This window comes from Spirosoma sordidisoli (assembly GCF_004138325.1).
Taxonomy (GTDB): Bacteria; Bacteroidota; Bacteroidia; order Cytophagales; family Spirosomataceae; genus Spirosoma; species Spirosoma sordidisoli.
The window spans coordinates 173015-288357 of the sequence record NZ_SBLB01000008.1; the positions used below are offsets into that span (position 1 = coordinate 173015).

Genomic DNA, 115343 nt, shown 5'->3' on the forward strand with positions numbered 1-115343 from the left:
ACCCATTTTGCGCAGTACCAGTTCGGTAATGTTGTTCTCTTCCGGCGCTACCAGCAGAATAGGGATGGTATTGGCACCGGCATCCAGGTTGAAGACGTAGGTATACCCGTTGTCCTTAGCCACGGCGTCGATAGCCTTTTGAATTTTCTGAACAACCGGATTTACCAGCTGCTGGTACTTATTCTGCAGCGACTGTTCAGCCGTACGGCCAAACTCCTGAATGCGCTGCTGCAGGCCCTGAAGTTCGGTTTCGCGGTCTTTCCGAATCACATCCGACATTTGGGCAGCTCCTTTTTCGTAGGCGCTATATTTGTCTTCCAGCTCCTTCTGCATCCGTTTCAGTTCATTTTCTGACTGAGTCCGCTGAATGGTCAACTGGTTTTGAATGTCTTTTGCTTCGGGCGTTTGAGCTAATACGTAATCAATATTGGTATAGCCCAGTTTCAACGGACCGGGAGCCGTCGCTCCAGCGGCTGGTGCGGCAGTCGTCGGCGTCGTTGTAGCGCTCTGGCCTTGTGCCTGTGCGTTCAGACCACCAACCAGAAGGGTTGCTGCGGCAAACGCCATGACGAGGTTTTTCTTCATCTCAGTTTACTTGTTTGTATTAGTCGGTTTTGTGGTTGTTTTTGCTCCAGGCGTGGTACCGGCGGTTGTTTTACCAGCAGCATCCAGGCCTAATTCTTCCATGACATAATCGGTATAGTCATGGCGCGGGTTGGTGTACAGCATGACAAAATCTGACGCTTTGTCGAACATAAAGTCCAGCTTTCTCTGCACCGCCACTTTCTCTATAGCCCGGTTTACTAACTCCATCGGTGCTTTCATGAGTTCCTTTTTCTTCTGGAAAAGCAGCCCCTCGTAGCCAAACACCTTGTTGTTGTACTCCCGCGCTTCGCGTTCCTTTTCACTCATGATCCGTTGCCGGTCACGTTTCATATCTTCCGTCAGCAGAATCTCTTCGGCCTGGTAGGTACGTTGCAGTTTTTCGATCTCTACGTACTTATCCTGAATGTCTTTCGACCATTTGTCGGTGAACTTGTCAATTTCAGCCAGCGCTTTCTGGTAGTCGGGCATTTTGCTAAAAATGAACTCCGTATCTACGTACCCAAACTTCTGAGCCTGCGCCGGTGTAGCCAGCCAAACGAAGGGCAAAAGTACGAAAAAAAGGGCTTTTCTCATTGCTGTTATCCTAAAATTAGCAAGGGAAGTGATTGATTTTCAGTTTCAATCTCCTGGCCAGCGTCACCTGGTTGTTAGAGTCTGTTTGTTGCCGATGGTTTAACCGATGAGTTCTGTTGGCAACTGGTCTGTACCGCTGCAAAAATCGGGCAACTCCCTTCAAAAGACTCGTTCATAAATTCATATAACGCTGGGCACCCCCCAAATCTTATCTAAACTGCTGCCCAATTGTAAAGTGGAACTGACCCGATGCCTTGTCCTTTACCCCCGGAATCTTATCGAAGCCGTAGCCATAGTCGATACCGATCAGGCCAAACGCAGGCATGAAAATACGGGCGCCAAAGCCAACCGAACGCTTCAGATCAAACGGATTATACTGCTTATAGCTCCCCCAGTTATTACCGGCTTCCAGGAAGCCCAGAACGAAGATGGTGGCCGACGGGTTAAGCGAAACCGGGTAACGCACCTCCGCAACGAACTTGTTATAAACGACCCCGCCCCGGCTGCGTTCCTGAGCGGTGGTGTTCCGGTCGTAATCGGCCGTATATACGCTCCGGTCGTCGTAACCCCGCAGACCGATGATGTCCTGCGCCAGCGCAAACTGCCCCTGTCCGGCCAGACCCGATCCACCCAGTACGAACCGTTCGAACGGACCGATATCCGTGCGCCGGTTGTAGCTGCCCAGGAAGCCCATGTGCGCCCGGGTGCTCAGAACCAGCTTACCAAAAATGGTCTGGAACCAGCTAGCGTCGAACATCCATTTATGGTACTCGACGAGTTTATAGCGGTCTTCGGGCGACGAGGCCTCCGAGGTTCCTTTAAATGCTGACCAGGGTGGTGTGAATGTACCGCTCAGCGAGAACGACGAGCCCGAGCGCGGAAACTGGGGGTTATCGATGCTGTTCCGGGCCAGCGTCGTATTCAGCGTCAGGTTGTTGGAAATACCGTTATTGTACCCGATCTGGAAAATATCCAGGTTGTTAAGGTTATACCGCTGGTAAGTAATCGAGTTGCTCAGCGAGAAATAATCATCGGGCACTTTCAGCTGACGGCCCAGCCCGACCGTAAACGCCGTGTTCTGATAAGAGCCAGATGGCGTTTGACCGCGCAGCGGCTGGTAATAGCTGGCCGGGTTGGTTGGATCAAAGAACGTCTGGTAAACCGTATGGCTGGCGCTGAATGACAGGGCGTTTGGCTTCCGACCACCGAGCCAGGGCTCCGTAAACGACAGCGAATATACCTGATACTGACGGCCATTGGCCTGAAAACGCAGTTGTACCCGCTGCCCATCACCGGCCGGGAGGGGTCGCCACGCGCTCATGTTCGGGATGTTACGGGCCGAGAAGTTGTTGAACGTCAGTCCGAGCGTACCCACGAAACCGACATAACCGCCCCAGCCACCTGACAACTCGATCTGGTCAGACGGTTTTTCTTCTACGGTATATTCAATATCTACGGTGCCGTCATTCTGTGGTACGGGCGTAATTCCGATTTTTTCCGGGTCGAAGTAGCCAAGGGTGGCCAATTCGCGCTGCGTCCGGATCAGGTTCGTTTTCGAGAACTTCTGGCCCGGCAGCGTCCGGATAGAGCGCATCACCACGTGGTCGCTGGTTTTTGTGTTGCCGTTCAGAACGATGCGGTTGATGCTGGCCTGCTTTCCTTCGTAGATCCGGATTTCGAGATCGATCGAGTCACCGTCGATGGTTTTCTCGATGGGCTGGGCGTTGTAGTACAGGTAGCCGTCGTCCATATAGAGCGAGCTGAGGTCCTGACCGGGGTTTCCGTTCAGCTTCTTCTCCAGATCTTCGGGGTTGTAGACGTCTCCTTTTGCCACACCGAGTACTTCGCGCAGACGCTCCGTCTTGTAGAGGTAGTTGCCCGAAAAGTCGATGTTCCGGTAGTAGTACTTACGACCTTCGTCCAGCTTGATGTTCAGCGTGATCGTGTTGCCGCCGTTGTTGATGACCGTATCGTGCTCGATGGCGGCATCGCGGTAGCCGAGTTTGTTATAGTACTCGATCAGTTTCTGCTTGTCTTCTTCGTACTTCTTGGGAACGAACTTAGACGGGCTGAACAACCGGCCAAAGCGCATCTCTTTGGTTCCCTTCATCTTGAGCCGTACTGCCGACTCATCGACTTCGGTACGACCGTCGAAGTTGATTTTGGCAATTTTCACCTTCTGCCCTTTGTCGACCAGTACGCGCATGGTGGCGTTGTTACGGGCACTATCGGGGATGGTCGTAATTTTTACCTTGGTGTTCAGATATCCTTTGTCGACGAAAAACTTCCGGACGGCCAGCTGGGTGTTTTTCGTAATGGTGTTGGTGACGATCTTACCCAGGTTCAGTTTGATCTTATCTTTCAGCTGATCCTGCTCGCCTTTCTTGACGCCCATAAACGAGACGCGATACAGACGGGGGCGCTCCTGCACCCGGAACATCAGCGCTACTTTGCCTTCTGCCGCGTTGGTGGCAAACAGCTCCACGTTGTCGAGCAGACCCGACTCCATCAGCTTACGGACAGACGACCCGACGGCCTCGCCCGGAATCCGGATTTTGTCCCCTACTTTCAACCCGGCCAGCGACACCAGCGAGTTGGGGTCGAGGTAGCGGGTACCGGTTACAGTCAGCCCCGCAATTTCATAATCTTTGGGGCTGGCATAGTTGAGTAAATCATCTGTTGCAGCCGCAGGCGTATCGTTACGCCCGACGCCCACGCCAACACGCACCTGCGCCAGAACCGACAGATTGCCTAAACTGCTAAGCAGCAGGCCGATTCCGAGGATGTACTTTATACGGTGTTTCAATTTTGTACAGTTTTCAGTATTCTGTTTACGGCAGGCAAGCACCCGCGCGGCCCGACCATAGCCTATCATCATTGACCCTATTTGACCAGCTGTTCGCTGGTTTTACCGAAACGACGTTCGCGTCGCTGGTAACTGAGTAACGCTTCGTACAGGTGCTCCTTCCGGAAGTCGGGCCAGAGCACATCGGGCATATACAACTCAGAATAAGCCAGTTGCCAGAGCATAAAGTTACTGATCCGCATTTCGCCACTGGTCCGGATCATCAGTTCCGGATCGGGGATACCACCCGTACTCAGATGACTGCCGAACGTTGCTTCGTCGATGGCTTCGGGGGTCAGCTTGCCGTCGCGCACCTCAGCCGCCAGTTGCCGTACCGCTTCCAGAATCTCCCACCGGCCGCTGTAGCTAAGGGCCAGCACCAAAGTAAGTCCTGTATTGCCCGCCGTTTCGCGCATAGCCTCGGCCAGTTCCCGGCGGCAGTCGCCAGGCAGGCTCTCAGTATGGCCAATGGTAGTTAGCCGCACGTTGTTGTCCATGAGCGTTTTGATCTCTCCTTTGATGGTATGCACCAGCAGGGTCATCAGCGCGTCGACTTCAATTTTCGGGCGATTCCAGTTTTCGGTCGAGAACGCGTACAGGGTCAAATACTTGACGCCCAGCTCGGCACAACCTTCGGTTACTTCGCGAACAGCCTTGATGGCATTCCGGTGCCCAAACACCCGGGCAGCTCCCTGCCGTTTGGCCCAACGACCGTTTCCGTCCATGATAACGGCTATGTGCTGGGGCAGATTGCTCGGGTCTATATGTTCCTTCATCCCAAATGGGGTATTTTAACAACCTTTAACAAGGCCGCGAAGATACGGAATTTTTAGCAGAAGGTCAGTGGTTTAGTGGAGTAGTGTTCAGTCTATACGACGCTATTTGTTGCCACTGCAACCTGGCGTTCGAGGATGGGCAGAAACAGCGATCTGTCGGGAACAGCCTGCCGACTGCTATCTTTAAACCATAAACCAGGGGTGGCCGTTTGACTATCAACTAAGTATACACCCGCTTTTTCTTTATGAACAATTGTGCGCGTACCGGGCCTGGCCCACTGGCAATCATCACCCTGATGCTGTCGATGCTGCTAAGCAGCTGCCAGCAGAACGATACGGAAGTTGCCGTTCCTAAAACCATTACCGATCAGATTCTGGAAGACGGCCAGTTCAGCCTGCTGCGGGCCGCTATCCAGCACGCCGACGTGGGCGACGCCCTGAAGGCTGGAAACCTGACGTTGTTTGCGCCTACTGATGCGGCTTTTCAGGCTTCGGGGCTGGGCAGCGCCAGCGCCATTACGGCTTTGCCCAAGGAACAGGTACGATCACTGGTCCTCTACCATGCTCTTTATGCATCGGTAGCGTCGTCGGCGCTGCCGCAGGGTCTGAATTCGGTAGAAACCGCCAGCCGGGGTGTGGCGTTCGTCAATAAAACAACCACAGGTACGCTTTTTGTCAACAATGCACAGGTAACCCAACCCGATCTGCCGACGGCTAACGGGCTGATTCACGTGATTGACCGGGTACTAACACCATCGACAGGTACGATCCTGGCCACTATCCAGGCTAATCCGAACCTGACGCTGCTCTCGGCGGCCCTCCGCCGGGTAAGCCAGGCCAATCCGACGCTGCTGGCCGCGCTCAACAACTCGTCATCGACGAATCCGGTTACCATCTTTGCGCCTACGGACGCGGCCTTTCGGGCCGACGGGCGATTCGGTACCCTGGCGGCTATCGAAACCGCGAACCCGCAGACGCTGGCCAACGCCCTGCTCTATCATGTCGTTTCGGGGGTAGTTTTTTCCAACCAGCTGCAAACAGGCACGATCAACACGCTGCTGAACAACACCCGGCTGAACCTGGTGGTATCGACCAGCCAGATCACGGTTCGGGGCACCCGCAACACGACGGCTGCTGTTGTTCAGACCCCGAACCTGCCCGCTACCAACGGCGTCGTTCACACGATCGATCAGGTACTGCTCCCGTAAGTCAACCATTTTAACGAGGAAAACACTCTTGCAAGAAGGCTTAATTATTCGCTCAACCGGTTCGTGGTACGACGTTCGAAACGTCGATGGCCATATTTATCAGGGTCGGCTCAAGGGCAAATTCAAAATCAAGGGACTGAAAGTAACGAACCCCATTGCCGTGGGCGACCGGGTGGTATTCGACGTGGAAGACGAGGCCGAAAATACGGTCATCATCACCGACATCGTCTCCCGCGAGAACTACATCATCCGGCAATCGGTGCACAAAACGGCACACGGTCATATTCTGGCCGCCAACCTCGACCAAGCGGTCTTGCTGGCTACGCTGGCCCTTCCGCGTACGTCGCTGGGCTTCATTGACCGGTTTCTGGTATCGGCCGAGTCGTTTCGGATTCAGACCACGATTGTTTTCAACAAAAGTGATATTCTGAATGACGAAGGACTGGCTTATCAGCAGGAGATCATGGATATGTACAGCCGTATCGGCTACCACTGCCTGTCGACTTCGGCCACCGAAGGCATAGGCGTAGACGCCTTTCGGCAGCTGCTCGACCACAAAGTGACCCTGCTCTCAGGCCATTCGGGCGTTGGCAAGTCGTCGCTGGTAAACGCCATTGCGCCTGATCTGAACCTGCGTACGAACGAAGTGTCGACGTTTGCCAACAAAGGTGTTCATACGACGACCTTCGCCGAAATGTTCGAGATCGCGCCCGATACGTTTATCATCGATACGCCGGGCATCAAGGAGCTGGGGCTGATGGACACCTCGAAAGAAGAAATCAGCCATTATTTTCCGGAGATGCGCAACCGACTGAACCAGTGCCGTTTCCATAACTGCCTGCACCTGAACGAGCCTGGCTGCGCCATCAAGGACGCCGTAGGCGAGGGCGACATTGCCGAGAGCCGCTACATGAGCTACCTGAGCATGGTAGAAGGCGGAGATAACAGACGATAAGCGGGCGGGTGCTCCGGAGCACCCGCCCTCGGGCTCCCGTTTAGTTGGTCATGGCGGCCAGTAGGTCGGCCTGGGTAATGATATGAACCTGTTCTTTCTCGTCACGAACGAGCAGGGCTTTGTTGTCACGATCGATGAGCGAAGACAGTGCATCGACTGTATTGTCGAGCCCTACGAATTTGAATGGCTTATCCATCACTTCGCTGACCGGATGGTCTTTCACCGTTGGGTCGTCGATGAGTCGATTCAGGATCGTGCTGTCGGTCAGACTGCCCACAATATGACCTTCCTCGTCGGTAACCGGAATCTGCGAAATGCCGTACCGGTTCAGCACCTGAATAGCCTGACTGACCGACACGCCGGCGCCGATGGTCGTAAGCTGTGCCTGCCGGTTAGATGTTCCGCCGTTTTTGCTGTGAACAATATCGCGGGCGGTCTTAAAGGCCCGGTCTTCCAGGAAGCCGTGGTCTTTCATCCAGGCATCGTTGTAAATCTTGGCCAGGTACCGCGTGCCATGGTCGGGCAACAAAATTACCAGTACATCGTCGTCGGTGAGGTGGTCTTTGGCCCACTCCAGCGCCCCGTGTACGGCCGTTCCGCACGACCAGCCGATAAACAGTCCTTCTTCCCGCGACAGGCGCCGGGCCATAATGGCGGCATCTTTATCGGTTACCTTGATAAACTGGTCAATTACATCGAAGTCTACGTTCTGCGGCAGTATGTCCTCGCCAATCCCTTCGGTCAGGTAAGGGTAGATTTCGCCCGGATCGAAGATGCCGGTTTCTTTGTATTTCTTGAACACTGACCCATAGGTATCCAGCCCGATGGTCACGAGATGGGGGTTTTGCTCTTTCAGGAACCGGCTCGTACCGCTGATGGTACCACCCGTACCGACGCTGGCCGCGAAGTGGGTAATTCGTCCGTCGGTGTCGCGCCAGATTTCGGGGCCGGTCGTGTCGTAGTGAGCTGCGGTGTTGGACAGGTTATCGTACTGGTTGGGGTAAATTGAGTTCGGGATGTCGTTGTGCAGCTTTTTGGCCACCGAATAATACGAGCGCGGATCATCCGGGGCTACGTTCGTGGGGCAAACGACGACCTCGGCTCCTACCGCCCGCAGAATGTCGATCTTTTCTTTCGATTGCTTGTCGGCCATCGTGAAGATGCACTTATAGCCTTTGGCAATAGCCGTTAGTGCCAGTCCGAAGCCGGTATTTCCGCTCGTCCCTTCGATGATGGTCCCGCCGGGTTTCAGCTCTCCCCGCTTTTCGGCGTCTTCGATCATCCGAATGGCGATGCGGTCTTTCACGGAGTTGCCGGGATTAAAATATTCAACCTTAGCCAGCACCGTTCCCCGGATGCCTTTCGTCACGTTATTCAGCTTGACCAGGGGCGTGTTGCCAATGGTGTCGACAATTGACTTGTAATAGTTCATGTTGATGCAGTTTTGCTGTACGTATCGGGTTATTTGTTCAATTGGTATCCGGGTGGCCGGAGAATTGGTTCGATTAATTGGGCACCCCGGCATAAATGTCGGAGAATCAATTTGGCCGATTGGTTGCCCCGGCATGAATGCCGGGGCTAATCATGGGTAATATCAATTCAACGACCTCATGTGTTTCGTCCATCAATAGGCCCGGCATTGATTCGGCCGATTGGTTGCCCCGGCATGAATGCCAGGGCTAGTCATGGGTAATATCAATCCAACGACCTGATCTGTTCTGACTATCAATAGGCCCGGCATTTATGCCGGGGAATCGATTTGGTGACACCCCGCCCCGGCATCGATTCGGCCGATTGGTTGCCCCGGCATGAATGCCAGGGCTAGTCATGGGTAATATCAATTCAACGACCTCATGTGTTCTGACTATCAATAGGCCCGGCATTTATGCCGGGCAATCAATTCGGTGACGTCCCGAACGCCGGTAAAATAAATCATTTCATCTGCTCGGCCCGCATCAGGACCGTATTATCGGGGTCGATCACGACCTGGGCGGGTTGGGTGGTCAGCGGTACGGTAAAGGTCTGGGCGGGCTGGTCCATGGTGAGCCGGGCCGTACGTTGAACCTCGCGGTTACGACTGTCGCGGATGCTAAACGTAAGCGGAATGGTGAAGTACGAACCGGTCGACTGGGCCTGCCGCACATCGATCACCAGCGCTTTGCGGGCCGCGTCGTAGCGCGATCCCCACACCAGTTCAGGGTAGCCCGGCTGATGTAGCCACTGCTGAAAAAACCGGTCCAGTTTTTTACCCGAAACCCGTTCCATCACCGCCTGAAAATCGGCACTGCGCGCATTGGCATTCCGGTATTGGGCGTAGTAGGCCCGAATACCCCGCCAGAACGCATCGTCGCCCAGCTCATGGCGGAGCATGTGTAGTACCCAGCCGCCTTTCTGGTACGAGTTGGGGTTCAGCAGATCATTCAGATTGGTCGTGACCGAATCAACTACCGTGCCCTTCGGCTTGAGCGCTGTGTACCGAAAAATCTGCCCTTTATTCTGGTTCAGCACCGCGTTGAGCGTGTCGCGTCCGTAAGCCTGCTCGAGGTAGAGCGCCGAGAAATACGTGGCAAACCCCTCACTCAGCCACAACTGCGACCAGTCGGCCTCCGTAGCTGAATTACCAAACCACTGGTGCGCAATTTCGTGGGCGAGCAGAGCTTCCACATCTGAGTCTTTCCGGCCTACAATGACTTTTTCGTTGTAGAAAATACAGCTCGCGTTCTCCATACCGCCAAACACCGTCGTCGACTGTACGTTGGCCAGCTTCTCGTACGAATACGGGCCGATCTGATTGATAAAATACTGGAGAATATCTTTAGCCGGCCGGTAATCTATGAATCCTTTCTGACTGTCGTTGGGATACAGCCAGCTCTGGACCAGCACACCGCTCACAGCCCCTACGTCTTCAACCGCAAACCGGGCAGCTCCGATCACCATCACTTTGGTCGGTATAGGTGTATTTTCCTGCCATCGGGTACGCTTGCGGGCTGGCCCTCCCCCGGCGGCCGGCAGGGCGTCTTCACCCAGTAGTTTCCCGTTGGCAACAACGCGATAGGTAGCGGGGGCATTGACCGTAAAGGCACAGGTCGCTTTGTCGGATGGGTGGTCAACAACTGGGAGCCAGTGCCGGGCGTTGTTGGGCCAGTTATCGCCGAAGAAGGTCCGTTCACCGAACTTGTTCCGGCTGATGATTAGCCCCTGGGCGGGCGTACCCTCGTAGCGAATAATAACCTCTGTGGGCTGGTTCGGTGCCGGAGGCAGGTTAACAAACACCCGGTCGTTCCGATGGCTGAACGGTGCGGTTTTTCCGTCGGCCAGCCGAACCTCGCGAACCCGCATCCCCAGCGCCGAATCGGCCTTGCTGCTGACCAGGTCGAACCAGACCGACTGCCGGTCGTCGGCACGGGTGAACCGGATCGTGGCTTCGCCCTGGATCTGGTTCGTTGAGTCACTCAGCGTCAATGAGAAGTTATAATGTACTACGTCGACTCCCGGCTGCGTATAACGGGCAGCACTGGTAACAGCCTGTCCGTGCGATAAAAGCGCCGGTATTAGCAACAGCGCAGTCCAAACCCCCTTTTTATTCATTCGTTTTTACTCCTTAATTTCCTGACAAAGTTCAACTAAAACGCCGTTGGTACCTTTGGGATGCAGGAAACAAACCCATTTATTATCGGCTCCGCGTTTGGGCGTTTCGTTGAGAACAGTAAAGCCTTCGGCGGCCAGCCGCTTCATTTCGGCTGCAATATCGTCTACCTCGAAGGCCAGGTGGTGAATGCCTTCCCCTTTTTTATCGAGAAACTTCGCAATGGGACTGTCGGGGCTGGTGGCTTCGAGTAGTTCGATTTTGGTCTGGTTGACCCGAAAAAACGAGGTCGTTACGCCCTCGGCCTCTACGGCTTCGGCTTTATAGGGCGGTACGTTCAGCAGTTTTGTGAATAAGTCGTTGGATGCGGCCAGGTCGCGGACGGCAATGCCGATGTGTTCGAGATTAGTAACCATGAGTAAAAGACGATTGACAGGTCAGGAATAGTATTCGATACCTGATGGTTAATGAAACTTTACGGATTCTGCAAAAGTTACTAAGGCAGAGTGCGGCCAGCAGCCTGTCTGGCCGATGACTGGTGTTTATTCATCATTATACATTGACTTGCCATGGTTACCGTTTCGGAAATCGCCAAAAATAAAATCATTGAGCTGCGTCAGAAAGATGGCCTTGCCGAAGACTATGCCATCCGTGTCGGCGTTCAGGGCGGAGGCTGCTCCGGTCTGATGTACGATCTTCAGTTCGACGCGACCCAACAACCGACCGATCATGTCGTCGAAGATAAAGGCATCCGGATTCTGGTCGATCGCAAGAGTTTGCTTTATCTGGCAGGCACTGAACTTGACTTTTCGGATGGGTTGAACGGCAAAGGGTTTCAGTTCAGGAACCCCAATGCCAGCCGTACCTGCGGCTGTGGCGAGAGCTTCGCGGTTTAACCTCCTCTCTTCTTTACCGGTTGAAGCCAATCCGTACGCGGGTTGGCTTTTTGTTTATTGGGCCGGAGCGCGCCGGTCAGCCATGGCTTTTTTCCGGTTGGTTTCGCCCATATTTGCCTTATTCTGTACCCAATCCGATTAACTTCATGAACTCTACCTCCGCAAATCATCCCGATGCCAAACCCGTTAGCTACTCACGCACCACGCTGACCGAGCTGATGATTCCGTCCTATGCCAATTTTGGCGGGCGCGTTCACGGTGGTATTCTGCTGTCGTTGATGGATAAAGTAGCGTATGCCTGCGCGGCCAAACATGCCGGTACCTACTGCGTTACGGTGTCGGTCGATGGCGTCGACTTCCGGCAGCCGGTCGAGGTGGGCGAGCTGGTATCGCTGATGGCATCGGTCAACTACGTAGGGCGCACGTCGCTGGTTGTGGGTATTAAAGTCGTTGCCGAAAATGTCAAAACGGGTTTCGTCAAGCACACCAATACCAGCTACTTCACGATGGTCGCGAAAGACGATGCTGACAAGCCGACAACGGTACCGCCCCTGCTGCTCGAAACGCCCGACGATGCCCGTCGTTTTCTGGAGAGCAGGAAGCGGAAAGAGCTCCGCATCACCTACAGCGAACATTTCAACAACGCCCGGAACCGCATGCTGCTCAACGAAAACATCAGCCAGCTAACCCAGGAACGCTGTCAAATGACCGACGCCCTACGAGAACAGCTACGCACGTAGAGACGCGACCCCTCGCGTCTCACGCGCGTCAGCAACAAACCATCCGGACAAGTGGTCCAACTACGCGTCCCGGACTACGCGTCCCGGACTACGCGTCCCGGTGAGGACGCGGACTACAACGCACATCCCCTTCGCGTTTTTACAGTTGAGCACGCACCAGTTTGGCGCCGGCTACCATGTTGGCCAGCTTTTGTTTGGCGGCCCAGCGGGCGGTCTGGCTCAACCCGCAATCGGGGGCTACGGCCAGCTTTTCGGCCGGAACGTAGGGCAGGCACTTCCGAATCCGCTCGGCTACATCGTCGGGGGTTTCGATGTAATAGCTCTTCACATCAATGACGCCTACGGCCACATCGAATTTCTCGGCGAACCGTTCGAGCAGATTTACTTCCGAAAAGTTCAGAATCGTCATCTCAGAATGGAGTTCATCGACGGTCATATCCAGAAAGTCGGGCAGCATGGGGGCAATGGTCTTTTTACCCACCGACCGGCCTTTATAGTTACCAAAACAGAGGTGCATCGACAGCCGGGTCTTTCCGACGCCCGGCGCTACCGTCCGGTTAAAAATATCGACAAACCGCTTCGTATCTTCCCGATAGGCGTAGCATGACATCGATGGCTCATCGACGCAGATTTCCGGAACCCCCAGCGCCACCAGGTCGGCAATTTCCTGGCGGACCAGCGGCAGCAGGGCTTCGGTGACTTCCCAGCGGTCTTTGTACAGACTGCCTGGCAGCAACCGGCCGCTCAGCGTGTATGGACCCGGAATGGATACTTTCAATCCCTGCCCGTCGGGCGCGAGTCGTTTCAGCCGCTGGTATTCTTCCACGACGCCGAGCCCGCGCGGGGCCGTCAGGGCCTCCACGATGTTGTGTTTACCACGCTGGTCGTGGGCCGGCGGGCCGTAGCGCCGGAGTTCGGTATCGTTATTCTGGATGCCGTTGATATAGCCGTAGAACGACAGGTTGAAATCGAAACGGGTCTGTTCACCATCGGTGATGACATCGAGGCCCGCCGACACCTGATCATGAATGGACGTCACTACGGCGTCTTCGATCATCTCGTTGATATCGGCCGGACCAAACTGACTCAGGTTCTGGCTCGAAAACTCCAGCCAGCCCGGAAAAGGCATCGACCCGACAACGGTAGTTTTGATAGGAATGGGTTGCATAGGAAACGAAGAAATGAACGATGAAAAGCGGGAGGCTGGTCGGAGTGCTCCGCACCGCCCCCGTCTTTAGCTAGCTATAATCGCTGATGCGGCTGATTTTACCATCGCTGAAGGCGAAGATGGTAACGCCCCGCAGCATGAGCGCCTGCCCGGCTTTCAGCCCGCTGGGCAAATCGACGGCTACAATGGCGCTGTAGTCGATTTCTACCGCGGCCGTACGGTCACCGAGGGTCAGTGAACGGATGCGCTGCTCGCGGCTTCTGAAGACGCCCAGCGACTGACGGGCCAGGGCCTCAAACTCGGCCTTGCCGCTGGTAGCCGTGATACCCGACGCGTTCGAGACGTTTTCGAATACGATGACATCGTGCAGGAGGGCCATCATGCCGGCTACGTCCATGGCGTTGTAGGCCGTTATGTATTGTCGAATGAGCTGTTCCATAGGTTAAAACAAAGTTCATGACCGGGGTGGCGTATGACCGCTGTTGGGGAGGTAAGTACCAGGCCGGATTTGTTTACTCAGCGCTACCGGTTTCCTGACCGATCAGGTACTCCCACCATAACATGGTCTCGATACGATCGAACAGCCGAAACCCGGCTTTTTCCAGCACCCGCTGCGACGCCGTATTTTCCACATCGGTATCGGCCACAACTCGCCGGACGTCGGGCTGCTGACTGGCCCAGCTGACCAGACCTTTTACGGTTTCGGTCATGTAGCCACGTCGCTGAAAAGCCGGGTAGGTGCCGTACCCGATCTCGACCGCACCGGTTTCGTCGGGCTCGCCCTTGAATTTGGCATCGGCCACAATCTGCTGCCGGTCGCGGTCGATGGCGATCCAGATCGTATGATACATCGGGTCCAGTCTGGGATCGCTCAGGCGGGGTATCGTGTAATGCCTGATAATACTGAGTAGCGGCTCAGTTACCTTACGGTGTCCTTTCTGCAACCCCAGCGCCTGCTCCAGCCGGTGCCCATCGGCTACGTGCAGCCGAAGCTGATCCAGTGTCAACGGCAACAGAGTCAGGCGGGCGGTCTCCATCATAGCCCGCTCACATAGCTAGGCACCCCGACCTTTGCATACAGCCGGGCCAACCGGTGAGCGTGTTCGTCGTAAGCGCTTTCGAACAGCGAAACGGCTCGGTCGGCCCCGACCAGCACACCGGCACTGAGTACGGTGGGCGGGTGACCCGCTTCGGTTAACAGCCGGGCTACTTCGGCTTTGATGCTATTCACGATAACAGCGCCACCTACCGTACTGCCCGGCGCTACGGGCGTGTCGAGTCCCGGTACGGTCAGCATCGCATCGCCAACGGGGGCGCCCGTGTCCAGAATCAGATCGGCGAAATCGCTGAGTTTTTTACCGTCGGCCCGTTTGCTGGTGCTGGCGTCTGAGTGCGCTTTGGTAACGAGCGCGACAACCCGAACGCCCCGCTGCTGAAACAGCTCGGCCATTTCGATGGGTACGACGTTGCAGCCGCTGGATGAGATAACGAGGGCCGAATCCTGTTCGCTCAGGTCGTAGTTACGCAGGATGCGATCGGCCAGCCCCGGTACGTTTTCGAGAAACATGGCCTGCCGCTGCCCGTTGGCCCCTACAACCAGGTTATGGAAGGTCAACGACAGCTCAACGATGGGGTTGAAACCGGGAAACGACCCGTAGCGCGGCCACATTTCTTCGACCATGATCCGGCTGTGGCCCGATCCGAACACGTGAACCATACGCCCGGCCAGGATGGTATCGGCGTACCAGCGCGCCACCTGCTGAATTGATTCGGTCTGGGCTTCGACCGTGTCGAGAATAGCCCGGCATTTTTGAATGTACTCAACCGTCATGAGAGCGAAATACGGATTGAACCGATAAACCTGATGTATACTAGCCCGATAACTTACAGAATGGGAGGTGACCCTCAGTCGGCCGTACGCTGGATGGCGAAGCTGGCGGCTCCAATAGCGCCCGCCATATCACCGAAATGAGCGATTTTGATGGGCGTTGTCTGCCCGCCGGGTCGCCATTCGTGCAGCCCCATAAACTCGGCCAGGGGCCTGAGCAGGTCCTCTTCGGCCTGGGTAATACCGCCCCCCAGCACGACCAGTTCGGGCGAAAAGGCGTTGGTGAGCGCGCAGATGCCGATGGCCAGATGCCGTACCGACGACAGCCATACCCACTGCGCCAGATAGTCGCCCCGCTTATAGGCTTCGAGCAGCTGGTAAGTCGACGTAAATCGCCCCTGCGACCGTTTTTCGATGGTGGCATTGCCGATGGCGTTTTCCAGACTACCGGGCTGACCCGTAATGCTCAGGTCGCTTTCGGCGGTGACGGTGATATGTCCCAGCGAGCCGGCTTTCTGCTGGTTACCCTGATACAGTTTTCCGTTGATCAGGATCCCACCGCCAACGCCCGTACCCAGCGTGAGCATCACCACATTTTTCAGCCCTTTGGCCACCCCGAAACGAGCCTCGGCCAGCAAGGCCGCGTGTGCGTCGTTGACAACATGCACGGGCGCCTTCAGGAAGTTACTCCACAAAAAACCCTCCAGCCCATCCAGCCGACCCGGCATGAACGATATGCACTGGTTACCGGCATCGGGCAGACCGGGCGCCGACAAACCAATGGCCAGCACTCCGGTTGTGGCAGCCTCGCGCAGCTCGGCTACCGTTTCGGCAACGGCCTGTTTCCAGTCTTTTTCCCCATTGGTCGGATGATAGAGCTGTTTACCGATCTGGCCGGTCTGCATATCCATCAGCACACCCTTGATCCAGGTGCCGCCGAGGTCGATGCCGATTGCGTTCATAGTTGTCCTTCGCTAACACTCCAGCCGCCGTCAACCGTCAGCACCTGACCGGTTGTGAAGCGCGACTGATCTGACATGAAATAAATAGCGGCTCCGTCCAGATCGTCAGGCTGCCCGATGCGACCACCGTCGAGGGGTTGCTTGGTTTTGGTAAAGGCCAGGATGGTATCGTCGGTAGCCGCGCGCTGCGCCATGGGTGTTTCGACCAGCGCCGGCGCCAGCACGTTGACCCGAATGTTGTCGTTAGCGTAATAGGCTGCTACCGACCGGGTAAACCCGATCACCCCCGATTTCATGGCCGCGTAGGCGTGGGTACCGAAATGAACCGGCGAGGGATGCGACCCCAGCACCGACCCCATGTTGAGGATGGTACCGCCCGACCGCTGCGCCCGAAACGCCCGCACGGCGGCCTGATTCGACAGCATCAGCGAGGTGAGGTTCAGGTTGACGGTATAGTGCCACCCATCAAGGGTCAGTTCATGCAGGGGTCCATCGCCAAACCGGCGTCCGGAACCACCCGCTACGTGATACAATCCATCGAAACCACCAAAGATCTGCTGACAAAGGGCAATAGCTTTCGGAGCCGTTTGTGGGTCCGACGCATCGCCCGACATCGCCAGTCCGTTACCGTCGAGCTGTTTTTCGGCAGCCGCGCAGCTGTCGGGATTACGACCTACCACAACGACCTGCGCGCCTTCCTGAACAAATGCCAGGGCAGCCGACAGGCCCATACCCGTTGTGCCGCCCACCACTACAATTCGCTTATTTTCTAACCACATTGAGATTCGACGTTGTGCTTGTTGATTTAAGGCCTGCAAGAAACAAAATTGATTGGCTACTGCCAATCCTGTGTCTTCATGGCCGGGCTTATTCAACCCCAAACGGATCGTCAACTTTTGTTATCTTTGACCAAACCCCGTTCGTTATGGAGACCAATCAGACCGATTTTATCGAAGCATACCAGTCTGAAGACATCATGTCGTTGAACCACTCTAAACTCATTCACAGGCTAAGCGTTGCCCTCGACCGGTACGACAGTGACTATGACATACTTCCGGAGCTGGAGCTGGAGTTGATAACCGGTAAGTGCAAACCGGATGTGGCTGTTTACAAAAAGATGCCCACCGACTGGTTCAACGACATCATTTATTTTACGCAGGCACCTATTATTGCGGTAGAGGTCCTGTCGCCCAAACAAGCCGTTACCGATCTGACAGACAAGGCACTAAAGCAATATTTTCCGGCGGGTGTTCAGGTCGTCTGGATTGTTATTCCTACCCTGCGCATCATCCAGATTGTACTTCCCGACGGTTCTATGCAAACCTGGACAAGCGGTATTCTCCGCGACCCGGTAACGAGTCTGGAGATTGACCTGGGCTACCTGTTCAGATAAGGGCGCTGACCAGAGCCAGCGCCCCTGCTCCTTACGCCAGATCGCGCTCGACGATTTTACCGCCAGCTTTTTCTTTCAGAATGACCTTATGCCGCCCGTCATGGGTGATTTCTTCCTTGATCAGGTAGTGGTCGGCGTCGTAATCCGTCAGCGTCGTCTGCTGCGACAAGCCTTCCTGACCCCGCCATACGGGCAGTTGTACCGGCTCCCACTGTTTTGTTTCGGCCGACTTATAAGCGGCATCCAGAATCGCATTCACGACGTAGCCATCGTAAAACGTTTCGGCGGGTTGGCGGCCTTCTTCGGCTGCGCTGAACATATCGGTAAACATGTGATTATAGCCCAGGTCGTTTACCTCATCGCCAACCGGAAATAGCCAGCCCGCATTACTCTCGGCCTTCTCGGCTACGTAGTCGGCCGCTTTGCCGGTCGTGAACATCTCAAAGCCGGTTCGTAGAAAGTTATTGATCCAGATGGTGCCCTCGGTGCCCATCACTTCGTCGCGCAGGTCCATACCACCCCGGAATGTCCAGCTCACTTCAAACTGCCCGATGGCCCCGTTCTCGTACTTCACCAGCGCGATGGCGTGGTCTTCGGCATCGATGGGTTTCACCTGCGTAGCGGCCCAGCACATCACCTCGACCGGCCGAACCTCCTTACCGATAAAGTTGCGCGCAATTTCTACGCAATGGCAGCCCAGGTCGAGCATACAGCCGCCCCCGGCCTGTTCCTTATCCCAGAACCAGTTGGAGTGCGGACCGGGGTGCGTCTCGCGCGACTTGGCCCACAGAATCCGGCCCAGCGCCCCGTTCTTTACCGTATCGAGCGCCTTCAGGAACTTGGGCGCGTAGCACAGGTCTTCCAGATAGCCCCCGAAAATACCGGCTTCTTCAACCAGCTTCATCATCTGCAGGGCCTCTTCGGCGGTGCGCCCCAGGGGTTTGGTGCAGACAACGTTCTTTTTGTGTTTGGCACATAACGCAACAGCGGGTGCATGCAGGTTATTGGGCAACGCAATACAGACCATCGTCACGTCCGGGTGCGCGATTACCTCCTCCATGTTTGTCGACAGGAACGAGCAGCCGTAATCATCGGCAAATTTCTGGGCGGTTTCTTCACGGCGGGCGTAGATAGCCACCACTTTGTCGCGGCTGCGCTGGCCGTGAAGGGAGTCGGCATAGAAGCGACCGATGAAGCCGCCCCCGAGCATAGCAATTTTTTGCATGAGTCCGAAAAGGGTTTTAAGCGTACTTTCGTCTTTCTAAACGCTGAAACATCCGCTGATTACTTGCCCGAATGCCTGACTTTTTTGACATCGACACGCTTTTCTTTACGCTTTGGGGCTATCCCATGAGTTATCTGGAGTTCTTCGGCGTCGTGAGCGGGGCGGTGGCGGTATGGTTATCGGCGCGGGCCCATGTCTGGAGCTGGCCCATCGGTGCGGTCAGTGTGGTGCTGTTCTTTTTTCTGTTTTACCAGATTCAGCTCTACCCCGACATGTTTCTGCAGGTATTTTTTCTGATCACGAACCTGCAGGGCTGGTGGCGCTGGAAACACCCTAAACCCGACGAAGCCAACCAGCACCAGGAGCTGCGCATCACCCGTATGCCTACGCGTCAGTTTACCGTTTGGGCCCTGGCGGCTGGCGTCGCTACCCTACTGCTCGGTACCTTTGCCAGCAATCTGCACGCCTGGTTTCCCGTGCTGTTCAGCCAGCCCAGCGCCTTCCCCTACATCGACTCGTTTACGACCGTAATGAGCATTCTGGCTACGTTTCTGATGATCGAAAAGCGCGTCGAATGCTGGTACGTCTGGCTGCTGGTCGACGCTATTCTGACCTACATCTACTTCGTAAAAGGGGTCAAACTGGTAGCGGCCGAGTATTTCCTGTTCTGCTTCGTAGCTCTGTTCGGCGCCTGGAACTGGACCCGCGAGTATCGTGGCTACGCCCAGCCTAACCCGCTGCATCCCTGACCATTACAACGCTTTACCGCCCACCCGGGTCTGATTAATCCGGGGCATCGATTTGTAAAATACCCGGGTTGAAATCCGACGAATCTATATAAAAATGCCCGGCATGAATGCCGGTGCTAGTCATGGATTTAGCTCAATACAAATCCGGGCCTGTCCTGACCATGAATAGACCCGGGTTTAAACCTAGGGAAATCGGTATACAAAATACCCGGCATGAATGCCGGGTCTATTCATGGGTTTAGCTCAATGCGAACCGCAATCTGTTCTGACCATGCATAGACCCGGGTTTCAACCCGGGGAAAATTCGAAAATCTGTGAATCAGATTGATATGAAATCGTACCTCTACCTCATCCTGCTTGGTTTCGGCCTCGCCTGCTCAACCGACAACCCCGACCCGGCCGATCAGCTTGCCGGCACCTGGCGACTTATCACTTACTGCAAACCCGCTACCAGCTCGACCTGTACGACGGTTACTATTCCGTCGGGAAAGGGTGTATTTATTACCTTTGACCACAGCGGGGCCTTTACCGAGTTTTACGAGAATACGATCCCCGTTGAATACGGGTTTCTGGGCTGCGGTCCCGGTCGGTATGCGGTAGAGGGCAATGACGTTCGCATTATAGCCGGTTGCATGTCGTCGTCAAACGGGCGGTTGATGCCGTTTACGTTTCTGACCAGTAACCGCATCGTCATTCGGCCGTTCAGCACCGGCGATTACGTGTTTGTCCGGCAGTAAAACTGGCGTACCCCGCCGACAGAACTAGATTTTTTGCATCAGGAGGCATGACAACCGGACTGGTTTTCGGCAAGTTTATGCCGGTTCATACAGGGCATCTGGCACTCATCGACTTTGCCCGCCAGCAGTGCGACCGGCTCATTGTATCGATGAGCTACACGGATGCGGACCCGATCGCGCCCGAACAACGGCTGGCCTGGCTCACCGAGCTGCTGGCTCCCTACCCGACCATCGAGGTAGTAGCCGAAGCCGACGACTTCCACGACCCGACGCTACCGCTTCATGAAGCGACAAAGTTGTGGGCGGCTTTTATCAAACGCCGGTTTCCGTCGGTCAGCGTTTTTTTCGCTTCCGAAGCCTATGGGCTCCCCCTGGCCTATCACAGCGGCCTGCGCTACGTATCGTTCGATCCGGCACGGCAGCAGGTTCCGGTATCAGCCACTCAGATCCGACAAAATCCCGCCCGCTTCTGGGACTATCTGCCGGCCCTGGTGCGCCCGTATTTTGTCCGGAAAATTTGTCTGTACGGTCCCGAGAGCGTGGGAAAAACCACCACCGCCCGGCAGCTGGCACTGGCGTTCGATACTACGTTTGTACCCGAAGTAGCCCGCGATATGATCACGTCCAACGAGTTTACGGCCGATGACATCATCCGGATCGGTTACGCACAGACGGCAGCGGTTCAGGCCGCCCAACAGCGAGCCAACCGGATACTTTTCTGCGATACCGATCTGATTACGACCCAGATCTACTCGGATATCTACCTGCACCAGATACCCCCCGTTCTTTACGAACTCGAAAAGCAGGTACGTTACGATGCCTATGTGCTGCTCGACATCGATGTACCCTGGGTAGCCGACGGTCTGCGCGACCTGGGCCACCGGCGCGTTGACATGATGAACCGGTTTCGGGCGGAGTTAGACCGGCGACAATTGGATTACAAAATCGTAAGCGGCTCGTTCACAGCGCGCTTGCAGACGATTCGTGAACTGGCCAATAAACTACTAGATCGATAAGCCAGCCAGCCTCATAAATTAATCTGCGAGTTTGGTAGATAAATATAAATCTAAAAAAAACAAATAGTACTATTAAAAGAATATTAATGCTTAACCTACTGATAATTATTATCTTAGTTTTTTTGTGATATAATTTTGCGTCAAACCAAACAATGATCTACTATGGCAGTTGCCAAACAGTTTCTAAAAAGTAAGCCTATTGCAAAAGTAACGTTTGAATTGCCCGCCGAAGCCGTCAATGGTGCCAAAACGGTCGCCCTGGCCGGTGAATTCAACAACTGGGATCCCGCTGCCCAGGTGCTGAAAAAGCAAAAAGATGGTTCGTACAAAACCACGGTTGAACTGCCCATTGGTGGCGAGTATCAATTCCGTTACATCCTCGATGGCACGAAATGGGAAAACGACTGGGCTGCTGACAAATACGTTGCCAGCGGTATTGCGGGTGAAGAGAACTCGGTAGTAGTCTTGTAAAGAGCTAACAAAAAAAGGGCTGCCAGCGCAGCCCTTTTTTGTTTTCAGCCTAGATGGTAAAGCTGTCTGATTCGAGGTACGCTTTGATCAGCGCGGCTTCTCCGTCTTTACCCGGCATGGAGTTGCCGTGTTCCATACCGAAAATAAACTCCTTATTTTCGGCCTTTGCCTTGCGGTAAATGTGTTTGAAAATGTTTTTGTAGTTGATCTCGCCGGTGGTCGGTTCTTTCCGGCCGGGGTTATCACCAATCTGGAAGTAGGCAATCTCTTTCCAGCACCAGTCGATATGCGGAATGATATGCCCTTCGTTTTTCTGCATGTGGTAAATGTCGAACAGGATCTTGCACGATGGGCTGTTGACACCCCGGCATATTTCGTACGTCTGGTCTGACGTGCGCAGGAACAGATTGGGCGAGTCGCTCAAGGGTTCCAGTACCATGACCAGACCGGCCGGCTCCAGAATTTCTGCCCCCCGGCGCAGCGCGTCGATGACGTGGCCAGTCTGAATACCGATGGGCAGGTTACGCTCGAAATCGCCGGGCACAACGGTGGTGAATTTGGCGTTAACGCGCTTGGCCGTTTCGACCGCCCGCCGACAGCCGTTCAGGAAAATATCGATATACTCCGGTTTGCCGGCTGCCAGCGTATTCTGCGAGTTTCCACCTTTGTCGAGCACGAATACGCCCATGGTCATACCCAGCCGGGCCATCTCTTTACCCATCTTCTCCTGCATGGCCACGTCGCGTCCCATCATGCCGTTGTCCTCAAGGGCGGTAAAGCCCATATCAGCCATGAACTTAAGCTGATCGATGGGATCTTTCCCGGCGCTGTTCTCGAACATGCCGATATGAGGAGCGTACTTGAGTTTGAATGAATTCTTGGCCAGTAGTGCGGGCTGCGAATGCCAGTTGCCGGCTACAGCTTCTCCAGAAAAAGCGGCCCCTGCCACTCCCAGCGTCGATTTGACAAAATTGCGTCGTTGCATAATAATGATTTAGTGGGATGCCCTGTCGTGTCGACAAAAGCTTATTGTTTTTTCTTTAAACTGGCCAGGTACTCGACCAGGTCAACCAGTTCCTGCGTGCTCATGGCCTCCTGCAAACCCGATGGCATCATCGACGAATCCATTTTTTTCATCGACACCACGTCCGACATTTTGTAGTTCTGCACCACGCCACCCGGAAACTTCATCTGCAGGTCGGTTTCGGTTTTACTCGACACGATGCCCGACAGGGTGCTGCCATCTTTAAATTTCACCTCCCAGCCTTCGTAGCCGAAGCTAACCCCGGCGTCGGGGTGCAAAATGGCCAGATACTGACCTTCTTTGGGCAGCTTAGAGCCGATTTCGGATAGCTTGGGGCCGAAGTCCATGCCCTCGCCGTTGATCTGGTGGCAGGTCGAGCAGTTGGCCTTAAACACCGTGGCGCCGGTAATGGCGTTTCCGTTCATGGCCAGCAATTCAGTCATAGCAGGCAGTTTACGGCTTCCCGTAGCGGCTCCCCCGTCTATGTATTTGGCGGCTTCGTTCCGGATGCTCTTGCGCCAGGCGCCCGACACCCCCTGAACGGCAGCTGCTTTGTAGTCGCCTTTGATGTCGCCGGATTTCAGCAGCGCAATGACGATATCTTCGCCGTCGTTACTGCCCCCCAGCGACCGGGTAGCTTCCCGGCGCAGGGCTACTGCCCGTTTTTCGTCCAGCGCCACCGACTTTAGGATCTCGATCGACTCTTTGCTGCCTACCCGGCGCAGGGCCGTAAGCATACTCAGGGCGGCTTCGGTATCGCTGCCATTGACGACTTCCCAGGCCATAGCACCGCCCCCCTGCTTGAGCAGCTGCCGAGCGGCATCACGTCCCAGACCGTCGAGGGGTTTGGCTACCGCCAGTTGCCGCAGCCGGGCGTTTTCGGCCGCAGGTTCATAACGGGATACCAGTTCCATGTACTCCTGGGTGCCGTACACATCGTTCATCAGTTTGTTCAAAGCACTGGTGGCGATGGGCGACGTTTTGACGAAGGCTGGGTCGAGGTGGCGCAGGGCCAGCTTGGTAACGTCGGTGGCCGATGCGCTATTGCCGTTGCTGCTGGCCTGCAGGATGCTGAGCAGGGCGTTCGATTTGTCCGTAGCGCCGGGGTTGAAATCAAAGGCCCGGAAGTAGCGAAGCCGCTGTTTCAACTCAAAGTTGTTATCGCCGGCCAGCCTGGCCAGTAGTGGAACCGACGCTTTGGTACGCGCCCGCCAGACAATATCGCGGCCACCGGCGTTGGCCAGCGGATCGTTGTTCATCAGCCCGAGCCAGGCGTTGTAATAGCTATCCCAGTTTCCATCGGCACCAATGCCCAGCGCTTCGAGGTACCAGCGGTCTTTACCATCGTGTTTGGCGGCCAGCTGGGCCCACAGCGCGGGGGCTTCGGGCGATGCATGCCGACGCAGGGCAATGGCACATTCGCGACGCACCTGCGGATCGGTATCGGCAACGAGTTGCTTTACCGCGGCCAGCGTAGCCTGGCTACCCATCTGGCGAGCCGCGCGCAGGGCCGTCATGCGCAGGTTCGGGTCGGTTTCTTTCAGAGCCGCCGTAACGTAGCGCGCCCATTTATTATCGGGTAGCTTGCTCAGCAGCCATAGCGCGCGGGCTTTCTGACGCGGGTCGGTGGTGGCTTTGTAGAACCGGGCCAGCGACTTCTCGGCTTTTGTACCCTGCGCATGAAGCGCCTGCCAGCCTGCATACCGAACGTTCATATTTGGGTTTTGCAGAGCCTCGATTGCGCCCTCTATAGATGTCACATCTACTTTCGGCATCGTATAGGCCGAGTTGGGGGGCGCTACCCGATAGACCCGCCCTTTGTTGAGATCGCCCGCCTGGTGACCGCCCACACCGGGATCGTACCAGTCGGCAATGATCAGCGAGCCGTCGGGCGCTACGCAGACGTCGGCCGGGCGGAACCACTGGTCGCGCACGCCCTCCAGCACGTTGACGATACTGGCCTTATAACCAGCGCCGTCATTTTCTACCGGATACGACCGAACCACATTCGGGCCGGCATCGCAGTGAATGATCTGGTTTTGAAAGACCTGGGGCAGCAGCTTGCCTTCGTACACGATAATACCGGTGGGCGAACCGGCGCCGGTCTGGAGCAGGTTCGGTACGGAACCGGGGTCATTCAGGTGCCAGTGCCGCTGCGGAATGGTGGCTTCGAGGTTGGTCCGGTTAGCCTGCCAGCCCGCGCCGGTCATCTCATCCGAATAGCCATAGTTGCCGTATTCCATGACGTAGTTGATCCGAACGCCCTTGTTGCCGTCGTCGTCGTTGTCCGATTGCCAGAGCGCCCCGTAGGAGTCGACCGCCACTTCGTAGTTGTTGCGGAAGTTCTGGCCCAGCAGTTCTACGTTTTTCCCGTCGGGATCGCAGCGGAAGACCATCCCCTGCTTGAAATTCTGGCGATTGATGGCCTTGCCCGTGGCTATGTCGATAACGGGGTTGCCGTCTTTGTCCATCAGCTGCCGGCCTTCGTTTCCGAAGTTAAAATACCACTTACCATCGGGCCCGAAGACGAACGTATGCATGCCGTGATCGTGCTGTTCGCCACCAATCCCGGTAAAGAGCAGCTCTTTACGGTCGGCTTTGTCGTCGCCGTTATCGTCGGTCAGAACCCATACGTTCGGGCTGTCCGATACGATAACGCGGTTGCCCTGCACCCAGATACCCAGGGGCGACTCGATGCTGGGGTCCTGATAAAATACCTTGCTGACGTCGGCCTTGCCGTCCTGGTTGGTGTCTTCGAGAATAACGATCCGGTCGCCTTCTTTATGGGTCGGGTTTCCGGTAATGGCAGGCCGGTAGTTATACGCTTCGCAGACCCATACGCGGCCACGCGCATCGACGTCGATGTTGGTCGGGTTGGTGAGCATGGGTTCGGCTGCAAACAGCGTTGCTTCCAGACCCGATGCGACGTTGAGGCTGCCGACGGCATATTTCGGATCGCGCTTGTCATCGTCGGTCAGCCGGGCAAAGAGGCTGGTGAGATACGTTTCTGAAGCACCGTTCAGACTCCGGTTCTGATAGGCGCTGACCAGAGCCCCGGCTACCAGCAGCCCGGCCGCCGAGAGAGCTACGGTCCGCGGAAAAGAAACAGTTTGTTTACGCATGGAAGGTATCGTCAGTAGATTATAGGTTTACATCTTGCACTTTACCGCCTAAATATAAGGATTTTCCGGGCGAGACGGCGTTCATAACCAGACCACGGCGGCCGGCGCAGTAAAAAGCAGAAAGGCCAAAAAAAATACCGCCAGCCCAACACACATAGTGCATCGAACTGGCGGCAGTAGTACTAGTTGCAGATCGCGCGTCGAGACGGCGTTTGCGGGTTCTTACAAGTGAATAGCCTCACCGTAAGCGGCCTCGGTGGCGTCCTTGATGGCTTCCGACATGGTTGGGTGCGGGTGAACGGCCTTCAGGATTTCTTCGCCGGTGGTTTCCAGCTTGCGGGCGGCTACGACCTCGGCAATCATTTCGGTTACGTTGGCCCCGATGAAGTGAGCACCCAGGAACTCGCCGTATTTGGCATCGAAAATTACCTTCACGAACCCTTCGGGCGCACCGGCGGCTTTGGCCTTACCCGAAGCCGTAAACGGAAACTTACCGACTTTCAGCTCGTACCCGGCGTCGCGGGCGGCTTTCTCGGTATAACCTACCGACGCGATTTCGGGCGTGCAGTACGTACAGCCCGGGATGTTGTTGTAGTTCAGCGGCTCAACATGCGGCAGACCGGCAATCTTCTCTACGCAGATGATGGCTTCGGCCGAGGCTACGTGGGCCAGGGCCTGGCCTTTGGTGCAGTCGCCGATGGCGTAGTAGCCCTCGGTGCTGGTGCGGTAGTAATCGTCGGTGACGATCTTGCCCCGGTCGGTAGCGATGCCGGTTTCTTCGAGGCCGATGTTCTCGATGTTGGCGACCACACCCGCTGCCGACAGAACGATATCGGCTTCGAAGGTTTTCTCGCCCTCCGGCGTTTTAGCCGTTACTACGCAGCCTTTCCCACTCGTATCGACTTTCGTCACTTCCGAGTTGGTGAAAAGCTGGACGCCCATTTTTTTGTAGTTCTTGGCCAGTTCTTTCGAGATATCCTCATCTTCGACCGGTACGATATTGGGCATGAACTCGATGATGGTCACCTTGGTGCCCATGCTGGCATATACATACGCAAACTCGACCCCGATAGCCCCCGAGCCGATGATCACCATCGAATCGGGCCGCTTCTCGAGCGTCATGGCTTTGCGGTATTCAATCACTTTCTCACCATCGATCGGAGCGGCCGGCAGCTGACGGGCGCGGCCACCGGTGGCAATGATGATGTGTTTGGCTTCGTATTCGGTGGCTTTACCATCGGCCCCGGTCACCTCTACTTTTTTGCCGGGCTTTACTTTCCCGTTCCCGCTGATGACGTCGATCTTGTTCTTCTTCATCAGGAACTGAACGCCCTTGCTCATGCTGTCGGCAACACCCCGGCTCCGCTTGATAACGGCGCCGAAATCAGCTTCCGACTCGCCCTGTACGGTGATACCGTAGTCTTTGGCGTGCTTGATGTATTCAAAAACCTGCGCCGATTTGATCAGCGCTTTGGTGGGGATACAGCCCCAGTTGAGACAAATACCGCCGAGGCTCTCGCGCTCGATAACGGCCGTTTTCATACCTAACTGCGAAGCGCGGATGGCGGCAACATATCCGCCCGGCCCGCTACCTACCACGATTACATCGTACTGTGAAGCCATTTCTATGAATGAAAAATGTAGACTAAAAAAAGTACCCTGCTCCGGCGTACCGTCTGCAACAATCTCTTGGTTTGAGAACGCAAAGGTAGGGCGAAAAGTTGGTTCGTGCCGGACCCGGCCAGCGGGTCTGTACGAAATCAGCCGGTTTGGGCAATCCATGGCGACCGGCCCGGCCGGCCGCTCCGAAAAAACGCCGTGCCGAGCCGCTGCGTCCTGTTTTCTGGCAACGATCCGCTTTCGGCAGAAACAAGGCCCCCCGCTCCTTTTGTTCTATCTTTGCATTCATGAGCCGACGCACGCTCGCCGGCAGGCGGGTTCAGGTTTGGCTCATTCATTCGTCCATCAATTACGACAAGTTCATGACAACTGACCAGTTGACCGACTTGAGGGCCAGAGTAGAGGCCCTGAGGAGGTATCTTTGACTACGACGCCAAGAAAGAACAGCTAGCCGAACTCGAGCAGCAGACGTTCCAGCCCGAGTTCTGGACCGATGCGGCCCGGGCCGAAGGCGTGATGAAACAGGTACGCGCCCTGAAAGGCTGGACCGGCGGTTACGAGAAACTGAACAGCCAGTTCGGCGATCTCGAAACGCTCTTCGAGTTCTACGAAGCCGGCGACGTTACCGAAGAAGAAGTAGATGCCGAAGGCCAGAAAGTATCGGCTATCCTCGACGACCTCGAGCTCAAAAAAATGCTCGGCAATGAAGAAGATCAGCTCAGCGCGGTTCTCGAAATCAACGCGGGCGCGGGCGGCACCGAAAGCCAGGACTGGGCCGACATGCTCTACCGGATGTACATGCGCTGGGCCGAAAAACACGGCTATGCCCTCAAACAGGTCGACTATCAGGAAGGCGATACCGCCGGCATCAAGTCAGCCACGATTGAGGTCGATGGGCCACTGGCTTACGGCTTTCTGAAGTCCGAGAACGGGGTTCACCGGCTGGTGCGCATCTCGCCCTTCGACTCCAACGCCCGGCGTCACACCTCATTTGCGTCGGTTTTTGCTTATCCGCTGGTCGATGACACCATCCAGATTGAGGTAAACCCGGCCGACATCGACTGGGATACGTTCCGGTCGGGCGGGGCGGGTGGCCAGAACGTCAACAAGGTCGAAACGGCCGTTCGGTTACGGCACCGCCCGTCCGGACTGATTATCGAATGTCAGCAGGAACGGAGCCAGCTGCAGAACAAGGAAGTAGCCATGCGCCTGCTGAAGTCGAAGCTGTACGAGATTGAAGTGCAGAAACGAAACGCAGCCCGCGCCGAAGTAGAAGCCGGAAAGCAGAAAATTGAGTGGGGGTCGCAGATTCGGTCGTACGTACTGGACGATCGACGCGTGAAAGACCACCGCACCGGCTATCAGACGTCGAACACCGACGCGGTACTCGACGGCGATATCGACCCGTTTATCAAAGCATTCCTGCTCGAACAGGAGTAAGGTACGGCAGGGCGTTTGCGGGGTTACCGGCAATCCGGTCTACAACCTGGCTCGTAGGTAATCCCGTAAACAGCCCGCTACGTACCCTATGAAGTTACTGCTCATTATCACCTCGCTTTTGCTGGCCTGCACCCGGCCACAACCCGAACCGGTTATGCCTGCCAGCCCCGCACCAGCCCCGCCTTCGCTTACTTACCTGGCTCTCGGCGACTCGTACACCATTGGCGAAAGCGTGTCGGAGTACGAGCGCTGGCCCGTACAGCTGGCCGACCGCCTGCGCGACGACAGGATAGCTGTGGCCGCTCCCGATATTATTGCCCGAACGGGCTGGACAACGGCCGAGCTTCAGGAGGCTATCCAACAAAGTGGTAATCAGAAAACATACGACCTGGTATCGCTGCTGATCGGCGTCAATAACCAGTACCGTGGCCAAAGCCAGGATCGCTACCGGACTGAGTTCAGGGCGCTGTTACAGACGGCGATCCGGTTTGCGGGCAAGCGGGCCGACCGGGTGTTCGTCCTCTCTATTCCGGACTGGGGTGTTTCGCCCTTTGCCGCCGGCCGCGACAAAGCCAGCATTGCCCGGGATATCGACGCCTTCAACGCCATCGCGCAGGATGAATGCCGCCGGGCCAATGTGGTGTACGTCGACATCACCCCCCTGACCCGCCAGGCTGCCGATAACCGCACCGCCTTTGCCTACGACGGGCTGCACTACTCGGGTCAGCAGATGAAATTGTGGGCCGACAAAGTCCTGCCCGTGGCCAAAGCCCTCCTGGCCCGATAGCTGGATTCCGCCCCCATCAGACCAGGTTAAACTTGATCAGATAGTGCCGCACGGTCCGGCCGATGATGATGCTGCCAATTACAGACGGAGCGATCCAGAAGAGCGTACCTATCCATTCGGGTGAGCCCGCTGGCGCAATTCGTCCGACATTGGTAACGACGGCTGCCGTAAATGTGGCAATGTAAGCCCCGCCCATCCGGGTGAAATGCTGAAAATACCACTGCATCTTCCGGGCAGGCTGCCGCATGGCCTGCAGGTCGCGCCCCGCAAAAACAAAGGTCAGTACCCCGAAGAAGGAGAACACGATCGGGAAGAACGACGCTCCGTTCAGCATGAGCAGGTACAGCCCAAAACCAATCATACCGATGCTGACGAGCATGGTCGCGTAGGTCAGCCCCCGGTCGAACGCGCTGATTTGTCCGTCTTTCTGTTTCGTGGCCCGCCAGCCGGTCATGCTCAGGTAAAAGCTGAACACGGCAATGCCGGTCAGGAATAGCCGCATCATCTTGAACGGCTGCAGCACGCAGAGCAGCAGGGCCGTTATGGCTACGGTGATCATGCAGTAGACAAACACAAGACCCGCGCGGTTATGCAGGCGACCTCCCTTCCGGGCAAACATCGGAATCAGCCCAACCAGCAGGGCCGTTATGCCCGTTCCAATATGAATGATCAGAAATAGAGCAAGTACCGTTTTCATAGTTTTCAGGTTTTTTTGGGATGCGATCGATGAAACAAACGTAGGCGGATCCGGCGCGACCGACAAGGCGAAAGGGCCAAACAGCAACGGTTGGGACGTTTGACAAAGAGAACCCATCAGGGGCGGGCCCGATGCTGGCGGTATACGGCCTTGCGGCCGAAGTAATGAACGTACTGGATGAAGTTGAACTCGATATTGTCGAACAGGACCCGCTCTCCGTTGGCATTCAGGTGCAGGTTCGGTACCCAGCGCAGGTTGGTCCGGAGCAGGTTCACTTCGGTACTCGTCACCCGGATGTCCCAGCCGAAGATCAGCCCAACGGCCGGTTTGGTTTCCAGAAAACGCTGTCCGGTATCGTTCATCGACAGGCGTTCGATGGAGAGCGTTGGTCCTACGTACGGCGCAAACCCCAGGTAGTTGAAGAGGTATTTGTACGCTTCGAGCGCAACGGAGTGACGACGGAACCGAACGTTGGCGTCGAAGCCGTCGCTGCGGGCGCCCATAGTCCGGTACGACACCCCTACGTTCAGGTCGGCTTTGTGGAAATAGCGACCAGCCGCCAGATCGGGCATGATTCCGCCCAGGGTTTCGCCCTTCAGGTAGGGCCGGTACCGCTCCATGTATGACGAGCGGCTCAGCGGGCGCGGTAAAGCCGCCGACGGGCCAAACCCGGCATACCAGGCGCTGAGCCGCCGGTTCCGTTTCAGCAGTTCATGCTTGATGTTGAGCTGATCGACGGCTTTGGCTTCGGTCAGGTTTCTGTCGGAGTCGATGTAGCGTACCAGGCCTATGTTGACCGAAACCGGGTTGAACGAGGTGGTGCCGAAGGCCGTGGGCGAGATGGCGTAGGGCAGCTGGCGGGTAGTCTGGTAATGCACCCCGGCCGTGAACAGGTATTTCGACGTGGTATAGGTCAGACCGGCCTGAACGGGAACAATCATCCGCTGCACTTCCGGATACTTGTAGGCATAGTCGGTACCGGCCGTCTGGTGACCGTACGACAGGAGCCGGAAACTAACGCCCGCATAGGGACTCAGCCGACCCGGCCGCAGCCGAAACGGATAGATACGCGCCCCCGTCTCGACGCCCTGCCGATACTGCATGGCCGAAAAAACCGACGGCCGGGCCGACACCCGAACCGGCAGCGGAAAGGAGACGTAAAAGTCGGCATGGCCCCAGAAGTGAACACCCCCGATGGTTAGCCGTGGCATGGCGGTCGCCCCAAAATCAGTCGTCCGGCGGTCGCCTTCGGGGGTCTGGTAATCGGCCCGGCCGCTCCCAAGCGTCAGCACATCGGCGCCAAAGGTCGTCCAGGCAAAAGAGGTACTTTTCTTTAGATAGGTGGTGGTATACACCGTATCGACCGGCTGGGCCGTCAGCTGGTAAGCGAGCAGAAAAAAAACGAGAACCGTAACGAATCGCATGGCTTGTGCAGAAATAGATCTGACACAAACCTAAAGCTTGTTGGCTGTTCCGGGTAGCAAGAAGGGACAAACAACAGCGTTTGGGGCGTTTGGCAAAGAAATAGCGCCTTTGGGACAAACAGCCGGGACGTTCTACAACGATTTCAGCTCGGCCACGAGCGTATCATTGTACTGGCGCGACACCGGAACCGCCAGCTGCCCACCTGCCAGATGCAGCTTGTAACCCTGCGCGTTGCCCGTAACCCGCTCTACCCGGTCGAGGTTGACCACGTAGGACCGGTGGCACCGAACAATATGGGGTACGTCGATCTGCGCAGCCAGCCGGCTCAGGCTACTTCGCAGCAGTAGTTTGGCGGGTTTGCTCCGATCGGTATCTTTCCAGTAGACCACAGTGCAGTAGTTATCGCTCGATTCGATAAACAGCAGATCGGCGGGGTCGAGGCTGAGCGTGTCTCTGTCGTTGTCGGCAACGAGCGTTAACGAATGACCGGTCGGCGAGGGCGTGATGGGAGTAATACCCGGCTGAACAGGCGGATGAACCGGCAGCTGGGCGGCCGACTCGCGGTATTTCTTCAGCTGCCGAACGTAGTTGAGCAGCACCACCCCCGTTGTCGGAAAAAGGCCGACCAGGAACGTAATCAGGATCATGCTCACCCAGTTGACCGAGTACGACAAGCCCTCCAGGCGCAGCAGCCACTCCATATACAACCGGTTGGCCAGCGCAATCAGGAGAATATTACCCGTTATGAGCAGAATTTCGCGGCCTACCGTCCAGCGCTCGTCCGAAAACTGACGCGGGAACAGCCGATTCCAGACCGTAAAGTTTAGCGCCGTAACCACGAAGGTGACCAGGCCGAAGCCCAGCAGCTTGAGCGATTTGTGGTCGGTATTCCAGAGGTTGATCCCGAACGGCTCGAACGTCAGCAAAAACAGGCCTACAAACAACCCGATGAAAGCCACTTTTCGAACCTGCCGACCGGCCGATTCGCTGGATGGATACGGTTGACGGAGGAGATGGAGCATATTGTCCTAGAAAAGCCGCCACCCGGCAATCTGCTCGATAAACTGAGGCAGTACAGCCGGGTAAACCACGATCATGAACAGAATACCGAACAAAGCCCCGTAAAAGTGAGCGTCGTGGTTGATGGTCCCGTAACCGCGCCGGGCTTCGTAGTAGGAATAGGCCAGGTAGAGCCCGCCGAAGATGAAGCCGGGAATGCCGATGGGAATAAAAAACATGGAGATCGGCATCAGTGGCCGGAACAGGATAGCCGCAAACAGCACCGCCGACACCCCACCCGACGCCCCCAGCGCGTTATAGCCCGGATCGTTCCTGTGCTTCAGAAAGCTCGGAATATCGGACACCAGTATTCCGATCAGGTAGAACCCCACCAGATACAGCGCCCCACTACCCGGAAAAAGCACGTCGAACACCTGCTCGATAAACCCGCCGAAGAAGTACAGGCTGATCATGTTGAACAGCAGATGGCTCCAGTCGGCATGCAGAAACCCCGATGTGATGAGCCGATAATACTGCCCCCGGCTGGCTACGCGGTAGGGATTCATAATCCAGCGATCCATCAGGGCCGGATTGTTCCAGGCAGCCAGACTGATGCCAACGGTAACCAGAATAATAAGAAGGGTGGTGCTCATGGAGGTTTGTTAACTTTCGCGTTCGACCAACTGCCGCGCAAACTGACTTAATAACGATTTACGGGCGGGGTCGGCGTTGATCTGCTCGAAATTGGTGAAACCGCGCTCAAAATAGGTGTTGATTCGGGTTTCCGTAATCTCCCGAATACCCAGTTTATCATAGATCGCCGTGACGGCCTGTACTTTCTCGGCCTTGTCGAAACTGGTTCGGGTTAGCCAGTTGGTGAGTTCATCGCGGACATCACCCTGCGCCTGCTCCAGGGCTTCGATGAGCAGAAACGTTTTCTTGTTGGCAATGATATCGCCCCCTACCTGCTTGCCAAACTTGGCTGGATCGCCGTAGACATCGAGCAGATCGTCTTTGAGCTGAAATCCGATACCGATGTTGACGCCCCCTTCGTAGAGATGCTGGTTCGATTCGGGGTCGGCGCCGGCAATGAGGCCACCCAGCTCCAGCGCGTAGCCCAGCAACACCGAGGTCTTGAGCCGGATCATATCGATGTATTCGGCTTCGGTCACGTCCCAGCGGGTCTCGAAATTCATATCCATCTGCTGGCCTTCGCACACCTCGGCGGCCGTGCGGTTGAACCGGCTCAGCACCGCCTTTATTTTATCGGCATCTACGTGCAGCAGCAGTTCATAGGCGTTGACGAGCATCACATCGCCCGACAGAATAGCGATATTATGGTTCCATTTCTCATGCACGGTTGGCTGGCCCCGCCGAATGGGAGCCTGGTCCATAATGTCGTCGTGCATCAGGGTGAAGTTATGGAACACCTCTACTCCCAGCGCTGGCCGAACGGCCTTCTGCCAGTCGTCAGTGAACAGATAAGCTCCCATCAGCGTAAGCAAAGGCCGCATCCGTTTGCCACCCAGGCTCATGATATAGCGGATAGGGTCGTAAAGTTCGGGCGGGTACTGACCGTATTGAGTGCGTTGAAGTTCTTGTTGGATCGCGTCAATGAAAGCAGCGGGACTCATGCAAATGGGTTTTGGGCCAAAAATAAGGCAAAAGCCCCCAAAAGCCTAACCGCTGGGCGGGCGGGGTCACCGTCCAAACTTTTGCCGGTAGTTTTGATAGAGTGGGGTCGAAAGTACGTAGACAACCCGGCCCGAAACCACCCAGTATCCGTCGTTTCTGGTGCTGTTTCCACGCTGCTCGCCGGGCCGATTCAGCGGCCATCCGATCTCGGCCCGCCGGTCGGCCAGCACCGCAGCCAGTGGCGTCAGGGTAGTTCGATCCACGTAAACCGTACTGACATCGTCCAGATAGTCGCTCAGCACATGCGTATAAGTACCCTCTATTTGAAACCGGATTCGGTTGTTGCTGTACACCGGCATACCCATCCCGTAGCGAATGATCGGCGGAAACAGATTGTAGCTGACGCCTTCGGTTCGTAGCTCGGCCAGACCATACGATTTCCCTTCGAAAGTCGTTCGGGGCCGCATGTAGGTAAGCCCCGCTCCCAACAGCGCGTAGGGTGCATGGCCCATCGTAGGATGATCGATCGGCCAGAGATCCAGCTGAACACCCGCCCAGATGTCGGGGTTAAGGCTGAAAAAAGACAGGTTATTATAAAAATTACGCGTGTCTTTCTGGCTTCCGTAGATGTAGTAGATCTGCCCTTCGGCCCGTAGCGACAGCCGGTACGACAGTCGGTAGGTGATGGCTCCGTTGATGGCAGCGCCCAGCCGCAGGTGAGCCAGATTACCCGATTCGTTCAGGTCACCGGCATAGCGGGTAGCGCCCAGCCCCGCACTGATCTGCCAGCTGCCGGGCTTATCTTCCCAGTAACGGGACTTCTGAGCCCGGCAGTTCAGCGAAATAGTCAGCTCCAGAAACAACACCAGGCCACAAAACAGTCGGAACATACGCGCGCGGTACGGAAGTAAAAATCCTTCGTATGACGCACGACGCCGGTGAAGTAACCGCTACAGCTCGCCGATGTCTTCGTTCCAGAGCGTGGGCTTGTCGGCAATGAACTGCTCCATCATCTGCACACATTCGGGCAGATTGAGGTCAACGACTTCAACGCCATGCTCTTCCATGAAGGCACGCGCCCCGGCAAACGTCCGCGACTCGCCCACGATCACTTTGGGAATCTTGAACTGCACGATCGTTCCGGCACACATGTAGCATGGCATCAGGGTCGAGTAAATTACCGTATCGCGAAACGACCCCACCCGACCGGCGTTGTTGAGGCAGTCCATTTCGCCGTGCAGAATGGGGTTGTCTTCCTGCACCCGTTTGTTATGCCCTGAGGCTACCAATGAGCCATTCTTAACCAGCGCCGACCCAATCGGAATACCGCCTTCGTTCAGACTTTTACGGGCCTGGTTAATGGCCTCCTGCATGAATTCATCCATAAAATTTAAGCAGCAGTCTTTATAATGTCATCTAAGACACTGTCGATCCCAAATACCTTAGTTTGGAGAATTTTATAAAGCTCTGAAAATGATTCTATAGCTTCTTTGGTCTTCAATTCTTGAGTGCTGTAGACCACTTCTTCTTTAAATTTTCGCCAATCATCGTATGTATAAGCAGCCAGTTCTTCTAACGACTGATTTCCTGGATAATAAAAGAGAGAAAAAATACCTTGCTCATTCTCGATTATAGACCATTTGAATTTTGAGTTATATGTGAAGAAAAGTCCACCTGAGGCCGATTTAATAACTGGTTCAATCAAGTGTTGATTTTCGATCATTGAATTGACTGCGGCTACTATCTTGTACATGGCCTACATTAGTTAATGATTTTACCATAGTTAGACACGTCGATGTGCCTGATTTTTTCTCTTAACTCGGCTACCAGACTACGTTTCTTTGGTTCGCTGAGTAGCCTTGGGTTATTGGTAAAGTTAGAAATTTTAGCCAGTTGTTCAGACAAGGCAGCTTCTAATGATTTGCTTCCAATAATCTGACCCTCTATTTCATGAAGAATACCGATAACTTCCTGTAGCTGATCTTTATCGTTGGTCGTATAATCATTTAACCGCTCAACTTTGTACTTCAAATCTGATAAAGTTAGCTGGATTGAGTAGTTGACAATTGCGTTCAGGGCTGACGCCAGTTTGTCCTTGCTTTTAATAAAGACATAGATGGCAATACCAGACGCTACAATTGTCAAGAAATTCGCCGAAAAATTAACCCAGAAGTCTAGTAGCTTGAGCGTTGAATTATCATCCATGCACCATTACGGATAGGTAGGTATTGCAACGCAAGAAAAGCAATCCATCTGAACTCAACAATAAGTTATCAATGAAACTGCTTTTCTTGTATACAACCTACCGCCGTCCGCGACCGCCCCGCCGGTTCTGGCCTTTGGCCGCCGGCGCGTCGCTGCGACCCGAACTACTGCGCCGGGCCGAAGAAGCCGACGACCGACCGTCCGAATCCCGTTTGCCATCGGAGCGCCGACCCGATGTTTTGCCACCGGTGGCCCGGCTGGCATTGTCGCCGACGAGTACAAAATCCATACTCCGGCGGGCCAGGTTGGTTTCTTTAACCCGTACCTCTACCGCATCGCCGAAGGTGTATATTTTCTTGTTCCGCTGGCCAACGATCCGGTAGTTCTCCTTGTCGAAATCGTAGAAATCGTCGCTCAGGTCCTGCATCCGCACCAGCCCTTCGCAGTTGTTCTCGGTGATCTCGACGAAGATGCCGAACTCGGTAACGCCCGAGATCACGCCCGCAAACGTCCGGTCCGGCTCCATCCGGCTCATGAACTCGACCTGCTTGTATTTGATGCTGGCCCGTTCGGCATCCGACGCCATTTTTTCGCGGGCCGAGGCATGTTTACACTGGTCTTCGAGCGTATCGCGCTCAACCGGTTTGCCTTTGTCGAGGTAGTGTTGCAGCAACCGGTGGGCCATCATGTCGGGGTAGCGCCGGATCGGCGACGTGAAGTGCGAATACCGCCGGAAAGCCAGACCGAAGTGGCCCAGATCTTCGGTACTATAGCGCGCTTTCGACATGGTCCGCACCGCCAGCTGCGATAGCATACTGGCTTCGGGTTTGCCTTCGATACTGGCCATGAACTGATTCATGGAGTTCGAGAGGTGCTCTTCGTCTACTTTCAGTTTGAAGCCCAGCCGACCGGCAAAGTCCGCAAACTGCCGGAGTTTATCTTCGTCGGGGCCTTCGTGTACGCGGTAGACCATGGTGTTCTCATCGCCTTTTTTGTTCAGCGAGTGGACAAACTCGGCTACCCGTTTGTTGGCCAGCAGCATGAACTCCTCAATGAGTTTGTTGGTATCCTGCCGCAGTTTCGGATATACCGACAGCGGTACGCCGTTCTCATCCAGTTTGAAACGAACTTCTACCGTTTCGAAGTTGATGGCGCCCCGTCTGAAGCGCTCGGCCCGCAGCTTGTAGGCCAGCTCGTTGAGCAGCTGCAGCTCGGCCAGGTAATCGCCGTTGCTGTTGTTCAGGATGTCCTGCGCTTCTTCGTAGCTGAACCGCCGGTTCGAGTGGATAACGGTACGGCCAAACCATTCTTTTACAATATGGGCATCGGGCGTAAGCTCGAATACTGCCGAGAACGTCAGCTTGTCTTCGTTAGGACGGAGCGAACACAGGCCGTTGGAGAGCTTTTCGGGCAGCATAGGCACCACCCGGTCCACGAGGTAGACCGACGTAGCGCGCTTGAACGCTTCTTCTTCGAGCTTCGAACCGGGCCGCACGTAGTGGGTTACGTCGGCAATGTGTACGCCGATTTCGTAATGCCCGTTGTCCAGGATCTGCACCGACAGCGCATCGTCAAAATCCTTGGCATCGACCGGGTCGATGGTGAACGTTGTCACCTCGCGCATGTCGCGCCGTTTGGTCAGGTCTTTCTTCAGGATTTTGGTCGGAATGGCTTCGGCCTCCTGCTCCACATCGGCCGGGAAATGGATCGGCAGCCCGAACTCCGCCAGGATGGCGTGCATTTCGGTATTATTCTGCCCCGCTACGCCCAGCACCGTGACGACCTCGCCCTCGAACCGCTGCTTACTACTGCCCGGATCGGGAAATTTGGTGAGCCGGACAATGACTTTTTCGCCATCACTGGCTCCGCCCAGTTTCTCTTTCGGGATAAAAATGTCGTCGTAGATTTTCTTGCTATCGGGAACGACAAAGCCGTAGGTGGGCCATACGTCGATACGACCAACCAGCTCGGTACGGCCACGCTCGACTATACTGACCACTTTGCCTTCGATCCGCCGGCGCGAGCGCCCGCCCGATCCGTTGCGCGAATCGGCGAAGCGAACTACCCGAACCCGGTCACCATCGACGGCGCCGTTCAGGTCATCGGTCGATACCCAGATATCATCGTCGCGGTCGCCCCGGCCGCCCGTTGGCGACTCGGCAATGACGAACGCAAACCGCGAGTTAACATGGTCGACTACGCCTGCTACAACGTTGGCGTCGGCATCGGCCCGGTAGGTGTTGTCTGGCTGGCGAGCAATGGCGCCCTCGTCGGTCAGTTCGCCGATGAGGCCGTGCAGAATGAGTTTCATCCGCCGGTCGCCGATGTCGAAATGCTCGAGCACCTGCTCCTGCGTAAACGACTGCTGATCGTTGATCTGGAAAAACGCCATCAGGTCGTTTTTCATCTCGTCAAGAAAGCTATCGGCCTGTTGAATAGGCCGGGCTTTGCTTTGTTCCGAACCTCGCTCGCGGGCACGTGGTTTCGTGCTGTCACCGCGGTCGGGCCGGGTGTATTTATTTTGTTTTGGTTTTCCGTTTCTCATGTAATATGCTCTGCCTGAAGGGCGAGCTTAACTAGTTAAACACAGAGCGAACGCATTGGTTTTAAGCCGGTACAGAAACGGCCGGTCGCCCTGCGTTCTTCTCTTCTGGTGGCTGATTTCAGTCACTATTTACAATATGCTCGTCGGCCACGAGCGGGGCACCCACCATGCGCAGATAAACCTGTACGAGCATGACCACCGAATCGCGGGCATACTGTTCGATCCGGGGCCAGTCGTGTTCGCGGTAGTAGACTTCGCTGGTGCGGTCGCCCATCCATTCGAGCGGTCGGCCGGGTACGTCCAGCACAGCCGCCAGCAGGTCGAGCGGTACGAAATGCCGTTTATCGCCGAATTGCCACTGCTCCAGGGTATCGCGATGCGGTATTTCCCAGGGCTTCTTGCCGGCAATCTGCAAGGCCGGCGGCAGCGGCAACCCGTTTACCATCAGTCGCCGGCACAGGTAGGGGAAGTCAAACTCCTTGCCATTATGCGCGCAGAGCACCAGTTCGCCGGGTGGGTATCGGTTTACGATGGTCAGAAACTCGTTCAGAATGGTTCGCTCATCGTCGTTGCTGAGCAGTTTGACTTTCAGGTTGGGCTGATCGGCATCGTTGAAAAAAAGACCGCCCACACCGATGCAGATAATCTTGCCGAACTCGGCGTAGAAAGCCGCCCGCCGGTCGTACCAGCCCGCTGCCGACAATTCATCTTCGGCCCGGAAATGGCGGCTTTTTTCTTCCCACTGCCGTTGCAGACGCGGATCGACCGCCAGCAGCGATGGCTCGCCCGCCACGGTTTTCAGATCGATGAATAAAACGTTTTTGAGTCGGCGTTTCCAGGAGACGGCTTGCGGCATCGGGGTTCAGGGTTGTCGGGTCATCGTGCCCACCGCAGCAGGCTGGCCATCATTCGTGCAGGATTCCCTCCAGCCCCAGGGCTGGCACCGTAACGAGGTTATCCTCAACGATGCTATCGGGAACAAAGATGAATTTCTTATCGAATATCTGATTATCAATGTAGTAACTCACCCAATATTCATTGTTCAGATGAAACACATCGGGCATGATGGTTTCAACGACTTCGTGCGCACCGGGCTGTACCTCCACGAAGAAGTGCCGCAGAGTAGAGGTTTTCTGCTCCTCATCGTCTTTGAGCCCGTATCCTTTGGAGGTTACGAAAACCGTCCGGATCGGCACATCGTTCTGGTTGATTAAAAAAACCTGCCAGTCATACCCGCCGGCTATGTTCTCTTTGCGGGCAATCACAATCTGTACGCCCTCAACGGGCAAAAAATTAATATCTTTTTTCATTACCTGGTTTCCTGAACACAGCCAGCCGGTGCGGGTACATGCCTCACAACGGGCCGGAAACGGCGGTTACCGTTTCGTTCGGCTGCGTTTTTTCCTGTTGAATCAACTCCATCTCAAATAAATCGGCCAGGTGCTGTTTCACCCGACCGGCCACTTCGTTGAGCGGTACGGTATGCCCCAGTTCGGCGGCCAGCGAGGTTACGGCCTTATCGCTGATGCCACAGGGGACAATATGGCCAAAATACGACAAATCTGTATTGACGTTCAACGCAAATCCGTGCATCGTTACCCAGCGGCTGGCTTTTACCCCCATGGCGCAGATTTTTCGCGGCCGTGGGCCCCCGTCGTAGTCGAGCCAGACGCCCGTAAGCCGGTCGGCGCCTACCCCTTCTACCCGGCCCGCCCGCAGCCCGTAGTCGGCCAGCGTCCGGATGATGCTTTCTTCCAGCAACCGCATATAGCGGTGAATGTCCGTAAAAAAGTTGGCTAAATCCAGAATAGGGTAACCAACCAGCTGGCCGGGGCCGTGGTAGGTAATGTCGCCCCCGCGCCGGATTTTAAAGAACGTAGCGCCGTAGTCGGTCGCCAGCCGCTCTTCATCGACCAGCAGATTATCGATACTTCCGCTCGTTCCCAACGTATAGACATGGGGGTGTTCGCAAAACAAGAGGTAGTTGGGCGTGGACACCTGCTCCGCGTCCGGGCGTTCGCGGTTCTGCACTTTCTGCGCCACGATCTGCGCAAACAGGCGCTCCTGTTCGTCCCAGGCAGCCTGATAATCAATCAGTCCCAGATTTTCTACGACAACTTGCTTATTGATGCGTGTATTCATTCCTTTACGCGGAAGTCTGCTTCCACCTCCTCAAATAACACTAGAATCGGCCTCTTTCGTTCGATCTCCCGCCCGTAACTAACCCCTATCCCATGGCACAGCACAATGAAACCGGTAAACAGGGCGAAGCCGAAGCCGCCCGCTATCTTCTGGACAACGGCTATCAGATTGTAGCCACCAACTACCGGCACCAGCATGCCGAGATCGATCTGATTGCCCGCAAAGACAAGCTGATGGTATTCGTGGAGGTCAAGACCCGTACCAATGTCAGCTACGGCAACCCGGAGGAGTTTGTCAACTACACCAAAGCCCGGCTCGTTATGAAAACAGCCGAGCACTACATCTTCGCTCAAAACTGGCCCTACGACGTCCGGTTCGACATCATAGCCGTCACCATTGCCACTAACGAGGTCCGAATCAAACACATAGAAGATGCGTTCTGCTGATGGGGAAACAGGCCGTACGGGTTACCAGAAACCCGTACGGCCTGAGCGGTACGCTGCAAAACAACAATTCCATAACAAGCGTTGAGACCTCAGTGGCGACTTCGGTTTTGTAGTTTTGCATCGTATCTTTATCAGCATAAGCACCACCATCATGTACGAGAAGAATATAGGCACGAAACAGAAAGCATTACGCGTCAACCTCGATCGGAAGATATACGGCTCGTTTGCCGAAATTGGTGCCGGTCAGGAAACAGCGGCCATGTTTTTCAAAGCGGGCGGCTCGTCGGGTACCATCGCCAAGACGATGTCGGCCTATGATATGACCTTCAGCGACTCGATCTACGGCGTTGAAGAAAGCGGCCGCTACGTGGTTGAATCGCGGCTGGTGAAAATGCTCAATAAAGAATACAGCCTGCTGGAAAAACGCCTGGCCGAAAAACGCGGCCCCGATACGACTTTCTTTGCCTTTGCCAATACCGTAGCGGCTCTCAACTTCCAGAAAACCAACGACGCCCACGGCTGGATTGGCTGCCGGTTTCAGCTGACGCCCCAGTCGGGCTACAACGATGTGATCATTCACGTCCGGATGCTCGACAACGAGAACGTGCTGCAGCAGCAGGCGCTGGGCGTAATTGGGGTCAACCTGATTTACGGCTGCTATTACTACGCCAAATCGCCCGAAACGCTGGTGCTCTCGCTCATGGACGACCTCGCGCCCGAACGCATCCAGATCGACATGATCCGGTTCAGCGGGCCCGACTTTGCGGAGGTCGACAACCGGCTGATGAGTCTGCATCTGGTCAAAAACGGCTTCACCGACGCGGCCCTCTTCGGTCCCGACGGGCAGGTGCTGCAACCCTCCGAGGCTCTTTACAAGAAACACATCCTGGTCATGCGCGGGCGGCTGCGGCCCCTCACCAACGTTCAGCTCGACATGATCGAGAACGGGCTGAAACAGTTCAAAGCCGAACCCGACGTAGACGAAAGCAAGGTCGTATCGATGGCCGAGTTAACCCTGCATAACCTGAAAGCCAGCGACCAGGGCATCGACGAGAAAGACTTCCTCGACCGGGTCGACATTCTGTGCTCGATGGGGCAGGCCGTGATGATCTCCAACTACCTGGAATACTACCGGCTGGTGGCGTATCTGGCGCGGCTCACCCGGCTCAAGATCGGGCTTACGGTCGGTATCCCGAACCTCGAATACATCTTTGAAGAAGGGCATTATGAGTTTTTGCCGGGCGGTATCCTGGAAGGCTTCGCCACCCTCTTCAGCCGGAAGGTGAAGCTGTTCGTTTACCCGACCCTGCGAAACGACGCGGTTTATACCTGCAACGACTTTCAGCTGCCCCCTACGCTGGAGCCGCTGTACCAGTACCTGGTTCGGAACGATAAAATCGAAGACATCCGCGACTATAACGAAGCGAATCTGCACATCTCGACCGACAGCGTACTCGAAATGATTCAGCGGGGCGAAGACGGCTGGGAGTCCATGGTACCCGACCGGGTGGCCCAGCGCATCAAAGACAAATGCCTGTTCGGATACCCCTGCGAGGTCGAATACGTACCCATCGGTCAGCAGGTACGCCAGCAGCAGAGTCTGGTCGACTAAAAACAACAAGCGAGGGGGGCAGAAAATGATTTCTGCCCCCCTCGCTTGTTCCAGCGCGTTCGGTCAATGATAGCGTTGCGCCACCTGCGCCCGCATCTGCTGCGTTAATACAATAATCAACGCGCCCAGTACGATCGGGAAGACGCCGATAAACCCGAGCGAATTATCGAATCCGGCGGGCCGCAGCAGTAAGGTAAAGGCCAGGGCACCGGCGGTCAGCACGTTGAGGAAATGGACCAGGCTGGTTCCGCTAACGGTACCGGCTCCGCGTGCGGCCAGGAACGAGTACATAGCCTGAACGGCCTGCAGAAACGCATACATCATTGCCCAGAAGCCGAGCACGTCGACAAATCCTTTGATGGTACCTTCCGAAAAAACGAAGATCGCTACCCCAAAGGCAACGTCGGTAATGCCGTGTAGAATGCCCCAGAGGTTATTTTTCTCATCGCGCTGATTCGAGAACGAGAAAACCAGCTGGCAACCGCCGGCCAGTACGGCCAGCACGCCCAGAATATGACCCGACTGGGCCGAGTACGAGCTAGCGAAGAAAAACATAGTTGCCCCGATGAGGACATATAAAACGCCCCGGCCAATCATCAGCCACCAGCGTTGTGTGTGATTCGTGTTCCGTTCCATAGCGTTGAGCGAACAGGGGTTGAGAACCTGCTTCTTCCGACTTAACCTATTGAAAAAGGCGATTGTTTACGAAAACAACGAAAACAAAAAGCCCCATTCGGTTACGAACAGGGCCTTTCAGAAACAGGAGCGGGAAATGGGTCTCGAACCCACGGCCTGCAGCTTGGGAAGCTGCCGCTCTACCAACTGAGCTACTCCCGCGTGGAGCTTGTGTGAACAAAGTTGGTCATTTCGTTAGAAAATGTCAAGGGGTTTGCTTTACATTGCTCAACGGTCAGCTCGCTGGACGGGGCCGCTGCCCCAACTACGGTTGCCTCATCAGCGCTGACGGCCGGATAAACCCTTCATCTATGCTTACCGAACCTACGCATAAACCTTTCATCCCTGCCTCCGAATCGCCTGCTGAGTTTACCCTGAAAGCCATCATTACCGGCTCCGTATTTGGAGTGCTATTCGGAGCCGCTACCGTTTACCTGTCGCTGAAAGCGGGGTTGTCGGTCTCGGCCTCTATTCCGATTGCGGTACTGGCCATCTCGCTGGGCCGGCGGTTTCTGAACACGACCATCCTCGAAAATAACATCATTCAAACAACGGGTTCGGCCGGCGAAAGTATTGCCTCCGGCGTAGTGTTCACGATGCCGGGCTTTCTGTTCCTGACCGATGGCATCGGCACCGACTTTTTTAACTACTGGACCATTCTAACCCTGTCGATTCTGGGCGGACTGGTGGGGGTACTGATGATGATTCCCCTGCGCCGGTCGCTCATCGTGCAGGAACATGGCACGCTCCCCTACCCCGAAGGAACGGCCTGCGCGTCGGTACTCATGGCGGGCGAACGCGGGGGCGACTTTGCCAAAACCGCTTACCAGGGGCTGGGGGTGGCACTGCTCTATGCGTTTCTGCAAAAGGTGCTGCACGTTATTGCCGAAGTACCCGTCTGGGCCACCCGACAAACGAACCGCTACTTTCCATCAGCACAGGTAGCCGGTGAGATTACCCCCGAGTACCTGGGGGTTGGGTATATCATTGGCTTCCGGATTTCGGCTGTTCTGGTCGGGGGTGGTATTCTGGCCTGGCTCGGCCTGATCCCGCTACTGGCGTCGGTCGTACCGGGCGATACCATTGCGCTACAGCTTCAGAAACTAGGGTACCTCACCGACCTACAAACGGCAGGTGGACCGGGCGGCTGGAATCCGCAGACCCACACATTTTCCGACACAGCAGCTGCCATCTACCGGGCCTACATCCGTCAGATCGGTGCCGGCGCCGTTACGGCCGGTGGGTTCATGACGCTGCTGAAAACCATACCAACCATCGTATCGTCGTTCCGCCAGAGCTTTAGTGGGGTGGGTAGCGGCAGCACGACGTCGAATCGGGCCACTACCCTGGCCCGCACGGAGCAGGATCTGAGCGTTCGGGTGGTGATCATTGGCAGCGCAATACTGATCGCGCTGATGGTCGTTCTGCCACAGATTCCGGGCGACTCGGTGCTGACGAAGTTGCTCATTGCCGTGCTGGTGATTGTCTTTGGCTTTTTCTTCGTTACCGTAGCCAGTCGGATCGTAGGTCTGATCGGGTCGTCGTCGTCGCCGGTGTCGGGTATGACCATTGCCACCATTATGGGCACTGCCCTCGTCTTTATCGGCTTCGGCCTGACGGGGAATCTGTACGAGCCGGCGGTACTGGTTGTGGGTAGTATGATCTGCGTGGCGGCTGCCAATGCCGGTGCTACCTCGCAGGATCTGAAGACCGGCTACCTCGTCGGCGCGACTCCCCGCTACCAGCAGCTGGCCTTGTTTATCGGCGTCATCGTTTCGTCGCTGGTGGTTGGCGCTACCGTAAAGATTCTCGATACGCCCACGCCCGACCTGGTTGCGCAGGGCATCACCCACGCAATCGGCTCCGACAAGTTTCCGGCTCCACAGGGTACCCTCATGGCCACGCTCATCAAAGGATTGCTGTCGTTCAACCTCGACTGGCAGTTTGTGCTGGTGGGCACCTTTACCGCTTTTGTGTTCGAGCTGGTGGGCGTAAGCGCACTGGCGTTTGCCGTGGGCTTGTACCTGCCCCTGTCGACAACCCTGCCCATTTTTGCGGGTGGTCTGGTCAAGGCTATTGTCGACTGGAACGCCAAACGCAGCGGCACCGTCGATGAAGACCCCGATCTGGGCAAAGGGAATCTGTTCGCTACAGGTCTGGTGGCCGGTGGCGCGCTGGCGGGGGTGGCGGTGGCGCTGCTGTCGGTCAACGATACCATCTTCAACAGCCTGGCGGGCCTGACGCTCGAACCGGCGCTGACGGGCGTGCTGGGCGAAGGCGGCTACCTGCTGCTGGGGGCGCTGGCATTTGTGGGGCTAGCCCTGCTGTTAGGACGTGTGGCCACAAAGCGCTAGCTTTCCGACCACAACCCTATCTTCCTCATGACTAACAACTTATCCCGTTTTTTCTACCGCATCGCGTCCTGGAAAACGCTCTTACTGGCGGTTGTTCTGTACGTACCTTTTCCGGCCTATGTGTTCAAGAGCCTGGAAGAACGCATGAACACGCTGGCCGGTCGGCCCATCGGCCCGATTGATCTGCTTACCGGCTACGATCCCGACCGCATCCGGCAGATGGTAGCGGCATACGGCCCCGAAGGCCGGGCTATCTACGCCCAGGGCGAGCTTACCGCCGACCTGGCGTATCCAGTCATCTACACGTTTCTGTTCTGTATCATCCTGTCGATGCTGTTCCGGAACCGGCCCTACGCTCCCTTTCGGCGGGTAAACGTGCTGCCGCTCGGTATTATGGGGTTCGACCTGCTCGAGAACGCCTGCATCGTGTACCTGCTCCGGACCTACCCGGCCTCGTCGGCCACGGTTGCCTCGCTCTGTTCGGTCTTTACCAACCTGAAATGGGGCGTGTCAATGGTGGTGCTCGGACTGGTGCTGTACGGACTGGCACGTCAACTGACTGGTAGCCAGGCCCGCCTGGCCGATCGGGCGTAGATACCACACGACAGGCGGTTCCCGAAAACGCACGCGTCGACGCTGGCTAAATAGTATAGCTGTTTATGGATCGCATGTTGTACATTGGCAGCGTATCCGATTAACGAACCCCATGAAACACATCCTCCAGCCCTTATTACTCGTATTGGTGCTGACTGTTCTCAGCAGCCACCGACCAGCTACCAGCGTCAGCCAGCTGGTTACCGAATGGCAACGCGCCCGGGAGTATACCAAAGAATACCTCGACGCGATGCCCGAAGATGGGATTGCCTACAAGCCAACCCCCGAGATTCGCAGTTTTGGGGAGCAGATGCTTCATCTGGCCAGCGGCAACTACCTCTTCGGCTCTACCGCTACCGGCAAAACCAACCCGATGGCGGGCAAATCCATGGAAAAAATGGAGGAGCTGAAAACCAAAGCGGCTCTGACCAAAGCCGTGCTGGATAGCTATGATTTCGTCATTGACGGCTTAAAGGGCATGAGCGACGCCCAACTAGCCGAATCCATCAAATTTGGGAAGAACGAACTGTCGCGGGAGCTGGCTTTTGCCAAAGGTTTCGAGCATCAGACCCACCACCGGGGCCAGGCTACAATCTACATCCGGATGAAAGGCATCAAGCCGCCCAACGAGAAACTGTTTTAGCCACGATCACTAGCGGGAGCCGGTAGCAAACCGGCTCCTGCTGTCTTTAAGAAGTCAACCACTGCATAACCCCTGGTTGCCCATTCCCCATGAACGGCTTTCGCACCCGTATTCTCCTCGTATTTTTTGCCAGCTTCCTGCTCGGCGGACTGAATACCCAGGCTCAGACAGCACCGGCCAAACCGGGTACGCTGGCCGACATGGCACTGCTGGAAGGGCACTGGCAGGGCCGTTTCAACGATGGCCCGATCGAAGCCTCCTGGACAGCCCCGGCCGGGGATAATATTGTCGGCTACATCCGGATGATGAAAGACAACAAGGTGACGCTGTACGAACTCTTTGCTTTCGAGCAGACCGAGCGTGGCCCCGTTGCGCTGGTAAAACACTTCAAGCCGGGCCTGATCGGCGTTGAAGAAAAAGATAAGTCGGACCGCTACGGGTTCATCAGCGCCGAAAAAGACCGCGCACTTTTCGAGAAAGAAGACGGTTCCATCCGGATTATTTACGAAAAGCGTGGCCCCGACCAGCTCGTCATCCGGCGGGGTGAGTCGAAGAACGGAGCCTGGGCGTTTAGTGATCTGTTCGTGTTCAACCGCGTCCGGTAAGCTACGATCGGAAACGGCTCGCTACTTGATCTGACCGGCTTTCCGGAGGAGTTCAACCACCTTATCGACGGGCAGGGCCTCTACCCGGTGCCCCTGATGACCGCTGAGCGTTCGGGCCATAAACAGGGAGTTGATGATAGCCTCTTCGGTCGCTTCGATAGCCGCCATGAACAGGGGCGATGTAGCGTCGTTCCGCAGGAGTTTCATTTCGTCGAAGTTGCTGGACGTTTCGTGCGGAATCCGGTAGGCCGTTGATACGGCAATGACGTAGTCGCCACTGCCGTTGGAAGCGATGCCACCCGTTTGGGCCAGCCCCATAAACGCCCGCTTGGCCAGTCGTTTCAGGTTGCGGGCGTCGAGGGGCGCGTCGGTCTGCACTACCATCATACACGACCCGTCCAGCTTTTCCCGGTACGAATACTTACCCAGTTCAACGCCCACCGGCACGCCCCCGATCTGGAGCACACCGCCAAAATTGGTCTGTACCAGTACACCTACGGTATAGCCCCCAAGCGAGGCCGGCAGCTTGCGCGATGCGGTACCGATACCGCCTTTGAAGCCGAAGCAAACCGTTCCGGTACCCGCCCCGACGTTGCCTTCTTCGACCGGGCCCGTTCTGGCGGTGCGCAAGGCGTCGAGTACATGCTGTTTACTGACATGCCGCCCCCGGATGTCGTTCAGAAATCCATCGTTGGTCTCGCCCACCACCGGGTTGAGCGACTGGACCTGGGCGTTTCCGGGCTGCGCCAGCGTATGGTCAATGACGGCATCGGCCGCTACAGGTACATTCAGCGTATTGGTCAGGACGATGGGCGTTTCGAGCGTACCGAGCTCCTCGACCTGACTGTATCCGGTCAGCTTACCGAACCCATTGCCGATGTAGATAGCCGCCGGTACTTTCTGCTGGAACAGGTTCCCGTCGTGGGGCAGGATAACCGTAACCCCCGTTCGAACGTTCTGGCCCTGCTGCAAGGTAACCTGCCCCACCCGAACGCCGGGCACGTCGGTAATTGCATTGAGGGGTCCCGTTGGCATAACCCCAAAGCGGATACCGTACTCACGGGGTCGTTTGGCTGACTGAGCCAGCAAGGTGCTTACCGATAGAACAACAGCAAGGAGGAACAGACAGGCGGTTTTCATGCTTAAAAATAAGCCGGAAGCGCACACAACCGACCGCCGTGCGGTTTATAACCGCGGTTTTTGGCACAAACGACCGGCGCTATTTCTGTGGGAACCACTTTATCGCCAACTTGGCATCTGATCTTTCCCGCCTGATTATGACACCGTATACCATTCCTGCCCAGACCCGAATTGGGCATGTTCATCTTAAAGTAGCTGATCTGGAACGGTCGCTGGCTTTTTACCGGGACCTGCTGGGGTTCTCGGTCACCCTGCTTTATGGCGATCAGGCTGCGTTTATTTCAGCTGGCGGCTATCATCACCACATCGGCCTCAACACCTGGTACAGCAAAGACGCACCACCCGCCCCAACCCGTAGCGCCGGCCTGTTTCATACCGCTATTCTGTATCCGACCCGCCGGGATCTGGCCGTTGCGCTCAAACGACTGGTCGATGCGCGCTACCCGCTGACAGGTGCCTCGGATCATGGCGTCTCGGAAGCGCTCTACCTGAACGACCCCGATCAGAACGGTGTAGAACTGTACTGGGATCGCCCCATGGAGCAGTGGCCTCAGCGGCCCGATGGCTCGCTGGACATGTATACCCGCTCGCTCGACCTGAACAACCTGCTGGCCGAACTGCGGTAGGCATTGCGCAGCCCGATTTTACGGCTCAGGCCGTTGATTCCAACCCGAACCTACGCATCGGTCTGGCATCGGCCCGGCCTCTAGGAACGCGCTGAATACAGGAAGTAAGGGTTCGTAACATTTCAGGAATCAGCCGGTTGTACGAAGACAGTTTGTATACTCGACGTGATTCTATGAAACAATATGTTATGCCCGCGCTGCTGAGCCTCTGTCTGGCCGCGGGTTGTCAGCAAAAAGAAAATGCCAAAGGGGTAGACACCGGCAATCTGGACAGTGCTCAGGCCAAAGAGTCGATCTCGACCATCGGGAATCCGGTACTGCTCTACACCCTACCCGATAAATACAACACCCCCGATGGTATGGCGCTTGGCCCCGACGGTACCGTCTACCTCTCGGTGCCTAACCTGGCCGATAACAGCTCTCCCGGTGTGCTGGTAAAATTCGCCCCCGATTCGGTACAGTTCGTCACCAGCCTGCCTGCGCACCCCGATACCAGGCACGCAGCCCCCATGGACCTGGCTTTCGGTCCTGACGGGAATCTGTACTATGCCGAAAATCAGTACGAAAACGACAAGAATTTCAAGTCGCGGCTGATGCGGATTCGGATGAAGGGCAACAAAGTGCTGGGTGTCGATCCGGTCGTGACGGGGTTCGGGCTGGCCAATGCTGTTGTCTGGAAAGGCAATACCATCTACGTTACCGACAGCCAGTGGGACATGCCTGCCGATGATAAGGGCAGCGCCGTACTGAGCTTTACGCTCGATGAACTCAACCGGGGCGTGGTAGCCCTGAAGCCCAAAACGGCCGACCCGCACGTGCTGGCTATGTTTACGACCAAGGTGAACGAGACGGGGGTCGATAACGGAGCCGACGGACTCGACTACGACAGCCAGGGGAATCTTTATACGGGTAGTTTTGGCGACGGCACGCTGTACAAGATGACGCTCCGGCCCGATGGTAAACTGGCGTCGAAAGAAGTGGTGAACGTGAGTCAGCCTATTTCGTGCGTCGACGGCCTGATTGTTGACCGGAACACGAATATACTGTACCTGTGTAACTCCCGCGAGAATGCCATCCAGTCGGTCAATCTGGCAACGGGCCAGGTAACTACCCTGGTTCAAAATGGCGATACAGACGGGAAAGACGGGCGCATCGATCAGCCCGCCGAGGTTCTGCTAAAAGGAAACCGACTGTACATCACCAACTTCGACAAGCCCGAAAAGAAATTCGTGAATACCAAAGCCGATGATGTACATACCATGTCGTATATCGATCTGCCGAAGTAACTAACCTTATAATTCTTTCAGCACCAGTTTGCGCCAGCGAACCTTGATGCCACCGCCATCGTGGATTTGCAGGGCAATGGAGCCATTGGCCGCGCCAATTTTTTCATCGTGCCGGTCAACCATGGCCTTGCCGTTGAGGAAGGTCTGTACGTGATCGCCCTCGACCCGGATGCGGAGCGTGTTCCACTCGCCGGGCTTCAGAATGGTTTCCTTTTCGGCCGGGATCTGCTCCAGCCAGCCCCGGCCGTAGGATTCGTAGATGCCGCCCGTGTCGTGATCTTTGGGCGCTACCTCGACCTGCCAGCCGCTGATCTTGGTACCCTCGACGGTTGACCGGAAAAACACGCCACTGTTGCCGTTGGCTTCCTGCTTGAACTGAACCGACAGGTCGAAGTTTTTGTAGAACTGCTCTGTAGCGAGGTAGCCATACTGTTTGTCAGGTCCGCTTTCGCAGATGAGTTCTCCGTTCTCGACATACCACTTTTCTGTGCCGTAAATTTTCCAGCCCGTCAGGTCTTTGCCGTTGAAGAGAACAACTTTTTTGGTTGGCATCGTAAACGCCATTACGGCCAGTACGGCCCCCATTAACAGAAAACGTGTCATACGAATAGAATTGGTTAATAAAAAACGGTGCTGACCGAATCCGGACCGCAGCGCATCCGCTCATGCATCCGAATCCGGTCAACACAAAACTAAGCCATTATCGACAGTCTGTTTTTGTCAATACGTACCGATAACCCTGATCCGGTGCTTTTAATACCCACTTGCCGCCTTCCTCAACCCGCTCGCCTTCGCGCCACATGATAGAGTCGCCCTGCATCTCGAAGTCGATCAGATAAGGCTGGGTGACGCCTTCGCCCGAGCGTTGCCAGTCTGCTTTAATGGTTTTGTTTACCATCGTGCCCTTGATCGAACCCCGTGCCTGGTCTTTTTCATAAGGTAGAACGAGCAACTCGCCGGTCACGTCTGAGCCGTTGATGGTCAGTTGCAGGGTAGTTGTATCCCGGCCTGTTACCTGCTGATAGCACTGACTGGCGCCCAGGCCCGCGTCGTTGGCCTGGGTAGCAGTCGAGTCGGCGGCTGCCGATTCGGTTTTGCGGCCCGTACAGGCGTTTAGATTGACGATGGTAACGAGGAGTACGCAGAGGGTTCGCATAAGAACGAGAGTTGAGTTGGGTTTACTGACGAGCCATAATGACGCATACCGGCGCCGGAACCGACACCGATTGCCCCGTATAAGTCATCTTGCCCGTTTGACGATCGCGCCGAAAAATGGTAATGTTATCCGTATCTTGGTTGGCCACGAACACAAAGTCGCCCTTCGGATCGATCAGGAAGTTACGCGGAGTTTTCCCTTCAACGGGCTGATCGGCCACTTTCGTTAGTTTCCCGTCGGCCCCGATCGAAAAAATAGCCAGGGTGTTGGCGCCCCGATTCGACTGATACAGAAACTTTCCTGATGGGTCGATGTGAATATCGGCGCTGGTATTGTTGCCGCTGAAGCCCTGGGGCAGCGTTGGTATGCCATCCTGAATCAGCGTAAGAGCCCCGGTTTTGGCATCGCGGCTGAACACCGCTACCGACGATATCATTTCCTCGACCAGATACGCGTACCGGCCGTTGGGGTGAAATGTGAAATGGCGCGGTCCGGAGCCGGGCTTAACCGTTACGAAGGGCGTTTGCGCTGGTTTCACCGTGCCGGCTTTCAGGTCAGGGGCAAAGATGTGGAGTTTGTCGGTACCCAGATCGGCCACGTAGACGAACCGATTGTCGGGCGCGATGGTAGCCGAGTGAACGTGCGCTTTCTCCTGCCGTTTGGGGTCGGGTCCGGTACCGGCGTTCTGCACACTATCAGTCGGGGCGCCCAGGGTTCCATCGGCTTTGATTGGCAATACGGCCAGGCTCCCTCCGCCGTAGTTTGAGACGAAAGCGGTTTTGCCGGTCTGGTCGATGCTGATGTGGCAGGGCCCCTTACCCAGCGACGACTGGCTGTTGACGTACGTAAGCTTTCCCGTTGCGCGATCGACCTGGTAGCTGCTCACGGCCCCCGTCGGTCCCGCATCGGCGGCTTCGTTGACCGAGTAGAGAAACTGGCCCGATGGGTGCAGCGCCAGAAAAGAGGGGCTTTTGGTGTTCGACACCGACTGCACGGGCTGCATGGTACCGGTCTGCCGATCAAAGCTGAACACATAAATTCCTTCACTACTGCGAACGGAGTAAGTACCGACGTACATGATCTCCCGGCTGCCTGACTGTGCCATAAGAACGGAGCCTGTACTGGCCAGTAAACCAGCCAGGCAAAGTAAGTGTCTAATCATGATTCTGAGAAAAAGGTACCTGCAAAAGTCAGCATTGCCGGCAAACTACCAACATCTTTTAGTAAATGGCCCCTATGGGCTGACTGGCAGACGCTTCGCGTGAGCGGCCATGTCTACGGTTTTAGCTTACCCAGTGCGTTCTGCAAAAAAGATGTAGACACATGAGGAAAATTTTGAGTTGATTTCTTTTAGATAAAAATGATGTGTTAACGTGGTTAATCAGAATCACTTACTTTTGTAGGATGATTTGCGTGTTGACCCGATTGATACCAGTCAAACCTAACTTTTCGTTCTTCGATAAAACTCCACTTACTAGCATGAAACGAGTACTGATTCTTTTTGCGGCCGTAGCTATGCTGTCGTCCTGCAACAGTAAGAAGCGGCTGGCCGAAATTAAATCTCTTCAGGAAGCCCGTGACAAAGCTGTTGCTTCGCTCAACGACTGCGACCAGCGTACAGCCGACCTGCGCAACCAGCTGTCGGCCAAAGACAACGACCTGCAGGGGAAAGATAAACAACTGGGCGATCTGCAGGCTCAGGTCGATTACCTGAAACGGACCAACACCAACCTGCTCGACCGGATGTCAGATCTGTCGATCGTGAGCAAGTCGGGCGCTGAGAGTATCCGTAAATCGCTCGAAACCCTGAACGAACAGACCAAATACGTTAATAACCTGAACACCAGCATGCAGCGGAAAGATTCGCTGAACCTGGCCCTGGTTATGAGCCTCAAACGTTCACTCGACGACATCAACGATCAGGATGTACAGGTTGAAGTGAAGAAAGGTGTCGTTTACGTATCGATCTCGGACAAGCTCCTGTTTAAGTCGGGTAGCTACGACATCACCCCCAAAGCCGAAACGGTACTGGGTAAAGTGGCCAAAGTAGTGAACGACCACAAAGAACTCGATATCCTGGTAGAAGGTCATACGGATATCGTACCCATCTCGACGGCGTCGATCAAAGACAACTGGGATCTGAGCGCACTGCGGGCTACTTCGGTTGTTCGTACGCTGCAAAGCAAGTTTGGTGTTCAGCCCGAGCGGATGACTGCCGGTGGTCGTTCGGAGTACTCGCCCAAGGATGACAACACAACATCGGTTGGTCGCCAGCAGAACCGCCGGACCGAAATCATCATCACCCCCAAACTCGATCAGTTCTTCAATCTACTGTCGAGCGGCCAGGCTGGTGGTAAGTAATTGATTGCAGCCGCATAGAAAAAGGGCCAGACATGAGTCTGGCCTTTTTCTATGCGCGTATTTTACTGAATACGAATCGTAAAGCTGGCGTCGAATACGCGCCCCGGCTCGACCTGCTGAATAGCCTCTTTCTGCTCGATGGGTACTGGCGAACCCTCGCTATCGGCACACCCCAGCCAGGGCTCGATGCAGACGAAGGGCGCGCCCGGTTTAGCCCACAGCCCCAGATACGGAAATTCGGGGAAGGTTACCGTTACGGCCTGCTCGTGTTTATCTGTCCGGATAGTGACCCGCCGTGAGCGCATATTCTTGAATACCAGCGCGTCCTGATCAAACAAATGCGCTGTCAGCGGGAGCCGGTTACCGGCCGTGGACACTGGTTCCGTTTCGCCCGTAAAAAAGCCACCTGCCGATAGCCGATGCGTTTCCAGCGGTTCAGCCTGGTCAAACTCGATGAAATAATCTTCATAGGCTTCGTCGGCCCGGAACGGGACAGCAAAAGCCGGGTGTGCCCCGACGGAGAAGAAAACCGTTTTCTGGTCCTCGTTCACGACCCGGTAGGTGATAGTCAGCTGCGGCCCCTCCAGTTCGTAGATGATCTGGAACAGAAATTCGTACGGGTACACGGCCCGGGTTTTATCATCGGCCCGCAGCGAGAAAATAGCGTGCGCGTCAGACGATTCGGTCGTTTCGAAGACCGTATGCCGCGCAAACCCGTGCCGCTCTGTCGGATAAGCGTGCCCATCGATCAGTAGTTGGTTATTCAGGCAGCCTCCGACTACCGGAAACAGGTTGGGTCCATGCCATGGCCAGACGGTGGGATCGGCCTGCCAGAGGTGCTCAGTAGCCGTCGGCTTATGAAAGATAGATGTGAGTTCAGCCCCTTTAGGCCGAATGGATACTCGTAGCTGGTCGTTTTCGAGGGTCGTCATACGGCCAAAAATAAGAAAAGCCGCTTATGCATATCCGTATGCGCTGATCTTTATCCACCGAACCGAGGCTATGGACCCTCACGGGGTTCTGCGGCCAGGCTGACGCCCCGTTATTTTTCGGAAATAAGGCGAATCGTTTAAGCTGATGCGCTTGTAGGTGGCGACGGGTAATATCCTTAAAACATGACAGGCTCCCCAATTGGGGAGCCTGTCTGCGGAAAGAACTGTATGTATTGACTATTAGAACCGGAAGTGCGAGAACGCCTTGTTGGCCTCAGCCATGCGGTGCGTATCGTCTTTCTTTTTCACAGCGGCACCTTCTCCTTTCGAAGCGGCTACGATTTCGGCTGCGAGCCGGTCAACCATTGTCTTCTCACCCCGTGAACGAGCATACCGGATCAGCCATTTCATGCCTACCGCGACCTTCCGGTCTGCCCGTACTTCGGTCGGCACCTGGAAGGTAGCACCACCCACACGACGACTTTTCACCTCTACCGATGGCATGACGTTGTTCAACGCCTTTTTCCAGGTATCCAGTCCGCTTTCGCTGGTGCGTTTGGCAACCACATCGAGAGCATCGTAGAAGATTGAGTACGCCAGGCTTTTCTTGCCTTCGTACATCAGGTTATTAACAAATTTGGTTACCAGTACTTCCTTATACTTAGGATCGGGCAGTACGTAACGCTTGGGCGGTTTCGCCTTTCTCATGATTGCTTCAGATTTTTGATCTTACTCTGCCGTAGTCTTTCAACGGGCAGTCGGATTAATTACTTTTTCTTTCCTTTTGCCGGAGCACCTTTACCAGCAGGAGCCTGACCTGGTTTCGGACGCTTGGCACCGTATTTCGACCGGCTCTGCAGACGGCCGCTTACGCCGGCCGTATCAAGGGCACCGCGTACAATGTGGTAACGAACACCCGGCAAATCTTTTACCCGGCCACCGCGGATCAGCACGATCGAGTGCTCCTGCAGGTTGTGGCCTTCGCCCGGAATGTAGGCGTTCACTTCTTTCTGGTTCGTCAGACGAACCCGGGCAACTTTCCGAAGAGCCGAGTTCGGCTTTTTCGGCGTCGTTGTGTACACGCGCGTACACACGCCCCGACGTTGTGGGCAAGCGTCCAAAGCTGGTGATTTCGACTTATCTACCAGTTTCTCACGCCCTTTACGCACCAATTGTTGTATGGTAGGCATTCTTTGATTTGTTTACGAAAAACAGTCTTCCCGAAATTTGAGGTGCAAAGATACGGATAAGCAGTTGAACGCCAAAGCAGAAGACGAAAAGATTTCAGCAATCCGGGGCCGGATTCGCGCTGCCAAAACTCGACGAATTACTCACCGCAACTACCGGACACCCAGCTCCGTAGGGGACCTGATCAGGCCTGCCCTACCGGGCCGCTGAAACCGCCACCCGGAAACCGGAATGTATCGGTCGGCTCGTTGATACCGCCGTAGGCTTCCTCGAACCGATTTATGTTTTCCCGCAGGGCATCGAGAAGCCGCTTGGCATGTTCGGGAGTCAGAATGATGCGGGCTTTTACCTTCGCCTTGGGTACGCCGGGCATAAGCCGGATGAAATCCAGGATGAATTCACTGTTAGAGTGAGCAATCATGGCCAGATTGGCATATACGCCTTCGGCAATTTCCTCACTGAGTTCAACATCTATGGTACCTTCGGGATTTTGCTGTTGTGTATTCATACGGATAAATCGTTTCTCAAAAGTACAGCATTCAAGAAAGAAAGCCGCCCTAAACGAATTGGATAGGGGCGGCTTTCTTTTCATTTCCCCGACTTTTAACCACCGTCAGGGTCTTCGACCACTGACGTGGTTTGCAGCATTTTACCCCGTCAGTGGTCGAAGACCCTGACGGTGGTTGCTGTACTTATAATGACTACAGTCAATACCCAGCCACCTGAATCAGAGAGCCGCCCCGATCATCACTGACCGGAACGATTCTCTGATTCAGGCGCATTTAACCCCTACTGGCCCGAAATTAATTCCAGCGCCTTTGCGTAGTAGTGTGTACTGATCAGCTGACAAAGGCCGAACGCAGCCAGGCAGGCAATGGCCCAGTATAGCCAGCGTTGGCTCTGCTCAAACCAGCCACTCCTTTTTGGATATCGACTTGATGAACCAGCCGCTACCAAAATCAGCGAAACCAAATACAGATAAAGGGGTCTGTTTGTGCGGAACAGCACGTCTTCAAAAAAGAAGACGTGCAAAAATAGGTTTAGCCAAAACAAGGATAGTCCGGCTATTTTCAAGCTTTTAGCCAGTTTTGGCCTAGTCATGGTGCAGAAAAGTTGGCTTTAAGAAAGCACGTATCTGACGGCAAAAAAAATCCCCGGTCATGGCTGACCGGGGATTATAACTTTATAAGCTTGCGCCTATACTGTTACTTTCTTCTTCGTACGGGCAAACTGCTCGCGCGATTCGGTCAGCGTTTCGAGTTCCTCTTTCGAGCCGACAATCGCATTCTGGTACCGGCGGATACCCGTACCAGCCGGGATCAGGTGACCTACGATTACGTTCTCTTTCAGTCCCTCGAGCGTGTCCATCTTACCACGGATCGACGCTTCGCTCAACACCTTGGTCGTTTCCTGGAAGGAAGCGGCCGAGATGAAGCTGTCCGTACCCAGCGACGATTGCGTGATACCCATCAGCGTTGGCTGCGATACAGCGGCCATAGCATCCCGAACGGTTACCAGCGCGAGGTCACGACGTTTCAGACTCGAGTTCTCGTCGCGAAGCTGACGGCTCGTTACAATCATACCCGGTTTGAAGTTGACCGAGTCACCAGCGTCCATCACGACTTTTGCATCAAGCATCTTGTCGTTCTCTTCGCGGAAAGCCCACTTGTCAACAACCTGTCCTTCAAGGAAGTTGGTATCGCCCGAGTCGATGATCTCCACTTTCTGCATCATCTGCCGAACAATGGCCTCGATGTGCTTATCGTTGATCTTCACCCCTTGCAGGCGGTATACTTCCTGAATTTCGTTCACCAGGTACTCCTGAACGGCGGTTGGCCCTTTGATAGCCAGAATGTCGCTCGGCGTAATGGCGCCGTCAGACAGCGGTGCCCCGGCCCGTACGAAGTCATTGTCCTGTACCAGGATGAACTTCGACAGCGGTACGAGATACTTCTTCTTCGTGCCGTCTTTCGACTCGATAAAGATTTCGCGGTTACCACGCTTGATGGTTCCGTAGGTTACTACGCCATCGATTTCGCTCACCACGGCTGGGTTAGACGGGTTACGGGCTTCGAACAATTCCGTTACCCGTGGCAGACCACCGGTAATATCGCGGGTTTTACCTACGTTACGCGGGATCTTGGCCAGCGGCTGACCAGCTTTAATTTTCTGCCCTGGTTTTACGACCAGACGCGACCCTACCGGCAGGTTGTAACTCTTCTGGAAGAGTCCCCCTTCGATATCGGCCAGGTGCAGCGACAGGGTGGTTGTTCCCTGAACCACAATAGCCGGGTTCTTCGCCTTGTCGCGGCTTTCGATGATAACCATCTCCTGGAAACCAGTCTGTTCGTCAAACTCTTCCCGATACGTGATACCATCTTCAATCGCATCGAACGTCAGTGTACCGGTCAGTTCCGACAGGATAACGGCGTTGTAGGGATCCCAGGCGCAGATATCGTCGCCTTTCTTCACTATATCGCCATCTTTTACCCGCAGGAACGCCCCGTATGGTACGTTGTTGCTGATCAGGACCACGTTGCGGTCGTTCGGGTTAACGATCCGGATCTCGCCCGAGCGGCCCATAACGACCGTTTGCGGATTGCCTTCCGAATCTTCCGACTCTACCGTACGCATCTCTTCAAACTCGATCAGACCGTCGAATTTCGCTTTGATCGACGCATCGACCGCAATGTTCGACGCCGTACCACCCACGTGGAACGTACGGAGAGTCAGCTGTGTACCCGGCTCACCGATCGACTGCGAGGCAATAACCCCAACCGCTTCACCGATGTCAACCATACGGCCCGAAGCCAGGTTGCGGCCATAGCACTTGGCGCAGACACCCTGCCGCGATTCGCAGGTCAGTACCGAGCGGATTTCAACCGTTTCGATGCTCGTTTCGTCGATCTGAGCCGCTACTTCTTCCGTAATCAGTTCACCCGATCCAACGATCAGCAGGGGTTTGCCATCTTCGCCTTTGAGCAGCGGATCGTAGATGTCGTGTACGGTTGTACGACCCAGAATCCGTTCTGACAGCGGCTCGACGATGTCTTCGTTATCTTTCAGCGCCGACACCTGCAGACCCCGCAGCGTACCGCAGTCGTCTTCGCTGATAATTACGTCCTGCGCTACGTCGTGCAGACGACGGGTGAGGTAACCGGCATCAGCCGTTTTCAGAGCTGTATCGGCCAGACCTTTCCGGGCACCGTGCGTCGAGATAAAGTACTCCAGTACGTCGAGGCCTTCTTTGAAGTTCGACAGAATCGGGTTTTCAATGATCTCACCAACCGAGCCCTGCAGGTTTTTCTGCGGCTTGGCCATCAGACCCCGCATACCGCCCAGCTGACGAATCTGCTCCCGCGAACCACGTGCGCCCGAGTGCATCATCATGTAGATCGAGTTGAACCCGCCCTGATCGGCTTCGAGCTGTTTCATCAGCGTTTCGGTCAGGCGCGAGTTAACCCGCGTCCAGATGTCGATAACCTGGTTGTAACGCTCGTTTTCCGTAATCAGACCCATTAGGTAGTTATCCCACACGCTCTGTACTTCGGCTTTGGCTTCTTCAACGAGTCCCTGCTTGGCTTCAGGAATCATGACATCGCTCAAACCAATCGACAGACCACCCCGGAACGCCATCTGGAAACCGAGTTCCTTAATCTCATCGAGGAACTGCGCCGTACGCGCACCACCCGAAATCTTGAAGATAAGCGCAATGATCTGTTGCAGCTTTTTCTTCGTCAGTAGTTCGTTGATGTAGCCAACTTCTTCCGGTACGGCCTGGTTGAACAACAACCGGCCCGCCACGGTGTCTATGACTTTATAAACCAGCTCGCCATTCTCGTCCCGAACTTTCACCCGGCATTTGATATTGGCGTGCTTGGAGACTTTTCCTTCGTTGATACCGATGATTACCTCTTCGGCACCGTAGAACGTCATGCCTTCGCCCGCAATGGGGTACTCTGGAATGCTCTTACGACCTTTCGTCACATAATACAGACCGAGTACCATGTCCTGCGACGGTACCGTGATCGGCGCGCCGTTGGCGGGGTTCAGAATGTTATGCGAGGCCAGCATCAGCAGCGATGCTTCCAGAACGGCTTCCTGTCCCAGCGGCACGTGAACGGCCATCTGGTCACCGTCAAAGTCAGCGTTGAAAGCCGTACAGACGAGCGGGTGCAGCTGGATAGCTTTACCTTCAATCAGCTTAGGCTGGAATGCCTGGATACCCAGTCGGTGCAGCGTTGGAGCCCGGTTCAGCAGAACAGGGTGACCTTTGAGCACGTTTTCCAGAATGTCCCAGATAACAGGGTCTTTCCGGTCAACGATTTTCTTAGCCGATTTCACCGTTTTAACGATACCCCGCTCGATCAGCTTCCGGATCACAAACGGCTTGAATAGCTCAGCCGCCATGTCTTTCGGCAGACCGCACTCGTGCAGTTTCAGCTCGGGACCAACCACGATAACCGAACGACCCGAATAGTCGACACGCTTACCGAGCAGGTTTTGACGGAAACGGCCCTGCTTACCCTTCAGCATGTCAGACAGTGACTTCAGGGCGCGGTTACCTTCCGAACGAACGGCGTTCACTTTCCGCGAGTTGTCGAACAGCGAATCGACCGCTTCCTGCAGCATTCGCTTCTCGTTACGCAGAATTACCTCCGGCGCTTTGATTTCGATCAGGCGCTTCAGACGGTTGTTCCGGATAATTACTCGGCGATACAGGTCGTTCAGGTCAGAGGTAGCAAACCGGCCACCATCCAGCGGGACGAGTGGGCGCAGTTCGGGCGGGATAACCGGTACCATCTTGATCACCATCCACTCGGGGCGGTTCTCGATACGGCCGTTGGCTTCCCGGAAAGCCTCTACTACTTTAAGACGCTTCAGGGCTTCGGCCTTACGCTGCTGCGACGTGTCGGTAGCCGCTGCGTGGCGCAGCTGATACGACAGTTCGTCCAGTTGCAGACGCGACAGCAACATCTCCAGCGCTTCGGCCCCCATCTTGGCGATGAACTTGTTCGGGTCCTTGTCGTCCAGGTGCTGGTTGCTGCTTGGCAGCTTGTCCATGATGTCGAGGTATTCGTCCTCGGTCAGGAAGTCAAGCTGGTTGATACCGTCTTCGGCTTTTACACCGGGCTGAACAACTACATAGCGCTCGTAATAGATAACCTGGTCGAGCTTCTTGGTCGAGAGCCCCAGCAGGTATCCGATTTTGTTGGGCAGCGAGCGGAAATACCAGATGTGCGCAACCGGCACAACCAGTTCGATGTGACCCATACGCTCCCGGCGAACCTTTTTCTCGGTTACCTCAACACCACAACGGTCACAGATAATGCCTTTGTAACGAATCCGCTTGTACTTACCGCAGTGACATTCCCAGTCTTTTACCGGTCCGAAGATGCGCTCGCAGAACAAGCCACCCATCTCGGGTTTGTACGTCCGGTAGTTGATGGTTTCCGGCTGTGTCACTTCGCCGTAGGAACTCTCCAAAATAGACTCCGGCGACGCCAGACTGATTGTCACACTGGCAAAGTCGCTGTTGAGTTTCTTGTTCTTTTTGAACGACATTGGTTGGAGATTTAATTAGTGGAGTTTACAGTTTTCTGTTTACTGCCTTCAGTTGGTCAATACAGGACACGTCTTGTACTGACCAACTGAAAACTGTTCCGGCGACCCGGCGAATACCGTAAACTGAAAACGTTTTTTACTCAAGTGTAATTTCGAGAGCCAGACCGCGTAACTCGTGAACAAGTACGTTGAACGACTCAGGAATGTTTGGCTTCGGCAGGTTCTCCCCTTTCACGATGGCTTCGTATGCCTTGGCACGGCCTACAACGTCATCTGATTTTACGGTTAGAATCTCCTGCAGGATGTTCGATGCGCCGAATGCTTCCAGCGCCCATACTTCCATCTCTCCGAAACGCTGACCACCAAACTGCGCCTTACCACCCAGCGGCTGCTGGGTAATGAGCGAGTAGGGGCCGATCGAACGGGCGTGCATCTTGTCGTCAACCAGGTGACCGAGTTTGAGCATGTAGATGATACCCACGGTTACCGGCTGATCGAAACGCTCACCGGTCAGACCGTTATACAGGTACGTACGGCCGAACGAGGGCAGGCCTGCTTCGTCAAGCTCGTCGGCCACCTGCTGTTCCGTGGCTCCGTCGAAAATCGGCGTAGCGTATTTACGATCCAGCTTCTGACCAGCCCAGGCCAATACCGTTTCATAGATCTGGCCCAGGTTCATCCGGCTAGGTACCCCAAGCGGGTTCAGCACGATATCTACTTTGGTACCATCTTCCAGGAACGGCATGTCTTCGTCGCGCACAATCCGGGCAACAACCCCTTTGTTTCCGTGACGACCGGCCATTTTATCCCCTACTTTCAGCTTCCGCTTCTTGGCGATATAGACCTTAGCCAGTTTCACGATACCCGCCGGCAGTTCGTCGCCTACTTCAAGCGTAAAGCGCTCGCGTTTGAACCGGCCCGTGATTTCGCTCCGACGGTTGTTATAGTTCTTCACCAGCGATACGATCATCTGGTTCAGTTTGTCGTCTTCTGTCCAGCCATCAAGGTTGATGTCCGAAAGCAGGTTCGCTTCTTCAGGAACGGCATAGCCACTCTCGTCGCGATACGGGTTCTTGTCGGGGAAGAGGTTATCCGTAATGTTCTTACGGCTGAACTTCACACCCTTGCTCACGACCTCATCGCCGAACTTATGCTTCACACCCTGGCTGGTTTTACCATCCAGCAGCGTAACCATCTTGTCGATCATGCGGGCGCGGAAATCGGTCAGTTCACGACCGTATTTCTTCATGAGCGCTTTCACCTCATCTTTGTGCTTACCCCGGTCTTCTTTGGCCGGACGAGCAAACAGTTTGGTGTCGATCACGACGCCTTTCAGCGACGGTGGTGCTTTCTTGGAAGCATCCTTAACGTCGCCGGCTTTGTCACCGAAGATGGCCCGCAGCAGTTTTTCTTCCGGTGTCGGATCGCTTTCTCCTTTCGGGGTAATCTTACCGATCAGGATGTCGCCTTCTTTCACCTCCGTACCGACGCGTACGATACCGTTCTCATCGAGGTTACGAACCGTTTCTTCGCTCACGTTCGGAATCTCAGAAGTCAGTTCTTCTTCACCCCGCTTGGTGTCACGTACTTCCAGTTCGAACTCTTCAATGTGGATCGACGTGAAAATATCTTCGCGCACAACCCGCTCCGAGATCACGATAGCATCCTCAAAGTTGTATCCCTGCCAGGGCATGAACGCAACTTTCATGTTCCGGCCCAGCGCCAGTTCACCCGCCTGCGTAGCGTAGCCTTCGCAGAGTACATCCCCTTTCTTCACCTTCTGGCCTTTCAGCACCGTCGGCTTGATGTTGATGCAGGTATCCTGGTTGGTCCGGCGGAACTTGATGAGGTTGTAGGTCTTCCGGTCTTCGTCAAACGTAACGGCCATCTGATCTTCATCGAGGCTGTAGCGAACAACGATTTTTGTCGAATCAACAAACTCGATAACGCCATCGGCCTCGGCAATCACCAGCGTCCGTGAGTCAACAGCCACCCGGCCTTCCAGACCCGTACCGACGATAGGCGCTTCGGGACGAAGGAGCGGAACGGCCTGACGCTGCATGTTCGATCCCATCAGGGCGCGGTTCGCATCGTCGTGCTCAAGGAACGGAATCATCGAAGCAGCCACCGAAACAATCTGGTTCGGCGCAATATCCATGAACGTCACGTTGGCGGGTTCCGCCATCGGGAAATCACCCTCGAAACGGGCCTTGAGCCGGTCGACCATGAAATTACCTTTCTTGTCGATGCCTGCGTTAGCCTGAGCTATGTAGTGCGTATCTTCTTCTTCAGCCGTCAGGTACATGACGGGTTTATCCATCGATACCTTACCGTTTTCAATAATCCGGTACGGCGTCTCAATGAAGCCCATGCTGTTGATTTTAGCATAGACACAAAGCGACGAGATCAGACCGATATTCGGACCTTCCGGGGTTTCGATGGTACACAGACGCCCGTAGTGGGTATAGTGTACGTCACGAACCTCGAAACCGGCCCGCTCACGGCTCAGACCACCCGGTCCCAGTGCCGACATCCGACGCTTGTGCGTCACTTCGGCCAGCGGATTGGTTTGGTCCATAAACTGCGACAGCTGGTTCGTACCAAAGAACGAGTTGATGACCGAAGACAGCGTACGGGCGTTGATGAGGTCAACGGGTTTGAAGTCCTCGTTATCACGCACGTTCATCCGCTCCTTGATGGTACGGGCCATCCGCGCCAGACCGACGCCAAACTGCGCGTACAACTGCTCCCCTACCGTCCGGACACGCCGGTTGCTGAGGTGGTCAATATCATCGACAACGGCTTTCGAGTTGATCAGGCCAATCAGGTACTTCACAATCGAGACAATGTCTTCGGTGGTCAGTACTTTCATGTCCGACGAAATGTCGAGACCGAGCTTTTTGTTGATCCGGTACCGGCCAACGTCGCCAAGATCATAGCGCTTATCCGAGAAGAACAGGCTCTGGATGATCTCCCGAGCGGTTTGCTCGTCGGGCGCGTCGGCGTTCCGTAACTGCCGATAGATTTGCTCCACAGCCTCTTTCTCAGAGTTGGAGCTGTCTTTCTGCAGCGTGTTATAAATGATATTGTAATCGGCCATGTTCATGTCTTCCTTATGCAGGATGACCGACTTCTGACCCGAGTCCGTTATCGTATCAATGTCATCGACCGAGATTGCCGAATCGCGCTCGAGAAGCACTTCGTTCCGGCTAATCGATACTACCTCCCCGGTGTCTTCGTCAACGAAGTCTTCCGTCCAGGTCCGCAGCACCCGGGCAGCTAACCGGCGACCGATCGCTTTCTTCAGGTTGGCGGGCGTAGCTGGTACTTCTTCCGACAGACCAAACAGGTCGAGAATGTCTTTGTCCGAACCAAAACCAATGGCACGCAGCAACGTTGTAACCGGGAATTTCTTTTTCCGGTCGATGTAGGCATACATGACATTGTTCACGTCGGTCGAGAATTCAATCCAGGACCCTTTAAAAGGAATAATCCGGGCTGAATACAATTTGGTACCATTTGTGTGTTTACTCATAGAGAAGAACACACCTGGCGACCGGTGCAGCTGCGAAACAATCACTCGCTCCGCTCCGTTAATGACGAACGAGCCTTTCTCGGTCATGTACGGAATGTTACCCAGGAACACCTCCTGCTCGATTGTCTCGAAATCCTCGTTGTCAGGATCGTTGTTCGACAGGCGGAGTTTGGCCTTGAGTGGCACCGAATAGGTTAATCCCCGGTCAATCGACTCATCGACCGAATACTTGGGCGGATCGACGGAGTAATCGATAAACTCCAGCTTGAAGTTTTCGCGGGAGTCGGAGATGGGGAAATTTTCCTGAAAAACTTTGAACAGCCCTTCTTCCGACCGTTGGTTGGAGGGGGTGTCAAGTTGGAAAAAATCTTTGAAAGACTTAACTTGGATATCTAAGAAATCAGGATACCCAATCACTGGCTGAATCGTCGCAAAATTTTTGCGCGTACTGATTTTCGCGTTTGTAGCCAAGATTGTACTCTGTTTAGTTGCGTAACCGATTCTCAATGAGCTCGTTGCGTGGTTTTACAACGGCATGTATAGTAGACGGCTATTCAGACCCCGGGTGTCACCCGACCTAAGGGGCGTAAATAGACAACGTAAGGCAATAAGAATAAGTTTGTCTTTTGCAAGGGCACAGACAAAAATTCTCCAAACAGGAAAAGACCAGATGTTAAACCTGGCCTCCCCTGCTTGGAGTACTATGCAAACAAGCAGTTGCTTATTTTACTTCAACTTCAGCACCAGCCTCTTCGAGTTGCTTACGCAGGGCTTCGGCTTCGTCTTTGGCAACGCCTTCTTTTACTGGTTTCGGAGCGGTGTCAACCAGTTCTTTCGCTTCTTTCAGACCCAGGCCCGTCAGATCTTTAACCAGCTTAACAACTGCCAGTTTAGCAGCACCAGCTGATTTCAGGATCACGTCGAACGAGGTTTTTTCAGCAGCGGCCGGAGCGGCATCGCCACCACCAGCAGCACCACCAGCTACCATTACGGGAGCGGCAGCAGCCGGCTCGATACCATACTCATCCTTCAGGATAGCAGCCAGTTCGTTAACTTCTTTAACCGTCAGGCTTACAAGCTGCTCAGCGAACGCTTTCAAATCTGCCATTGTAGTATTCTTAGTTGATTGTGATACAATTGTTTGTGAATTGCGAACGTCGTGTCCGCTTTTTTGTCGAAAGGCGGGTGTTGGCCCGCGTTACAGCTAGGCTGCCTCCTCGCGCTCCGACAGCGTTTTGAGGATACCGGCCAGTTTGTTGCCACCACCCTGGAGCGCCGAAATGACGTTCTTGGCAGGCGATTGCAGCAGACCAATAACTTCGCCAATAAGTTCTTCGCGGCTTTTCAGCGCAATCAGTGCGTCGAGTTGATCGGCACCGATGAACAAACTGCTCGAAATTGAAGCGGCTTTCAGTTGTAGCTTATCGCTGGTCTTGCGAAACTCTTTGATAAGCTTGGCCGGCGCTTTCTGGTCTTCGGGGTGAAACATCACCGCCGACTGGCCATGTAGTACCGTCTCGTTGAACGGAGCGTAGTCCGTTTCCAGCGTTTCGAGTGCCTTTTTGATGAAGCTGTTCTTCACCACTTTGTACTCGATACCGCGCTCAAAACACATCCGGCGAAGGTCATTGGTTTCAGCAACCGTCATGCCATTTGCTTCCGTGATGTAGAAGAAGGGAATGCTCTGGAACTTGCCAGTTAATTCCTCAATAATTGCTCCTTTTTCCTCGCGTTTCATGGCTTATACTCCGGCTACTGTGCCTTTATCTATCGTTACTCCCGGACTCATCGTGCTGGACATGTTGATCGTCTTCACGTAGGTACCTTTAGCCGATGAGGGCTTTAGGCGCAGCAACGTAGCGATGATCTCCTGTGCGTTTTCAGCCAGTTTTTCGGGCGGAAACGACACTTTGCCAATGCTGGTGTGAATGGCACCCTGTTTGTCGACTTTGAAATCGATTTTACCGGCCTTCACTTCGCGAACGGCTTTACCTACTTCGGGGGTTACTGTACCCGATTTAGGGTTCGGCATCAGACCCCGCGGACCCAGAACTTTACCCAGACGACCAACTTTAGCCATTACGTTCGGCATCGTGATGATCACGTCAACGTCCGTCCAGCCTTGTTCAATCTTCTGAATGTAGTCATCCAGGCCTACGAAATCAGCACCAGCCTCTTTCGCTTCGTTCTCCTTGTCCGGCGTGCAGAGCACCAGAACGCGAACCGTTTTACCCGTACCATGGGGCAGCGTAGCAACGCCACGTACCATCTGGTCGGCTTTACGCGGATCAACGCCTAACCGAACGTCAATATCCACGGAAGCGTCGAATTTTGTGTACGAAATCTCCTTCAGGATCTCAGCCGCCTGTTGCAGCGAGTATTCCTTGGCAGCATCGTACTTCGACAGGGCTTCCTTTTGCTTTTTCGTTAACTTAGCCATTTCTGTATTTGCCTCGGCAAGTCTATTGGTTCTTAAAACGGAGCAGTACCCGTCACCGTGATACCCATGCTGCGAGCCGTTCCGGCTACCTGCCGCATGGCGGCTTCAACCGTAAAGGCGTTCAGGTCGGGCATCTTCGTTTCGGCGATGGTCCGTACCTGATCCCAGGAAACCGAGCCGACTTTATTACGGTTCGGTTGAGCAGAGCCGCCTTTCAGCTTAGCTGCTTCCATGAGCAGAATCGGGGCCGGTGGGGTTTTGATGACGAAATCAAAGGACTTGTCCTTATAATACGTAATCAAAACCGGCAGTACCATACCCATTTTATCCTGCGTACGGCCGTTGAACTGCTTGCAGAATTCCATGATATTCAAACCCTTGGAACCCAGCGCCGGACCGATCGGAGGTGAGGGGTTAGCCTGCCCGCCTTTGACTTGCAGCTTTACGTAGCCACCTACTTCTTTTGCCATTGTGAAACTGATTTTACGATCGATGATGAACGAGGGGCGGCTGATCGTCACATACCAGACTGTTCTCTACACACCACAGACCAACTTTTTTAGCCGCTTGTCCACTGAGGGAAGCATTGGACGCCTGACCGATTCGAAAAGCCAAGTGGAAGCTTAGCTTTCCTTTTCTACTTGTGCGTAACTGAGTTCTACCGGAGTATTCCGGCCAAATATCTTTACGACGACGTTCAGCTTCTTCCGGTCGTCAAAAACTTCTTCTACTGTACCAATGAACCCGCCGAATGGACCATCGACGACTTTCACGTTCTCTCCTTTCAGGAAGGCAACTGTCTGAATAGAGACTTCCTGCGTTTCTTCTTCAACCTTACCCAGAATGCGGTTCACTTCAGACTGGCGGAGCGGTACGGGTACTTTGGTTGTTGTACCAACCTGTGAGTTCCCCAAAAACCCTAACACGCCGGGCATATTAAGGATCAGGTCAAGGGCCCGGTTATTGCCGAGGTCGGCCGAAATCAGGATATAGCCAGGAAAAAATGACTTCTCCCGAACGCGCTTCTTGCCGTTGCGCATCTCGTAGACCTTCTCGGCCGGAATCAGAATCTGGGGAATGACCTCGTCCAGCTTTTGCCGGATGACTTCATTTTCGAGATAAGATTTAACCTTTTTCTCCTGCCCCGAAACCGCCCGAATGACGTACCATTGTATGCCGCTCATAATTATTGTCCTTAAGTAGCCGTTGGCCAGTCATTCATTGTCAGGATTTACTGTCAGACCCGTTGCGGTAGATGACAATTAATGATAATGAACGACACCAAATGACTAATTCTAAAACGACTGATAGAAGACGTTGAGACCATTCTCAAACACCAGATCAATCAGTCCGACCATTAGCGCAAAAATCAGCGAAGCTACCAGTACGAGGGTCGAACTGGATTGCAGGTCGCTGAATTTCGGCCAAGTCACGTTGTGCTGAACTTCCTCCCAGGAGGCTTTCAGAAACGAGAGAAACTTGTCCATTGTATGTAAGGGATTGGCACGGGTGGAGAGATTCGAACTCCCATCAACGGTTTTGGAGACCGCTATTCTACCCTTGAACTACACCCGTTTATAGTGACTTTACGTAAACCCGGAACAGCGTGCCTCTGAAACGGACTGCAAAAGTACGGAATAATTGCAAAAAACAAGTGCACCCCTGTGAAGAAATGCACTTGTTTTACGCGTATTACTTAGTCGAGGATTTCCGTTACCTGACCAGCACCCACGGTACGGCCACCTTCGCGGATAGCGAAACGGAGACCTTTTTCCATGGCGATCTTGTTGATCAGCGTTACATCAATCGTGATGTTATCGCCTGGCATCACCATCTCAACGTTGGCAGGCAGCATGATCTCGCCCGTAACGTCGGTGGTGCGGAAATAGAACTGCGGCCGGTACTTGTTGAAGAACGGCGTATGACGGCCACCTTCTTCTTTCGACAGTACATAAACCTCAGCTTTGAACTTCATGTGCGGGGTTACAGAACCTGGCTTACAGATTACCATACCACGACGGATATCGGTTTTTTCGATACCACGGAGGAGCAGACCTACGTTGTCACCGGCTTCGCCACGGTCCAGAATTTTCCGGAACATTTCAACACCCGTTACAACTGACTTCAGGTTTTCTGCACCCATACCGAGGATTTCAACTGGCTCGCCCGAGTTGATGACACCACGCTCGATACGACCCGTAGCAACCGTACCACGACCCGTGATCGAGAATACGTCCTCTACCGGCATCAGGAACGGCAGATCCGTCTGACGAGGAGGCAGCGGGATGAATGTATCAACGGCATCCATCAACTCTTCGATCGTTTTCACCCACTTGGCATCGCCGTTCAGGCCACCAAGAGCCGAACCTTGGATAACCGGGATGTTATCGCCATCGAACTGATAGAAGCTCAGCAGCTCACGGATTTCCATTTCAACCAGTTCGAGCAGCTCTGGGTCATCGACCATGTCCACTTTGTTCATGAACACAACGAGCTGAGGAACACCTACCTGACGGGCGAGCAGGATGTGCTCACGGGTCTGGGGCATCGGTCCGTCAGTAGCAGCTACCACGAGGATAGCTCCGTCCATTTGAGCAGCACCCGTTACCATGTTCTTCACATAGTCAGCGTGGCCCGGGCAGTCAACGTGCGCATAGTGGCGAGAAGCCGTAGCGTACTCAACGTGCGATGTATTGATGGTAATACCGCGCTCTTTTTCTTCAGGCGCGTTGTCGATCGAGGAGAAGTCCCGAATTGCGGCCAGACCCTTTTCGGCCAGCACTTTCGTAATGGCAGCCGTCAGCGTCGTTTTACCGTGGTCAACGTGACCAATCGTACCGATGTTTACGTGCGGTTTCGAGCGGTCAAAATTCTCTTTTGCCATGTGTTTAAAACGCTATTGTGAACTGTTGTTTGTTTTGAAATAAACTCGCTGAACGTCAATCAAGCCGCCCGGAACCACGCTTAAGGAACGTAATTACGACACGGCTTAACTCAAAGCAGACCTCTCCGCGAAGTCCTGAGCCGTTACGGGGACTTGAACCCCGGACCTCTTCCTTACCAAGGAAGTGCTCTACCGCTGAGCTATAACGGCTTGTACTAACTTAACACAGCTAGCAGATACCACTAAAACAGCCGACAGCCCGGGGCCGAACGCTGTTGAGTACCAACTGCTTTCTGTTGAGCGGAAGACGGGTCTCGAACCCGCAACCTATAGCTTGGAAGGCTATCGCTCTACCAATTGAGCTACTTCCGCAAACTCAGCAACCCAAGATTACTTTCGTCGTCTTCAGTTACCAAATAGTGGGGAGTGGAGGATTCGAACCTCCGAAGGCGTACGCCAGCAGATTTACAGTCTGATCCATTTGGCCACTCTGGAAACTCCCCAAAAACACACTGTTAAAGAACAATTTCCGCCCCGTTTCCGGTTTGGAGTTGCAAAATTACAAGCTTTTACGGTGTTGTCAACATGTCAACTAAAAATAATTTGAATCTGACAGGAACAATTCTGTCAGGACACCGGCTAACAGCTACTTAATCAACTCGGTTAGGCGCTTTCCATCGGCGTAAATAATGTCGCTGATTCGCCAGCGACCGTTGGCCTGCTGCTCCAGTTCGCACCGCATTTCCTGCTCTTTTCCACTGGTATTGTACGTGACAAATACGACTGCTTTTGCGCCCGATACAGCGGCTGGCAGTACCCAGCGCTTCTGAATCTGCGCATCGGGCACATTGAAAAGCGGATTTATCTGTTTGCGGCTGGCGCTGGCTGCTGCTGCTTTTTTGTACAATCGTTCCGCAACCGGTTTGGTAAAAAACTGCTCGGCCAGCGCCGGATCTTTAGCCTCCAGGAAGGGATTTTCTTTGGTATCGTGCTCGAAGTAAAGCGCGCGCACCAGCCGGTCGGCCGCTGATCGGGGGGCGTCGGCAGCGGGTCGTTTGGTCAGGTCGACAGCGGCAGTGGTTGGCTCGGCAGCGGGCTTGCCGGTCGTTTCTTGCGCTGGCTTTTGCTGACAGCCCCCAATGAGCAGGATAGTGATGGTCAGCAGTGCGGCTAATTTCTTCATGCGAAAACGGGTTACGTCACAAACAAAAGCAGCCGGAGAAGAGAATCTACACGAAGCCGCGGCAAAAAACACAACAGCCGCGTCCACCCAGGCGAACGCGGCTATTGTTTCTGGTTTTGGGTTACCTACCAAACCTTGATCCGGTCTTCGGGCTTTTTGTACATTTTGTCGCCTGGCTTCACATCGAATGCCTGATACCAGGCCGTAATGTTGGACAGCGGGCCATTGCAGCGGTAAAGGCCGGGCGCATGGGGATCGGTCATGATTAATTGAGCCTGAGTTTCGGGCAGGACGTTGATGCGCCATACCTGTGCCCAGGACAGGAAGAACCGCTGATCGGGGGTAAAGCCGTCGATCATGGCTTTTTTGCCGTTGGCTTTTCCCTGCGCAGTTTTCTTGAAGGCATCGTAGGCGATGGCAAGGCCACCCAGATCGGCCAGGTTTTCGCCGAGGGTGAGTTGCCCGTTTACCTTGATCGAGTCGAGCACTTTGAACCCAAAGAACTGCTCTTTCACCTGATCGGCGCGTTTTTTGAAGTTGTCGGCATCCGCTTTGGTCCACCAGTCGCGCAGGGTACCGTCGGCATCGTACTGCCGCCCCTGATCGTCGAAGCCGTGGGTCATTTCGTGGCCGATTACGGCACCGATACCGCCGTAGTTGATGGCATCATCAGCGTCGAAGTCAAAGAAGGGAAATTGCAGAATAGCCGCCGGGAACGCGATTTCGTTATTGACGGGGTTGTAATATGCATTCACCGTTGGCGGAGTCATGCCCCACTCGGTTCGGTCGACGGGTTTGCCGAGCCGGTTGATCATGTAGTTATACGACCATTTGCCGGCCGATTTCACATTTCCGTAGAAGTCGTTCCGCGCAATCGTGACCCCATCGTAGTTCTTCCATTTGTCGGGATAGCCGATTTTCCGTTTAAACGACGTCAGCTTGGTCAGTGCCCGTTTTTTGGTGTCTTCGCTCATCCAGTCGAGCCCTTTGATGTGCTCTTTGTACGACGCTTCGAGGTTATCGACCAGGGTCAGCATACGCTGCTTGGCTTCTGGCTTGAAGTATTGCTGTACGTAGAGTTGACCCAGCAGGTCGCCCAGGGTACCGTCGATGAGGCCACTCACCCGCTGCCAGCGGGGAGTTTGCTCTTTCTGTCCGGTCAGCACCCGCGAGAATGCGAAGCTTTGTTTCACGAATGCGTCGCTTAGATACGGTGCAGCGCCTTTCAGGATATTCCAGCGCATGTAGGTACGCAGGTCTTCGATTGGCGTAGCGGCCACCAGACTATCGAGCGACCGGAAGAAGGTCGGGCTCTGCACCAGCACCGTATCCTGTCCTTTTACACCATACTTGCTTAGTTGATCGGCCCAGTTGATACCGGGTGTCTGCTGGCTGAAGTTCGCTACCGTAAACTTGTTGTAGGTCTTGTAGGGATCGCGCATCTCGACGCGGGCCATCTGGGCTTTGGCCAGCGCGGTTTCGACCCGCAGGATAACGTCGGCATCCTGCGAGGCCTGCGTTGGCTCTTCGCCGATGAGCGCAAACATCTTGGTCAGGTTGTCGCGGTACGCATCCCGGATTTTCAGGCTACGGGCATCGGTCTTCAGGTAGTAATCACGGTCGGGCAGGGTTGTACCTCCCTGGCTAAACTGCGGCAGGTACTTCGACACGTTTTTACGGTCCTGCGCCACAAAAAAGCCGAAGAGCATACCGTTACCCTGACTACGCTGGTAAGCCAGTTCGTCGAGGAAGGCGGTTTTGTTGTTGACTTTCTCGATCCGGGCCAGGTCAGGCTTGATGGGATCGAAGCCCCGCTTTTCGATGGTCAGGCTATCGATACCGCTGGCGTAATAATCGCCAACCATTTGGTACAACCGGCCTTTAGTCGTTGTTTTCGACGCGTCCTCGAGCAGCGACTTCATCGCATCGAGGCTTTTCTCCCGCAGCTCGTTGAAGCTGCCCCAGGATGTTTTGGAGGCCGGGATCGCGTTTTGTTTCAGCCAGTTCCCGTTGGCGTACTGGTAGAAATTGTCGCCCGGTTTCACGGACGTATCCATGTTCTGAGGGTCGATGAATTTGCGGGGAGCAGCGGCCGGCCGACCGGGGACCGGCTTCCCGATTTTCTTCGGAGGGGTAGCTGCCGTCAGCGCCATGGAGACGGCAATCACCGAAAGAAAAGTCAGTTGTTGATTCATGTACTCTATTGATTGGGTTGATGAGAAGCAACAAAAATACGCAACAAAATAACGCGGGTGCCAGTCGGTACCTCACAGAAATTCTGTAAAGAGCCAACTGGCACCCGCGTTATGTGCTGGTTTACTTCCCGGCCGTCAGCGAACCCTGAAAGGTTTTGGCGTAGGTACCGGCTTTATACTGGTCAAACGGCTCTTTCTGGTGGTAGTCGCGGCCAAAGTAGGTAATGATCTGGTGAAACGTACGGGGTTCCAGATAGCCGGCAATGGGCTGGATCAGGTTAAACTTTTCGTCCAGAAAGACGGTGGTCGGGTAGCTCATCTGGTTTCGCATCAGGGCTGCGGCCAGTTCATGGGCTCCGCGTCCGCTGGCGGTACCAACGTATTTGAACGTCTGCTTGCCGAGGGTGATGTCGGCGGTTTGCTCGGCGTTGAGTTTAACGGCGTAGAAGTTTTCGTTGACGTAATCAACGATAGCCGGCTTGGTGAATGTCTCGCGGTCCATCACTTTGCACCAGCCGCACCAGTCGGTATAGACATCGATGACGAATTTTTTGGGTTTCTTCTGCGTGGCCAGGTACGCTTCTTCGACCGTTAGCCATTTGATACGCTTCGGCGCAGGGGTTGGATCGGTGGCCGACAGCACGGGTGTCGGCAGGCGAAAGGCACTGATCGTAAGCCCGATCAGCACGAATGCAGTAAGCAGGAGACGGTTCATAGCGAGGTTGTTTAAAAAGTAACGCCCGATCACGAATAAAATTAGGAGAACAACCATTTTATGGCTTCATAGCCCGTAACACCTCCCGTTTCCGGGCCGGACCAGGCTGTTTGTCAACGACCAGGCCGGCTGCCCGCAGGTTACGCTGTACGTAGCTTTTGGAACAATAGGTGGTTAATATTCCAGATGGCAGCAACAAATGCGCCAATTTTTCAAAAATAGGAAGTTCCCACAACTCCGGCTGCGTGCTGGGTGCAAATGCGTCATAATAGATCAGGTGAAATTGCTCGCCGGTGCTGAAATCCTGCAGCCGCTGGTCAACTTTGGTCAGGGTCATGAACGGGCTAACCGAACAGACTTCATTCCAGGCTGACTGGTGGAGCTTAGACAGGTAGTCGGTACCCAGCAGAGCATCGTAATTAAGCGGAGCCGCATCGGCTAGCTGCATCGGGTAAGCCTCCAGGGCTGTATACCGGACCCGGCGCCGGGCCTTTTCGGCCTCGCGGGCAGTCAGCAAAGCGTTCAGTCCCGTACCGAAACCCATTTCCAGAATACTCAGCTCATCCTGCGGGAACCGGTCGAACGCAGCCTGCAGGCCCAACTCGATGAATACCCGCTCCGATTCCTGAAACGCCCCGAACCGGGAGTGATAGGTCGTATCGAACGGCTTGCTCAGGGCCGTGTGTGACCCGTCGGCCGTTACCATCAAACGCACGTCTGCTTTCATATTCTATTAGTTTTTCGGCTACTTTTGCCCTCTATAAACGGGGTTACAGTCGGTTACCGGATCCGCCCACGGCCGGGACTGCCCTGTACACGTTAGTACTTGTTATATTTTTTCATTACCCCCAATGATTCAACGCGTTCAGACCATCTTTTTGTTTCTTATCGTCATAGCCATGGGAATTGCTCTGGCCAACCCGCTTTGGGAGAAGGCTGGCCGGCAACTGCCCGAAATGGCGTATCTGACAGCCCTGCAATACAGCGAACAACAGGCCATTCCGCAACAGCCGGGCGTACCCGCCACTACGGCACCCACTACGCTGATCACCTCAGTCTGGTATCTGGGTCTGCTGATGGGTCTGGTAGCGCTGTCGTCACTGTATGCTATTTTCCAGTACCGCAACCGGCTCACCCAGACCGCCCTTTGCGCGGTAAACGCCCTGATGCTGACGGCTATTATGGGGATTATCCTGTACCGGACGCTCTACGCGGGCAAGGCTTACGGCAACCCGGCAGACCAGGGCACATTCCTGCTGGGCTTTTACGCCATCGTGGCGGCTCTGGTGTTCAACGCCCTCGCCAACCGCTTTATTCGACGCGACGAGAAGCTGGTGCGCGGCTCTGACCGACTTCGCTAGTGAGTTAACCGACCTGTCTGTTGTTACGCTCTTATTACAACGCCGACGCCGTTGAAGCGGGTTTAGATGAGGTAGGCCGGGGCTGTCTGGCCGGGCCGGTGGTAGCCGCTGCGGTTATTTTGCCCCGACACTACACCCATCCGGTGCTGAACGACTCCAAACAGCTCAGCCGCGCCCAGCGCGAAACGTTGCGGCTGGATATCGAGCGGGATGCGCTGGCGTGGGCGGTTGCGGAAGTATCGCCGGCCGATATTGATCAGATCAATATTCTCAAAGCCAGCTTTCTGGCCATGCACCGGGCGGTCGATTCTCTGACTGTCCGGCCCGATCACCTGATCGTTGACGGGAATCGGTTCGTGCCGTATCCCATGATTCCGCACACCTGTATCATCAAGGGCGACGCGCACTATCTATCCATTGCAGCCGCGTCAGTACTGGCCAAGGTATACCGCGATACCCTCATGGAGAAGCTGGGAGCAGCTTTCCCCGCCTATGGCTGGGCACAGAACGTGGGCTACCCAACCCCAATCCATCGGGCCGCTTTACGGGAGTTTGGCCCCACCCCCCACCATAGAATGTCGTTCCGGTTGCTATAGTTCAGGACAGCCTTGTCTCCTGCCCCGACACCGACTGGTGCGGATTAACTGGCTATGGATGTATACGCACGCTAGACATTTGAAAATGTAAAGCACCGTTTACTAAACACTAGCCTTTGTTACCTATCCTTGATAGGCTCATGATGGATTTGCGCATAAACTTGCGACAAAATATCCACCGCGTCCTGTTGATGAATCTCCGGTCGTACTTCCTCTTTGTACTTGCTTTGATGGTGCGCTTCCCGGCTGTGGTAGCGCAACAACAGACACCTGTTCCCCTACAGCAACAGGTTAACCAGGCCCGGCAGGCATCGAAAGCGCAGGCTTACCCGCTCTTCAGCCCGACCAGTACCGTGTCTTATAACGCGGGGGTATTTCAGCCCGACCAAAAACCCGTAACCCTTCGTATAGACCCGAACGTACTCGACCAGATTACACAAGAACGTCCGGACCTGCTGGAATTTACTATCCCAAACGGACCTACCGCGATTGAGCTCGAACTGGTCCCCATCGACCTCTTTTCACCGTCCGGCAAAATACTGATCGGCAACGGCAACCGTACCCTCGAAAGTCCCATAAATCCGGGCCTGTTTTACCAGGGCTTCATAAGAAACAAGCCAGCCTCCCTGGTATCCATCAGCATCGTGGATGGCGAACTCAACGGTTTCGTAGCCGACGAAACCGGCACCCGATCCATCAGCCGACTGGCCCGGAGCCCCGGCAATTACCTGTTCTACGCCGACAATACAATCAGCAAAAAGCAGCCCTTCACCTGCCTGACAGACAACACCAGCCCTACGAGTCCGGTACTGAATCAGTCGCCGATCGCGCCGGAAGCGATCAGTTGTAAAGTAGTTGGCATCTATCTGGAAGCCGACTACCAGACTTACCTCAGCAGCGGATCGAGCGTAACCGCCACGACCAGCTTTATCATGAACCTGTTCAACCAGGTAGCTACTATCTACAATCGGGAAAACATTGCCATCCGGATTTCGGGTATCAAGGTCTGGACCTCATCTGATCCGTACGCGTCGGCTACCTCCACCGGCGATGCGCTGGATGCGTTCAGAAACTACCAGAACAGTAACCCGCCACCTGGCATCACCTCCCAGCTGTCGCATCTGCTGTCGACCCGTGGCCTGGGGGGCGGACAGGCCTATCTGGACGTGTTATGCAATCCGTTTTTCAAGTACGGCGTCAGCGCCAACCTGTCGACGACCTATCCGGAGTTCCCCAACTACTCGTGGGAAGTCATGGTCGTTGCGCACGAGCTGGGGCATAATTTCGGCTCCCCCCACACCCAGAGCTGCACCTGGCCCGGTGGCGCCATCGATAATTGTTACACTACCGAGGGCAGCTGTCCGCCGGGACCGGCTCCGACCAACGGTGGCACGATCATGAGCTACTGTCATAATACCGGCTATGGGATAAACCTGGCCAACGGCTTCGGCCAGCTACCGGGAAACCTGATGCGCAGCCGGGTTACGACCAGCAGCTGTGTTCCGTCGGCGGCCGATCCGCCCGTTAGTCTGGCGACCAGAAATATTAGCGCTACAGGCGCTACCGTTTACTGGGTGTCCAATTCGGGCAGTACCAGCTTCCTGGTGCAATATCGCCCCGTATCCAGCAGCACCTGGACAACCGTTGGGCCATTTACGGGTCCGCGCCGAACCCTGACCGATCTGCAACCGAACACAACCTACGTATGGCGGGTAACCGGCGAGTGCTCCGGCGCTTACTCTGCCGAGGCTACCTTCAGCTCCGGACAGGCAATCTACTGCGCACCGATGTACAGTAACGATGGTTGCCCGTTTAGCATCGGTATTAAGCAGGTAGTAGTCAACAACACGGCACTTTCTGTCAACACGGGCTGTTCGCCCAGCTATTTTACGTTCTACCCGGGCACGCCCGGCAGAGTATCCAAAACAACCGCCAACACCTTTATCGTTGACTTCATCAACTACTTCAATCCGCAGCACCTAACGATCTGGATCGACTTCAACGAGAATTACGACTTCGAGACCAGTGAGCTGGTATACGCTACCAGTCAGCAATTTATAGCTCCGGTTTCGGCATCTTTCGTCATTCCCGGTACAGCTACCGGTGGCGTTACCCGACGCATGCGCATCCGAAACCAATACTTCTCGCCCATTACTGATCCCTGCAACACCCTCTCCTACGGCGAAACCGAAGATTACCTGGTTTATATCGAGCCGGACTGTGCCCCGCCCCCAACCATCAACCTGTCGGCCTCGACAGCCAGCTGTTTGCAGAGCACCACCCTGAGCGTGACAAACTGCACAGGTACGGTAAGCTGGCTTCCGAGCGGATCGGGCAATACGCTGGTCGTGAACCCAACCCAGACAACAAGCTATACGGCCACCTGCACCACCACGGGGGGGTGTCGCGTGAGCCGTACAACCACGCTGGTCGTGTTGCCCGACATGGTTACGGTCCGGAGCGGCAACTGGTCTGACCCGTCGGTCTGGTCGTGCAACCAGGTTCCATCGGCCGTTACGCCAGTGACGATTCGGACCGGCCATCGGGTCACGATCCCGGTCGATTATACCGGGTCAGCCCGTTCGTTGCTGCTGCAGGGGAATCTCAATTTTCAGACCGGCGCCCGGCTTAATGTTATTCCGACAACGGTTAACCTCTCCCGGACCAACTGACCGGGTACACTGCGCATAAACCACAACCGCCCGGTACGAAACGACTCGTACCGGGCGGTTGCAGCTATGGGGCAGGCTTACTCAGGCCAGTTGTGGCTGGCTCGCCCGCTCGCGCAGTTTTTCGGTCGGCCGAAACCGGTCGCCGTACTGATCGGCAAGCCGGTCGAGGGTTTCGACGAAGGTATCGGCCCCGACAAAGTCGACGAAAGAAAGGGCTCCACCCGTATAAGCCGGGAATCCCCACGCCAGAATAGACCCCAGATCGCCGTCGAGTCTGGTACGTACAACGCCTTCTTCGTAGCAGCGTACGGCTTCAATGGCCTGCCGGTACAGCAGCCGTGTTTTGACCTCGTCGAGGCTGGGCTGCTGATCGGCTACCGGGTACAGATCGGCCAGTCCCGGCCAGAGCTGTTTGGTGCCGCCTTCCGGATAGTCGTAGAACCCGGCTTTGGCTTTCTTACCGATACGCCCCAGCTCGTTGAATGTTTTGACCATCTGATAGGTAGGCTCATCGGCCCGCATGGCCCCGGCCCTGATCGACTCGGTCATTACTTTCAGGCTCAGGTCGAGCGCTACTTCATCGTGAACCGCCAGCGGACCAACCGGCATACCGGCCATTTTTCCGGCATTTTCGATCAGCACCGGGCTAACCCCGTCTTTCAGCAGCTCCATGCCCTCCGAGGTATAGGTACCGAAGCAACGGGAGGTGTAAAATCCGCGCGAGTCGTTGACCACGATGGGTGTTTTACGGATCTTACGGGTATAGTCCATCGCTGCCGCCAGCGCGTAGTCGGACGTTTGTTTACCCACGATGATCTCCACCAGCATCATTTTATCGACGGGCGAGAAGAAGTGAATACCGATGAAGTTCTCAGGTCGGGCCGAAGCCTCCGCCAGTCCGCTGATGGGTAATGTGGATGTGTTCGAGCCAAATACGCCGTTCGCTGCCAGCATCGGTTCGGCTTCGCGGGTTACCTGCGCTTTCAGATCGCGATTCTCGAAAACAGCCTCGATGATGAGGTCGCAGCCCTGCATATCGGCATAGTCGGCGGTGGGTTTGATCAGGTTCAGGATGCCATCTACCTTCAGCGGGTCAACCTTGCCGCGCTCTACCCCCTTCCGAAGCAGTCCGCGGGAGTAGTCTTTGCCGCGTTCGGCGGCTTCGACCGAGACGTCTTTCAGCACGACCTCGATACCCGCCTGTGCCGACACGTAAGCGATACCGGCGCCCATCATCCCCGCGCCCAGAATGCCTACTTTTTTCACCTCGGTCTTGGGCTGGTCTTTGGGTCGGCTGGCTCCTTTGTTCGCTTCGTTCATCCCCAGGAACATGGTCTGGATCAGACTCTTTGCTACTTTGGAGGTCGCCACTTTCACAAAATGGCGGGCTTCGATGACCAGCGCCCGGTCAATGTTTACCTGCAGGCCCTCGTACACGCACGACATGATTTCGAGCGGAGCGGGGTAATTGCCTTTGGTTTTATCCATCAGCATGGCCGTGCCGGCGGCAAACGTCTGCGCGCCCACCGGACTCTGCACGTTACCGCCGGGTACCTTGAAATTGTCTTTACCCACAATCTGGCCGGTTTTACGGTCTATCTCGTCCCACGGTTTCAGCGGTTTCTCATTGGCCATAATCCAGGCGCGGGCTTTATCCAGCAGCTGCTCCGGCGTATCGGCTATGTCGTCGATCATGCCCAGCTTTTTGGCTTCCTCGACACCTACTTTCCTGCCTTCCAGAATCAGCGGCAGAGCGGCCTGAATACCGATCATCCGCGGCAGCCGCTGGGTTCCGCCCGCGCCCGGCAGCAAGCCGATGGTCACCTCGACCAGACCGATGAGTGTTTTCGGATTTTTCAGGGCTATCCGATGATGGCAGGCCAGACAGATTTCGTAACCGCCCCCCAGCGCCGTGCCGTTTATAGCCGCCACGGTGGGTTTCCCGCTTGTTTCGATAGACCGAAATACCCGGTTCAGCTCCGACGATACCTTCAGCATCTCGGCCGGGTCTTTATCGTTGTTACGCAGGATCATTTTCAGGTCGGCACCGGCCACAAACTCAGGTTTGGCCGAGGTAATGATTACGCCTTTTACGGCCTCGTCGGTATACGCCTGCCGAAGAGCCGCTTCGAAGGCAGGAATCGACTCATCGTTAAGAACATTCATCGGGGCCGAGGTCATGGCCCATGAGATGATGGCTATATTATTGTCAACGGTGTACTGAATCATACAAACGTTCTTTTTGTAATTTTATAAGAAAAGACGCGAACTATGCGAGCCATTCGACTCATTCAGAAGCCGCAGAACGGCCAGATTACCTTTACCGTGCCCGACGAAATGCGCGATGAAGCGATCATCATTGAGTTTCGGCCTATACATGACGATGATCGTGTATCGCTGGTAGAAACCGCGCAGCAACTATTTGACTGTTTACCTGATCCTAATCCGGATTTTGACTGGAACGCGCTAAATGTCTATGAGCAATAAAATCTTTCTAGACAGCTCTGTTTTAGTCGAATGGGCTAAAAAAACGCAACCTGAACTCTTTATTGGTTTACAGAATAGCTCGTATGAGTTATGCATTAGTCAGATTACGTTAAGTGAATTCAGCTACTATTGGCTAGCGGTTGGTGGCCAAAAAGCGCCGGTTACCCTAAAGCGGGATGGCAAAATTCCGACCGTATTACAACAATATAATCCGGTCAACCTGCTGACCAAACTAACCTGGCTTGAGACGGATGAGCGAATTGTGGCCATCCATATTCGTTTAATGATGCAATACAATCTACTGCCCAACGACGCGCTGATTCTGGCGACTTGCCAACTCAATAACATCAAGCAGATTGCGAGCTACGACGCCGACTTTGAAACCGCATGCCAGGCCGAAGGTATCCGGCTTATCCGCTCTGTGGCTGAACTGGCTTAGTTGACGCGTTCAAAAATGGTGGCGATGCCCATGCCGCCCCCGATACAGAGCGTCGACAAACCAAACTGCTTGTCCGAACGCTCCAGCTCATCGATGAGCGTAGCCGAAATAATGGCCCCCGTAGCGCCCAGCGGATGCCCCAGCGCAATGGACCCACCGTTTACGTTCAGCTGGCTGTGGTCAACGCCAAACTCATCCATAAACAGCATCGGCACAGCCGCGAAGGCTTCGTTTACCTCGAACAGATCGATGTCTTTGATGCTCATGCCCGCCCGCTTCAGCACCTTGTGCGTAGCCGGAATTGGTCCCGTTAGCATGATGGTCGGCTCCGAACCGACAATGGCGAACGCTTTGATCCGGGCGCGGGGTTTCAGGCCCGATTGTTCGCCAAAGGCCTGGCTCCCGATCAGGACCGCAGCCGCCCCGTCAACAATCTGCGATGAATTACCCGCGTGGTGAACGTGGTTGATTTTATCGAACTGCGCGTATTTCAGCAGCGCGAGGGCATCCAGCCCCATCTGCCCCATCATCTCGAAGGCGGGTTTCAGCTTGCCGAGGCTCTCGACGGTCGTACCGGGCCGAACGCCCTCATCACGATCGAGCACGGTAAGCCCTATTTCGTCTTTCAGCGGCACCAGCGTTTTATGGAATCGATTGGCCGCCTGCGCATCGACCGCCCGCCGGTACGATTCGGCCGCAAAGGCGTCAACGTCGCTGCGGCTGTAGCCGTGCTTCGTTGCGATCAGATCGGCCGAAATACCCTGCGGTACAATTCTATGGCGGGCCACAATCTGCGGGTTCATGAAGATAGCGCCCCCATCGGACCCCATCGGCACCCGCGACATCGACTCGACACCACCCGCTACGATGGCATCGACCTGCCCCGACATCACGTAGGCACCGGCCATGTTGATGGCTTCGAGCCCCGACGAACAGAAGCGGTTGAGCTGAACACCCGCCACGGTTTCGGCATAACCGGCTTCGAGGGCCGCCGTTCGGGCAATGTCGGCGCCCTGCTCACCGATGGGGGTTACGCAGCCCATGATGACATCGTCTACCAGAGCCGTATCGAGTTGGTTGCGGTCGCGGAGTTCGCGAAGTATGCTGGTCAGGAGTTGTATAGGTTGCACATCGTGCAGCGACCCGTCGTTTTTGCCCCGGCCCCGGGGCGTTCTGACGGCGTCGTAAATGAATGCATCTGCCATAGGTAGGTCAACAAATTAGTATGCATGCATACGGTTTTTGATCGAACAAAAGTACGGCAAAGTTTAAAACGGGCAACGCGTTTGTACTGAAGTCTTATTTTATTTAACGATCCGGTCATTCCGGGAGGGATTGTTGCTGACGCGCATGAGACGCAAAGGCCGGGCCGCCGTCGCGGTTGCGTCTCTACATAACAACAAACCATACGAATTGGCGTTGGCGGGTAGAAAGTCGAAAAAATACGTCCGTCGTATTGGTTCCGATTGTACCTTTCGGGCGATAGTTTTTGCGCCGAATGCGCACCTCTCCTCCCCCGTGCGCAGCCCCGGCTTTTGTCTTCCCGGCTATCACTAAGGGTATGGATAATGTGGAACTGCTCTCCCGGATTCAGTTTGCCTTCACCATTGCTTTTCATTACATCTACCCACCCCTGAGCATCGGGCTGGGCGTCTGTCTGGTCATCATGGAAGGCCAGTATCTGCGCACCAAAAACAAGGTTTACGAAGAACTGACCCGCTTCTGGATCAGGATTTTCGCGCTCATCTTCGGCATCGGTGTGGCTACCGGTATCGTGATGGAGTTTGAATTTGGCACCAACTGGGCAACCTACTCCCGCTACGTGGGCGACATTTTCGGGTCGGCCCTGGCGGCTGAAGGCATCTTTGCCTTTGCCATGGAGTCGGCCTTCCTGGGCATTCTGGTCTTTGGCTGGAACCGGGTCAGTCCGCCGGTTCATTTTCTGGCTACGGTGCTGGTGGCGCTGGGGTCTATCTTCTCGGCCCTCTGGATCGTGATCGCCAACTCGTGGCAGCAAACGCCCGCCGGCTACCGCATAGAAGGAACCGGGATGCAGGCCCGCGCTATCGTGACCGATTTCTGGGCCATGGTCTTTAATCCCTCGTCGGTTGAGCGCTATTCGCACGTACTGATCGGTGCCCTGCTGGCGGGGTCGTTTCTGGTACTGAGCGTCAGCGCCTGGTACATCCTGAAGCAAAAACACGTGGTTCACGCCCAGGCGGCCTTTCGGATTGGCCTGTGGGTAGCCGCCATCTCGGCCCTGGGTCAGCTGTTTACGGGCCATCAGTCGGCCGAAGTCGTTACAAAATACCAGCCTGCCAAGCTGGCCGCTATGGAAGGGCACTTTGAGGCCTCCGCCCCCGCCGATATGTATCTGGTTGGCTGGGTTGATGCCAAAACGCAGACAACAACGGGTCTGAAAATACCGGGCGGTTTATCGTTTCTGGTTCATCAGGATTTTAAGAAGCCTATTCCCGGCCTGAACAGCATCAAACCCGAAAACCGCCCCACGGCCGTCAACTTTGTTTTCCAGACCTACCACCTCATGGTCGGTATCGGCATGACGCTCATCGGGCTAACCCTGTTTTCGCTGGTCATGCTGTACAGGAAGCGGTTGTTTCAGACACGCTGGCTGATGGGGGTGTTCGTGGGCGCCGTACTCCTCCCGCAGATTGCCAATCAGGTTGGCTGGTATACGGCAGAGGTAGGTCGGCAGCCCTGGGTGGTCTATGGCCTGCTGCGCACCTCGGATGCGCTCTCGCAGGCGGTGCGGGCCGAGCACGTGCTGACCTCGCTGATCCTGTTTACGCTGGTATACATGATGCTGTTTGCCCTGTTCCTGTACCTGCTGAACAAAAAAATACAGCATGGCCCCGATATCCAGACCACATCGCAAGAACCCGGTCTCGACTCCTCCTCCCGCATGAATCCCATTTTACATTGAGTGATTGAGCCTATTGAGCGATTGAGTGATTTGTGATTGAATGAAAAGCTAAAATGACTAATGCACTCAACCACGAATCACTCAATATAAAAAATCACTCAACAAACTATTCCTCATTATGGACACTGTACTCGGACTTGACTTACCTACCTGGTGGTTCTTACTGATCGGCGCGCTCATCAGCGGTTATGGTATTCTGGATGGCTTCGATCTGGGGGCTGGCGCGCTGCATTTGTTTTTCCGGAAAGAACAGAGCCGACGCATTGCGCTGAATGCCATCGGGCCGGTTTGGGACGGCAACGAAGTATGGCTCGTTATCGGAGCCGGGGCGCTGTTCGCGGCTTTTCCGCTGGTTTACGGCACCATTTTGTCGGTGTTTTATCTGCCGTTCATGCTGTTTTTGTTCGCCATTATTTTCCGGGCTATTTCGATCGAGTTTCGGAGCAAGGAAGAGATGCGCTGGTGGCGAACGATGTGGGATATCAGCTATTCGGTGTCGAGCATTACCATTTCGCTGCTGCTGGGCCTGATTCTGGGCAACCTGATTCAGGGACTGCCGCTGAACGCCAGGCACGAGTTTGTGGGGCGGCTCAGCGATTTTTTCAACCCTTATGCCGGGCTGATTTCGATAACGGTCCTGTCGCTGTTTATGATGCACGGCGCCATGTACCTCATCATGAAGACCGAAGACCGGCTGTATGCCAAACTGACCATCATTGCCAACAACACCAGCAAGTTTTTCATCCTCTGTTTCATGGCTACCTCGTTGGCTACGCTCATCTACGTACCCCACATGACGGCTATTTTCAAGGCTTATCCGCAGCTGTTCATCCTGCCCATTGCGGCCGTGCTGATCGTGCTGAACATTCGGCGAAGTATCGAAAAACGGCAGTATCGGCGGGGGTTCATCTCGTCGGCGGTTACGACGGCACTGCTGCTGATTCTGTTTGCGATGGGCCTGTATCCGAACCTGGTCCTGTCGAACGTGGACCCGAACGGCCACATCAGCATCTACGAAGCGGCTTCGTCCGACGGATCACTGCGGACCATGTTGCTCTTCGCGGCCATCGGTATGCCACTCGTCGCCACGTATACGGTATTTATGTTCTGGACATTCCGGGGCAAGGTGAAGCTGGACGAACATACCAGCTACTAACTCGCCGGCCGCTCACCGCGCCGGAGGGCGTTGACCAGGTTGTGCGCCCGGCGAGTCGGTTCAGGAATCCGGTAGCCTTTGTCGCAGGCGAGTGTCAGCGCGACGGCCGTTTCCAGATCGATCAGATGACCGGGTGAGACGTAAACGGGATTGACTTTGTTTTTGGTGCGCAGGGCCGCGCCGATCACGTCGCGGTAGTGCGTCATCGGCGACCAGCTTCCCCGTTCCGGCGCGGGCTCTTCGTATTTACCGACCAGTACCGACTTGGCACAACCGAACGTAGGTCGGTTCAGAAACAGGCCCCCGTGCGACGCAATCCCGATCCGGCGGGGGTGCGCAATACCCTGCCCGTCGAACATGACGACGTCGGGTTCGATGGTTAGTTTCTGCCAGGCTTCCAGCAAGGAGGGTATCTCGCGGAACGACAGCAAGCCCGGCACATACGGAAACGTAGCCGTGCTGACTACCCCCGCTTCTTCGATGGTGTCGAGTGTCTCCAGGTCCAGCACGACGATGCCCGCGTAAACCGTTTCTTCGTACTTATTGAACGATATGTCGCAGCCCGCAATGGTCCGTACCGGCTCGGTCAGCGGCTGAATCCGAATTTGCGAACGCAACTGCTGCTGTAGGGCAACGGCTTCGGCGGGCGTAACAGCCGTCCAGTCATGAATGGGTTGGTAGTGGGCCATGTCTCCCTAACCGCCCAGGCAGAACAGTGTTTCGGGCAGGACCAGTGGCTTACTTGCTGGTGTGGCCAGCCGTGCCCGGGCTCTGCTCCCGAATCAGCTTTTTCGCTAAGTCCAGCTGACTGTCGGTATGGTTGAGCACATTATCGATCTGTAGCGGCAGGCTATAATCGGGCAGGGTGCCGCGCCCTGGCTGATCGGGTTTTCCTACTCCGTTGGTATAATAGACCAGCGGTGTGGTCACCTGAATGCGAGACCTGGGCAGGGCCAGATTGATGAAACTACCGCCGTTCCCGCCTTCGTAAGCACCGCCCGACTCCGTGCCGATGAACGTTCCTATCCTGTGTGCATGCGCCACCGCCAGGAACTCGGCCGTAGTCGACCCGCTCCGGCCATCCATCAGGATATAGACCTGCCCGCCGAACCGGTTCGGTTTGGGCAGTTGCGGCCGTAGCTCCCAGCTGTCGTCATCGGCGACCTCGGTAAACGTACCGTCTTTTTCAGGAATCAGCTGTTGTTTGATGGATTTCAGCACGTCGGCCGGTATATCCGAAAAGCGCAGAAACGAGGAGCTGTCGGTAATGGTATGATGACGGTAGTAGTAGCGAACCGCCGTATCGGCTTTGGCCAGATAGGTAAACAGCTCAACGCCCTGCACATCCCAGCCGCCCGGGTTGCTGCGCAGATCGACAATAAGGTGCCGAACGTTTTTCGTCTTCATAGTCGCCAGACTTTTGTCCATAAACGCGCGGAACCGGGCCGCGGCCTCGTCACTATCCTTCCCGCCACCAAAACTATCGATGCGTAAGTAAGCGGTTTGTGGCACATCGTCCGGAAACGAAATCCGCCAGGGCGTTTTGGGTTTCCGGCGGTTATACCAAGCCATCATCTGTTTGTTGACGGGGTTTTTCTTCATCATCTTCAGCGATGTTACAAAGGGTTCGGCGGGGACCTCAACCCGTATTGTATCGCCGGTCAGGCTTCTGAACGTAAGCGCATACGTGTCGGGCTGGCCAATGAACCAGTAGTAAAATAAGGCAAACAGCTGCCCCTGCAGCGAAGCGTCTTTCGAGGTCTGGATGTAGCCATCGCTCCAGTGGTAGCGGTACATGATCTGCTGAATCTCCCGAATAGATCGTCCGTTGATGCTGAGCAGTTCGAAACCGGGCCGGATGCGCTGATCGGCCGTGCCGTTGAAGAGCACATACGATTTACCGTCGATGGGAAACATGAAAAACGGCAGGGTCTTCCAGCGCTGGGCAAACAGCGTTTGCCATGCCTGGCTGGGCAGCGCATGGGTGTGCGCGCATCGAATGTCGGCTATAAGTCCCGAAATGATCTGGTAAAAACCGAACACCGACAGGGGCTGGTTCAACGACCCGGCTATGCTGTCCAGTCGGGCCTGCATGACCGGCTTGGACGTATAGCGGTACAGGCCCGGGTGCGTTTCTTCGAGCAGCTGGCGGAAATACCGAAAATCGGCCTGCAGGTCGGCGGGCGACAGCATCCGGTTTCGTAGCGTATCGGTCTGGGTATATCCGTCAACAGACAGCAGCAGCAATAACAGACAGGCGAGGGCTTTCATAGCTTGTTTTTAGGCCAAAACACGCCACAATGGCCGGTTCTGTCTACTCAAATCCGGATTTGAGCGCTGTTTTGCCCGTCTGGCTGAGGTATTCCTTTGGCGACAGGCCCGTCAGTTGCCGAAACGTCCGCTGAAAGGTGGCCTGGGAGTTGAAGCCGCATTCGAGAGCAATACCGGTCAGGGTCAGGTAGTCACTGGCCGGATCGCTCAGTCGTTGTTTTACGGCTTCGATCCGATACCGGTTTACGTAGCTGTTAAAGTTGGTCAGCAGGTGCTGGTTCAGCACGGCAGAGATCAGCTTGGGCGACAGTTGCAGATGCTTACCCAGCTTATCGACCGACAGCAGCGGGTCCAGAAAAAGCCGTTCGGTCTCCATAGCCCGCGTCAGTCCGTTCACCACCGACGCCACCGCTTCGGCGGGCAGGTTTGTACCGACGACCTTACGACCGGCAGGATCGGCCACCTCGACCCGACTTTGCAGATAGCCCCGCAGCCCGAGCCAGTAAATCAGCACCGCAATAGGAATATAGATTGGGTACCACCCAAGGCGATCCAGCAGGGGCGCCCGTAAGCCAGGAACGATATAGGGGACCATGAATGCGAGCCAGATAGCCTGAAAAATCAGAAACGCGTGGACAAACTGCCGAAGCCACCGCCGGCGTTGCCGGCCTGCTTCCGACAGCTCAGCGGCCGATGGTTGCCGGGCCAGCAGTCGGCGGGTCAGGACCAGATAAACCGTCAGCGAAATCCAGCGCGGAATGTCGGCGTAGGCCTCATACTCATCCATCACGTCACCCCAGGCCGGTCCATCCTTCGGGCTAAACAAGCCGACGATGGCTCCCAACACAAAGACCCAGCCCATCAGTTGGGAGCCGAGATCGATAATAACCGGGTAAAAATGCGGTCGTTCAGCCGGTCCGAGCCGAAAGGCGGGGTCGAGAACGGAGCGGGTATAAAAAAAGATGAGTGGTCCCAGCGGCATCGCTATAACCAGGGGCAGCAGATCGAGCGCCAGGCTCATCCATCGGTTAACGACCGGTATGCCAACCGCCAGGCTCATCAGCGCCAGCAAACCGATCAGCACCGCCAGCAACCGGTTCGACAGGCGATTGCCTTTCCGGTTTGTCCAGAGCAGGATGGCCAGGATAAACCCCTGTCCGGAGCCGAGCAGTAAAATCAGGTCAAGCGGGGCGATGGTCATGGCGGGAAACGAAACAAACAGGCCGGGATACCGGCGCAAAAGTAGCCGGAAACCGAAGCCTACTGCGTATGAAAATTACGGACTGGTCTTTATGCATCTAAGAGTTCGCTAAACGCTGTCTCCATGACTCCAGCCCCACCGGATACCCGGCCCCCAGCCGATCTGTACGTACTGACTACCGATCGTATAAAACCAGCGCCAACGGCCCTGCGCGACCAGTTACGGCACCTCGGCCCCGGCTTTATTCTGTCGGCCGCCATTGTGGGGTCGGGGGAGTTGATCGCGACCACGGCGCTGGGCGCCAAAGCGGGTTTCATCACCTTCTGGGTTATTCTGGTCAGCTGTTTTGTAAAGGTGGCCCTCCAGCTTGAGTTTGGCAAAAATGCCATCTACAGCGGCCTGCCCAGCATGCAATCGCTCAACCGGCTGCCGGGTCTCCGACTGGGCCGGGGGCACTGGACAATCTGGCTCTGGCTTAGTTTACAAACGCTGAAGGTGTTGCAGGTCGGTGGTATTGTGGGGGGCGTGGCGCTGGTGCTAAACATGGCCTTTCCGGCGGTTCCGGTCAGTATATGGGCCGTTCTGTCAGCGGCCTCGGCGGGTCTGCTGATCTACGGAGGTCAGTACGGCTGGGTCGAGCGCGGTTCCCTGCTGATGATCATTCTCTTTACGGCACTGATTCTGCTCTCGCTGTTTCTGCTGCAACGTACCGATTATGCCATCAGCGGAGCCGAGCTGGCCGACGGACTGACGTTCTCGCTGCCGCCCGCTACGGTGGGGGTGGCCATAGCCGCCTTTGGCATTACTGGTGTCGGTGGCGACGAGATCATGTATTACACCTACTGGTGTATCGAGAAAGGCTACGCGGCCTACGTGGGTCCGTACGAAGAATCGCCCGCCTGGACCGAGCGCGCCCGGGGCTGGATTCGGGTCATGACCCTGGATGCGCTCTGTTCAATGGTCGTATACACCACCGTAACGGCTGCGTTCTACCTGCTCGGGGCTTCGCTGCTGCACGAAGAAGGATCTATTCCGGAGGGGTACGCCATGGTCGAAACGCTCTCCCGGCTGTTCACGGTTTCGCTGGGGCCGGGGGCCAGGGTGGCGTTTATGATTGGCGCGTTTTTCGTGCTGTATTCTACCTTATTCACCGCCACGGCGAGCTGGTCGCGGATTTTTGCGGATGCGTTCGGACAGTTGGGCTGGCTGAACTTTCACGATGTGACGGCCCGGCAGAAAGCACTGGCGACCTTGTCATGGGCGTTTCCGGCCATCTGGTGTCTGCTGTTTCTGTTTATCGAACTACCGGTACAGATGATATTGCTGGGCGGAGCGGCTACCTCGGTGCTGCTGCTGGTGGTGGTCTGGGGCGCGCTCCAGTTCCGGTATCGCCAGCTACCACCCTCACTCAAGCCGTCCGTGGCCTACGACATCTGGCTCTGGCTCAGCATCCTGTCCATTCTGGCCGTCAGCGTCTACGGCGTCTGGCAAATCGCCCTGTAAAATGCAGCAGCTACCGCTGTCCGTATGATTTTGGCTGTTGCGCGTGGACTCCGTAGAGACGCAACCATTTGCGTCTCCTATGCGTCAGCAACAAACCCATGTAAACAAACTGTCTTAGCTCCGACTGAATAATTTTTCTGCTGACGCATGGGTGGTCCGTGGGGACACGGACCACGGTGGGGGAAAATACTGCCCAGGGCACCACCTACGACTATATCAATCTTCGATCTTGACGCGGATCTTGTGGGGGGCGGGGAAACTACCACCGAAATACAGGCCGGTTTTGTAGCCGAAAGTTTTGTTGTGCGTAAACGGAATGGTTTGTCCGCCCAGCACCTGGTACACCTTCCGGTCGTAGTCGATTTTGATCGTCATCCGGGTGGGCACATTGATACCCGTTTCGGCCACTTTGAAGTCGGTGCGCTTCCCGTCGACATAGGCGTAGGCGCCCAGGTCGATACGACCCCGCTGCGGATTCCAGCGCCAGCCAACCCGTATGCCATCGACCTGGTGGGGCGGCACACCCGTCGTTACATCCTGATTTTTGGAGCCAACGAATCCCATGCCGATGACCTTGTTCCAGTCCTGAGAGTCGACCGCGCCAATGTCGTAGATGCAGGAACTATCGAAAGTAACCGTAGCCGTCAGCTCGCCGGGCGCAATGACGATGCCGACTTTACGCTTGGGCATCGGTTCATGGTCGCCCCGCTCAATGGTGACCCAGTCTGGCTCCGATGACAGAAAATCGGGGACACAGGCACTGAGCAACCCGCTGGTCAGCAGTAAAGCGATAAACAAACGACCTGATTTTAAGAGTAAACACATGGTGGCGGGTATTGACTGATTTCTCTACGAATAACGTAGTAAATCCGCACATCTATTGTCCCATTCCCTCGAAAGCCTGCGGTTTACCTTCACAAGTCTACCATTCAGCCACTTATCCTGTCATTTCATCCGGGAAGCGCATTGCTTCAGGCAACGTTTTCGTAATTTTCAGCATCTACTGGTCAAACTATACTAAAGCTAATGCAATCGGCTATTCCTTCTTCCAATCAACCGCTGCTGGGTACCCGGTCGGCCGTCTGGCCCGTGAGCCGTACGGGCAATTCCATTCCGGTGTATGTATACGCGGTCGTCTTTTCATCGCTCTGCGTCGTAGTAGGGCTGCTCTGGGACATCATGTGGCACATCAGCATTGGCCGCGACGGACTGTTTGCGCCACCCCACGTGGTTATCTACGTCGGTGCCGTGGTGTCCGGTTTGTTTTCGGCCTATCAGATTCTGAACCTGACGCTGACCCGCAACCATCCGGACCGGATTAAGTCGGTGCGGTTCTGGGGTGTTTTCTACGCGCCACTCGGGGCGATGTTCTGCGTATGGGGGGCGCTGGCTATGCTGACGTCGGCACCCTTCGACGACTGGTGGCACAACACCTACGGCCTCGATGTCCAGATTCTGACCCCTCCGCATACGATTCTGGCCATTGGCATCATGACCGTACAGTTCGGCGCCATGGTTGGCGTGCTGACCTTGCAGAACCAGTACCGGACAACCAGTTCGGCTCCAGCAGCTAGTTTACCGACCGACAGCCGGGCTACGCGGCTGAAGTGGCTGTTCGCGATCAGTGCCGGGCTGTTGCTGGCCATGCTGTTCACGCTGGCGTCCGAATCGATGGGCATGCAGGAGTCGCATAACTCGGTTTATTACGCCACAGCGGCCATTGTGCTGCCATTTTACCTACTGGCCGTGGGGCGGGCGTCGATGTTGCGCTGGCCGCTTACCACCATTGCCGGTATCTATATGCTGGCGCTGGTGGTGCCGAGCTGGGTGATTCAGAACTTCCCGGCTACGCCCCGGCTGGGTCCGGTCCTGAACCCCATTACCCATTATCAGCCGTTTCACTTTCCGATGCTGCTGGTCATACCCGCCCTGGCCGTCGACTGGCTCATGCGCCGGTTCGAGCGGACCGACGGTGCTCGGAAGCCCAACGACTGGCTGTTGTCGGTCATCTACGGCGTTACGTTGCTGGTTGTCGTCCTGCTCGTGCAGTGGCCTTTCGGCGAGTTTCTGCTGACATCGCCCCTGGCCCGTAATGGCTTCTTCCTGTCTTACTCCTGGTCGTACGACAACCCGGCGGACTGGCAATACCGGTTTGCGTTCGGCCCCTGGTACAAGCAGTCGGCGGCCGAGTTTGCGCTGGGTTTTGGCAAAGCGCTACTCTATGCGATTCTCTCGGCCCGGATTGGCCTGCTGTGGGGTAACTGGATGAAAAAAGTGGTTCGATAAGCTAAAGGCGTATTCTGTACGGATGAAACAACGAATGAGTACATCAAAAAACAGGGCGTTACCAGGCCTGCTAACCGGGTTACTGGTGCTCCTGCACGCGCTTATACTGGCCCCGGCGGCATCGGCCCACGTGGGCAGCTCGGGGGTTATTGTTCAGAAACAGGTCGGTGCGTACCGGCTCCTGGTCAGCGTTCAGCCGCCCGATGTCGTGCCCGGAACGGCTAAGGTTACCGTTTATGTGGAGCAGGGCCGCGTAGCGCAGATCGGCGCCCGCCCCGTCTATTTCCGCTCGGGAGATGAAGGCGCGCCCACGCACGATATCCTGACCCGGGTCGAAAACGGCCGGTATGAAGGTGATCTGTGGCTGATGGACTCGGGGTCGTCGAGCGTTGAACTGGAGCTGAACGGTCCCGACGGCAAACAGACCGTTGTCGTACCCGTAATGTCGGTAGCCACCGCCGTGCGCGACATGCCCGAAGGCACCGGTATTGGTCTGGCGCTGATGGGGCTGCTGCTGGTCGTGATGATGATTACCATCATAGGCGCCAGCAATGCCGACGGCATTACGAAACCGGACCAGGCGGCTTCGGCCGGGCTGGGCCGCCGTAGACTGGTGGGTATGGGCGCTGGCGCTTTGGTACTGGCCCTGCTGCTGACCGGCTGGCGAAGCTGGTGGACCAGCGAAGTCGAGGTCTACAAGGACCAGCAGCTTTACCGGCCAACGTCCATTCTGACCAGCGTTGCCCCCGCCAACGGTACCCAACGGTTATCGATCCGCATCGACACGACCGGCTTTGGCCAGAACTGGCAGAAAAAACGGCTGCTGAGTTACGTACTGCCCGACCATGGCAAGCTGATGCACACCTTTCTGGTCCGGATGCCGGGGCTCGACGCCTTTGCCCACCTCCATCCCAGCCGGCGCGACTCGCTGACCTACGAAGCCAGCATACCCGCGCTCCCGGCCGGGCGGTATCTGCTCTATTCCGACATTGTGTTCCGATCGGGCTTCACCGAAACCCTGACAGATACCATCGATATTGCCGGATCGGCACCAACCGCTTCGGCCCCGGCACCGTCTGATCCGGACGATAGCTGGCTCGTGGCAAACCCGATGGGTATCAAGGCCGGGGCCGAGGGAGTACCGCACCTCGATAACAACATGGTGGTGTGTGGCAAGCCCGGCGCCAGTATGAAGCTGACCGATGGCTCGTCGATGATCTGGATGGATAAGCCGCAGTCGGTGCTGGACGCCGGTAAGCTCTACACCCTGAAGTTTGCCGTAGCCGACGCCCAGGGTAAGGCCGTAGCCCTGGAGCCGTATCTGGGCATGAGCGGGCACGCAGCCATTCTGCGCTCCGACGGTACGGTCTACATCCACCTGCACCCGGTCGGCACCTACTCCATGGCCGCCGAGGGCTCGTTTGTGGGTCGCCTGGCCGATACCGCCCGCACGTTCCGCTACCCCGACGCCAACCAGTTCCGCGACAGCATCGACCGCTACGTGGCCCGGCTCAATACGCTTCCCGATGCCGAGAAAAATAAGCTGCTCATGGCCGGTATGCCAGCTATGGACCACAAAATGGCCGTCAATAACATGGTCGAGTTTCCGTACGCCTTTCCGCGGGCCGGGCATTACCGCATCTGGGTGCAGGTCAAACGCAACGGGCAGGTTCTGACGGGGGTGTTCGACACAGAAGTAAAAGAACCGCTTCTGTAGCTTTGTTTCAGGGTTTGGCGCGTGGCTTTCCGGTCGATTGCGCTGGCAGACCCGGCCAACCCCTGAAACAACCGACTCACTCATCATGTCTCTGAACCGTCGTCAAACGATTACTGCCCTGGCCGCTTCGGCAGGTGCCTCTCTTCTTCCCAAACCGGTCCGGTCAGCGCCTGAACTGACCCGCAACGCGGATGCTTCACCGGCCAGCCCGGCCCCGGCGGCCCCGTTTACGCTCTGTCTGAACATGAGTACCATCCGGGGCCATAAGCTGGGGTTTGTGAAAGAACTGGAAACGGCCTCAAAAGCTGGCTTCCGATCGGTGGAGATCTGGATGGACACCTACCAGGACTACCTCAAAAGCCACTCCCCCGCCGACGCCCGGAAACTCCTGGGCGACCTCGGCATAACCGTTGAGAATACGATTGGCTTCGCGCCCTGGCTCGTTGACGACGCCAGTGCCCGCGCCAAGGGCCTCGACCAGCTCAAGCGCGAAATGGAGCTGCTGGCTCAGATCGGGTGTAAACGCACCGCTGCGCCCTCCATTGGTGTACAGGCCCCCGACGCCCCACTGGTCGATCTGCGCCGGGCTGCCGAACGCTACCGGGCCATCCTCGACCTGGGCGACCAGACCGGCGTAGTGCCGCAGCTGGAGCTCTGGGGATTCTCCCGAAACCTGAACAAACTCAGCGAAGTCATGTACGTGGCCCTGGAAAGCGGCCATCCGTCGGCGCGGGTGCTGCTCGACATTTACCACCTCTACAAAGGCGGATCGGCTCCGGCCGGTCTGCCATTCGTCGGGAAACCGGTTATCGAAGTCTTCCACGTCAACGATTACCCGGCCAACCTCAGCCGCGAAGCCATCACCGACGCCGACCGCGTTTTCCCCGGCGATGGCGTAGCACCCATCCGCGACACCCTGCGCGTGATCAAGGACCCGACCCGGCCTATCGTGCTGTCGCTGGAGGTGTTCAATAAAACCTACTATGCCCAACCCGCCGATACCGTCGCCAAAATCGCTTTTCAGAAGATGAAGGCTATGGTAGCTGGCGTATGAGCAGCCCGTAGCGGCCCTAACATACCGAAAGCCCCGACACCATACCATCGTGTCAGGGCTTTTGGGTAAATAACGTGAGTTATGACTGTCAACTATTTGACCGGAAGTTTATTCATGATTCACGGTAAATACCATACCTACAAAGTCTGCCGCTTCATTTCTTTCACGGCATAGTCTACCGAGCGAGCCGACATAGCCATGTAGGTCAGCGACGGGTTCTGCGTAGAGGTAGAGGTCATGCTGGCCCCGTCGGTCACGAATACGTTTTTGACCGCGTGCATCTGGTTCCACTTGTTCAGGATCGATGTTTTCGGGTCTTTTCCCATTCGGGCACCGCCCATCTCGTGAATGTCCAGACCGGGATTTCGTTTGTCATCGCGGGTGCGGATGTTGGTGAAGCCGGCGGCCGTAAACATCTCGGTCATCTGCTCCAGGTAATCCTTCACCATTTTCTCGTCGTTATCGTCGTAAGCCACCGATATTTTCAGCTGCGGAATACCGAACGGGTCTTTCTGCGCGGAGTCGAGGGCTACGTAGTTGCTTTCTTTCGGGATAGTTTCGCCCATCATGTGGGAACCTACGTACCAGCCGCCCAGCGTTGGGTTCAGCAGGCCTGACTTCAGGTCGGCACCGAGCCCGTCCTGGTTGGTACGCGAGATTCGGCCAGCCGAGAAGCCAGCCGCGTAGCCACGCAGGAAGTCGGTTTCCTGCTTCATGACGTTGCGGAAACGCGGGATATAGGGACTGTTCGGACGGCGCCCGTCGGTAGTCGACTCCAGGAAGCCATCGTATTCACCCGATACGCCGGCCCGGTAGTTATGAAACGCTACGTATTTACCCAGCACGCCACTGTCGTTGCCCAGCCCGTTCGGGAAGCGGGCAGAGGTCGAGTTCAGCAGGATGAGGTTGGTATTCAGCGCGGCTGCGTTTATGAAGATAACGCGGGCATAAAACTCGGTCATCTGCTTCGTGTTGGCGTCGATAACACGAACCCCGGTTGCTTTACCTTTCTTCTCGTCGTAGATGATCGAGTGAACGACCGAATGGGGCCGGAGGGTCATTTTGCCGGTTTTGGCGGCCCAGGGCAGGGTGCTGGAGTTACTGCTGAAATAGCCGCCAAACGGACAGCCACGCTCGCAGATGGTCCGGTGCTGACACTGCGCCCGGCCCTGTTGCAGGTGAATCGGCTTGGGCTGGGTGATATGAGCCGCCCGGCCCATGATCACGGGCCGGCTGTTCTGGTAGCGCTTCGCCATTTGCTCGCTGAAGTGCTTTTCTACGCAGTTCCACTCGTGCGGGGGCAGAAACTCGCCATCGGGCAGTTGCGGCAGTCCGTCTTTGTTACCCGTAATACCGGCAAACTTTTCTACGTAGGTGTACCACGGAGCCAGATCGGCGTAGCGGATCGGCCAGTCAACGGCGAACCCGTCGCGGGCGGGTCCCTGAAAATCGAAATCGCTCCAGCGCTGGGTTTGCCGCGCCCACATCAGCGACTTGCCGCCCACCTGATAGCCCCGAATCCAGTCGAAGGGTTTCTCCTGCACGTACGGGTGTTCGGCATCTTTGACAAAAAAGTGGGTCGACCCTTCGTAAAAGGCGTAGCACTTGCTGATAATCGGGTTCTGTTCTTTGATCTCGCGCGGCAGCTGGCCCCGGTGCTCAAACTCCCAGGGGTTCATCATCGTAGTCGGGTAATCCGTCACGTGCTGCACATCGCGGCCGCGTTCCAGTACTAGGGTCCGAAGTCCTTTACCCGTCAATTCTTTAGCCGCCCAGCCGCCACTGATTCCCGAACCAACCACAATGGCATCGTAGGTATTGGCTGCCTGCGCATCAATATTCAAATAAGACATACGTCGACAAGACTTTTATTTGGTTTGGGGAATTGCTTTGGCAGGCACCGGCACACAACCGTGGTAACGGCCCGGCACCATTTCGTACTTGGTCAAGTTGGTCATGACGTACTCCGAGCTGGTATATCCCCGGATGGTCAGCGCCTTTACCAGTTTGTAGAAATCGGTCTGGGTTTGCTCCGCCGACTGATTCAGGCGTTTCAGCACGTCGATCCGTTGGGGCGTATCACACTCGCCGAACGAACGGCTGTAGGTCTGCCGGGCCATAGCCTCCGTAGCGGCCAGACCCTGTTTCAGCGTCTCGGCGGCTTTGGGCTCGTAGCAGTCAGCTACTACTTTCTGCAGGAACGAATGAACGCCCAGGGCTTTGGCGCCCGGCGTATCGGTTTCGGGAATGATGGTATCCACAACGATGGCCAGTAGCTCATCCTGCGGAGCCGATAATAGACCGGAAGAGGACCCAATCGTATTGGCATTCCAGCCGTTTGCCCAGGCTGGCAGGCTGATAAATCCGCCGACCGTTACGGCCAGTTGTTGAAGAGCTGCGCGTCTTTGCACGAGAAGTAAGTAGCGTTAAGCGTAAACGAAGCAATAAAGATAATCAACCCGTCTTATATACTTAACGCTACTTACTTACTATTCTTATCCCTCCGCATCGGCCCGGCGGTCGGCCCTGATTTCGGGGATCGTATCGGGGTCGATCAGCCCCAGCGAGGCCGCATGTTCGGCAGCCGCCACGGTATCCGACACGAGCAGCATCGGCACCTGGTGCGTCTCGGCAGTACGGATCAGCTCGCGCACGGAAGCGTCGCGGGTTTCGGGCGTAACGTCGCGGATGTAGATGGCCCGGATGCGGCCCGGATTGTCGCGAACGACCTGGGTATAAATTTCGGGGTCCTGCTGACCACTGTCGCCAATGAGCACAAACGTCAGCTGGGGGTTCACGTCCAGTACTTTCCGGATCATGGCCAGCTTATGGGTATGGTGGCTCGACGAGGCCAGCAGCTTAGGATCGAGGCCCAGGTCACGCAGCAGAATAGGCCCTTTCGGAATGCCCTGTATCCGGAAAAAATCGATCAGCAGATCGTAGAGATTCCAGGGGCTGCTCGATACATAATAGATCGGGTTGAACAGGGTCGTGACGGGGCCGCTCTGCAGCGCCCGGTAAAACGCGGCCACTCCGGCAAACGGAAGCCGGGTGTAGGCATTGCCCAGAAACGTAAGCCGTGCCGTTTGCAGAATACTCGTGGCGCCCGTAACCAGCACCGTATCGTCAATGTCGGAGATGACCCCAAACTGACTGAACGGGGGCGACACCATCAGATGCCCTTCTTTTACGACCGGCTCCCGGGTATCAGGCTGCACAATGTCATCGAGCGCGTACCGCACCGGAAACCAGACCCGGCCCGGGTAGGCCATCAGCAGATCGTCGGGTGGGTTGACCGTCACCTCAAAATAGCCTTCTTCGTCGGTCTGGGTGGTGTAGGCCTGCCCGAATGCTTCTACGCGGACGGTTACGCCCGGTACCTCGTCGCTCTCGAACCGCTGATAGGTAGCGACCAGATTCTCCCAGAACGTGTCATTATCGGACTGGGTAGACAGGTCGCGTTCGCGCAGTACGCGGCCTTTCAGGTACACGGCCGACGGACTCCCGAAGCCCCGGTAATACACGATTTTGTAGGGTTTACTGGCGTCGAGCCGTCCGAACAGGCGATTCTTCAACCGATCGAAGTGCAGCTCGGCATCGGCAGATGCATTCACTAAAAAGTCTTTCCACGTTGTCATGCTATGTACTGGATACCCGTTCGTAATCCGACCACTCATCGATGTCGGTTAGTTCTTCTAACCGCTCGAACGTCAGGTTGTTTTGCTGCAGGGCCAGTTCGGTAAGCTGCCGGAGTTCGGGCTGGCTCCAGGGCATCTTTTCGAACAGAAACGAATGCAATGCATTCATACCCAGTAGATAATATCCCCCATCGGTAGCGGGCCCGATCACCACATCGGCTTCGTCGAGAGCCGAGAAGGCCTGCCGGAGATGGTCGGCGGTAATGGCCAGGCAGTCGCTGCCGATGATGACTACCTGCCTGGCGCCTTCGGCAAACTGCTCCCGAAAAGCGGCCAGCATGCGTTCGCCAAGGTCGTTACCGGCCTGTAGTCGTTTCTGGTAGCCGTTCCAGCCGTCGTTGCTGTTGATAAAGTCGCCGTAGTATACCACCCGCGGCCAGGGCAGCAGCCGCGTAATCTGCTGGGTATGCTGCAGCAGATGCCGGTATACCTGCACCGCCCGTTCGTTGCCAACGGTGCGGGCAATTCGCGTTTTAACCGTACCCGGAATCGGGTTTTTTACGAAGATGATAAGATGTCGGTCAGCCATACGGTGGTTTGTCGGACCGCCCTGGCGGTCGTAACTTTGCAAAAATAGTCGATGCTGGCGCGCCCGCACGATCGTCGGTAGCCCGTGCTGACAGTTCTGCCTTACCTGACGAGCCGCAATCGACTGTTAACCATCTACTAACAAGTATGACCAAGCAAATTGTTTATACCGATAAGGCCCCGGCACCCATCGGGCCCTATAGCCAGGCGATTCTCGTGAAGCCGGCAGCCGGGGGCGGAACCCTGTATGTATCAGGCCAGGTAGCCATTGAGCTGGCTCCGCTGGGCGACATCCGGGCCGAAACCCGGAAGGTAATGGAGAACATCGGGACTATTCTGCAGGCGGCCGGGCTCTCGTACAGTAACATCGTCAAAACGAGCATCTTCGTAAAAGACATGAACAACTTCGCAGCCATCAACGAGGTGTACGGCGAGTTTTTCGCCGGTGATGCCGATTCGCCCTACCACCCCGCCCGCGAAACCGTTGAAGTGGCCCGCCTGCCCAAAGATGTAAACGTCGAAATCTCTGTCATTGCTGTTGACTAACTAGAGGATATATCCAACGAGCCGAATCAGGCTGGCCTTGCGGCTGGTTCCGGTTGTCTGGCTGTTATGTCTTCCTCCCCACTATATATCATGTCAAAACCTGTTCGCGTACGGTTTGCACCCAGCCCTACTGGCCCGCTGCACATTGGTGGGGTGCGTACCGCACTCTATAATTATTTATTTGCCCGCAAGATGGGGGGCCAGATGCTGCTCCGCATTGAAGATACCGACCAGAATCGGTTCGTGCCGGGTGCGGAACAATACATTCTCGATGCCCTGGCCTGGGCAGGTATCCAGATCGACGAAGGCCAGGGCGTTGGCGGGCCACACGCGCCCTACCGCCAGTCAGAACGGCGCGACCTATACCAGCAGGAGGCCCGGCGGCTGGTCGACGAGGGCAAAGCCTACTATGCCTTCGACACGGCCGACGAGCTGGATGCCATGCGCCAGCGGCTCGAAGCCGCCAACGCACCCGCGGCCCAGTACAACGCCATTACGCGGATGCAGATGCGTAACTCGCTTACTCTGAAGGCCGACGAGGTTCGCGCCCGCATCGACGCTGGCGAGCCGCACGTGATCCGGCTCAAGACCCCCCGCAAGGAAGAAGTGCGGCTCAACGACCTGATCCGGGGCTGGGTCAATGTCCACTCGTCGGCTATCGATGATAAGGTGCTGCTGAAGTCAGATGGTCTGCCTACCTACCACCTGGCCAACATCGTCGATGATCACCTGATGGGCATCACCCACGTGATCCGGGGCGAAGAGTGGCTGCCGTCGGCTCCGCTGCACGTGCTGCTGTACCGGTACCTGGGCTGGGAAGATACCATGCCGCAGTTTGCTCACCTGCCGCTGCTGCTCAAGCCCGAGGGCAACGGAAAACTCAGCAAGCGCGACGCCGACCTGGGTGGCTTCCCGATTTTCCCGCTGCAATGGACCGACCCCGTTACGGGACAGGTGGCACGTGGGTTCCGGGAAGATGGCTACCTGCCCGAAGCGACTATCAACTTTCTGGCCCTGCTGGGCTGGAACCCCGGTACCGAGCAGGAGCTGTTCACGATGGATGAGCTGATTGCCAGCTTCGATCTTGCCCAGGTCCACAAAGCCGGTGCGCGCTTCGATATCCAGAAAGCGCAATGGTTCAACCACCAGTATATCCGGCTCCGCCCCGACGCCGAGCTGGCCCCCGCCGTTCAGCAGCAGGCCGAAGCCGCCGGATACGACTGTCCGCCCGAAAAAGCCGAGAAGATTGTGGCCCTGCTGAAAGGCCGTGTCAACTTCGCCCACGAAATCTACGGTGAAGCCGCCACGATCTTCAATGCGCCTGCTACCTACGACGAAGCCATCGTGGCTGCCAAATGGAACGACGATGCCATCCGGGCCGCTACGGCCTTCTACGACGCGCTGCTGACGTATGCGGGCCCGTTTGTGGCCGACGACATCAAGCATCTGCTGGCCGACACCATGACCCAGGCGGGTATCAAGCAGGGGAAAATTATGCAGGCCATGCGCGTAGCCCTGACCGGTTCAGGCGCCGGGCCGGACCTGATGCTGACGATGGAAATCATCGGAAAAGACGAAACCGTTAGTCGGCTGAAGCAGGCTCTGCAAACGCTGGCGCGGTAGATTGCCTCACGGGGGTGAGCGGAAACTAACCCTCACCCCCTTTTTTCAGTTGTATACAAATTGGCAACGCATCACCCGGCTATGGCTAAGAAAAAACCCAACCCCGACGAAAACGAAAAACCCCGCGTTCATAAAGAACTGGAAGGGTTCGACATTCAGATCAACTCGTTCGGTGAAATCACGACGAGCTTCGATATTGATCGTATCAACCAGTTTCTGAACCGGACCGTCGACGATAAGAAGCTGCGGCACCGAACTGACCTCAACCTGAAGGGCGATCCGCAGGCCGACGATGCCGATGAGAAAACCAAAGACGATGACACCCTCTTCGACGAGTCGGATAACGACCTGCCCGACGACATCAATACCCGCTAGGCTACCTGACCAGGTCATCGTATAAACGCATACTCAAAAAAGTCCGACTGGCGAAAATGCCCGGTTGGACTTTTTTTTGGCCGTTAGTCAGAAATATCACCGACCAAATGCGCAGCTTTCTGTAGTTTTCGTCCATAGATGACCGAGACCTGAAACTAATTAACGCACATGTACTCTCACGAAATCGACTACAAAATCATCGGCGAAGACATCCAGATCGTCGAAATCGAACTTGACCCGAACGAAACCGTCATTGCCGAAGCAGGCTCGATGCTGTATATGGAAGACGGCATCCAGTTCGAAACCAAAATGGGCGACGGCTCGCAGCCGGACCAGGGGCTTATGGGCAAGCTGTTTCAGGCCGGCTCGCGGTTGCTCACGGGGGAGTCGCTGTTCATGACGCACTTCACCAACCGGGGCAACGGCAAGCGGAAGGTAACCTTCGCGGCTCCTTATCCCGGCACGGTTATGCCGCTGAACCTGGCCAACATATTTGGCAATACCATTATCGTACAGAAAGACGCGTTTTTGTGTGCGGCCCTTGGCACCCGGCTTAGTATTCACCTCAACCAGAAACTGGGGGCCGGCTTCTTCGGGGGTGAGGGGTTCATTCTTCAGAAAGTACAGGGCGACGGGATGGCGTTCATCCACGCCGGTGGCGTCGTTATCGAGCGGACGCTGAATAACGAGCTGCTCCGCGTCGACACGGGCTGCGTAGTGGGTTTCGAGCCGAGCGTGAGCTTCGACATTCAGCGGTCGGGCGGGCTTAAAAGTATGATTTTTGGCGGTGAGGGCTTATTTTTGGCTACCCTGCGCGGCTCAGGCAAAGTCTGGATTCAGAGCATGCCGATCTCGAAACTGGTTCAGCGGTTATCGCCGGGTGGTGGACAGGCCAACAAGGAAAGCGGCTCAGTGCTAGGCCAGCTGGGCGGACTGCTGGATTGAACAAACTTTACGCAGATAATGTATACTGATCAACAGACGATGAGTTATTGTCACCTGATCAGTATACCTCAATAAAGCTATGGAAGTCATTTGCACGAACGATAAGTTTCCGGCACCGGTGCTGGCCTTTTATGCCGAGTTTGGCATACAGACCCCCAAGCAGGATCAACTCTACACGATCCGGCAGGTGAAGCGCCACACCACTGGCGACACGGGCGTCCTGCTGAACGAGATTCAGAACCCCGATGTACCGGTGAAACATCCGGTTATGGGTGAGGTCTGGTTTGAGCCTACCTTCAACATCAACCGCTTTGCTACGCTGCTCGGCCAGCCTGTGCGGCAGGAAGAACTCGAAGACGTAAACGCCTAATTACCGTTCTGACGGGTGTCGGGCGGGTAAGCTGTGTTCTGCAGCCTACCCGCCCGACTGCGTTTCGGACAAACCATAAGGACCAGGTCGTCGGATGTAGAGACGCGACCGCGACGGCGGCCCGGCCTTCGCGTCCCATACGCGACAGCAACAAAACCATCCGGACAAGAGACGAAACCATCCGGACAGGAGACGCAAAGGCCGGGCCGCCGGGCGGTTGCGTCTCTACGCTTCACCTCTCACCGTGGTACGTGTCCCCACGGACCACATACGCGACAGGAGACAAAACCATCCGGCCAGGAGACGCAAAGGCCGGGCCGCCGGGCGGTTGCGTCTCTACACCGTGGTCCGTGTCCCCACGGACCACATGCGCGACAGCAACAAAACCATCCGGACAGGAAACGCCAGCCATCCGGGCAGGAGACGCAAAGGGTTGCGTCTCTACGTGGCAGCGCTACGCTTTGGGCTTCAGCTCTTCGCTGAGCATCAGGCGGGTCTGGGGCAAACTCTGCGGGTATTCATCCCGGACAAACGCAATGAGCTGCTCGCGTAGGTAACAACGCAGGTCGAAAGCCGATGGCGCATCGCGGGCCGATACGAGCACCCGTACTACGATACAGGTTGGCTGGGTGTCCGTCACCTGAACGGCAAACGAATCGCCACTCCAGAGCGGGTTAGCCTCGGTCAGTTCGCGGGCTTTCTCCCGGATTCTGTCGACCGGTACGTTATAATCCAGGTAGAGAAAGACAGAGCCGGTGATAGACGCGTCGGAGCGGGTCCAGTTTTCGAAGGGTGTTTCAACGAAATAGGTGATGGGCAGAATGAGCCGACGACGGTCCCAGAGCCGTACAATAACGCTGGTCAGGTTAATTTCTTCAATGCGCCCCCACTCCTTTTCGACCACTACCGCATCGTCGAGCCGGATCTGCTGGTTGAAAGCGATCTGAACCCCGGCCAGCAAGTTGGCCAGCGTTTTCTGGGCCGCAAAACCAATCAGGACCGAAACCACCCCGGCCGACGTCAGCACACTCAGGCCCACTTTACGACTACCCTGGAAGGCGATCAGCAGCAGCGAGGTACCAATGATCACCACCCCAATGGCCAGTATCCGGCGGGCAAAGCGAACCTGCGTCACAAACTTGCGCTGCGACAGGTTCACATCCTGGGTGGTGTCATACTGCCGAATCAGAAACAGCTCCCCAAACTTGAGCAACTGCACCGCCAGCCACGTACTCGCCACCAGAAACAGCACCTCGGCCGACTTATCAGCCACGGGATGCCGACGCAGAAAACGCGCCGACTGAATATTGGTGGCCAGCAAAAAAAACAACGAGGGCACAAACACCCAGAACGCCCAGCGCACGTGCGTACGCAGCAGAAGCAGCGTCTTAAACGACCGGCGCCGGTTCACAAACCGAATTGTCTGCGTCACAACCAAATTGACCGCCAGCCCCAGCAGGACGGCCGAAACAAGCAGCACCCACCCCGACAAATCACGATTTGGCTGGTAGCCTGCCCACCGGATCAGGGCGCGGATCCACGTTTCAAGTTGTTGTAGCATGGCGCAAAAATAACAAGACCTAAAAGGTTTCTCAGAACCTTTTAGGTCTATTAACTCGGTTTACGGATTACCGAGCGCGTTAATAAGCGCCGGATTGTGGCCATACGACCCTGTTTGTCAGGCCAGTAATGGCTTTACTACCTTACCATGTACATCGGTCAGGCGATACCGGCGCCCCTGGCTCTTGAACGTCAGTTTTTCGTGATCGACCCCCAGCAGATGCAATACGGTCGCCTGGAAATCGTGAACATGAACGGGCTGGTTGACCACGTTGTAGCCAAAATCGTCGGTTTGGCCGTAGACCATTCCTTTTTTCACACCGGCCCCGGCCATCCAGATCGAGAAAGCGCGCGGGTGGTGGTCGCGGCCGTAGTTGTCGCGGGTGAGTTTACCCTGCGAGTAGGCGCCCCGCCCGAACTCACCCCCCCAGATAACCAGCGTATCGTCGAGCAGGCCGCGTTGTTTGAGGTCCATAATGAGCGCGGCCGATGGCTGATCAACGCTTTTTGTCTGGATCTTGATGTCGTTGGGCAGGTTACCGTGCTGATCCCAGCCCTGGTGATACAGCTGAACGAACTTAACGTCTTTCTCGATCAGCTTGCGGGCCAGCAGGCAGTTGGCAGCAAACGTTCCCGGCTTCCGGCTGTCGGGCCCGTACATGTCGAAGATATAGTCCGGTTCTTTCGAGATATCGAGCGTTTCGGGTACGGAGGTCTGCATCCGGTAGGCCATTTCGTACTGAGCCATCCGGTTGTTAATTTCGGGATCGAGCACGTGTTTGAACTGCTCCTGGTGCATCTTACCGAGGTAATCGAGCATCCGGCGCCGGCTGGTTTTGTCGATACCGGGCGGGTTATTGAGGTAGTAGACCGGGTCAGGGCCCGACCGAAACACGACGCCCTGATGCACCGACGGCAAAAAGCCATTGCTCCAGAGTTTAGCGTAGAGTGGCTGGTCACCGTCACGCCCTTTGCTGAGCAGTACCACAAACGCCGGCAGGTTCTGGTTGTCGGAACCCAGCCCGTAACTGATCCACGACCCAAAACTGGGCCGACCGGCCTGCTGACTTCCCGTCTGAAAAAACGTAACGGCGGGGTCGTGGTTAATGGCCTCGGTATGCATCGACTTGATAAACGTCAGGTCTGACGCGATACGGGCCGTATGGGGCAGGAGTTCGCTGATGGTCATCTGCCCGGGGCCGTAGGTAGCAAATTTGTATTTCGACGCAGCCAGCGGAAACCGGCTCTGGCCAGCGGTCATCCCCGTCAGGCGCTGCCCTTTCCGAACCGACTCGGGCAGGTCCTGCCCCCACATGGCTTCGAGCCGCGGCTTGTAATCGAACAGTTCGAGCTGCGACGGCGCCCCACTCTGAAACAGGTAGATCACCCGCTTCACTTTGGGCGCAAAATGCGGCTTACCCACGGCCGGATTCTCGCCCGCTGACGTACCGCCGAACAGATTGGCCGGGTTCAGCAACGACGCCAGCGCAATGGTCCCTAACCCCGCGCTGCTCTGCCCCAAAAAGGTTCGGCGGCTCAGCTGATCATGCAATTGGTCCTGAATATCCATAGTATGAGATGGCGCCGGATCGGCCAGTTTCGTACAGCCTCCGGACCGCTGGCTTTTACCGTTTTATAATCGCTTCGTCGAAATTCATAATCGTACTCGCTACCACCGTCAGAGCGGCCAGTTCGGCCGGGTTCTGCGCTTTGTCGAGCGGGTATTCGCCAACCGACAGCAGTTCCCTGGCGCGGCTGGGGTTCTTCCGGAAATCAGCCAGCTCTTCGTCGTACAGCTGTTGCATCAGCGCAAGCTCGCCAGATCGGGGCTGCCGGCTGACTACGGCTTTGAAGCACTCGCTGATGGCCTGCTCGGTTGTTGTTCCGGTGCCTGCTTTCTTCTGCGCCAGTACCCGGGCCGCTTCCACAAACTGCGGATCGTTCAGGGTGACCAGCGCCTGCAGGGGCGTGCTGGTCTTTTGCCGTTTTACGATGCAGGTATGTCGTTCAGCCGCATCGAAATTAAGCATCATAGGCGGGGGCGAACTCCGTTTCCAGATCGTATACATCGAGCGCCGGTACAGACTGTCGCCGTGGTTTTGCACATAGCTTACCGTGTTTCGGGTGGCCAGAGCCTCCCAGATACCCGACGGCTGGTAGGGCCGGACGCTCGGGCCGCCAACCCGCCGGTTTAGCAGACCACTAGCGGCCAGTGCGTTATCGCGCACCTGCTCGGCGCTCATCCGGTAGCTCGGGCCGCGCGTCAGAAAGGTGTTATCCTGATCGATCTCGCGGACCTTCTCCGACGTTACCGACGACTGCCGATACGTAGCCGACATGACGACCAGCTTGTGCAGGGCTTTCATGTTCCAGCGGTCTGACGCGGGCCCGCTTCCTTCGCGGAATCGTATGGCCAGCCAGTCGAGTAATTCCGGATGGCTTGGGAGAGCGCCCTGGTTGCCGAAGTCGTCGCTGTTTCTGGCCAGCCCTTGCCCGAAATACTGCTGCCAGACCCGGTTCACCACAACGCGGCTAAAGAGCGGATTCTCGGGCATCAACAGCCACTGAGCCAGACCCAGCCGGTTCTTGGGCATATCGTTCGGCATCGGCTCGAGACTGTGCAGCACGTTGGGCGTTACCACCTCGCCGGGGGCATCGTAGGCCCCCCGCTTCAGCAGGTGAGTTACCCGCGGTACCGACCGCTCCTGCATGACCATAACCTGATCCTGGTTGGTATACAGCATCAGTTCTTCGCCCCGTAGCTGCATCGCTTTGGCATATTCGGACCGGTACACCGGATCCTGCGCCGTTACGTAATACGTATACAGCCCCGCCCGCTGAGCGGCCGTCCGTTGCGAGTCTGGCGTACGGAGTGCGGCCGCCAACGCGTCGGGCTGGCCAGCCAGTTTGGGCATTTCGATCGGAGTCAGGCAGCGATCGTAGATGCGAAGCTCATCGACCGCAAAATCCTTGTAAAAATAGTCGTGCATCCGCCCCACATAGAACGCATGCTGAGCCCAGTGAGTCCGGTCTTTCCCATACACCATGCTGTGGATCAGGTTATCGGCGATGACCCGGGTACGCATGGGTTTACCATTCAGGTATACCGTAATTCCATCAGCGCGGCCCATGCCGTTGTAGGCGAAAGCTACCTGAAACCACTGGCGAACCGGCACTTTCTCGACCGACTCAAGATCGATAGCGTTGGCAGGCCATACGTGGCTGAAGGTCAGCTTGAGCCGTCCGTCGGCGAGCAGGTCAAGTTGATAGCCACGCTGGCCATCCATCGGACCGGTCGTGCGACCCATAAGGGTGAGCGCCATGTTGGGCTTGGCCAGGTTAAACCAGCTGCTCACCGTAAACGGCTGATTCTGCTCGAAAGCGCCGAAATTCCACGGTAACTCGATAAAGCTGTCGCCGGGCAGAAAACGAGCCTTACCGAAGCGCCCCGCCACCGCATAGGGAACTTTGTCGGGGTCGCCCCCGAGCCGGGCCGGCAGGGTGTCGTTGACCGTATTGGCGAATGCGTTTCGGGGGTCTTTCCAGAGTTCTTCTTTAGTTTTTCGTTTGGCTTCCGGTTTGGCTTCCGCCTTTTTCGATTTACCCCGGGCCTCGTCGGCTTTCCGTTTCGCTTCCTCGAGCTTTTTCTTTTCGGCCTGGGCTTTTACAAACGCGCTGATATCGGTCCGGTCGGCTTCGTCGAAGGTGTAATGCGCGATCAGGCCCGAATCGGCCGACGACAGCGGTTGCTGCCGGGCTTTGCTGAGCCATTGCCCAAAACGCTGCTGGTAATCGGAGCGGTTCGGATTAATTTTTTGCCGGATCGGTGTCAGCTTTTCGCGGATAAATTTCAGTTTGGCTTCCGTTTCGGGTTTGGTCAGGGTAATGGTCGGCGCGGCTTCGCCATTGTACGGAATCTGCCCCCGGTCGTTGTTGCTGTTGAAGAACGCAAACAGCGAATAATAGTCCTTCTGGCTGATAGGGTCGTACTTATGATCGTGGCAACGAGCACACTCGACGGTTAGCCCCAGCATGGCTTTGCCGAAGGTATTGGTCCGGTCGGCGACGTATTCGACCCGGTACTCTTCGTCTACGATACCCCCTTCCTGGCTTTGCTGGTGATTTCGGTTGAACGCTGTTGCGATGAGCCGTTCGCGCCGTTCGGCCTCGCTTTTCGGCGCGGGCAACAGGTCGCCGGCCAGCTGCCAGGTAATGAACCGGTCGAAACTCAGATTCCGGTTATAGGCCCGGATAACCCAGTCGCGGTACGGCCACATGGTACGAAGCCCGTCGTCCTGATAGCCATGGGTGTCGGCATAGCGAGCTACGTCGAGCCACTCAACAGCCTGCCGTTCGCCGTAATGAGGGCTTTTAAGCAGCCGGTTCACCACCTTCTCGTAGGCATTGGGGCTTTTATCGGCCAGAAAGGCATCGACCTCCGCCGGTGTGGGCGGCAGGCCGGTCAGGTCCAGCGTTACCCGCCGAATGAGGGTGGTTTTGTCGGCTTCGGGCGCCGGACTCAGTTTTTTCTCGCGTTGTTTGGCCAGTACGAACCGATCAATTTCGTTACGGCTCCAGCTGTCGTTCTCCAGTTTAGGTACCGCCACCTGAGCCGGTGGAATCAGCGACCAGTGTTCTTTGTATTCGGCTCCCTGCTCGATCCACCGGGCCAACAGGGCTTTCTCTTCCACACTGAGCGTCAGGTTCGACTCGGGCGTGGGCATTACATAATCAGGATCGGTACTTATGATACGGTGAAACAGTTCGCTACTGCCCAGCTTACCCGGCACAATGGCTTTCTTCCCACTTTCGGCCAGGGCCTCGTAAGCCCCCTCGGGCGTGTCGAGCCGAAGCCCGGCCTGCTGCTTGGCTTTATCCGGCCCATGGCAGGCAAAGCATCGGTCTGACAGAATTGGTTTAACGTGCAGGTTATAATCTACTTTTTCGGGCAGGCTGGCTTCGGCAGCTACCAGCTCAGCCGGTTTGTCGACCGATGAGTGACAGGCGGTGAGCCAGACCGAAGCGCCAAACAGACCAACGGTGGCCGTAAGTAGTGTATAGCGCAATCGCATGTCAGACCAGACAATCATTATACAGATAGGTTAGGTATAGTTGGTCACACAAAAGAACGTCGGATTGGTGGCTAACCACGACACTATTTTGCCTCTTATTTGATCAATCTTTGCCTTTTCCCGGCCTGGCAGCGGGGCGATTCGGTTAGCCTGCCTACGTCATCCCCACAACCAGCTGGCTGCTATAATCTTACGCAGTCAGGCTTACAACCGCCAAACAGAATCAACGGCCGGCGGCTTTCAATGCGAAAGGATTTAAGCTTGTTGCAATATAACTTTTTTCAGCCAGGAAAAGTGCATGGAGACGCGTAACCGATCCGTAGCAGACTGTTGCGGGGAGCCGGTTTCAGGTTGTCACCCGGTTTTTCAGTTCTTTGCCGGTTCGATGGCTTTATCACCAGCCTGACCCGCTTTGGCAAACTCGGCAACGGCCTGCTCGTTGATACCGCCAATGATTTCTAGCCCGGGGCGGGCCTTTTTAAGGGTTGCCAGGCCGGTTTCGGTCACTTTGGTTTGCCAGATGTAAACTGTTCGTAGCTTGCTCAGAGTAGCCAGTTCGGCCAGCCCCATATCTGTGATCCCCGTTCCGTAGAGATTGAGGTATTCCAGGTTGGCCAGCCCTTTGAGCTGTTTCAGTCCGGCATCGGTTACCTTCGTCTGCGCCAGATGCAGTTTTTGCAGGTTCTTCAGTTTAGCCACCTGTACCAGCGCGGCATCGGTGATACCGGTATCGCTCAGCTTGAGCCAGACTAGCTGATCGCTGATTTTTGGCAGCAACGCAGCCTGGGTGTCGTTGAAGGAACGGGCGTTGACGGCGCTCACTTCTAACTGATTCTGTTCTTTCGAAAGCGGCAGAACCAGCAGGCCGGCTTTTTTCAGTTCATCGATCACGCCGGGCTGCGCAGCGGGAACCTTCATAGTCAGCACCGGCGATTCGGGAGCCGGGCCGCTGGTTGCAGCTACCGCCGTACCACCGCCCGCCGGAGCGCCACCGCCCAGCGCAGCCAGCACGGGCCGGATAGCATCGTTGACTTTCAGGTCCGATACTTTCTTGTCGAACGGCGCGCCCTGATCAATCCACCACGTAAGCAGCGCTACCTGCCCTTCGGTTAACTGGGTTTTCCCTTTCGGGGGCATATGGTGATCATCCTCTTCGGGCAGTAAGCACCGCTTGATCATCTCGCTGTCGGTGCCTTTGCCCGCCACGAACACCGGCCCGTTTTCGCCCCCTTTCCGAATCATCTCGGGGCTATCGTAGCGCAGATCACCTTTCGACTTTTCGGCGTTGTGGCACTGAACACAACGGCTTTGCAGGATAGGGTTGACAATCTGTTCGTACACCAGCGCCTGGTTCACATCGGTGATTGGTTTCATGGCGACGGCTTCAGCCCGGGGCGGCAGGCCGGCCAGGGTCCGGAACGGTTCGGGCGTGTACTGCGTCAGGTAGTCGGACCCGTGCGTCAGTGAGCCACCATGGTGACCGGCTACGGCCAGCAGCACCAGCGAAACGACCAGCGCCGGCACGTACAACACCGATCCCAGCGGAATCCGGTCGCCCAGCCAGTCGGACTTGACGGCCCAGGCTACCCAGGCGAAGCCAGCTACGCCGATGCCCTGCCACATGTGTTCGTCCAGGATTTCTTCGTCATAGCCCCCGCCCAGCGACAACAGATAGCCAAACACGCAGGCCATCGTAGCGCTAACCGCCGACCAGAACAGCACGGCCGTAATCGTTGAATCGTCGACACCGATCTTGCCCAGGCGCCGGCCTGCTTCCAGAATACCGGCTACTACCAGAAACCCGATGGGCAGATGAACAATAAGCGGATGAAACCGGCCAAAAAACAAGGCCCAGTCAGAAGGTTGTGCCGCAACGGCTTGTACTAAAATCAATGCGTTCATAAACGACATTCCGGCCTGAAAACCGGCAAAAAATAACGTGTAGAGTAAGTTAGATCCGCTCCAGCTTGATGGGGTAGGTTTTTTGGGAACTCCATTGCGCCACGTACAGGCTCTCGTCCTCATCGACCAGCACGTCGTGCGGATGCATGAACATAGACAGACTGCGGTCTTTGCGCTGCTCGGTCAGTTTGCCGTTCTGATAAACGGGCTCCGAACCACCGGGCGTAGACACCACTTTGTCGTTCCGGTCAAGAATCTGTACATAGCCCGAATTGGGGTACGCATCGGAAGTGCTTCGGAATACAGCACCGAACAGATAATCGCCGTGAATAACGGGTCGGCAGATGTACGATCCCGGCAGCGCAATAGTAGAGAGGTACGTGCCATCCAGCGAGAAACGCTTCAGCGCATTACGCCGACGGTCGGTGATCAGCAGTGTGGGGTTCTGGGCATTGCGCCGGTCGACTACGATACCATGGCAGCAGTCGAAGGTAGCGTCGCCCTCGCCCCGGCCGCCGAATGAGCGGATGATCTTACCCGATTTGTCGTACTGCGTGATGTAGTTCAGCCCATAGCCATCGGCTACGTAGATATCGCCGTTGGCGGGGTTTATGGCCGTTTCGGTGGGTTTGAACTGGGATGGATAGGCATATTTGCCCGTCTCGCGGGGGTAGTCGAGTTTCATCAGCTCGCGGCCTTTCAGGTCGGTTTTTATAACCTGATGCCGATCGGTATCGCAGATGAGCAGGTACTGGTCAGCGCCCTCGCCCCCAATCGTCAGGCCGTGTCCGCCCGGAAATTCGTGTCCCCAGGTGTCGAGCAGCCGACCCGATTTGTCGTAAATGAGAATGTTGTTTTTGGTCTCGTTGGTGAGCAGGATGATCCGGCCTTTCGCATCCTGCACTAGTTCGTGGCAGTCGTTGACGGGGTTCCGGCCCGCGTCGAGCATCCCCCATCCCGGCACTACCCGGTACCGGAAACCATTGTGACCGAGAATAGCCGCATCGCCCGGCTGCGGCATTGCCGGCAAAAAGGACGGGCTTGCCATTCCAGCCACCGTGGCCAGCGAAGCCTGCCGAACAAACGACCGGCGCGACAATGAATAGGGCATAAGATTGCTGAGTTTACGAAAAAAGAGCGTTGTCCGTAAACTTTACTGCAATCAGATAACCTTTTGGTTAGCGAATGAGCGTCACCAGCCGCTCGAGCCATTCGGCGTCTACATCGCTGAAGTCGTCGAGCTGATCACTGTCTACGTCGAGAACCATGGTTACGTTACCCTGCGGATCGAATACGGGCACAACGATCTCGGAACGAGAGGCCGAGCTACAGGCTATATGCCCCGGGAACTGCTCCACATCCGGCACCACAATCGTTTCACGGCGCGAGTAAGCCGCTCCGCAAACGCCCTTGCCGAATGCAATCCGGGTGCAGGCAATCGGCCCCTGAAACGGGCCCAGCACCAGTTGCCCGTCTTTGACGAGGTAGAAGCCTACCCAGAAAAAATCAAACGCTTCTTTGAGAGCA

The 115343-nt window shown here is 55.8% G+C and carries 104 protein-coding genes and 5 tRNA genes (2 of these 109 running past the window's edge); 36 read left to right on the forward strand and 73 right to left on the reverse strand.

What is annotated here, in order from left to right; genetic code table 11:
• From EQG79_RS24875 to EQG79_RS24890, 4 genes are all read right to left on the reverse strand, one after another.
• Positions 1–585, reverse strand: partial view of an OmpH family outer membrane protein gene (locus tag EQG79_RS24875; RefSeq protein WP_077923735.1) — the 5' portion only. 105 nt of this gene lie to the left of the window's left edge; the window shows 585 of its 690 coding nt (coding positions 1–585); its start codon is at positions 583–585; its stop codon lies beyond the left edge, outside the window.
• Between the two features lie 6 nt (positions 586–591).
• On the reverse strand, positions 592–1179 hold the full coding sequence (locus tag EQG79_RS24880) for an OmpH family outer membrane protein (RefSeq protein WP_077923734.1): 588 nt from the start codon (positions 1177–1179) through the stop codon (positions 592–594).
• A gap of 208 nt (positions 1180–1387) precedes the next feature.
• On the reverse strand, positions 1388–3985 hold the full coding sequence (bamA, locus tag EQG79_RS24885) for an outer membrane protein assembly factor BamA (RefSeq protein WP_077923769.1): 2598 nt from the start codon (positions 3983–3985) through the stop codon (positions 1388–1390).
• Between the two features lie 77 nt (positions 3986–4062).
• Entirely contained in the window at positions 4063–4800 is a 738-nt protein-coding gene (locus EQG79_RS24890) for an isoprenyl transferase (protein ID WP_077923733.1), read from the reverse strand.
• A 245-nt stretch (positions 4801–5045) separates the two neighbouring features.
• Between EQG79_RS24890 and EQG79_RS24895 the strand changes: the two genes are divergently transcribed.
• Complete coding sequence (locus EQG79_RS24895; RefSeq protein ID WP_077923732.1) at positions 5046–6008, forward strand: fasciclin domain-containing protein; 963 nt, start codon at positions 5046–5048, stop codon at positions 6006–6008.
• 28 nt (positions 6009–6036) lie between these two features.
• Positions 6037–6963, forward strand: coding sequence for a ribosome small subunit-dependent GTPase A (rsgA, locus tag EQG79_RS24900; protein ID WP_077923731.1), 927 nt, complete (start codon positions 6037–6039; stop codon positions 6961–6963).
• Between the two features lie 40 nt (positions 6964–7003).
• Here the strand turns inward: rsgA and EQG79_RS24905 are convergent, their stop codons facing one another.
• The 3 genes from EQG79_RS24905 to mce form a co-directional block, all read right to left on the reverse strand.
• Positions 7004–8395: a cystathionine beta-synthase gene (locus EQG79_RS24905; protein ID WP_077923730.1), complete on the reverse strand. Its 1392-nt coding sequence runs from the start codon at positions 8393–8395 to the stop codon at positions 7004–7006.
• A 500-nt stretch (positions 8396–8895) separates the two neighbouring features.
• Positions 8896–10551, reverse strand: coding sequence for a M1 family metallopeptidase (locus EQG79_RS24910; protein ID WP_129605248.1), 1656 nt, complete (start codon positions 10549–10551; stop codon positions 8896–8898).
• Between the two features lie 6 nt (positions 10552–10557).
• Positions 10558–10965: a methylmalonyl-CoA epimerase gene (mce, locus tag EQG79_RS24915; protein WP_129605253.1), complete on the reverse strand. Its 408-nt coding sequence runs from the start codon at positions 10963–10965 to the stop codon at positions 10558–10560.
• Between the two features lie 153 nt (positions 10966–11118).
• On the opposite strand from mce, the gene EQG79_RS24920 reads away from it, so the two are divergent.
• Together EQG79_RS24920 and EQG79_RS24925 are read left to right on the forward strand one after the other, a co-directional pair.
• Complete coding sequence (locus tag EQG79_RS24920) at positions 11119–11445, forward strand: HesB/IscA family protein (protein WP_129605257.1); 327 nt, start codon at positions 11119–11121, stop codon at positions 11443–11445.
• A gap of 146 nt (positions 11446–11591) precedes the next feature.
• Positions 11592–12185, forward strand: a complete 594-nt coding sequence (locus EQG79_RS24925; RefSeq protein ID WP_077923726.1) for an acyl-CoA thioesterase — start codon at positions 11592–11594, stop codon at positions 12183–12185.
• 139 nt (positions 12186–12324) lie between these two features.
• Here EQG79_RS24925 and EQG79_RS24930 read toward each other — a convergent pair whose 3' ends face one another.
• The 6 genes from EQG79_RS24930 to EQG79_RS24955 all read right to left on the reverse strand — a co-directional run bounded on the left by EQG79_RS24930 (position 12325) and on the right by EQG79_RS24955 (position 16922).
• Complete coding sequence (locus tag EQG79_RS24930; protein WP_129605263.1) at positions 12325–13353, reverse strand: methionine synthase; 1029 nt, start codon at positions 13351–13353, stop codon at positions 12325–12327.
• A gap of 70 nt (positions 13354–13423) precedes the next feature.
• Positions 13424–13792 (reverse strand): nuclear transport factor 2 family protein, encoded by a 369-nt coding sequence (locus EQG79_RS24935; RefSeq protein ID WP_129605268.1) that lies wholly within the window; start codon positions 13790–13792, stop codon positions 13424–13426.
• A 73-nt stretch (positions 13793–13865) separates the two neighbouring features.
• On the reverse strand, positions 13866–14393 hold the full coding sequence (locus tag EQG79_RS24940; RefSeq protein ID WP_129605274.1) for a GNAT family N-acetyltransferase: 528 nt from the start codon (positions 14391–14393) through the stop codon (positions 13866–13868).
• Positions 14390–15184 (reverse strand): sugar isomerase domain-containing protein, encoded by a 795-nt coding sequence (locus EQG79_RS24945; protein WP_077923722.1) that lies wholly within the window; start codon positions 15182–15184, stop codon positions 14390–14392. The genes EQG79_RS24940 and EQG79_RS24945 overlap by 4 nt, the downstream gene beginning before the upstream one ends.
• Before the next feature lie 74 nt (positions 15185–15258).
• Positions 15259–16143 (reverse strand): ROK family protein, encoded by an 885-nt coding sequence (locus EQG79_RS24950; RefSeq protein WP_129605280.1) that lies wholly within the window; start codon positions 16141–16143, stop codon positions 15259–15261.
• On the reverse strand, positions 16140–16922 hold the full coding sequence (locus tag EQG79_RS24955) for an SDR family NAD(P)-dependent oxidoreductase (RefSeq protein WP_077923720.1): 783 nt from the start codon (positions 16920–16922) through the stop codon (positions 16140–16142). Before EQG79_RS24955 ends, EQG79_RS24950 begins: the two co-directional genes overlap by 4 nt.
• 146 nt (positions 16923–17068) lie before the next feature.
• Here EQG79_RS24955 and EQG79_RS24960 point away from each other — a divergent pair, with 146 nt between their 5' ends.
• Entirely contained in the window at positions 17069–17536 is a 468-nt protein-coding gene (locus EQG79_RS24960; protein WP_129605284.1) for a Uma2 family endonuclease, read from the forward strand.
• A 31-nt stretch (positions 17537–17567) separates the two neighbouring features.
• On the opposite strand, the gene EQG79_RS24965 is transcribed toward EQG79_RS24960, so the two are convergent.
• Complete coding sequence (locus EQG79_RS24965; protein WP_077923719.1) at positions 17568–18761, reverse strand: Gfo/Idh/MocA family protein; 1194 nt, start codon at positions 18759–18761, stop codon at positions 17568–17570.
• Positions 18762–18832: 71 nt separating this feature from the next.
• Between EQG79_RS24965 and pnuC the strand changes: the two genes are divergently transcribed.
• From pnuC to EQG79_RS24985, 4 genes are all read left to right on the forward strand, one after another.
• Positions 18833–19510 carry a nicotinamide riboside transporter PnuC gene (gene pnuC / locus EQG79_RS24970; RefSeq protein ID WP_077923718.1) on the forward strand — a complete coding sequence of 226 codons (678 nt, stop codon included), beginning with the start codon at positions 18833–18835 and terminating at the stop codon, positions 19508–19510.
• A gap of 329 nt (positions 19511–19839) precedes the next feature.
• Positions 19840–20247, forward strand: a complete 408-nt coding sequence (locus EQG79_RS24975) for a lipocalin-like domain-containing protein (protein ID WP_129605287.1) — start codon at positions 19840–19842, stop codon at positions 20245–20247.
• 47 nt (positions 20248–20294) lie between these two features.
• Positions 20295–21263: an AAA family ATPase gene (locus EQG79_RS24980; RefSeq protein WP_129605290.1), complete on the forward strand. Its 969-nt coding sequence runs from the start codon at positions 20295–20297 to the stop codon at positions 21261–21263.
• 162 nt (positions 21264–21425) lie between these two features.
• Positions 21426–21734: an isoamylase early set domain-containing protein gene (locus tag EQG79_RS24985; protein WP_129605292.1), complete on the forward strand. Its 309-nt coding sequence runs from the start codon at positions 21426–21428 to the stop codon at positions 21732–21734.
• 49 nt (positions 21735–21783) lie between these two features.
• Here EQG79_RS24985 and EQG79_RS24990 read toward each other — a convergent pair whose 3' ends face one another.
• The 3 genes from EQG79_RS24990 to lpdA all read right to left on the reverse strand — a co-directional run bounded on the left by EQG79_RS24990 (position 21784) and on the right by lpdA (position 27503).
• Positions 21784–22719, reverse strand: coding sequence for a hydroxypyruvate isomerase family protein (locus tag EQG79_RS24990; RefSeq protein ID WP_077923715.1), 936 nt, complete (start codon positions 22717–22719; stop codon positions 21784–21786).
• Between the two features lie 41 nt (positions 22720–22760).
• Positions 22761–25880, reverse strand: coding sequence for a PVC-type heme-binding CxxCH protein (locus EQG79_RS24995; RefSeq protein WP_129605294.1), 3120 nt, complete (start codon positions 25878–25880; stop codon positions 22761–22763).
• Between the two features lie 222 nt (positions 25881–26102).
• On the reverse strand, positions 26103–27503 hold the full coding sequence (gene lpdA, locus EQG79_RS25000; RefSeq protein ID WP_077923713.1) for a dihydrolipoyl dehydrogenase: 1401 nt from the start codon (positions 27501–27503) through the stop codon (positions 26103–26105).
• A 359-nt stretch (positions 27504–27862) separates the two neighbouring features.
• Here lpdA and prfB point away from each other — a divergent pair.
• Both prfB and EQG79_RS25010 read left to right on the forward strand, forming a co-directional pair.
• Positions 27863–28940, forward strand: a protein-coding gene (prfB, locus tag EQG79_RS25005) for a peptide chain release factor 2 (RefSeq protein ID WP_129605437.1) whose coding sequence is annotated in 2 segments (ribosomal slippage) — positions 27863–27922 and positions 27924–28940 — 1077 coding nt in all. Because the reading frame shifts where the segments join, the coding sequence is not laid out codon by codon here.
• Positions 28941–29028: 88 nt separating this feature from the next.
• A complete protein-coding gene (locus EQG79_RS25010) occupies positions 29029–29727 on the forward strand; it encodes an SGNH/GDSL hydrolase family protein (RefSeq protein ID WP_129605296.1) in 699 nt (232 codons plus the stop codon).
• Between the two features lie 16 nt (positions 29728–29743).
• Here the strand turns inward: EQG79_RS25010 and EQG79_RS25015 are convergent, their stop codons facing one another.
• The 13 genes from EQG79_RS25015 to lipB all read right to left on the reverse strand — a co-directional run bounded on the left by EQG79_RS25015 (position 29744) and on the right by lipB (position 41375).
• Positions 29744–30424: a DUF2306 domain-containing protein gene (locus tag EQG79_RS25015; RefSeq protein WP_129605298.1), complete on the reverse strand. Its 681-nt coding sequence runs from the start codon at positions 30422–30424 to the stop codon at positions 29744–29746.
• A gap of 116 nt (positions 30425–30540) precedes the next feature.
• Positions 30541–31848, reverse strand: a complete 1308-nt coding sequence (locus tag EQG79_RS25020; protein ID WP_129605300.1) for a hypothetical protein — start codon at positions 31846–31848, stop codon at positions 30541–30543.
• A gap of 132 nt (positions 31849–31980) precedes the next feature.
• On the reverse strand, positions 31981–32871 hold the full coding sequence (locus EQG79_RS25025; protein ID WP_129605302.1) for a LytTR family DNA-binding domain-containing protein: 891 nt from the start codon (positions 32869–32871) through the stop codon (positions 31981–31983).
• Positions 32872–32877: 6 nt separating this feature from the next.
• Complete coding sequence (locus EQG79_RS25030) at positions 32878–33501, reverse strand: rhomboid family intramembrane serine protease (protein WP_077923708.1); 624 nt, start codon at positions 33499–33501, stop codon at positions 32878–32880.
• Positions 33502–33510: 9 nt separating this feature from the next.
• Positions 33511–34482, reverse strand: coding sequence for a polyprenyl synthetase family protein (locus EQG79_RS25035; RefSeq protein ID WP_129605304.1), 972 nt, complete (start codon positions 34480–34482; stop codon positions 33511–33513).
• 66 nt (positions 34483–34548) lie between these two features.
• Positions 34549–35373 carry a hypothetical protein gene (locus tag EQG79_RS25040; RefSeq protein ID WP_077923706.1) on the reverse strand — a complete coding sequence of 275 codons (825 nt, stop codon included), beginning with the start codon at positions 35371–35373 and terminating at the stop codon, positions 34549–34551.
• Between the two features lie 60 nt (positions 35374–35433).
• Entirely contained in the window at positions 35434–35868 is a 435-nt protein-coding gene (locus EQG79_RS25045) for a nucleoside deaminase (RefSeq protein ID WP_129605306.1), read from the reverse strand.
• A gap of 5 nt (positions 35869–35873) precedes the next feature.
• Positions 35874–36236 carry a hypothetical protein gene (locus tag EQG79_RS25050; RefSeq protein ID WP_129605308.1) on the reverse strand — a complete coding sequence of 121 codons (363 nt, stop codon included), beginning with the start codon at positions 36234–36236 and terminating at the stop codon, positions 35874–35876.
• An 8-nt stretch (positions 36237–36244) separates the two neighbouring features.
• The gene (locus EQG79_RS25055) at positions 36245–36688 is read right to left on the reverse strand and encodes a hypothetical protein (protein ID WP_129605310.1); all 444 of its coding nucleotides are present in this window, start codon (positions 36686–36688) and stop codon (positions 36245–36247) included.
• Positions 36689–36785: 97 nt separating this feature from the next.
• Entirely contained in the window at positions 36786–39233 is a 2448-nt protein-coding gene (gene rnr / locus EQG79_RS25060) for a ribonuclease R (protein ID WP_129605312.1), read from the reverse strand.
• Between the two features lie 118 nt (positions 39234–39351).
• Complete coding sequence (locus EQG79_RS25065; RefSeq protein ID WP_077923703.1) at positions 39352–40089, reverse strand: 3'-5' exonuclease; 738 nt, start codon at positions 40087–40089, stop codon at positions 39352–39354.
• A gap of 49 nt (positions 40090–40138) precedes the next feature.
• Entirely contained in the window at positions 40139–40543 is a 405-nt protein-coding gene (locus EQG79_RS25070) for a hypothetical protein (protein ID WP_077923702.1), read from the reverse strand.
• Between the two features lie 43 nt (positions 40544–40586).
• Positions 40587–41375, reverse strand: coding sequence for a lipoyl(octanoyl) transferase LipB (lipB, locus tag EQG79_RS25075; RefSeq protein ID WP_129605314.1), 789 nt, complete (start codon positions 41373–41375; stop codon positions 40587–40589).
• A gap of 92 nt (positions 41376–41467) precedes the next feature.
• On the opposite strand from lipB, the gene EQG79_RS25080 reads away from it, so the two are divergent.
• Both EQG79_RS25080 and EQG79_RS25085 read left to right on the forward strand, forming a co-directional pair.
• The gene (locus EQG79_RS25080) at positions 41468–41821 is read left to right on the forward strand and encodes a YraN family protein (RefSeq protein WP_129605316.1); all 354 of its coding nucleotides are present in this window, start codon (positions 41468–41470) and stop codon (positions 41819–41821) included.
• Between the two features lie 151 nt (positions 41822–41972).
• Complete coding sequence (locus EQG79_RS25085) at positions 41973–43433, forward strand: TonB-dependent receptor (protein ID WP_129605441.1); 1461 nt, start codon at positions 41973–41975, stop codon at positions 43431–43433.
• A gap of 63 nt (positions 43434–43496) precedes the next feature.
• On the opposite strand, the gene EQG79_RS25090 is transcribed toward EQG79_RS25085, so the two are convergent.
• Both EQG79_RS25090 and EQG79_RS25095 read right to left on the reverse strand, forming a co-directional pair.
• Positions 43497–44069, reverse strand: a complete 573-nt coding sequence (locus EQG79_RS25090) for a DUF308 domain-containing protein (RefSeq protein ID WP_240699445.1) — start codon at positions 44067–44069, stop codon at positions 43497–43499.
• Between the two features lie 128 nt (positions 44070–44197).
• Positions 44198–44270 (reverse strand) — tRNA-Gly (locus EQG79_RS25095).
• 149 nt (positions 44271–44419) lie between these two features.
• Here EQG79_RS25095 and EQG79_RS25100 point away from each other — a divergent pair.
• The 4 genes from EQG79_RS25100 to EQG79_RS25115 all read left to right on the forward strand — a co-directional run bounded on the left by EQG79_RS25100 (position 44420) and on the right by EQG79_RS25115 (position 48304).
• Complete coding sequence (locus EQG79_RS25100) at positions 44420–46462, forward strand: OPT family oligopeptide transporter (protein ID WP_129605318.1); 2043 nt, start codon at positions 44420–44422, stop codon at positions 46460–46462.
• Positions 46463–46489: 27 nt separating this feature from the next.
• Positions 46490–47056 (forward strand): hypothetical protein, encoded by a 567-nt coding sequence (locus EQG79_RS25105; protein WP_129605319.1) that lies wholly within the window; start codon positions 46490–46492, stop codon positions 47054–47056.
• Positions 47057–47168: 112 nt separating this feature from the next.
• Positions 47169–47699 carry a DinB family protein gene (locus EQG79_RS25110; RefSeq protein ID WP_129605321.1) on the forward strand — a complete coding sequence of 177 codons (531 nt, stop codon included), beginning with the start codon at positions 47169–47171 and terminating at the stop codon, positions 47697–47699.
• An 89-nt stretch (positions 47700–47788) separates the two neighbouring features.
• Positions 47789–48304 carry a DUF6265 family protein gene (locus EQG79_RS25115; protein ID WP_240699446.1) on the forward strand — a complete coding sequence of 172 codons (516 nt, stop codon included), beginning with the start codon at positions 47789–47791 and terminating at the stop codon, positions 48302–48304.
• Between the two features lie 21 nt (positions 48305–48325).
• Here the strand turns inward: EQG79_RS25115 and EQG79_RS25120 are convergent, their stop codons facing one another.
• Positions 48326–49444 carry a DmpA family aminopeptidase gene (locus EQG79_RS25120; protein WP_129605323.1) on the reverse strand — a complete coding sequence of 373 codons (1119 nt, stop codon included), beginning with the start codon at positions 49442–49444 and terminating at the stop codon, positions 48326–48328.
• Between the two features lie 137 nt (positions 49445–49581).
• Between EQG79_RS25120 and EQG79_RS25125 the strand changes: the two genes are divergently transcribed.
• Positions 49582–50070, forward strand: coding sequence for a VOC family protein (locus EQG79_RS25125; protein WP_077923766.1), 489 nt, complete (start codon positions 49582–49584; stop codon positions 50068–50070).
• Positions 50071–50243: 173 nt separating this feature from the next.
• On the forward strand, positions 50244–51356 hold the full coding sequence (locus tag EQG79_RS25130; protein WP_129605325.1) for an NHL repeat-containing protein: 1113 nt from the start codon (positions 50244–50246) through the stop codon (positions 51354–51356).
• A gap of 6 nt (positions 51357–51362) precedes the next feature.
• Here EQG79_RS25130 and EQG79_RS25135 read toward each other — a convergent pair whose 3' ends face one another.
• From EQG79_RS25135 to EQG79_RS25145, 3 genes are all read right to left on the reverse strand, one after another.
• Entirely contained in the window at positions 51363–51959 is a 597-nt protein-coding gene (locus EQG79_RS25135; protein WP_129605327.1) for a 3-keto-disaccharide hydrolase, read from the reverse strand.
• A gap of 97 nt (positions 51960–52056) precedes the next feature.
• Positions 52057–52512, reverse strand: a complete 456-nt coding sequence (locus EQG79_RS25140) for a hypothetical protein (protein ID WP_129605329.1) — start codon at positions 52510–52512, stop codon at positions 52057–52059.
• 22 nt (positions 52513–52534) lie between these two features.
• Entirely contained in the window at positions 52535–53674 is a 1140-nt protein-coding gene (locus tag EQG79_RS25145) for a lactonase family protein (RefSeq protein ID WP_240699447.1), read from the reverse strand.
• A gap of 317 nt (positions 53675–53991) precedes the next feature.
• Between EQG79_RS25145 and EQG79_RS25150 the strand changes: the two genes are divergently transcribed.
• Positions 53992–54873, forward strand: a complete 882-nt coding sequence (locus EQG79_RS25150; protein WP_077923689.1) for an OmpA family protein — start codon at positions 53992–53994, stop codon at positions 54871–54873.
• 62 nt (positions 54874–54935) lie between these two features.
• Here the strand turns inward: EQG79_RS25150 and EQG79_RS25155 are convergent, their stop codons facing one another.
• The 21 genes from EQG79_RS25155 to mnmD all read right to left on the reverse strand — a co-directional run bounded on the left by EQG79_RS25155 (position 54936) and on the right by mnmD (position 76237).
• A complete protein-coding gene (locus EQG79_RS25155) occupies positions 54936–55805 on the reverse strand; it encodes an aldose 1-epimerase family protein (RefSeq protein ID WP_129605331.1) in 870 nt (289 codons plus the stop codon).
• Positions 55806–56045: 240 nt separating this feature from the next.
• On the reverse strand, positions 56046–56513 hold the full coding sequence (rpsG, locus tag EQG79_RS25160; RefSeq protein WP_077923687.1) for a 30S ribosomal protein S7: 468 nt from the start codon (positions 56511–56513) through the stop codon (positions 56046–56048).
• 59 nt (positions 56514–56572) lie between these two features.
• Positions 56573–56995, reverse strand: coding sequence for a 30S ribosomal protein S12 (rpsL, locus tag EQG79_RS25165; RefSeq protein ID WP_077923686.1), 423 nt, complete (start codon positions 56993–56995; stop codon positions 56573–56575).
• A 182-nt stretch (positions 56996–57177) separates the two neighbouring features.
• Complete coding sequence (locus EQG79_RS25170; protein WP_077923685.1) at positions 57178–57501, reverse strand: DUF3467 domain-containing protein; 324 nt, start codon at positions 57499–57501, stop codon at positions 57178–57180.
• Between the two features lie 689 nt (positions 57502–58190).
• Complete coding sequence (gene rpoC / locus EQG79_RS25175; RefSeq protein ID WP_129605333.1) at positions 58191–62558, reverse strand: DNA-directed RNA polymerase subunit beta'; 4368 nt, start codon at positions 62556–62558, stop codon at positions 58191–58193.
• A gap of 136 nt (positions 62559–62694) precedes the next feature.
• The gene (gene rpoB / locus EQG79_RS25180) at positions 62695–66564 is read right to left on the reverse strand and encodes a DNA-directed RNA polymerase subunit beta (RefSeq protein WP_129605335.1); all 3870 of its coding nucleotides are present in this window, start codon (positions 66562–66564) and stop codon (positions 62695–62697) included.
• 250 nt (positions 66565–66814) lie between these two features.
• On the reverse strand, positions 66815–67201 hold the full coding sequence (gene rplL, locus EQG79_RS25185) for a 50S ribosomal protein L7/L12 (protein WP_077923681.1): 387 nt from the start codon (positions 67199–67201) through the stop codon (positions 66815–66817).
• Positions 67202–67297: 96 nt separating this feature from the next.
• Positions 67298–67831 carry a 50S ribosomal protein L10 gene (rplJ, locus tag EQG79_RS25190; RefSeq protein ID WP_077923680.1) on the reverse strand — a complete coding sequence of 178 codons (534 nt, stop codon included), beginning with the start codon at positions 67829–67831 and terminating at the stop codon, positions 67298–67300.
• Between the two features lie 3 nt (positions 67832–67834).
• On the reverse strand, positions 67835–68533 hold the full coding sequence (gene rplA, locus EQG79_RS25195) for a 50S ribosomal protein L1 (RefSeq protein ID WP_077923679.1): 699 nt from the start codon (positions 68531–68533) through the stop codon (positions 67835–67837).
• Positions 68534–68565: 32 nt separating this feature from the next.
• Positions 68566–69003: a 50S ribosomal protein L11 gene (gene rplK, locus EQG79_RS25200; protein WP_077923765.1), complete on the reverse strand. Its 438-nt coding sequence runs from the start codon at positions 69001–69003 to the stop codon at positions 68566–68568.
• Positions 69004–69156: 153 nt separating this feature from the next.
• On the reverse strand, positions 69157–69717 hold the full coding sequence (nusG, locus tag EQG79_RS25205; RefSeq protein WP_077923678.1) for a transcription termination/antitermination protein NusG: 561 nt from the start codon (positions 69715–69717) through the stop codon (positions 69157–69159).
• Positions 69718–69828: 111 nt separating this feature from the next.
• A complete protein-coding gene (gene secE, locus EQG79_RS25210; protein ID WP_077923677.1) occupies positions 69829–70020 on the reverse strand; it encodes a preprotein translocase subunit SecE in 192 nt (63 codons plus the stop codon).
• 14 nt (positions 70021–70034) lie between these two features.
• Positions 70035–70108 (reverse strand) — tRNA-Trp (locus tag EQG79_RS25215).
• A gap of 121 nt (positions 70109–70229) precedes the next feature.
• Positions 70230–71417 (reverse strand): elongation factor Tu, encoded by a 1188-nt coding sequence (tuf, locus tag EQG79_RS25220; RefSeq protein WP_077923676.1) that lies wholly within the window; start codon positions 71415–71417, stop codon positions 70230–70232.
• 138 nt (positions 71418–71555) lie between these two features.
• Positions 71556–71627 (reverse strand) — tRNA-Thr (locus tag EQG79_RS25225).
• A gap of 89 nt (positions 71628–71716) precedes the next feature.
• A tRNA-Gly gene (locus EQG79_RS25230) sits at positions 71717–71789 on the reverse strand.
• A 48-nt stretch (positions 71790–71837) separates the two neighbouring features.
• Positions 71838–71920 (reverse strand) — tRNA-Tyr (locus EQG79_RS25235).
• Positions 71921–72063: 143 nt separating this feature from the next.
• Positions 72064–72600 (reverse strand): hypothetical protein, encoded by a 537-nt coding sequence (locus tag EQG79_RS25240; protein WP_129605338.1) that lies wholly within the window; start codon positions 72598–72600, stop codon positions 72064–72066.
• 125 nt (positions 72601–72725) lie between these two features.
• Positions 72726–74795, reverse strand: coding sequence for a M13 family metallopeptidase (locus EQG79_RS25245; RefSeq protein WP_129605340.1), 2070 nt, complete (start codon positions 74793–74795; stop codon positions 72726–72728).
• A 121-nt stretch (positions 74796–74916) separates the two neighbouring features.
• Entirely contained in the window at positions 74917–75510 is a 594-nt protein-coding gene (locus EQG79_RS25250; RefSeq protein ID WP_077923764.1) for a thioredoxin family protein, read from the reverse strand.
• A gap of 58 nt (positions 75511–75568) precedes the next feature.
• Positions 75569–76237 carry a tRNA (5-methylaminomethyl-2-thiouridine)(34)-methyltransferase MnmD gene (mnmD, locus tag EQG79_RS25255; RefSeq protein ID WP_077923673.1) on the reverse strand — a complete coding sequence of 223 codons (669 nt, stop codon included), beginning with the start codon at positions 76235–76237 and terminating at the stop codon, positions 75569–75571.
• A gap of 124 nt (positions 76238–76361) precedes the next feature.
• Here mnmD and EQG79_RS25260 point away from each other — a divergent pair, with 124 nt between their 5' ends.
• The 3 genes from EQG79_RS25260 to EQG79_RS25270 all read left to right on the forward strand — a co-directional run bounded on the left by EQG79_RS25260 (position 76362) and on the right by EQG79_RS25270 (position 80139).
• A complete protein-coding gene (locus EQG79_RS25260; RefSeq protein WP_129605342.1) occupies positions 76362–76871 on the forward strand; it encodes a DUF4293 domain-containing protein in 510 nt (169 codons plus the stop codon).
• Between the two features lie 20 nt (positions 76872–76891).
• Entirely contained in the window at positions 76892–77467 is a 576-nt protein-coding gene (locus EQG79_RS25265; protein ID WP_129605344.1) for a ribonuclease HII, read from the forward strand.
• A gap of 191 nt (positions 77468–77658) precedes the next feature.
• Positions 77659–80139 carry a M12 family metallo-peptidase gene (locus EQG79_RS25270; RefSeq protein WP_165358953.1) on the forward strand — a complete coding sequence of 827 codons (2481 nt, stop codon included), beginning with the start codon at positions 77659–77661 and terminating at the stop codon, positions 80137–80139.
• Positions 80140–80220: 81 nt separating this feature from the next.
• Here the strand turns inward: EQG79_RS25270 and EQG79_RS25275 are convergent, their stop codons facing one another.
• Positions 80221–82368 (reverse strand): 3-hydroxyacyl-CoA dehydrogenase NAD-binding domain-containing protein, encoded by a 2148-nt coding sequence (locus EQG79_RS25275; RefSeq protein WP_129605348.1) that lies wholly within the window; start codon positions 82366–82368, stop codon positions 80221–80223.
• A gap of 42 nt (positions 82369–82410) precedes the next feature.
• On the opposite strand from EQG79_RS25275, the gene EQG79_RS25280 reads away from it, so the two are divergent.
• Both EQG79_RS25280 and EQG79_RS25285 read left to right on the forward strand, forming a co-directional pair.
• Positions 82411–82626: a hypothetical protein gene (locus EQG79_RS25280; protein WP_129605350.1), complete on the forward strand. Its 216-nt coding sequence runs from the start codon at positions 82411–82413 to the stop codon at positions 82624–82626.
• Positions 82616–83065, forward strand: coding sequence for a type II toxin-antitoxin system VapC family toxin (locus EQG79_RS25285; protein ID WP_129605352.1), 450 nt, complete (start codon positions 82616–82618; stop codon positions 83063–83065). The genes EQG79_RS25280 and EQG79_RS25285 overlap by 11 nt, the downstream gene beginning before the upstream one ends.
• On the opposite strand, the gene EQG79_RS25290 is transcribed toward EQG79_RS25285, so the two are convergent.
• On the reverse strand, positions 83062–84270 hold the full coding sequence (locus EQG79_RS25290) for an acetyl-CoA C-acetyltransferase (RefSeq protein ID WP_129605354.1): 1209 nt from the start codon (positions 84268–84270) through the stop codon (positions 83062–83064). The two genes, EQG79_RS25285 and EQG79_RS25290, sit on opposite strands and share 4 nt — an antisense overlap.
• Positions 84271–84626: 356 nt before the next feature.
• On the opposite strand from EQG79_RS25290, the gene EQG79_RS25295 reads away from it, so the two are divergent.
• Positions 84627–86009 carry a cytochrome ubiquinol oxidase subunit I gene (locus EQG79_RS25295; RefSeq protein WP_129605356.1) on the forward strand — a complete coding sequence of 461 codons (1383 nt, stop codon included), beginning with the start codon at positions 84627–84629 and terminating at the stop codon, positions 86007–86009.
• Positions 86010–86127: 118 nt separating this feature from the next.
• Positions 86128–87165, forward strand: a complete 1038-nt coding sequence (gene cydB, locus EQG79_RS25300) for a cytochrome d ubiquinol oxidase subunit II (protein ID WP_077923666.1) — start codon at positions 86128–86130, stop codon at positions 87163–87165.
• Here the strand turns inward: cydB and nfi are convergent.
• From nfi to EQG79_RS25315, 3 genes are read right to left on the reverse strand one after another with little or no spacing between them, the layout of a single operon-like run.
• The gene (gene nfi / locus EQG79_RS25305) at positions 87162–87854 is read right to left on the reverse strand and encodes a deoxyribonuclease V (protein WP_129605358.1); all 693 of its coding nucleotides are present in this window, start codon (positions 87852–87854) and stop codon (positions 87162–87164) included. The two genes, cydB and nfi, sit on opposite strands and share 4 nt — an antisense overlap.
• A gap of 49 nt (positions 87855–87903) precedes the next feature.
• The gene (locus EQG79_RS25310) at positions 87904–89436 is read right to left on the reverse strand and encodes a S41 family peptidase (RefSeq protein WP_129605360.1); all 1533 of its coding nucleotides are present in this window, start codon (positions 89434–89436) and stop codon (positions 87904–87906) included.
• 43 nt (positions 89437–89479) lie between these two features.
• A complete protein-coding gene (locus EQG79_RS25315; RefSeq protein WP_317126271.1) occupies positions 89480–90676 on the reverse strand; it encodes a helix-turn-helix transcriptional regulator in 1197 nt (398 codons plus the stop codon).
• A gap of 84 nt (positions 90677–90760) precedes the next feature.
• Between EQG79_RS25315 and EQG79_RS25320 the strand changes: the two genes are divergently transcribed.
• Positions 90761–92140, forward strand: coding sequence for an Nramp family divalent metal transporter (locus EQG79_RS25320; RefSeq protein WP_170315667.1), 1380 nt, complete (start codon positions 90761–90763; stop codon positions 92138–92140).
• Positions 92141–92356: 216 nt separating this feature from the next.
• On the opposite strand, the gene EQG79_RS25325 is transcribed toward EQG79_RS25320, so the two are convergent.
• Positions 92357–92965, reverse strand: coding sequence for a hypothetical protein (locus tag EQG79_RS25325; RefSeq protein WP_129605365.1), 609 nt, complete (start codon positions 92963–92965; stop codon positions 92357–92359).
• A gap of 201 nt (positions 92966–93166) precedes the next feature.
• Here EQG79_RS25325 and EQG79_RS25330 point away from each other — a divergent pair, with 201 nt between their 5' ends.
• The 3 genes from EQG79_RS25330 to EQG79_RS25340 all read left to right on the forward strand — a co-directional run bounded on the left by EQG79_RS25330 (position 93167) and on the right by EQG79_RS25340 (position 97197).
• The gene (locus EQG79_RS25330; protein ID WP_394343324.1) at positions 93167–94426 is read left to right on the forward strand and encodes a hypothetical protein; all 1260 of its coding nucleotides are present in this window, start codon (positions 93167–93169) and stop codon (positions 94424–94426) included.
• A gap of 34 nt (positions 94427–94460) precedes the next feature.
• Entirely contained in the window at positions 94461–96143 is a 1683-nt protein-coding gene (locus EQG79_RS25335; protein WP_129605369.1) for a hypothetical protein, read from the forward strand.
• Positions 96144–96228: 85 nt separating this feature from the next.
• Positions 96229–97197: a sugar phosphate isomerase/epimerase family protein gene (locus EQG79_RS25340; protein WP_129605372.1), complete on the forward strand. Its 969-nt coding sequence runs from the start codon at positions 96229–96231 to the stop codon at positions 97195–97197.
• Positions 97198–97334: 137 nt separating this feature from the next.
• Here the strand turns inward: EQG79_RS25340 and EQG79_RS25345 are convergent, their stop codons facing one another.
• From EQG79_RS25345 to EQG79_RS25360, 4 genes are all read right to left on the reverse strand, one after another.
• Entirely contained in the window at positions 97335–99050 is a 1716-nt protein-coding gene (locus tag EQG79_RS25345; protein ID WP_129605375.1) for a GMC oxidoreductase, read from the reverse strand.
• Positions 99051–99065: 15 nt separating this feature from the next.
• Positions 99066–99608, reverse strand: coding sequence for a gluconate 2-dehydrogenase subunit 3 family protein (locus EQG79_RS25350; RefSeq protein WP_240699448.1), 543 nt, complete (start codon positions 99606–99608; stop codon positions 99066–99068).
• Positions 99609–99692: 84 nt separating this feature from the next.
• Positions 99693–100835, reverse strand: coding sequence for an App1 family protein (locus EQG79_RS25355; RefSeq protein ID WP_129605378.1), 1143 nt, complete (start codon positions 100833–100835; stop codon positions 99693–99695).
• A gap of 1 nt (position 100836) precedes the next feature.
• Positions 100837–101424, reverse strand: coding sequence for a TIGR04282 family arsenosugar biosynthesis glycosyltransferase (locus EQG79_RS25360; RefSeq protein ID WP_129605382.1), 588 nt, complete (start codon positions 101422–101424; stop codon positions 100837–100839).
• Positions 101425–101570: 146 nt separating this feature from the next.
• Between EQG79_RS25360 and EQG79_RS25365 the strand changes: the two genes are divergently transcribed.
• The 5 genes from EQG79_RS25365 to EQG79_RS25385 all read left to right on the forward strand — a co-directional run bounded on the left by EQG79_RS25365 (position 101571) and on the right by EQG79_RS25385 (position 105282).
• Positions 101571–101969 carry a Rid family detoxifying hydrolase gene (locus EQG79_RS25365; protein ID WP_129605386.1) on the forward strand — a complete coding sequence of 133 codons (399 nt, stop codon included), beginning with the start codon at positions 101571–101573 and terminating at the stop codon, positions 101967–101969.
• Positions 101970–102059: 90 nt separating this feature from the next.
• The gene (gene gltX / locus EQG79_RS25370) at positions 102060–103592 is read left to right on the forward strand and encodes a glutamate--tRNA ligase (RefSeq protein WP_170315668.1); all 1533 of its coding nucleotides are present in this window, start codon (positions 102060–102062) and stop codon (positions 103590–103592) included.
• 81 nt (positions 103593–103673) lie between these two features.
• A complete protein-coding gene (locus EQG79_RS25375; RefSeq protein ID WP_077923656.1) occupies positions 103674–103967 on the forward strand; it encodes a hypothetical protein in 294 nt (97 codons plus the stop codon).
• 168 nt (positions 103968–104135) lie between these two features.
• On the forward strand, positions 104136–104912 hold the full coding sequence (locus EQG79_RS25380) for a TIGR00266 family protein (protein WP_077923655.1): 777 nt from the start codon (positions 104136–104138) through the stop codon (positions 104910–104912).
• Positions 104913–104991: 79 nt separating this feature from the next.
• Positions 104992–105282, forward strand: coding sequence for a hypothetical protein (locus EQG79_RS25385; protein ID WP_077923654.1), 291 nt, complete (start codon positions 104992–104994; stop codon positions 105280–105282).
• A gap of 454 nt (positions 105283–105736) precedes the next feature.
• Here EQG79_RS25385 and EQG79_RS25390 read toward each other — a convergent pair whose 3' ends face one another.
• From EQG79_RS25390 to EQG79_RS25415, 6 genes are all read right to left on the reverse strand, one after another.
• Complete coding sequence (locus tag EQG79_RS25390; protein WP_077923653.1) at positions 105737–106843, reverse strand: mechanosensitive ion channel family protein; 1107 nt, start codon at positions 106841–106843, stop codon at positions 105737–105739.
• 117 nt (positions 106844–106960) lie between these two features.
• Positions 106961–108412, reverse strand: a complete 1452-nt coding sequence (locus EQG79_RS25395; RefSeq protein ID WP_129605390.1) for a DUF1501 domain-containing protein — start codon at positions 108410–108412, stop codon at positions 106961–106963.
• A 55-nt stretch (positions 108413–108467) separates the two neighbouring features.
• Positions 108468–111932, reverse strand: coding sequence for a DUF1553 domain-containing protein (locus EQG79_RS25400; RefSeq protein ID WP_129605393.1), 3465 nt, complete (start codon positions 111930–111932; stop codon positions 108468–108470).
• Positions 111933–112280: 348 nt separating this feature from the next.
• On the reverse strand, positions 112281–113816 hold the full coding sequence (locus EQG79_RS25405; RefSeq protein WP_129605396.1) for a c-type cytochrome domain-containing protein: 1536 nt from the start codon (positions 113814–113816) through the stop codon (positions 112281–112283).
• Positions 113817–113865: 49 nt separating this feature from the next.
• Positions 113866–114927: a 6-bladed beta-propeller gene (locus tag EQG79_RS25410; RefSeq protein ID WP_129605399.1), complete on the reverse strand. Its 1062-nt coding sequence runs from the start codon at positions 114925–114927 to the stop codon at positions 113866–113868.
• A gap of 67 nt (positions 114928–114994) precedes the next feature.
• Positions 114995–115343: the 3' portion of a GAF domain-containing protein gene (locus EQG79_RS25415; protein ID WP_129605401.1), read on the reverse strand. 128 nt of this gene lie beyond the right edge of the window; only the last 349 of its 477 coding nucleotides appear in the window; its start codon lies off the right edge, out of view — the gene reads right to left on this strand; its stop codon occupies positions 114995–114997.

What these genes read in the sequence shown, in the direction of transcription:
- mnmD (WP_077923673.1), bottom strand. Translation starts at nt 76,237, where the DNA reads ATGAAAGCAGACGTGCGTTTGATGGTAACGGCCGACGGGTCACACACG.
- EQG79_RS25280 (WP_129605350.1), top strand. Translation starts at nt 82,411, where the DNA reads ATGCGAGCCATTCGACTCATTCAGAAGCCGCAGAACGGCCAGATTACC.
- EQG79_RS25345 (WP_129605375.1), bottom strand. Translation starts at nt 99,050, where the DNA reads ATGTCTTATTTGAATATTGATGCGCAGGCAGCCAATACCTACGATGCC.
- EQG79_RS25150 (WP_077923689.1), top strand. Translation starts at nt 53,992, where the DNA reads ATGAAACGAGTACTGATTCTTTTTGCGGCCGTAGCTATGCTGTCGTCC.
- EQG79_RS25050 (WP_129605308.1), bottom strand. Translation starts at nt 36,236, where the DNA reads ATGTACAAGATAGTAGCCGCAGTCAATTCAATGATCGAAAATCAACAC.
- EQG79_RS25115 (WP_240699446.1), top strand. Translation starts at nt 47,789, where the DNA reads ATGAACGGCTTTCGCACCCGTATTCTCCTCGTATTTTTTGCCAGCTTC.
- EQG79_RS25275 (WP_129605348.1), bottom strand. Translation starts at nt 82,368, where the DNA reads ATGATTCAGTACACCGTTGACAATAATATAGCCATCATCTCATGGGCC.
- EQG79_RS25015 (WP_129605298.1), bottom strand. Translation starts at nt 30,424, where the DNA reads ATGAAAACGGTACTTGCTCTATTTCTGATCATTCATATTGGAACGGGC.
- EQG79_RS25410 (WP_129605399.1), bottom strand. Translation starts at nt 114,927, where the DNA reads ATGCCCTATTCATTGTCGCGCCGGTCGTTTGTTCGGCAGGCTTCGCTG.
- EQG79_RS25395 (WP_129605390.1), bottom strand. Translation starts at nt 108,412, where the DNA reads ATGGATATTCAGGACCAATTGCATGATCAGCTGAGCCGCCGAACCTTT.
- EQG79_RS24995 (WP_129605294.1), bottom strand. Translation starts at nt 25,880, where the DNA reads ATGCGTAAACAAACTGTTTCTTTTCCGCGGACCGTAGCTCTCTCGGCG.
- EQG79_RS25355 (WP_129605378.1), bottom strand. Translation starts at nt 100,835, where the DNA reads ATGACAACGTGGAAAGACTTTTTAGTGAATGCATCTGCCGATGCCGAG.
- EQG79_RS25380 (WP_077923655.1), top strand. Translation starts at nt 104,136, where the DNA reads ATGTACTCTCACGAAATCGACTACAAAATCATCGGCGAAGACATCCAG.
- EQG79_RS25310 (WP_129605360.1), bottom strand. Translation starts at nt 89,436, where the DNA reads ATGAAAGCCCTCGCCTGTCTGTTATTGCTGCTGCTGTCTGTTGACGGA.
- EQG79_RS24910 (WP_129605248.1), bottom strand. Translation starts at nt 10,551, where the DNA reads ATGAATAAAAAGGGGGTTTGGACTGCGCTGTTGCTAATACCGGCGCTT.
- rnr (WP_129605312.1), bottom strand. Translation starts at nt 39,233, where the DNA reads ATGAGAAACGGAAAACCAAAACAAAATAAATACACCCGGCCCGACCGC.
- EQG79_RS25025 (WP_129605302.1), bottom strand. Translation starts at nt 32,871, where the DNA reads ATGCTCCATCTCCTCCGTCAACCGTATCCATCCAGCGAATCGGCCGGT.
- EQG79_RS25335 (WP_129605369.1), top strand. Translation starts at nt 94,461, where the DNA reads ATGAGTACATCAAAAAACAGGGCGTTACCAGGCCTGCTAACCGGGTTA.
- EQG79_RS25020 (WP_129605300.1), bottom strand. Translation starts at nt 31,848, where the DNA reads ATGCGATTCGTTACGGTTCTCGTTTTTTTTCTGCTCGCTTACCAGCTG.
- EQG79_RS24905 (WP_077923730.1), bottom strand. Translation starts at nt 8,395, where the DNA reads ATGAACTATTACAAGTCAATTGTCGACACCATTGGCAACACGCCCCTG.
- EQG79_RS25320 (WP_170315667.1), top strand. Translation starts at nt 90,761, where the DNA reads ATGACTCCAGCCCCACCGGATACCCGGCCCCCAGCCGATCTGTACGTA.
- secE (WP_077923677.1), bottom strand. Translation starts at nt 70,020, where the DNA reads ATGGACAAGTTTCTCTCGTTTCTGAAAGCCTCCTGGGAGGAAGTTCAG.
- EQG79_RS25340 (WP_129605372.1), top strand. Translation starts at nt 96,229, where the DNA reads ATGTCTCTGAACCGTCGTCAAACGATTACTGCCCTGGCCGCTTCGGCA.
- EQG79_RS25040 (WP_077923706.1), bottom strand. Translation starts at nt 35,373, where the DNA reads ATGTTCCGACTGTTTTGTGGCCTGGTGTTGTTTCTGGAGCTGACTATT.
- lpdA (WP_077923713.1), bottom strand. Translation starts at nt 27,503, where the DNA reads ATGGCTTCACAGTACGATGTAATCGTGGTAGGTAGCGGGCCGGGCGGA.
- EQG79_RS25090 (WP_240699445.1), bottom strand. Translation starts at nt 44,069, where the DNA reads ATGGAACGGAACACGAATCACACACAACGCTGGTGGCTGATGATTGGC.
- EQG79_RS25170 (WP_077923685.1), bottom strand. Translation starts at nt 57,501, where the DNA reads ATGAATACACAACAGCAAAATCCCGAAGGTACCATAGATGTTGAACTC.
- gltX (WP_170315668.1), top strand. Translation starts at nt 102,060, where the DNA reads ATGTCAAAACCTGTTCGCGTACGGTTTGCACCCAGCCCTACTGGCCCG.
- EQG79_RS25405 (WP_129605396.1), bottom strand. Translation starts at nt 113,816, where the DNA reads ATGAACGCATTGATTTTAGTACAAGCCGTTGCGGCACAACCTTCTGAC.
- EQG79_RS24895 (WP_077923732.1), top strand. Translation starts at nt 5,046, where the DNA reads ATGAACAATTGTGCGCGTACCGGGCCTGGCCCACTGGCAATCATCACC.
- EQG79_RS24955 (WP_077923720.1), bottom strand. Translation starts at nt 16,922, where the DNA reads ATGTGGTTAGAAAATAAGCGAATTGTAGTGGTGGGCGGCACAACGGGT.
- EQG79_RS25385 (WP_077923654.1), top strand. Translation starts at nt 104,992, where the DNA reads ATGGAAGTCATTTGCACGAACGATAAGTTTCCGGCACCGGTGCTGGCC.
- rplK (WP_077923765.1), bottom strand. Translation starts at nt 69,003, where the DNA reads ATGGCAAAAGAAGTAGGTGGCTACGTAAAGCTGCAAGTCAAAGGCGGG.
- EQG79_RS25030 (WP_077923708.1), bottom strand. Translation starts at nt 33,501, where the DNA reads ATGAGCACCACCCTTCTTATTATTCTGGTTACCGTTGGCATCAGTCTG.
- EQG79_RS24890 (WP_077923733.1), bottom strand. Translation starts at nt 4,800, where the DNA reads ATGAAGGAACATATAGACCCGAGCAATCTGCCCCAGCACATAGCCGTT.
- EQG79_RS25330 (WP_394343324.1), top strand. Translation starts at nt 93,167, where the DNA reads ATGCAATCGGCTATTCCTTCTTCCAATCAACCGCTGCTGGGTACCCGG.
- EQG79_RS25070 (WP_077923702.1), bottom strand. Translation starts at nt 40,543, where the DNA reads ATGAAAAAAGATATTAATTTTTTGCCCGTTGAGGGCGTACAGATTGTG.
- EQG79_RS24880 (WP_077923734.1), bottom strand. Translation starts at nt 1,179, where the DNA reads ATGAGAAAAGCCCTTTTTTTCGTACTTTTGCCCTTCGTTTGGCTGGCT.
- EQG79_RS25145 (WP_240699447.1), bottom strand. Translation starts at nt 53,674, where the DNA reads ATGATTAGACACTTACTTTGCCTGGCTGGTTTACTGGCCAGTACAGGC.
- rpoC (WP_129605333.1), bottom strand. Translation starts at nt 62,558, where the DNA reads ATGTCGTTCAAAAAGAACAAGAAACTCAACAGCGACTTTGCCAGTGTG.
- EQG79_RS25365 (WP_129605386.1), top strand. Translation starts at nt 101,571, where the DNA reads ATGACCAAGCAAATTGTTTATACCGATAAGGCCCCGGCACCCATCGGG.
- EQG79_RS25155 (WP_129605331.1), bottom strand. Translation starts at nt 55,805, where the DNA reads ATGACGACCCTCGAAAACGACCAGCTACGAGTATCCATTCGGCCTAAA.
- nusG (WP_077923678.1), bottom strand. Translation starts at nt 69,717, where the DNA reads ATGAGCGGCATACAATGGTACGTCATTCGGGCGGTTTCGGGGCAGGAG.
- EQG79_RS25045 (WP_129605306.1), bottom strand. Translation starts at nt 35,868, where the DNA reads ATGGATGAATTCATGCAGGAGGCCATTAACCAGGCCCGTAAAAGTCTG.
- mce (WP_129605253.1), bottom strand. Translation starts at nt 10,965, where the DNA reads ATGGTTACTAATCTCGAACACATCGGCATTGCCGTCCGCGACCTGGCC.
- EQG79_RS24960 (WP_129605284.1), top strand. Translation starts at nt 17,069, where the DNA reads ATGGAGACCAATCAGACCGATTTTATCGAAGCATACCAGTCTGAAGAC.
- EQG79_RS24945 (WP_077923722.1), bottom strand. Translation starts at nt 15,184, where the DNA reads ATGACGGTTGAGTACATTCAAAAATGCCGGGCTATTCTCGACACGGTC.
- rplA (WP_077923679.1), bottom strand. Translation starts at nt 68,533, where the DNA reads ATGGCTAAGTTAACGAAAAAGCAAAAGGAAGCCCTGTCGAAGTACGAT.
- rplL (WP_077923681.1), bottom strand. Translation starts at nt 67,201, where the DNA reads ATGGCAGATTTGAAAGCGTTCGCTGAGCAGCTTGTAAGCCTGACGGTT.
- EQG79_RS24975 (WP_129605287.1), top strand. Translation starts at nt 19,840, where the DNA reads ATGAAATCGTACCTCTACCTCATCCTGCTTGGTTTCGGCCTCGCCTGC.
- EQG79_RS25035 (WP_129605304.1), bottom strand. Translation starts at nt 34,482, where the DNA reads ATGAGTCCCGCTGCTTTCATTGACGCGATCCAACAAGAACTTCAACGC.
- EQG79_RS25120 (WP_129605323.1), bottom strand. Translation starts at nt 49,444, where the DNA reads ATGAAAACCGCCTGTCTGTTCCTCCTTGCTGTTGTTCTATCGGTAAGC.
- EQG79_RS25010 (WP_129605296.1), top strand. Translation starts at nt 29,029, where the DNA reads ATGAAGTTACTGCTCATTATCACCTCGCTTTTGCTGGCCTGCACCCGG.
- EQG79_RS24950 (WP_129605280.1), bottom strand. Translation starts at nt 16,143, where the DNA reads ATGAACGCAATCGGCATCGACCTCGGCGGCACCTGGATCAAGGGTGTG.
- EQG79_RS24930 (WP_129605263.1), bottom strand. Translation starts at nt 13,353, where the DNA reads ATGCAACCCATTCCTATCAAAACTACCGTTGTCGGGTCGATGCCTTTT.
- EQG79_RS25390 (WP_077923653.1), bottom strand. Translation starts at nt 106,843, where the DNA reads ATGCTACAACAACTTGAAACGTGGATCCGCGCCCTGATCCGGTGGGCA.
- EQG79_RS24990 (WP_077923715.1), bottom strand. Translation starts at nt 22,719, where the DNA reads ATGCAACGACGCAATTTTGTCAAATCGACGCTGGGAGTGGCAGGGGCC.
- EQG79_RS24965 (WP_077923719.1), bottom strand. Translation starts at nt 18,761, where the DNA reads ATGCAAAAAATTGCTATGCTCGGGGGCGGCTTCATCGGTCGCTTCTAT.
- EQG79_RS25240 (WP_129605338.1), bottom strand. Translation starts at nt 72,600, where the DNA reads ATGAAGAAATTAGCCGCACTGCTGACCATCACTATCCTGCTCATTGGG.
- EQG79_RS25100 (WP_129605318.1), top strand. Translation starts at nt 44,420, where the DNA reads ATGCTTACCGAACCTACGCATAAACCTTTCATCCCTGCCTCCGAATCG.
- EQG79_RS25260 (WP_129605342.1), top strand. Translation starts at nt 76,362, where the DNA reads ATGATTCAACGCGTTCAGACCATCTTTTTGTTTCTTATCGTCATAGCC.
- EQG79_RS25125 (WP_077923766.1), top strand. Translation starts at nt 49,582, where the DNA reads ATGACACCGTATACCATTCCTGCCCAGACCCGAATTGGGCATGTTCAT.
- cydB (WP_077923666.1), top strand. Translation starts at nt 86,128, where the DNA reads ATGGACACTGTACTCGGACTTGACTTACCTACCTGGTGGTTCTTACTG.
- EQG79_RS24920 (WP_129605257.1), top strand. Translation starts at nt 11,119, where the DNA reads ATGGTTACCGTTTCGGAAATCGCCAAAAATAAAATCATTGAGCTGCGT.
- pnuC (WP_077923718.1), top strand. Translation starts at nt 18,833, where the DNA reads ATGCCTGACTTTTTTGACATCGACACGCTTTTCTTTACGCTTTGGGGC.
- EQG79_RS25285 (WP_129605352.1), top strand. Translation starts at nt 82,616, where the DNA reads ATGAGCAATAAAATCTTTCTAGACAGCTCTGTTTTAGTCGAATGGGCT.
- EQG79_RS25130 (WP_129605325.1), top strand. Translation starts at nt 50,244, where the DNA reads ATGAAACAATATGTTATGCCCGCGCTGCTGAGCCTCTGTCTGGCCGCG.
- EQG79_RS25250 (WP_077923764.1), bottom strand. Translation starts at nt 75,510, where the DNA reads ATGAACCGTCTCCTGCTTACTGCATTCGTGCTGATCGGGCTTACGATC.
- rpsG (WP_077923687.1), bottom strand. Translation starts at nt 56,513, where the DNA reads ATGAGAAAGGCGAAACCGCCCAAGCGTTACGTACTGCCCGATCCTAAG.
- nfi (WP_129605358.1), bottom strand. Translation starts at nt 87,854, where the DNA reads ATGGCCCACTACCAACCCATTCATGACTGGACGGCTGTTACGCCCGCC.
- tuf (WP_077923676.1), bottom strand. Translation starts at nt 71,417, where the DNA reads ATGGCAAAAGAGAATTTTGACCGCTCGAAACCGCACGTAAACATCGGT.
- rpsL (WP_077923686.1), bottom strand. Translation starts at nt 56,995, where the DNA reads ATGCCTACCATACAACAATTGGTGCGTAAAGGGCGTGAGAAACTGGTA.
- EQG79_RS25055 (WP_129605310.1), bottom strand. Translation starts at nt 36,688, where the DNA reads ATGGATGATAATTCAACGCTCAAGCTACTAGACTTCTGGGTTAATTTT.
- EQG79_RS25360 (WP_129605382.1), bottom strand. Translation starts at nt 101,424, where the DNA reads ATGGCTGACCGACATCTTATCATCTTCGTAAAAAACCCGATTCCGGGT.
- EQG79_RS25270 (WP_165358953.1), top strand. Translation starts at nt 77,659, where the DNA reads ATGAATCTCCGGTCGTACTTCCTCTTTGTACTTGCTTTGATGGTGCGC.
- EQG79_RS25325 (WP_129605365.1), bottom strand. Translation starts at nt 92,965, where the DNA reads ATGTGTTTACTCTTAAAATCAGGTCGTTTGTTTATCGCTTTACTGCTG.
- rplJ (WP_077923680.1), bottom strand. Translation starts at nt 67,831, where the DNA reads ATGAAACGCGAGGAAAAAGGAGCAATTATTGAGGAATTAACTGGCAAG.
- EQG79_RS24935 (WP_129605268.1), bottom strand. Translation starts at nt 13,792, where the DNA reads ATGGAACAGCTCATTCGACAATACATAACGGCCTACAACGCCATGGAC.
- EQG79_RS25110 (WP_129605321.1), top strand. Translation starts at nt 47,169, where the DNA reads ATGAAACACATCCTCCAGCCCTTATTACTCGTATTGGTGCTGACTGTT.
- EQG79_RS25375 (WP_077923656.1), top strand. Translation starts at nt 103,674, where the DNA reads ATGGCTAAGAAAAAACCCAACCCCGACGAAAACGAAAAACCCCGCGTT.
- EQG79_RS24940 (WP_129605274.1), bottom strand. Translation starts at nt 14,393, where the DNA reads ATGATGGAGACCGCCCGCCTGACTCTGTTGCCGTTGACACTGGATCAG.
- EQG79_RS24985 (WP_129605292.1), top strand. Translation starts at nt 21,426, where the DNA reads ATGGCAGTTGCCAAACAGTTTCTAAAAAGTAAGCCTATTGCAAAAGTA.
- lipB (WP_129605314.1), bottom strand. Translation starts at nt 41,375, where the DNA reads ATGAATACACGCATCAATAAGCAAGTTGTCGTAGAAAATCTGGGACTG.
- EQG79_RS24925 (WP_077923726.1), top strand. Translation starts at nt 11,592, where the DNA reads ATGAACTCTACCTCCGCAAATCATCCCGATGCCAAACCCGTTAGCTAC.
- EQG79_RS25080 (WP_129605316.1), top strand. Translation starts at nt 41,468, where the DNA reads ATGGCACAGCACAATGAAACCGGTAAACAGGGCGAAGCCGAAGCCGCC.
- EQG79_RS25400 (WP_129605393.1), bottom strand. Translation starts at nt 111,932, where the DNA reads ATGATTGTCTGGTCTGACATGCGATTGCGCTATACACTACTTACGGCC.
- EQG79_RS25140 (WP_129605329.1), bottom strand. Translation starts at nt 52,512, where the DNA reads ATGCGAACCCTCTGCGTACTCCTCGTTACCATCGTCAATCTAAACGCC.
- EQG79_RS25290 (WP_129605354.1), bottom strand. Translation starts at nt 84,270, where the DNA reads ATGGCAGATGCATTCATTTACGACGCCGTCAGAACGCCCCGGGGCCGG.
- EQG79_RS25105 (WP_129605319.1), top strand. Translation starts at nt 46,490, where the DNA reads ATGACTAACAACTTATCCCGTTTTTTCTACCGCATCGCGTCCTGGAAA.
- EQG79_RS25245 (WP_129605340.1), bottom strand. Translation starts at nt 74,795, where the DNA reads ATGAATCAACAACTGACTTTTCTTTCGGTGATTGCCGTCTCCATGGCG.
- EQG79_RS25135 (WP_129605327.1), bottom strand. Translation starts at nt 51,959, where the DNA reads ATGACACGTTTTCTGTTAATGGGGGCCGTACTGGCCGTAATGGCGTTT.
- EQG79_RS25085 (WP_129605441.1), top strand. Translation starts at nt 41,973, where the DNA reads ATGTACGAGAAGAATATAGGCACGAAACAGAAAGCATTACGCGTCAAC.
- EQG79_RS25295 (WP_129605356.1), top strand. Translation starts at nt 84,627, where the DNA reads ATGGATAATGTGGAACTGCTCTCCCGGATTCAGTTTGCCTTCACCATT.
- EQG79_RS24980 (WP_129605290.1), top strand. Translation starts at nt 20,295, where the DNA reads ATGACAACCGGACTGGTTTTCGGCAAGTTTATGCCGGTTCATACAGGG.
- EQG79_RS25065 (WP_077923703.1), bottom strand. Translation starts at nt 40,089, where the DNA reads ATGCCGCAAGCCGTCTCCTGGAAACGCCGACTCAAAAACGTTTTATTC.